The sequence below is a fragment of the Pseudoalteromonas sp. PAB 2.2 genome, assembly GCF_001938575.1.
Lineage (GTDB): Bacteria > Pseudomonadota > Gammaproteobacteria > Enterobacterales > Alteromonadaceae > Pseudoalteromonas > Pseudoalteromonas lipolytica.
In genome coordinates this window covers 57672-173014 of sequence record NZ_LYPI01000011.1, presented here as the reverse complement: position 1 = coordinate 173014, position 115343 = coordinate 57672, and the positions used below count along the sequence as shown (strand labels likewise).

93 protein-coding genes (2 of these 93 cut by a window edge) are annotated in these 115343 nt (G+C 41.7%); 27 read left to right on the top strand and 66 right to left on the bottom strand.

Going from position 1 to position 115343, the window contains the following annotated elements:
• Positions 1–827, top strand: the 3' end of a protein-coding gene (katG, locus tag BWD47_RS10755) for a catalase/peroxidase HPI (RefSeq protein WP_036973125.1). It extends 1387 nt beyond the left edge of the window; 827 of the gene's 2214 nt are visible here — the last part of the coding sequence; its start codon lies beyond the left edge, outside the window; it ends in the stop codon at positions 825–827.
• A gap of 177 nt (positions 828–1004) precedes the next feature.
• Positions 1005–2705, top strand: a complete 1701-nt coding sequence (locus BWD47_RS10750; protein ID WP_075593961.1) for a diguanylate cyclase — start codon at positions 1005–1007, stop codon at positions 2703–2705.
• Positions 2706–2848: 143 nt separating this feature from the next.
• Here BWD47_RS10750 and BWD47_RS10745 read toward each other — a convergent pair whose 3' ends face one another.
• Complete coding sequence (locus BWD47_RS10745; protein WP_036973136.1) at positions 2849–4033, bottom strand: NAD(P)/FAD-dependent oxidoreductase; 1185 nt, start codon at positions 4031–4033, stop codon at positions 2849–2851.
• Positions 4034–4355: 322 nt separating this feature from the next.
• On the opposite strand from BWD47_RS10745, the gene BWD47_RS10740 reads away from it, so the two are divergent.
• Complete coding sequence (locus tag BWD47_RS10740; RefSeq protein ID WP_065978316.1) at positions 4356–6482, top strand: S8 family peptidase; 2127 nt, start codon at positions 4356–4358, stop codon at positions 6480–6482.
• Between the two features lie 62 nt (positions 6483–6544).
• On the opposite strand, the gene BWD47_RS10735 is transcribed toward BWD47_RS10740, so the two are convergent.
• The 5 genes from BWD47_RS10735 to prlC all read right to left on the bottom strand — a co-directional run bounded on the left by BWD47_RS10735 (position 6545) and on the right by prlC (position 13378).
• On the bottom strand, positions 6545–7018 hold the full coding sequence (locus BWD47_RS10735; RefSeq protein WP_075593960.1) for a peroxiredoxin: 474 nt from the start codon (positions 7016–7018) through the stop codon (positions 6545–6547).
• Positions 7019–7138: 120 nt separating this feature from the next.
• Complete coding sequence (locus BWD47_RS10730; protein WP_075593959.1) at positions 7139–9064, bottom strand: methyl-accepting chemotaxis protein; 1926 nt, start codon at positions 9062–9064, stop codon at positions 7139–7141.
• Positions 9065–9180: 116 nt separating this feature from the next.
• Positions 9181–9936 (bottom strand): class I SAM-dependent methyltransferase, encoded by a 756-nt coding sequence (locus BWD47_RS10725; protein ID WP_036973144.1) that lies wholly within the window; start codon positions 9934–9936, stop codon positions 9181–9183.
• Between the two features lie 104 nt (positions 9937–10040).
• The gene (locus BWD47_RS10720) at positions 10041–11219 is read right to left on the bottom strand and encodes a two-component system response regulator (RefSeq protein WP_065978314.1); all 1179 of its coding nucleotides are present in this window, start codon (positions 11217–11219) and stop codon (positions 10041–10043) included.
• A 107-nt stretch (positions 11220–11326) separates the two neighbouring features.
• Positions 11327–13378 carry an oligopeptidase A gene (gene prlC, locus BWD47_RS10715; protein ID WP_075593958.1) on the bottom strand — a complete coding sequence of 684 codons (2052 nt, stop codon included), beginning with the start codon at positions 13376–13378 and terminating at the stop codon, positions 11327–11329.
• Positions 13379–13529: 151 nt separating this feature from the next.
• On the opposite strand from prlC, the gene gorA reads away from it, so the two are divergent.
• Both gorA and BWD47_RS10705 read left to right on the top strand, forming a co-directional pair.
• Entirely contained in the window at positions 13530–14891 is a 1362-nt protein-coding gene (gene gorA, locus BWD47_RS10710; protein ID WP_036973152.1) for a glutathione-disulfide reductase, read from the top strand.
• A 178-nt stretch (positions 14892–15069) separates the two neighbouring features.
• A complete protein-coding gene (locus tag BWD47_RS10705; protein ID WP_075593957.1) occupies positions 15070–15804 on the top strand; it encodes a glutaredoxin family protein in 735 nt (244 codons plus the stop codon).
• A 72-nt stretch (positions 15805–15876) separates the two neighbouring features.
• On the opposite strand, the gene BWD47_RS10700 is transcribed toward BWD47_RS10705, so the two are convergent.
• The 10 genes from BWD47_RS10700 to BWD47_RS10655 all read right to left on the bottom strand — a co-directional run bounded on the left by BWD47_RS10700 (position 15877) and on the right by BWD47_RS10655 (position 28958).
• The gene (locus BWD47_RS10700; protein WP_051501928.1) at positions 15877–16125 is read right to left on the bottom strand and encodes a hypothetical protein; all 249 of its coding nucleotides are present in this window, start codon (positions 16123–16125) and stop codon (positions 15877–15879) included.
• Between the two features lie 159 nt (positions 16126–16284).
• Positions 16285–17724, bottom strand: a complete 1440-nt coding sequence (gene tldD / locus BWD47_RS10695) for a metalloprotease TldD (RefSeq protein ID WP_036973157.1) — start codon at positions 17722–17724, stop codon at positions 16285–16287.
• A complete protein-coding gene (locus tag BWD47_RS10690) occupies positions 17721–18551 on the bottom strand; it encodes a carbon-nitrogen hydrolase family protein (RefSeq protein WP_074989348.1) in 831 nt (276 codons plus the stop codon). Before BWD47_RS10690 ends, tldD begins: the two co-directional genes overlap by 4 nt.
• Complete coding sequence (locus tag BWD47_RS10685; protein ID WP_075593956.1) at positions 18541–22401, bottom strand: YhdP family protein; 3861 nt, start codon at positions 22399–22401, stop codon at positions 18541–18543. Before BWD47_RS10685 ends, BWD47_RS10690 begins: the two co-directional genes overlap by 11 nt.
• Positions 22401–23873: a ribonuclease G gene (gene rng / locus BWD47_RS10680; RefSeq protein ID WP_036973165.1), complete on the bottom strand. Its 1473-nt coding sequence runs from the start codon at positions 23871–23873 to the stop codon at positions 22401–22403. The genes BWD47_RS10685 and rng overlap by 1 nt, the downstream gene beginning before the upstream one ends.
• Before the next feature lies 1 nt (position 23874).
• Positions 23875–24444 (bottom strand): nucleoside triphosphate pyrophosphatase, encoded by a 570-nt coding sequence (locus BWD47_RS10675; protein ID WP_036973166.1) that lies wholly within the window; start codon positions 24442–24444, stop codon positions 23875–23877.
• Entirely contained in the window at positions 24444–24923 is a 480-nt protein-coding gene (gene mreD, locus BWD47_RS10670) for a rod shape-determining protein MreD (protein WP_036973169.1), read from the bottom strand. Before mreD ends, BWD47_RS10675 begins: the two co-directional genes overlap by 1 nt.
• The gene (gene mreC / locus BWD47_RS10665) at positions 24916–25758 is read right to left on the bottom strand and encodes a rod shape-determining protein MreC (RefSeq protein WP_174403892.1); all 843 of its coding nucleotides are present in this window, start codon (positions 25756–25758) and stop codon (positions 24916–24918) included. Before mreC ends, mreD begins: the two co-directional genes overlap by 8 nt.
• Complete coding sequence (locus BWD47_RS10660) at positions 25758–26801, bottom strand: rod shape-determining protein (RefSeq protein WP_036973172.1); 1044 nt, start codon at positions 26799–26801, stop codon at positions 25758–25760. Before BWD47_RS10660 ends, mreC begins: the two co-directional genes overlap by 1 nt.
• A gap of 132 nt (positions 26802–26933) precedes the next feature.
• Positions 26934–28958 (bottom strand): formylglycine-generating enzyme family protein, encoded by a 2025-nt coding sequence (locus BWD47_RS10655; protein WP_065978309.1) that lies wholly within the window; start codon positions 28956–28958, stop codon positions 26934–26936.
• Positions 28959–29194: 236 nt separating this feature from the next.
• Here BWD47_RS10655 and BWD47_RS10650 point away from each other — a divergent pair, with 236 nt between their 5' ends.
• Positions 29195–30091, top strand: a complete 897-nt coding sequence (locus tag BWD47_RS10650; protein WP_065978308.1) for a 1-aminocyclopropane-1-carboxylate deaminase/D-cysteine desulfhydrase — start codon at positions 29195–29197, stop codon at positions 30089–30091.
• Here the strand turns inward: BWD47_RS10650 and BWD47_RS10645 are convergent, their stop codons facing one another.
• The 3 genes from BWD47_RS10645 to BWD47_RS10635 all read right to left on the bottom strand — a co-directional run bounded on the left by BWD47_RS10645 (position 30092) and on the right by BWD47_RS10635 (position 34194).
• Positions 30092–31789 (bottom strand): EAL domain-containing protein, encoded by a 1698-nt coding sequence (locus tag BWD47_RS10645; protein WP_083202710.1) that lies wholly within the window; start codon positions 31787–31789, stop codon positions 30092–30094.
• 325 nt (positions 31790–32114) lie between these two features.
• Positions 32115–32807, bottom strand: a complete 693-nt coding sequence (gene ssb, locus BWD47_RS10640; protein WP_065978307.1) for a single-stranded DNA-binding protein — start codon at positions 32805–32807, stop codon at positions 32115–32117.
• Positions 32808–32826: 19 nt separating this feature from the next.
• On the bottom strand, positions 32827–34194 hold the full coding sequence (locus BWD47_RS10635) for an MFS transporter (protein ID WP_065978306.1): 1368 nt from the start codon (positions 34192–34194) through the stop codon (positions 32827–32829).
• A gap of 163 nt (positions 34195–34357) precedes the next feature.
• On the opposite strand from BWD47_RS10635, the gene uvrA reads away from it, so the two are divergent.
• Positions 34358–37177, top strand: a complete 2820-nt coding sequence (gene uvrA, locus BWD47_RS10630; protein ID WP_075593955.1) for an excinuclease ABC subunit UvrA — start codon at positions 34358–34360, stop codon at positions 37175–37177.
• A 13-nt stretch (positions 37178–37190) separates the two neighbouring features.
• A complete protein-coding gene (locus tag BWD47_RS10625; RefSeq protein ID WP_074989345.1) occupies positions 37191–38267 on the top strand; it encodes a hypothetical protein in 1077 nt (358 codons plus the stop codon).
• Positions 38268–38748: 481 nt separating this feature from the next.
• Here the strand turns inward: BWD47_RS10625 and trpS are convergent, their stop codons facing one another.
• The 3 genes from trpS to rpe are packed head-to-tail and all read right to left on the bottom strand — an operon-like array spanning position 38749 to position 41150.
• Positions 38749–39753: a tryptophan--tRNA ligase gene (gene trpS, locus BWD47_RS10620; protein ID WP_036973183.1), complete on the bottom strand. Its 1005-nt coding sequence runs from the start codon at positions 39751–39753 to the stop codon at positions 38749–38751.
• 48 nt (positions 39754–39801) lie between these two features.
• Positions 39802–40467 (bottom strand): HAD-IA family hydrolase, encoded by a 666-nt coding sequence (locus BWD47_RS10615; protein ID WP_065978303.1) that lies wholly within the window; start codon positions 40465–40467, stop codon positions 39802–39804.
• Entirely contained in the window at positions 40464–41150 is a 687-nt protein-coding gene (gene rpe / locus BWD47_RS10610; RefSeq protein ID WP_036973185.1) for a ribulose-phosphate 3-epimerase, read from the bottom strand. The genes BWD47_RS10615 and rpe overlap by 4 nt, the downstream gene beginning before the upstream one ends.
• A gap of 327 nt (positions 41151–41477) precedes the next feature.
• Here rpe and BWD47_RS10605 point away from each other — a divergent pair, with 327 nt between their 5' ends.
• On the top strand, positions 41478–41774 hold the full coding sequence (locus tag BWD47_RS10605) for a hypothetical protein (protein ID WP_036973186.1): 297 nt from the start codon (positions 41478–41480) through the stop codon (positions 41772–41774).
• 5 nt (positions 41775–41779) lie between these two features.
• A complete protein-coding gene (locus BWD47_RS10600; RefSeq protein WP_036973187.1) occupies positions 41780–41965 on the top strand; it encodes a DUF2970 domain-containing protein in 186 nt (61 codons plus the stop codon).
• On the opposite strand, the gene BWD47_RS10595 is transcribed toward BWD47_RS10600, so the two are convergent.
• The 9 genes from BWD47_RS10595 to BWD47_RS10555 form a co-directional block, all read right to left on the bottom strand.
• A complete protein-coding gene (locus BWD47_RS10595) occupies positions 41937–42779 on the bottom strand; it encodes a Dam family site-specific DNA-(adenine-N6)-methyltransferase (protein ID WP_075593954.1) in 843 nt (280 codons plus the stop codon). The two genes, BWD47_RS10600 and BWD47_RS10595, sit on opposite strands and share 29 nt — an antisense overlap.
• Positions 42780–42832: 53 nt before the next feature.
• Complete coding sequence (locus BWD47_RS10590) at positions 42833–44227, bottom strand: SPOR domain-containing protein (protein WP_075593953.1); 1395 nt, start codon at positions 44225–44227, stop codon at positions 42833–42835.
• Positions 44227–45297: a 3-dehydroquinate synthase gene (gene aroB, locus BWD47_RS10585; RefSeq protein WP_036973191.1), complete on the bottom strand. Its 1071-nt coding sequence runs from the start codon at positions 45295–45297 to the stop codon at positions 44227–44229. Before aroB ends, BWD47_RS10590 begins: the two co-directional genes overlap by 1 nt.
• Positions 45298–45324: 27 nt before the next feature.
• Positions 45325–45843 carry a shikimate kinase AroK gene (gene aroK / locus BWD47_RS10580; RefSeq protein WP_036973192.1) on the bottom strand — a complete coding sequence of 173 codons (519 nt, stop codon included), beginning with the start codon at positions 45841–45843 and terminating at the stop codon, positions 45325–45327.
• Between the two features lie 179 nt (positions 45844–46022).
• The gene (locus BWD47_RS10575) at positions 46023–48104 is read right to left on the bottom strand and encodes a type IV pilus secretin PilQ (RefSeq protein WP_036973193.1); all 2082 of its coding nucleotides are present in this window, start codon (positions 48102–48104) and stop codon (positions 46023–46025) included.
• A complete protein-coding gene (locus tag BWD47_RS10570; protein WP_036973194.1) occupies positions 48091–48627 on the bottom strand; it encodes a pilus assembly protein PilP in 537 nt (178 codons plus the stop codon). Before BWD47_RS10570 ends, BWD47_RS10575 begins: the two co-directional genes overlap by 14 nt.
• Complete coding sequence (locus BWD47_RS10565; RefSeq protein WP_036973195.1) at positions 48624–49229, bottom strand: type 4a pilus biogenesis protein PilO; 606 nt, start codon at positions 49227–49229, stop codon at positions 48624–48626. Before BWD47_RS10565 ends, BWD47_RS10570 begins: the two co-directional genes overlap by 4 nt.
• Positions 49219–49791 carry a PilN domain-containing protein gene (locus BWD47_RS10560; protein ID WP_036973196.1) on the bottom strand — a complete coding sequence of 191 codons (573 nt, stop codon included), beginning with the start codon at positions 49789–49791 and terminating at the stop codon, positions 49219–49221. The genes BWD47_RS10565 and BWD47_RS10560 overlap by 11 nt, the downstream gene beginning before the upstream one ends.
• The gene (locus BWD47_RS10555; RefSeq protein ID WP_036973197.1) at positions 49779–50858 is read right to left on the bottom strand and encodes a pilus assembly protein PilM; all 1080 of its coding nucleotides are present in this window, start codon (positions 50856–50858) and stop codon (positions 49779–49781) included. Before BWD47_RS10555 ends, BWD47_RS10560 begins: the two co-directional genes overlap by 13 nt.
• Positions 50859–50990: 132 nt before the next feature.
• Between BWD47_RS10555 and BWD47_RS10550 the strand changes: the two genes are divergently transcribed.
• Complete coding sequence (locus BWD47_RS10550; protein ID WP_036973198.1) at positions 50991–53501, top strand: penicillin-binding protein 1A; 2511 nt, start codon at positions 50991–50993, stop codon at positions 53499–53501.
• Between the two features lie 85 nt (positions 53502–53586).
• Here the strand turns inward: BWD47_RS10550 and metL are convergent, their stop codons facing one another.
• Together metL and metB are read right to left on the bottom strand one after the other, a co-directional pair.
• Positions 53587–55932 carry a bifunctional aspartate kinase/homoserine dehydrogenase II gene (gene metL / locus BWD47_RS10545; RefSeq protein WP_074989338.1) on the bottom strand — a complete coding sequence of 782 codons (2346 nt, stop codon included), beginning with the start codon at positions 55930–55932 and terminating at the stop codon, positions 53587–53589.
• A gap of 4 nt (positions 55933–55936) precedes the next feature.
• Positions 55937–57202, bottom strand: coding sequence for a cystathionine gamma-synthase (metB, locus tag BWD47_RS10540; protein WP_075593952.1), 1266 nt, complete (start codon positions 57200–57202; stop codon positions 55937–55939).
• A gap of 223 nt (positions 57203–57425) precedes the next feature.
• Between metB and metJ the strand changes: the two genes are divergently transcribed.
• On the top strand, positions 57426–57746 hold the full coding sequence (gene metJ / locus BWD47_RS10535; protein WP_036973203.1) for a met regulon transcriptional regulator MetJ: 321 nt from the start codon (positions 57426–57428) through the stop codon (positions 57744–57746).
• Between the two features lie 121 nt (positions 57747–57867).
• On the opposite strand, the gene BWD47_RS10530 is transcribed toward metJ, so the two are convergent.
• Together BWD47_RS10530 and rpmE are read right to left on the bottom strand one after the other, a co-directional pair.
• The gene (locus BWD47_RS10530; protein ID WP_065978294.1) at positions 57868–59109 is read right to left on the bottom strand and encodes a malic enzyme-like NAD(P)-binding protein; all 1242 of its coding nucleotides are present in this window, start codon (positions 59107–59109) and stop codon (positions 57868–57870) included.
• A gap of 524 nt (positions 59110–59633) precedes the next feature.
• Positions 59634–59849: a 50S ribosomal protein L31 gene (gene rpmE, locus BWD47_RS10525; protein ID WP_036973208.1), complete on the bottom strand. Its 216-nt coding sequence runs from the start codon at positions 59847–59849 to the stop codon at positions 59634–59636.
• Between the two features lie 246 nt (positions 59850–60095).
• Between rpmE and priA the strand changes: the two genes are divergently transcribed.
• The 5 genes from priA to BWD47_RS10500 all read left to right on the top strand — a co-directional run bounded on the left by priA (position 60096) and on the right by BWD47_RS10500 (position 65217).
• A complete protein-coding gene (gene priA, locus BWD47_RS10520) occupies positions 60096–62276 on the top strand; it encodes a primosomal protein N' (protein ID WP_075593951.1) in 2181 nt (726 codons plus the stop codon).
• A gap of 17 nt (positions 62277–62293) precedes the next feature.
• Positions 62294–62824: an SPOR domain-containing protein gene (locus BWD47_RS10515; RefSeq protein WP_065978292.1), complete on the top strand. Its 531-nt coding sequence runs from the start codon at positions 62294–62296 to the stop codon at positions 62822–62824.
• A gap of 80 nt (positions 62825–62904) precedes the next feature.
• Positions 62905–63423 (top strand): ATP-dependent protease subunit HslV, encoded by a 519-nt coding sequence (hslV, locus tag BWD47_RS10510; RefSeq protein ID WP_008115012.1) that lies wholly within the window; start codon positions 62905–62907, stop codon positions 63421–63423.
• Positions 63424–63434: 11 nt separating this feature from the next.
• The gene (gene hslU, locus BWD47_RS10505) at positions 63435–64763 is read left to right on the top strand and encodes an HslU--HslV peptidase ATPase subunit (protein WP_036973213.1); all 1329 of its coding nucleotides are present in this window, start codon (positions 63435–63437) and stop codon (positions 64761–64763) included.
• A gap of 79 nt (positions 64764–64842) precedes the next feature.
• A complete protein-coding gene (locus BWD47_RS10500) occupies positions 64843–65217 on the top strand; it encodes a gamma-butyrobetaine hydroxylase-like domain-containing protein (RefSeq protein WP_036973216.1) in 375 nt (124 codons plus the stop codon).
• Positions 65218–65290: 73 nt separating this feature from the next.
• On the opposite strand, the gene BWD47_RS10495 is transcribed toward BWD47_RS10500, so the two are convergent.
• The 3 genes from BWD47_RS10495 to BWD47_RS10485 form a co-directional block, all read right to left on the bottom strand.
• Complete coding sequence (locus BWD47_RS10495) at positions 65291–67171, bottom strand: methyl-accepting chemotaxis protein (RefSeq protein WP_075593950.1); 1881 nt, start codon at positions 67169–67171, stop codon at positions 65291–65293.
• A gap of 105 nt (positions 67172–67276) precedes the next feature.
• Positions 67277–68326, bottom strand: a complete 1050-nt coding sequence (locus tag BWD47_RS10490; RefSeq protein ID WP_036973219.1) for an MJ1255/VC2487 family glycosyltransferase — start codon at positions 68324–68326, stop codon at positions 67277–67279.
• The gene (locus BWD47_RS10485; protein ID WP_075593949.1) at positions 68323–68859 is read right to left on the bottom strand and encodes a phosphatase PAP2 family protein; all 537 of its coding nucleotides are present in this window, start codon (positions 68857–68859) and stop codon (positions 68323–68325) included. Before BWD47_RS10485 ends, BWD47_RS10490 begins: the two co-directional genes overlap by 4 nt.
• A 241-nt stretch (positions 68860–69100) precedes the next feature.
• Between BWD47_RS10485 and rraA the strand changes: the two genes are divergently transcribed.
• Positions 69101–69601, top strand: coding sequence for a ribonuclease E activity regulator RraA (gene rraA, locus BWD47_RS10480; RefSeq protein WP_036973221.1), 501 nt, complete (start codon positions 69101–69103; stop codon positions 69599–69601).
• A 5-nt stretch (positions 69602–69606) separates the two neighbouring features.
• A complete protein-coding gene (locus tag BWD47_RS10475; RefSeq protein ID WP_075593948.1) occupies positions 69607–70656 on the top strand; it encodes a formimidoylglutamase in 1050 nt (349 codons plus the stop codon).
• Between the two features lie 1078 nt (positions 70657–71734).
• Here the strand turns inward: BWD47_RS10475 and BWD47_RS10470 are convergent.
• Together BWD47_RS10470 and hutI are read right to left on the bottom strand one after the other, a co-directional pair.
• Positions 71735–73408, bottom strand: coding sequence for a GGDEF domain-containing phosphodiesterase (locus tag BWD47_RS10470; protein ID WP_036973737.1), 1674 nt, complete (start codon positions 73406–73408; stop codon positions 71735–71737).
• Between the two features lie 120 nt (positions 73409–73528).
• Positions 73529–74770: an imidazolonepropionase gene (gene hutI / locus BWD47_RS10465; RefSeq protein ID WP_075593947.1), complete on the bottom strand. Its 1242-nt coding sequence runs from the start codon at positions 74768–74770 to the stop codon at positions 73529–73531.
• A 143-nt stretch (positions 74771–74913) separates the two neighbouring features.
• On the opposite strand from hutI, the gene hutC reads away from it, so the two are divergent.
• A complete protein-coding gene (gene hutC, locus BWD47_RS10460) occupies positions 74914–75621 on the top strand; it encodes a histidine utilization repressor (protein WP_036973226.1) in 708 nt (235 codons plus the stop codon).
• On the opposite strand, the gene BWD47_RS10455 is transcribed toward hutC, so the two are convergent.
• Entirely contained in the window at positions 75622–76392 is a 771-nt protein-coding gene (locus BWD47_RS10455) for an NADP-binding protein (protein ID WP_075593946.1), read from the bottom strand.
• Between the two features lie 123 nt (positions 76393–76515).
• Between BWD47_RS10455 and BWD47_RS10450 the strand changes: the two genes are divergently transcribed.
• Positions 76516–78543, top strand: coding sequence for a methyl-accepting chemotaxis protein (locus tag BWD47_RS10450; protein WP_075593945.1), 2028 nt, complete (start codon positions 76516–76518; stop codon positions 78541–78543).
• 113 nt (positions 78544–78656) lie between these two features.
• On the opposite strand, the gene BWD47_RS10445 is transcribed toward BWD47_RS10450, so the two are convergent.
• The 3 genes from BWD47_RS10445 to BWD47_RS10435 form a co-directional block, all read right to left on the bottom strand.
• The gene (locus BWD47_RS10445; RefSeq protein WP_036973229.1) at positions 78657–78878 is read right to left on the bottom strand and encodes a hypothetical protein; all 222 of its coding nucleotides are present in this window, start codon (positions 78876–78878) and stop codon (positions 78657–78659) included.
• Positions 78879–79126: 248 nt separating this feature from the next.
• The gene (locus tag BWD47_RS10440) at positions 79127–79285 is read right to left on the bottom strand and encodes a YqaE/Pmp3 family membrane protein (RefSeq protein ID WP_036973230.1); all 159 of its coding nucleotides are present in this window, start codon (positions 79283–79285) and stop codon (positions 79127–79129) included.
• Between the two features lie 55 nt (positions 79286–79340).
• The gene (locus tag BWD47_RS10435) at positions 79341–79907 is read right to left on the bottom strand and encodes a BON domain-containing protein (RefSeq protein ID WP_036973231.1); all 567 of its coding nucleotides are present in this window, start codon (positions 79905–79907) and stop codon (positions 79341–79343) included.
• 321 nt (positions 79908–80228) lie between these two features.
• Here BWD47_RS10435 and BWD47_RS10430 point away from each other — a divergent pair, with 321 nt between their 5' ends.
• Positions 80229–80888, top strand: a complete 660-nt coding sequence (locus BWD47_RS10430) for a LiaF domain-containing protein (RefSeq protein ID WP_036973233.1) — start codon at positions 80229–80231, stop codon at positions 80886–80888.
• A 275-nt stretch (positions 80889–81163) separates the two neighbouring features.
• Here BWD47_RS10430 and BWD47_RS10425 read toward each other — a convergent pair whose 3' ends face one another.
• Together BWD47_RS10425 and pmbA are read right to left on the bottom strand one after the other, a co-directional pair.
• Complete coding sequence (locus tag BWD47_RS10425) at positions 81164–81580, bottom strand: VOC family protein (RefSeq protein ID WP_075593944.1); 417 nt, start codon at positions 81578–81580, stop codon at positions 81164–81166.
• Positions 81581–81706: 126 nt separating this feature from the next.
• A complete protein-coding gene (gene pmbA, locus BWD47_RS10420) occupies positions 81707–83044 on the bottom strand; it encodes a metalloprotease PmbA (protein WP_036973235.1) in 1338 nt (445 codons plus the stop codon).
• A gap of 137 nt (positions 83045–83181) precedes the next feature.
• Here pmbA and yjgA point away from each other — a divergent pair, with 137 nt between their 5' ends.
• Positions 83182–83703 (top strand): ribosome biogenesis factor YjgA, encoded by a 522-nt coding sequence (gene yjgA, locus BWD47_RS10415; RefSeq protein WP_036973236.1) that lies wholly within the window; start codon positions 83182–83184, stop codon positions 83701–83703.
• A gap of 568 nt (positions 83704–84271) precedes the next feature.
• Here the strand turns inward: yjgA and BWD47_RS10410 are convergent.
• The 5 genes from BWD47_RS10410 to BWD47_RS10390 all read right to left on the bottom strand — a co-directional run bounded on the left by BWD47_RS10410 (position 84272) and on the right by BWD47_RS10390 (position 92528).
• A complete protein-coding gene (locus BWD47_RS10410; RefSeq protein WP_083633657.1) occupies positions 84272–84871 on the bottom strand; it encodes a transposase in 600 nt (199 codons plus the stop codon).
• Between the two features lie 53 nt (positions 84872–84924).
• Positions 84925–86997 (bottom strand): M13 family metallopeptidase, encoded by a 2073-nt coding sequence (locus BWD47_RS10405; protein ID WP_075593943.1) that lies wholly within the window; start codon positions 86995–86997, stop codon positions 84925–84927.
• A gap of 1242 nt (positions 86998–88239) precedes the next feature.
• Entirely contained in the window at positions 88240–88638 is a 399-nt protein-coding gene (gene mutT / locus BWD47_RS10400; protein ID WP_036973238.1) for an 8-oxo-dGTP diphosphatase MutT, read from the bottom strand.
• A gap of 62 nt (positions 88639–88700) precedes the next feature.
• Positions 88701–91409, bottom strand: coding sequence for a preprotein translocase subunit SecA (secA, locus tag BWD47_RS10395; protein WP_036973239.1), 2709 nt, complete (start codon positions 91407–91409; stop codon positions 88701–88703).
• Positions 91410–92054: 645 nt separating this feature from the next.
• Positions 92055–92528 carry a DUF721 domain-containing protein gene (locus BWD47_RS10390; protein WP_075593942.1) on the bottom strand — a complete coding sequence of 158 codons (474 nt, stop codon included), beginning with the start codon at positions 92526–92528 and terminating at the stop codon, positions 92055–92057.
• 825 nt (positions 92529–93353) lie between these two features.
• Between BWD47_RS10390 and BWD47_RS10385 the strand changes: the two genes are divergently transcribed.
• From BWD47_RS10385 to BWD47_RS10370, 4 genes are all read left to right on the top strand, one after another.
• Positions 93354–94268: an NTP transferase domain-containing protein gene (locus tag BWD47_RS10385; RefSeq protein ID WP_083633656.1), complete on the top strand. Its 915-nt coding sequence runs from the start codon at positions 93354–93356 to the stop codon at positions 94266–94268.
• Between the two features lie 13 nt (positions 94269–94281).
• Complete coding sequence (locus tag BWD47_RS10380) at positions 94282–95361, top strand: phosphotransferase enzyme family protein (protein WP_075594005.1); 1080 nt, start codon at positions 94282–94284, stop codon at positions 95359–95361.
• A gap of 811 nt (positions 95362–96172) precedes the next feature.
• Positions 96173–97543: an MBL fold metallo-hydrolase RNA specificity domain-containing protein gene (locus tag BWD47_RS10375; RefSeq protein ID WP_075593941.1), complete on the top strand. Its 1371-nt coding sequence runs from the start codon at positions 96173–96175 to the stop codon at positions 97541–97543.
• Between the two features lie 165 nt (positions 97544–97708).
• The gene (locus BWD47_RS10370; RefSeq protein ID WP_075593940.1) at positions 97709–98071 is read left to right on the top strand and encodes a four helix bundle protein; all 363 of its coding nucleotides are present in this window, start codon (positions 97709–97711) and stop codon (positions 98069–98071) included.
• A gap of 95 nt (positions 98072–98166) precedes the next feature.
• Here the strand turns inward: BWD47_RS10370 and BWD47_RS10365 are convergent, their stop codons facing one another.
• From BWD47_RS10365 to rfbA, 15 genes are all read right to left on the bottom strand, one after another.
• The gene (locus BWD47_RS10365) at positions 98167–98511 is read right to left on the bottom strand and encodes a four helix bundle protein (RefSeq protein ID WP_075593939.1); all 345 of its coding nucleotides are present in this window, start codon (positions 98509–98511) and stop codon (positions 98167–98169) included.
• 61 nt (positions 98512–98572) lie between these two features.
• On the bottom strand, positions 98573–100705 hold the full coding sequence (locus tag BWD47_RS10360) for a YjbH domain-containing protein (protein WP_075593938.1): 2133 nt from the start codon (positions 100703–100705) through the stop codon (positions 98573–98575).
• 291 nt (positions 100706–100996) lie between these two features.
• Complete coding sequence (gene galU / locus BWD47_RS10355; RefSeq protein ID WP_075593937.1) at positions 100997–101905, bottom strand: UTP--glucose-1-phosphate uridylyltransferase GalU; 909 nt, start codon at positions 101903–101905, stop codon at positions 100997–100999.
• An 883-nt stretch (positions 101906–102788) separates the two neighbouring features.
• On the bottom strand, positions 102789–104753 hold the full coding sequence (locus BWD47_RS10350) for a nucleoside-diphosphate sugar epimerase/dehydratase (RefSeq protein ID WP_075593936.1): 1965 nt from the start codon (positions 104751–104753) through the stop codon (positions 102789–102791).
• A gap of 317 nt (positions 104754–105070) precedes the next feature.
• Positions 105071–106246 carry a DegT/DnrJ/EryC1/StrS aminotransferase family protein gene (locus BWD47_RS10345; RefSeq protein WP_075593935.1) on the bottom strand — a complete coding sequence of 392 codons (1176 nt, stop codon included), beginning with the start codon at positions 106244–106246 and terminating at the stop codon, positions 105071–105073.
• A 29-nt stretch (positions 106247–106275) separates the two neighbouring features.
• The gene (locus tag BWD47_RS10340) at positions 106276–106920 is read right to left on the bottom strand and encodes an acetyltransferase (protein WP_075593934.1); all 645 of its coding nucleotides are present in this window, start codon (positions 106918–106920) and stop codon (positions 106276–106278) included.
• Complete coding sequence (locus BWD47_RS10335) at positions 106913–107509, bottom strand: sugar transferase (RefSeq protein ID WP_075593933.1); 597 nt, start codon at positions 107507–107509, stop codon at positions 106913–106915. Before BWD47_RS10335 ends, BWD47_RS10340 begins: the two co-directional genes overlap by 8 nt.
• On the bottom strand, positions 107509–108705 hold the full coding sequence (locus BWD47_RS10330) for a glycosyltransferase family 4 protein (RefSeq protein ID WP_075593932.1): 1197 nt from the start codon (positions 108703–108705) through the stop codon (positions 107509–107511). Before BWD47_RS10330 ends, BWD47_RS10335 begins: the two co-directional genes overlap by 1 nt.
• Positions 108702–109802: a glycosyltransferase family 4 protein gene (locus BWD47_RS10325; RefSeq protein WP_075593931.1), complete on the bottom strand. Its 1101-nt coding sequence runs from the start codon at positions 109800–109802 to the stop codon at positions 108702–108704. The genes BWD47_RS10330 and BWD47_RS10325 overlap by 4 nt, the downstream gene beginning before the upstream one ends.
• 8 nt (positions 109803–109810) lie before the next feature.
• Complete coding sequence (locus tag BWD47_RS10320) at positions 109811–111079, bottom strand: O-antigen polymerase (RefSeq protein WP_075593930.1); 1269 nt, start codon at positions 111077–111079, stop codon at positions 109811–109813.
• Positions 111080–111997, bottom strand: a complete 918-nt coding sequence (locus tag BWD47_RS10315; protein WP_075593929.1) for a glycosyltransferase family 2 protein — start codon at positions 111995–111997, stop codon at positions 111080–111082.
• Positions 111984–113492, bottom strand: coding sequence for an oligosaccharide flippase family protein (locus tag BWD47_RS10310; protein WP_075593928.1), 1509 nt, complete (start codon positions 113490–113492; stop codon positions 111984–111986). The genes BWD47_RS10315 and BWD47_RS10310 overlap by 14 nt, the downstream gene beginning before the upstream one ends.
• 8 nt (positions 113493–113500) lie before the next feature.
• Complete coding sequence (locus tag BWD47_RS10305; protein ID WP_075593927.1) at positions 113501–114067, bottom strand: acyltransferase; 567 nt, start codon at positions 114065–114067, stop codon at positions 113501–113503.
• A gap of 2 nt (positions 114068–114069) precedes the next feature.
• Positions 114070–115158, bottom strand: coding sequence for a DegT/DnrJ/EryC1/StrS family aminotransferase (locus BWD47_RS10300; protein WP_075593926.1), 1089 nt, complete (start codon positions 115156–115158; stop codon positions 114070–114072).
• 3 nt (positions 115159–115161) lie between these two features.
• Positions 115162–115343 carry the end of a glucose-1-phosphate thymidylyltransferase RfbA gene (rfbA, locus tag BWD47_RS10295; protein ID WP_075593925.1) on the bottom strand. The gene runs 694 nt beyond the window's last position, so 182 of the gene's 876 nt are visible here — the last part of the coding sequence; its start codon lies off the right edge, out of view — the gene reads right to left on this strand; the stop codon is at positions 115162–115164.

The following is a 115343-nucleotide window of genomic DNA, read 5'->3' as shown; positions in this document are numbered from 1 at the left end:
ATTCGGGTTTATCTGTATCTGAACTGGTACGTGTGGCGTGGGCATCAGCAGCAAGCTACCGCGATACTGACATGCGTGGTGGTGCAAATGGGGCACGTATTCGTTTTGCTCCACAAAAAGATTGGCCTGTAAATAACCCGAAAGAAGTGGCAAATGTGCTGAGCAAGCTTGAGAAAATCCAAACTAAGTTCAATAAAAATGCAGCAGGTGGAAAAGAAATTTCACTGGCAGATATGATTGTTCTGGGTGGCGCGGCTGCTATCGAAAAAGCAGCAAGTGATGCAGGTTTTTCTATTGCAGTACCATTCAAGCCAGGTCGTATGGACGCATCACTCGAAATGACTGACGTTGAATCGTTTGAAGTACTTGAGCCTACGGCAGATGCGTTCCGTAACTACTACAGCTCAGCATGGAAATCACCTGCTGAAATGTTAGTTGAGCGTGCTGATTTACTAAGCTTATCGGTGCCAGAAATGACAGCACTACTAGGTGGTATGCGTGCCCTTAACGCTAATACTAACCAAACACAACACGGTGTATTCACGAAAAAACCTGGCACATTAAGCAACGATTTCTTCGTTAACCTACTCGATATGTCAACGAAGTGGTCTAAGTCATCTGAAGAAGGTGTTTACGAAGGCCGTGACCGTCAGTCAGGCAAGCTTAAGTGGACAGCAACACCGGTAGACTTAATCTTTGGGTCTAACTCAGAGCTACGCTCTATTGCTGAAGTGTATGCATCTGACGATGCTAAACAAAAGTTTGTTGACGACTTCGTTGCAGCATGGACTAAAGTAATGACGCTAGACAGATTCGACCTACGTTAATACCAATACCAACTCGCTTAATTCAGTATTATTGCGCGTTGGTATTCATTTTTCGCAACCCATTAAGCCGCTTTTACAGCGGCTTTTTTTATTTTGGATAAAATTCGCTCGACAATGCAGCTGATTACGTTAAAAATAACACTTTATTAATAAACAATTTAGCCATAGGCACCAAGGATGATCGCACGTTTATTATTACTATTTTTTATCAGTCACTCCTTCTTTGCCTTTGCACAAAATAGCCCTACCACATCCGTTGACTCTGTTATATCACTCAACAATGAACAGGTTAACTTAACACGTTTCGATATGAGTTATTTTATTGATAAAACAGGAAAAATGACACTGTCGCAAATACAAAATCAAACATTCACAGCCAGTAAAAATGAGCTCACTCTGGGCACCAATGCCAAAACAACGTGGTCAAAAATAACCGTCAAAAACAACGACAGCGATACCTTACGTTTATTTATTCACAACCCCGATGCTTACCATCTAGAAGAGGTAGGATTTTACGAAACCCACAATGGGCAACTCATTAATCAATCTGAAATTCAACTAGATACATCGGGTCCAAAAGCCAATATGTTCGGCGGCAGTGCTGTGTTTTCGTTCTATATTGCCCCACAGCAGCAAAAAACCATTTATGTAAAAAGCGTTACTTTTTCGCATCAATGGTTTGCTCTAAATATTTATAATGAAGAGCATTCAAAACGCGCCCTAGTTGGCAACGGCAACTACATTGCATTACTGGTTGGCATGATGCTAGCGCTGATGATCTATAACTTTTTCTTGTACTTATCGGCACGTAAAATAGAAAATATTGTTTACGCCCTGTATTTAATATCGGGCACGGTATGGGTGGCGCTTTCGTATGGCGTAGCTGCTAACTTTTTTGGCATTTTTAGTGCTGAAGTACTGCAACTTAATTCTAGTTTGCTCAGTATGCCCAGCTTTTTAGTAATTTTTGTGATGCTAATTTTCGAAACTAAAAAGCATTACCCAAAAGAGCATATAGCCCTGTCGCTCATTCTCGTATTACTGGTTGGCGACTTTATCTACAGTTTATTCGATGTCGTTGGCGCACTAAAACCAGCCAGCACCCTTGCCGCAATGATGATGACCGTCACCTTTGGTGTCTCTATATCACTGTGGCGAAAAGGGGATCCACTCGCCAAATATTTTTTACTTGGCCACTCACTGTTCGTTATATTCAATATGCTGGCCGTGCTTTATTACAAAGGTATCACCGACGCGAACGTGATAAACAGTCATGGCGTCGGCATAGGTATTTTACTCGAAGCATTAATGATGGCGTTTATATTGTCTTACCGTATAAAAACGCTCGAAAAAATCAAAGCACAGCAAAAAGAATTAACGCGCCTTGTCGATACCGACCCAATGACAGGCCTGTATAATCGACGCTACTTTGATAGAAAAAGTGAAGAGCTCATTGCTGCAATGGCAAGCAATCATCAAGAGTTAACGCTGATCATCGCCGATCTCGACCATTTTAAAGCCATTAACGACACTTATGGCCATGATATTGGCGATAAAGTCATTATTGAGTTTGCAAACATACTCACTACACAACAACGAAAAGACGATATAGCCTGCCGCTACGGCGGTGAAGAATTTGTACTTTTACTGCATTGCAGCCTACACGACGCCAAAGCCCTGGCCGAGCGCATCCGCGAAAAAGCAGCAAACACCCGCATCAAAAGCAATGATGATCAAGCCGTAAAGTTTACCGTAAGCCTAGGCGTTCACAGCGTTGCCCATGCCTCAACCACAATAAAAGAAACCCTATCAATTGCCGACAAAGCGCTTTATAAAGCAAAAAACAATGGCCGAAACTGTGTTGAAGTAGCGGTGTAAGCGAGTTCATATAACGGTAATGAACAAGTTATTCACCGTCGGTCATTTTATACAACTGCACGTTTAAAGCACTTCGCACATACTAAGCCCAACTAATAAGCAAAAGCGGAATTGGCGCAAAGCAGAGCGACTAGAGTCTATCATCAACAATACTGCCCTGCTGCAAAGCCACAGCTCCAAGCGTATTGGAAGTTGTAGCCGCCTAACCAGCCTGTCACGTCGGTAACTTCGCCGATAAAGTAAAGGCCGGGTGCTTTTTTGGCTTCGAAGGTTTTTGAGCTTAACTCATCGGTGTCTACACCGCCTAGCGTGACCTCTGCAGTGCGATACCCTTCGGTGCCGTTAGGTTTTATTTGCCAGTTGTGGATGTAGTCGTGCAGCGCATCTATTTGCGTGTGGGTTAGCTGATTAACATTACAATCAGGAATAGCTTTGGTGTCGTGCAGCATCTCTACAAAACGCTTTGGCAATATCGTCGCGAGGGTATTTTTTAGCGACTTTTGGCCTTGGCTTTGACGCCACTCTTCAAGCTGCTGTTTTAAATCGATCGCTGGTAATAAATTAATATACACACTCTGCCCTGCGCGCCAAAATGAGCTAATTTGTAAAATAGCAGGTCCCGACAAACCACGGTGAGTAAAGAGTATGTTTTCTTTAAATTGTGTACCGTCTTCACTTGTTACCACACACGGAATACTGATCCCCGACAGTCCATCAAAACGATCTTTATCGTGCTGGTGCAAAGTGAATGGCACAAGCGCTGCCATTGTGGGTAAAACCGTTAAGCCAAATTGCTCAGCAATTTTGTAGCCAATGGGCGATGCACCCAGTTTTGGCATTGTTAAGCCACCCGATGCAACCACCAGCGATTCACATTGATAAGTATCTTGCTCGGTTATTACCTCGTACCCTGCATCAGTTTTTGTGACGCTAAGCACTTCGTTGCGCAAGGCTATGTTCACGCCCGCCCACTCACATTCAGTCAATAAAATATCAACAATATCTTGAGCGCTGTTGTCACAAAATAATTGACCCAGTGTTTTATGGTGATACGCCAAACCATGGCGGTCTACCAACTCAATAAAGTCGTGTTGGGTATAGCGACTTAAACACGACTTTACGAAATGAGGGTTTGTACATAAGTAATTATCTGGGCTGGCATTTTCATTGGTGAAGTTACACCGTCCACCACCGCTGATTAAAATTTTACGGCCCGGCTTTTTACCCATATCAAGCACTGTAACCGCTCGGCCTCGGTAACCTGCTTGTGCTGCACACATTAAACCTGCGGCACCGGCGCCAATCACAATTACATCTACTTGGGTCATTACGCATACTCATTAAAAAATTTAGCTGATTATAACAAGTTATTTTATACGCGGTGTTAACAGAAAGGTGTTTTTACAAAAAAGATAAACCTAAAAAACGAAATAAAGCAAAAACTCTAAATAGAAAAATTAAAACTTTAGAATGAGAAAACCACCTTAAAACCCAGTTAAAAGTCAGATTTAGCCATCTATACACTTGTTTATAACTAAAATAGAGACAAACATAACAAAACGATATTTTAACTTAATTTACATTTATTTTACCTTTGTCCCCCTTCGCGAAAAACATTGCGAAGAAACTTATAACAATCTAGGGATCATTATGACAACTAACAATAACTTAAAAAAGTGCGCAATCGCACTGAGCCTCACTGCGTTGTTTGGGACGACGGCAGCGATGGCAACGCCAAACCAAATGATGTCACCGTCTATGGCGGAAACAGCCGCTAAGCTACAAGGCCAAGACGGTTTTGGTACACAATTCATCATTAAATACAAAAATAACAATGATGAAATGATGACTATGTCGGCTGCAGAACAAACGCCGATGCTAATGAATAAAAAAGCGCAGGGCTTTGTTAAAAACTTCACAAGTAAAAAAGGCCAAGTGAAAGCACAATACGTGCGTGCAATGGCAATGAGCAATCACCACGTTATGCGTGCTGATAAAAAGCTATCAGCTGAAGAAGCTCAAGAGTTTATGCAAGAAATGGTTGCAACGGGTAACGTTGAATACATCGAAATTGACCAAATGTTAAAGCCATTTGCAACGCCTAACGATCCACGTTATTCAGATCAGTGGCATTATTATGAGCAAGCTGGTGGTTTAAACCTGCCTACAGCATGGGATACAGCAACAGGGAGTGGCGTTGTGGTTGCGGTACTTGATACGGGTTACCGCCCACACATTGATTTAAATGCCAACATTTTACCGGGTTACGACATGATCTCTAACCTATCGGTAGCAAATGACGGTGGCGGTCGCGATAGCGATGCACGTGACCCAGGTGACGCTATTAGTGCTAATGAGTGTGGTTATACACACGGCGCACAAAGCTCAAGCTGGCATGGTACGCACGTTGCGGGTACTGTCGCTGCTGTGACTAACAACGGTGAAGGTGTTGCGGGTGTTGCGTATGACGCCAAAGTTGTGCCTGTACGTGTACTTGGTAAATGTGGTGGTTTAACATCAGACATCGCCGACGGTATCATCTGGGCATCAGGTGGTTCTGTATCTGGCGTTCCTGCGAATGCAAACCCTGCTGATGTTATCAATATGAGTTTAGGTGGCAGCGGTTCATGTAGCTCTACAACACAAAGTGCTATCAACCAAGCTCGTAATAACGGCACTGTGATTGTAATTGCAGCAGGTAACGATAACGACAACTCAGCTAACTATAATCCTGGTAACTGTAATGGCGTAGTAAACGTTGCGTCAGTTGGCCGTAACGGTGGCCGTGCTTATTACTCTAACTACGGTAGTAATATTGATGTTGCTGCACCGGGCGGCGCGCAAAGCTTTGCTAACGATTCAGAAGGTGTGTTATCAACTCACAACTCAGGCTCAACTAGCCCTTCAAGCGACAGCTATCACTATTCACAAGGTACGTCGATGGCTGCCCCACACGTTGCCGGTGTCGCTGCGCTTATTAAGCAAGCGAAACCTTCTGCAACACCTGATGAAATAGAAAGCATTTTAAAATCAACAACTCGTGCTTTCCCAGCAACATGTACTAGCTGTGGTACTGGTATTGTAGATGCGGCAGCAGCGGTTGCTGCGGCGTCGGGTACTACACCTCCACCGCCAACAGGTAACGTGTTAGAAGATGGTCAAGCTCTTACGGGTCTTAGTGGTGCGGCTAGCAGCCAAACTTTCTACACAATGGAAGTTCCAGCAGGTGCTACAAACGTAACATTCACGATGAGTGGTGGTACAGGTGATGCCGACCTTTACGTTCGTGCAGGTAGCGCACCAACAACATCAACATACGATTGTCGCCCATACAAAGGGGGTAATGAAGAAGTATGTTCGATTGATAACCCAACTGCAGGCACTTATCACGTTATGCTTAACGGCTACTCTGCTTATTCAGGAGTGAGCCTAGTGGGCGATTTAACAACATCTGGTGGTACAGGTGCACCTCAAGCAGGTGGCGGCACGGTTACTGATATTTCTGCAAGTGCGGGTCAGTGGAAACACTACACACTAGAAGTACCAGCAGGCATGGCAAGCTTCACTGTCACGACATCTGGTGGCACTGGTGATGCTGACTTGTTTGTTAAATTTGGCAGCCAGCCTACAACATCAAGTTATGACTGTCGCCCGTACAAAAATGGCAATGCTGAAACATGTACATTCAGTAACCCACAAGCAGGTACGTGGCACTTAAGCTTAAATGCGTATCGCACCTTTTCAGGTGTAACACTTGATGCACAATATCAACCTTAATGGTTGAATACTCCCGTTTCCCCTGGGACTTTTAGCCGGACTCTCGTCCGGCTTTTTTGTACTTATAGCTTTTCTAAAATAGCCTCAGCACGACTTACTGCAAACTCTTTATCTTGTTCAACAAATAAGCCTGCTACCGTTTGGTTTTCTACGATCATTGCATAACGCATCGAACGAATACCACCAAAACTCGCGGTGTCTTTATCTAAACCAAGCGCTTTAGTAAAACTGGCATCACCATCGGCTAACATACGAATGTGTTCAGCGTTGTGCGCCTCACCCCATGCCTTCATTACAAACGCGTCGTTTACCGATACGCAGTAAATAGCATCAACACCTTTCGCCATAATTTTATCGGCAAGTGCCACAAATTCAGGTAAATGTGCATTTGAGCACGTTGGTGTGAAAGCACCAGGCACTGCAAATAAAACCACTTTTTTGCCTGCAAACAAAGACTCTGTTGAATGCGTTTGCATTCCTTCGCTCGTTAGTTCTGTTAGGCTTGCTGTTGGTAAAGTTTGGCCTTGTTCAATCATCATAATTCCTTGAAATTTTAGTATGAGTTCAGAGTGTATACCCAAACGATACATTGCAGCACATGCTTCATTTTACGATACACAAAAGTGTGTGATATCTGCGAAGCCATTTTCGGCTAATTACAATCCTAAGCTACGTTTAATGGTATTCATTTGCTGTTGTAGGCGCTGTTGAATATCGCTCACAAGAACATTTGATTCGCTTACTTGGCCTTTCATGCTGAGCATTGACTGACTAAAGTTTTCGAGTAAAGCATTTTGCTGCTTTGCAAGCTCCATGGCATCAAACGCAACTTTATTGGCGTCTTGTGCATTTTCGGCAACCCCTTCTGAGTTGCGCTTTAACTCTTGGGCATTTTGCGTTTGTAACTCGGCATCACTCGCAAGCGCACTAATTTGTGTTGATACCATGGTTGAGTTTTCACTTAAGCGACTAAGCTGGCTGTTAATATCATCCAGTGAGCCTTGGGTTTGTCTTGCTAATTTACGCACTTCGTCAGCGACAACGGCAAAGCCGCGACCATGCTCTCCTGCCCGCGCCGATTCAATGGCGGCATTAAGTGCCAGTAAGTTAGTTTGTTCGGCAATATTTTTAATGACTTCGATCACGTGGCCAACATCATTTACGCCACTTAATAGTGCTTTTAAACTTGTTAAACCTTGCTCTACACGTTGCTCAGTGTGTGAGCTGGCTATGAGCATGTTGTCAGCAAACCCTAAGCTTTGCTCCATGGCATCGAAGGTGTGCTTGGCATTGTCGGCCACTTGGCTATTTATCCTGTTAACTTGCTCGCCGATATGCTGAATATCATTGAGTAAAGCTTGATTTTGCTCGACCTGTGTTCGGCTCGCATCAGTTTGCTGACCAATCGTGTGGAGGTGTTCGCTCATTTCTAGCATAAAGTCATTAATGACTTTAAGCATTTGCGCTCGTTCTTCGGCTTCACCGCGTTGACGCTCAATTAGCTGGTTAAAGTAATGTGCTATTTCGCCCACTTCTGTCTTGGGGTTATTACTTTGAATATTTTTTAGTTCGTTGCTTTCAATTAAAAATGCAAAGCCATCACGTAATTGACGCAGTGGATTTAGCACTTGATTACGCTGTACAAAGTACACGCCAGCCGCTAACACCACTAACATGCCAATAGCAAAGCAAAACACAATAAAAACCTGTTGCTTAAGTTGCCCTTGTTGCTCTTTTAATTTTTGCTCGGCACCGAGTACCGTACTAGACAGCGCGTTTATTTGCGCACGTAATGCTTGCATGCCTGTTTGGCGTTGCTCTGCTTGCGCGATGGTCGACGCTAAGTCGCGCGGAAAGCGCTTAGGCCAGCTGCTTAGCTCTGCTTTTATGTCGCCTGCTAAGTCTTCGGCCTCTTCGCCAAAAAATAAGGCGTCTTCGTCAACCTCGCTCATGACCCCTAAATTATCAAGTTGCGCTATTTTATTGGCAAGGGTGTTAAGGTTCGCCACACTTTGATTAAGGCTGGTTTTGGTGTCTTGATCAAAACTAACAATGAGTTTGTAAGTATATAAGGCAAGGGTCGTTACTTCGCTGTAGTAATCACTTGCAAGTTGATAATACTCAAGCGCTAATGCAGTTTGTGGCTTGGCTTGTGTTGCATAACCCACTAACGATGATGCCGACCCTGCCATTTGCCTGAGTGAATTATCAAGCAGCGCCATTTCGTTACCTGAAAGTTTCCCCAGTGCTCGGTATTTACCGTTAATGTCTTTATCTAATTCGCTGAGTTGTGCCGTTAGTTGGCTTGCGAGCTCGTTTGGTAAGCTTGCTAAATGCTGTTTTTTAACATCGCTGATCAGGGTAGAGGCTTGATTTAAATGTTGGCTATCACCTTGCTCTAAATAATCATCAAGGTGGCTTTTTAAATCAATAATAATGGTGTTTTTTAGCTTGTTGTAAGCGTTATCTTGTTGCTCTAAGCCGAGTAAGGTTTGGCTTGCCCAAAACAAGGTGGCCGCCAGTAAGATACTGGCAAGAGTGAGTAAAACGGCTAATAACCGAGTAAATGATGACACGCGCATGAACTACATTCCCAAAAGTCGTTACGCGCGTAGAATATTAACCTTTTATGACAATTTGATGTAAACCATCCAAATTAACGTCAAATGTAATCACAAATTAATACTTAATAACTGCACTACACCATGGCAGCTTTTACATACACATCAAAGCGGTTTTTCTTGGTTTTGATTTGCATGCTGGGGGTTTTGTCATTTAAAAAAGGCGCGTAATCAGGTCGCTTAACAACAACCCGCTTAGTAGCTAATGGATACGCAAATTCGAGTAAATCGTCTGCATCGTTGTCCGCACCCACCAGCTCTTGGAATACACGCATTTCTTTTTTAACCAGTGCCGACTTTTCTCGATGTGGAAACATAGGATCTAAATAAACAACATCTGGTACGTTGTTACACTGAGCCAGTAATGTGTGGCTTGAGCCAAACACTAAGCTCATTTTTTCTTTCATCCATGGACCAATATCAGCATCGTTATAGGCTCGCTCTAGGCCATCGTATAATAACGCAGCAACCACAGGATGGCGCTCATGCAAAATTACATGACAACCTAACGACGCAAGCACAAAGCCATCTCGGCCAAGGCCTGCTGTTGCATCAAGCACAACGGGAGTGGCTCCTTTATTTAAGCCCACCGCTTTGGCTATCGCTTGACCTTTACCGCCACCAAACTTGCGACGATGCGCCGCCGCACCACTCACAAAATCAACATGAATAGCGCCCAGCTTCGGCTCATCCTTTTTTTTAAGGCTTAGGCCCTGATCGTCATAGTGCAATGAAAAGCCATCATTATTTTTAGCCCATTCGGCTAAACCGAAACGTTGCTCTATGGCGTCTAAATAAGGACGCATTTCTTTAAAAGGACAATGAATTACCACAATTTACTCCGTGAACCGAATGCAACGCAAGTATATACCCAAACGTATTTAAGATACATGGTTCACAGGTGTGCAAAGTAAAAGTTACGTCACTATTTAAATCGCTAAAATAGCTCGATATCTGTTTGCGAGGTGACATCTTCAGTATGGCGTGGCTCTGCAATTTTTTGCAGGTTTTCTAGTAACTCATTACGCGATTCAATAATGTGTTTAAGCTGATATTTAATAAATGCTAAATCATCATTAAGCGATGCAAATAACAACTGGGTTTGCTGTAACTGCTGAAGGTGAAAGACCACTTCATCACTGCTTGATACGTTACTTTGTTCCACTGACTTGGTTAGCTCAACTAATTGTGCGGCAAACTTTTCGACAGCCCGCTCTCGTGAGTCACTATTTTGATACATCTGTTCCGACAGCTCATTAAAAGCATTACCAATTTGCTGTGCTTGGGCTAACGCGCGCTCGTTCACTTCCATATATTGTACTTTGGCGTTAGTCACTTCGAGAATATGCGGAAACAAATCTTTGTAACGCCCATAAAGCTGCGCATCGTCTAATGGCATGTTTTTTACTAACATCGATATTTTTGGGTAATTAACAATGGTGCGATGCCCAAAATCAACAAAGCGGTTTGCGTCACGGTGTTTTTCAAGTAGCTCTTGCTCAAGCGGACATACTCCACCGTCTGCACTGCAAAATACGCCGATATCTTGATACCAGAATGCAAGAACCACATCGAGATCCATCGGATTAAAAAACTCAAACATGTGTTCAGACAACGCTTTAATATCGTGCGCATGATAACTTTGCCCAACGTAACGCATTATACGCCCCATATCGCCTGAGTCTGTCATGGCTATTTCGGCGGTGATCTGCGCACGTTCAACATCACTTTTTAACTTTTTAGAGTGCTGACGATATTGGTATAACACGCGAATACGCGCCATAAGTTCTTCAGCGTTGAACGGCTTAACAATGTAATCGGCTGCACCGGCATTGTAGCCCTTAACCCGGTCGGGCAATTCGGTTTTACCCGATAAAAACATCACCGGTGTATCTTTCGTTTGTGGGTGTGCTTTAAGTTCAGTGCATACTTCAAAACCCGTTTTGCCGGGCATTTCAATATCCAGCAAAATAATATCTGGATTATATTTAAGTGCCTGTCTTAATCCTTCTTCGCCATTTTTAGCATGGATCAATGTGCAAAAGCCCGAGAGCGACTCTTCGATGACATGATGTACGTATTTATCATCATCAATGGCTAACACCAGTTTTGACATGCTTTATTCCTGTAAATGCTTTTCTAAAAAGCATAGTACGCAAGATTGATTTTGCTAAGATTTATTAATAAAAAAAGCGCCTTACGGCGCTTTCATACAATAATAACTTAGGCTGCAATACCACTGTGTCTGAGGAGTGCATCGACTTGTGGTTCACGACCTCGGAACTTTTTAAATAATTCCATCGGCTCTTCACTGCCCCCTTTTTCTAAAATGTTCTTTAAGAAAGCGTGACCCGTTTCTTTATTAAAAATACCTTCTTCTTCAAATTTAGAGAAAGCATCTGCCGACAAAACTTCAGCCCATTTATATGAGTAATAACCGGCACTGTAACCACCGGCAAAAATATGGCTGAAACCATGCTGAAAACGGTTAAAGGCGGGGGCTTTAACAACCGCAGTTTTACTGCGAACTTCATCAAGCGTGGCTTGAATATTACAAGGTTCACCCGCTTTGTAATCATGGTGAATGGTAAAATCAAACAGCGAAAACTCTAACTGACGTAGCATTTGCATGCCCGATTGAAAGTTCTTCGCGGCCAATAATTTATCAAGCAGTTCTTTTGGCAGCGGTTCACCCGTTTCATAGTGACCCGAGATAAAGTTAAGGGCCTCTTCTTCATAACACCAGTTTTCTAAGAACTGGCTTGGCAGCTCTACGGCATCCCATGCCACACCATTAATGCCCGCCACTGGCGCGGCATCAACTTGGGTCAGCATATGATGAATACCGTGTCCAAACTCATGGAATAAAGTTGTCACTTCGTTATGAGTAAACAGCGCAGGTTTATCACCCACTGCTTTATTAAAGTTACAGACTAAGTAAGCGACAGGTGTTTGTAATTCGCCATTAGCGCGCACTTTACGCCCCATGCAATCGTCCATCCAAGCGCCACCACGTTTACGGTCACGTGCATATAAATCAAGATAAAAACGGCCGCGTAGCGTGTTACTGCAATCGTAAATCTCGAAGAAGCGCACATCTGGATGATAGCTATCAAACTCATGCACTTCTTTCACGCTAATATCAAACAAGCGGTTTACGGTGGTAAATAACCCGTTTAAGACCTTATCGGCAGGAAAGTATGGGCGCAGTACTTCATCAGAAATTGCGTACTTTTCTTGCTTTAATTTTTCTGCATAATACGCGTAATCCCATGCTGCAAGCTCGCTTACACCATGTTTTTCTTGTGCGTAGGCTGTTAATTCAGCAAGCTCTTGCTCAGCTTGTGGCTTTGACTTAGCCGCTAAATCTTCTAAAAACGAGAACACTTGCGACTCAGATTCGGCCATTTTAGTTGCTAATGACATTTCTGCGTAGCTGCTAAAACCGAGTAACTCGGCCAGTTCATGACGAAGTGCAAGCTCTTCGCTCATGATATCTGAGTTATCAAACTCACCTGCATTAGGGCCTTGGTCAGACGCACGAGTTACAAACGCAGTGTACGTTTCTTCACGTAATTTACGGTTATCGGCATAGGTCATAATAGGCAAATAAGAAGGGAAATCTAAGGTGAACACCCAACCATCAAGCTCTTTGCTTTTTGCTGTATCGGCACCGAGTGCCAGTGCTGACTCAGGTAAGCCTGCTAATTCACTTTCATCTGTAATGTGTTTTTGCCAAGCGAGTGTCGCATCCATCACATTATTGCCAAACTTAGAGGCAAGCTCTGATAAGCGCGCACTAATTTCACCGTATCGTTTTTGTTGCTCAGGCTTTAACGCGATGCCCGATAATTCAAAATCACGCAACGCATTAGTAATGGTTTTTTGCTGTGCAGTGGTGAGTGTTTTAAATTCTTCGCTGCTATGTAAAGCATTATAGGCATCGTATAAACCTTGATGCTGACCAACAAAGGTTGAGTACTCAGATAACAACGGCAAACATTGCTCATAAGCTTCGCGTAGCTCGTCGCTATTTACCACCGAATTCATGTGCGATACTGGCGAAAATAGTCGTGATAACTTGTCATCAGCCTCTTCAAGTGGAAGAACTAGGTCATTCCAAGTGTATGACTTACTTGCCAATACCTCATCAATTTTGGCACGACAGTGTGCAATCGCTTCTTTTAATGCCGGCACAACATGGGCTGGTTTAATCTTAGAAAACGGCGGAAGCCCTTCTAATCCAATAAGTGGGTTATTTTCTGCAATTGTCATTTTCGTTCTCAATTTTTATGCGAATATGGTGTTGAAGTTGGGGCGAATTGATGAAATACAAGGGGCTTAACCTCGGTCTTTATTATGCTATTATCAACTTATTAATAAATCGATTAATTAATAAAAAACTATCTGTTTTTGAGGACAAACTATGGCTCAGCATTTTGATTACATTGCAATTGGTGGTGGCAGTGGCGGTATTGCCTCTGCAAACCGTGCTGCAATGCGTGGCGCAAAAGTCGCACTTATTGAAGCAAAACACATGGGTGGCACCTGTGTGAATGTAGGTTGTGTTCCAAAGAAAGTAATGTGGCATGGCGCACAAATTGCTGAAGCAATTAATGCATACGCACCCGATTACGGCTTTGATGTCGAATTAAAAAGTTTTAGTTGGGCTAAATTAGTAGAAAGCCGCGAAGCTTACATTGGCCGTATCCACCAAGGGTATAACAAATACTTATCAAGCAATGGCGTAACGGTAATCAACGGTTTCGCGACCTTTGTTGATAACAAAACCGTTGAAGTTAACGGTGAGCTATACACCGCTGACCATATTCTGATTGCCGTGGGAGGTCGTCCAACGATTCCTAACATCCCAGGTGCTGAACTAGGTATTGATTCAAATGGCTTTTTTGAGCTAGATGCCCAACCTAAGCGTGTTGCTGTTGTGGGTGCTGGTTACATTGCTGTCGAAATCGCAGGTGTACTTCACAGCCTTGGCACTGAAACGCATTTATTTGTTCGTAAAAATAAACCATTACGTACTTTTGACCCTTACATTGTTGATACGCTTGTCGACATTATGGCGAAAGAAGGCCCGACACTTCACACTGACTGCACACCAAAAGAAGTGATTAAAGAAAGCGATGGCAGTTTAACAATTCACTTTGAAAATGGTCACAGCCAAAATGTCGATGAAGTTATTTGGGCTATTGGTCGTACACCAACAACCGATAAACTGAATATCACAGCAACCGACGTTGAGCTTAACGAAAGTGGCTACGTAAAAGTTGATGAGTATCAAAATACAACCGCTAAAAACATTTATGCCGTTGGCGACATCATCGAACACGGAATAGAGCTCACACCCGTGGCTGTAAAAGCGGGTCGTATTTTATCAGAGCGTTTATTCAATAAAGAATTGCCTGATGATTTAAAAATGGACTACGAGCTAGTACCTACAGTTGTATTCAGTCACCCACCAATCGGCACGATTGGTTTAACAGAGCAAGAAGCAATTTCGCAATATGGTGCTGAAAACGTAAAGGTTTATAAATCAAGCTTTGCAGCTATGTACACAGCAGTTACTCAACACCGCCAAGCATGTAACATGATGCTTGTGTGTGCAGGTGATAACGAAAAAGTTGTTGGCTTACACGGCATTGGCTTTACTGTTGATGAAATGATCCAAGGCTTTGCAGTCGCAATGAAGATGGGCGCAACCAAAGCAGATTTTGATGCCGTAGTGGCGATTCACCCTACCGGCTCAGAAGAGTTCGTGACGATGAGATAAACTCGCGTTGCGAGAAAATATTAAAAACCTTGCGGTGCTGCCGCAAGGTTTTTTTATGCCTTGTAGAAAGTCGGCACAAACCTTGTAGCTACGACGTTATACCAACATTTTGCCATTGTTTACTGTGTTATCGAGTAAAGATTACGCAATAAGCTTGGCATTTTTACAAGGAGGCACTGTGTCTAAGTCTGCAATTTTATATCGCATGGTGACCGATGAGCATATATGCCCATTTGGTTTAAAATCTAAAGATTTGTTAGAGCGCAATGGTTACGAGGTTGATGACCGCCACCTCACTAACCGCGAAGAAACAGATGCATTTAAAGAGCAGCATCAAGTAAAAACCACGCCACAAACCTTTATCGATAATAAGCGTATTGGGGGGTATGATGATTTACGCGACTTTTTCAATCTGCCCGAAGCGGGTCAACAAGGCACAACTTATACCCCTGTTTTAGCGATTTTTGCGGTAACCCTACTCTTAAGCTGCGGGTTTAGCTACGCCAGCGGCACAGCTTTACTGTCGATGCAAAACTTAATGCTGTTTGTTGCACTGACAATGGCGGTGCTCGCTATTCAAAAACTACAAGACCTGTACAGCTTTTCAAACTCATTCATTACTTATGATTTACTGGCAATGCGTGTTGTGCCTTATGCCTATGTTTACCCGTTTATTGAAGCCTACGTTGCCATAGGTATGGTGGCTAAGCTGCCAGCTTTAGCTGTCGCGCCATTTTCGTTGTTTATTGGTGGCATAGGTGCGGTATCGGTGTTTAAGGCCGTTTATATCGATAAGCGAGAGCTAAAATGTGCCTGTGTGGGTGGCGACAGCAATGTCCCGCTGGACTTTATTTCTCTCAGCGAAAACTTATTTATGATAGCGGCAGGTATCTGGATGCTGAGTACACTTTAGCCGTTTATGCTAAAGCTTAAGGTGATAATTTTCAGTGGCTTAATAAGACGTTAAGCCACTGTAATGGGCGTGCTACCCGCCATTGCGTAAGTCACGCTCAAACTCAGTTTCTGTTTTAACCGGATGACAAGTCGACGTCACTGAACCTTTGCTGCTGTCATCTTCGTCTGTACTAAAAATGGTATAGCTGTAATCGGTTTCTAGTTCACCGCCTAAACACTCGTGCTCGGCATACACTTCATTTGCAGACCCCTCTCTTACTTCCTGTGATGCACAGCCGGTAAGCATGAGTAGTATTAATAAAATTGGCGTTACTTTCATATTTTCACCTTAAAATTATTATATTTACTGCGAACAGTAACGAATATAGTGGTATTAATGGTACCTATATTGATACATTTTTACTGCGAAGTGAAGTGTTATGAAATGAGGCAGGTTAAAAATTTAACCTGCCTTACTGAAGCGGGAAAAAGAGGGCGATTAAGCCGTACCACCGACCGTTAAGTTGTCAATTTTAAGGCTTGGTTGACCAACCCCTACCGGCACGCTTTGACCGTCTTTACCACATACCCCGACGCCTTTATCAAGCGCAAGGTCGTTACCTACCATCGAAATTTGCTGCATCACTTCTGGGCCGTTACCAATCAGTGTTGCGCCTTTGATAGGCTGAGTAATTTTACCGTTTTCAATTAAATACGCTTCAGAGGCGCTAAATACGAACTTTCCTGAGGTGATATCAACTTGACCACCCCCAAAGTTTGGCGCGAAGATACCTTTTTTCACAGAGCTAATAATATCAGCTTGGCTGTGCTCGCCCCCCAGCATGTAGGTATTAGTCATACGCGGCATAGGTAAATGAGCATACGACTCACGACGCGCATTACCTGTTGGGTTTACACCCATTAGGCGTGCATTGAGCTTATCTTGCATGTAGCCTTTTAGAATACCGTTTTCAATAAGCACGTTATACGCAGCAGGTGTGCCTTCGTCATCTACATTCAGTGAACCACGACGGTCGGCTATGGTGCCATCATCCACCACGGTACACAGCTCGGAAGCTACCTTTTGACCGACTTTACCGCTAAACGCAGAGGCACCTTTACGGTTAAAGTCACCTTCAAGACCATGACCCACGGCTTCATGCAGTAACACACCCGGCCAACCTGCACCCAGTACCACTTCCATGCTACCTGCTGGCGCATCAATGGCTTCTAAGTTCACTTTAGCTTGGCGTACAGCTTCTTCTGCGTATTCCATCCAGCGCGGCTTACCATCAACTAACTCTTTAAAGTAGCCGTAATCTAAACGCGCACCGCCGCCTGCACCACCGCGCTCACGGCGACCATTCTTCTCAAGTAATACGGAACAATTTAAACGAATAAGCGGGCGAATATCGGTGGCAAAGGTGCCGTCGCTTGCTGCAATGAGTACCTCTTCGTACACTGCTGACATAGAGCTAATCACTTGCTCTGCGTCGGGGGCTAACTCGCGAATGTAGTTTTCAAGTTCGCGCAATAGGCTCACTTTGTCGTTATCGCTCATACTTTGAATTGGCTGATGCGGTGCATACTGCTGTTTTGCTGCTACATCGCTAAATACTTGAATCGTTTTGCTTTCGCCTGCATTCGCAATGCTTCGTGCTGCTGTTGCGGCTTTATTCAGCGCTTCAAGATTGATTGCATCTGAGTACGAAAACCCTGTCTTTTCACCGCTTACAGCGCGCACACCCACACCACGCTCAACATTGTATGAGCCTTCTTTTACGAGACCATCTTCTAACACCCATGATTCATGGTGGCTAGATTGAAAATACAGATCGGCATAATCCACTTGATGCTGATGAATAAAAGCGAGCGTTTTTTCTAATTCTTCTCTATTTAGCTGGCTGTCATGTAATAAATGCTGTTCAACCGTGTTCATAATAAATGCTCTCTAAATCGTTGCTGAGACTGCACAGGCATGTCTTGGCGAATTGTATTCAGTCGGTTTAAATCAAGCTCATGGCTGATAAAACCAGTGCCTGAGGCAAGCTCACTGAGCGTGTTTCCCCATGGCGAAATAATAATGCTGTGGCCATATGTTTGTCGGCCATTTTCGTGCTCACCCCACTGTGCAGCGGCTACCACATAACATTGCGTTTCAATCGCTCTGGCAGCCAACAAGGTATGCCAATGAGCGGCTCCTGTTACAGTGGTAAAGGCACTGGGTACTAAGATGAGCTCAGCCCCTTGGCGCTGCATCGCAGTGAATAAACCACTAAAGCGTAGATCATAACATACTGCTAAGCCGATTTTACCAAAGGGTGAATCAACCACTACAATATCTTTGCCCGCTTCGGTGGCATCAGACTCCCGATAATTACGCGTGCCATCGGCAACATCGACATCAAATAAGTGGATCTTATTGTACTGCGCTACCACCTCACCTTGGTTATTAAATAAAAACGAGGCGGCTAAATATTTACCGTTAGGTTGTGATACCGGCACTGTCCCAGCAGCCAACCAAATATTATGTTGTTTACATAGCGCAGCCAGTGCAGCTGTGTACTGTTCAATGTGTAATCCGAGCTGATAACTTGCTTGAGTGTGCTTGCTAAAAATTAAAAAGCTTTCGGGTAGGCATACAAGCAGCGGACGTGTCGTGGGCAATTGCGCCAGCGTGTCTGCTAAAAAAGCCATATTTTGCTCCGCATTCATTCCCGAGCACATTTGCACTGCTACAACCTGCGGCTGAGTATTAACTGTCATTGTTGTCGAAGCTCGCTGAGGTGGCTGCATCTTTTAATTTAAGCCTTGTTGATGACTGCGGCTGGCTTTGTGCCGCTTGCGGTAAGGTTACTTCACGGCTCTTACGATCAATTTCTTCAACAACCGGATCATTCATACTGCCTGTCACCTTAAAGTTGATTTCTGAGATCACTCTCGCAGAGTGAATTACTTTATCGATTGCAAGCGCCGCAAGGCCACTTACCGGGTTGACCATCCATGCTACGATCACTGGGATACTTGAGGTAACCTGCGGGGCAACAGCTAGATCGTAGTCTATTTCAAAGGTATTTAAGTTAGTGTGGCCTTTAATCGTTAAGTCGGCAGGCACACCATCAAGCTTGGTATCTTGAGTGTAAGCAATCCCTTTCTCTAACTGCATCGTGCCTTGCATCTTGTTATAAAAGAAGCCTTTTGAAAATACATCTCTAAAATCAAGTTTGAGCTTACGTACCAGTGAGTCGAGACTAAGCAATGAAAACACCCTAGCACCACCGTCACTCACTTCCGCTAAATGCCCTTCACCTAAACGCCAATCTAACTCGCCTGCTAGCGTAGGCACATCAAAATTATACGGCGCACCTTGCCAAGCGAGGGCAAATTTTATGTCGGCATCGGAGTCTTTTACTGTAGTAGTAATATCAAACTCATCAAATAAGTCGCCAATATCATCACTTTGTAGGTGACCGTTAAAACGCGTTGAGCCATCAGCAAATTGCCCTTTCGCTCTCAGTATATGGTCGCCTTTATCTATCACGAGCTCAGTAAATATCAAGCTATTATTATCACCACCAAACGTGGCTTTTACTTTATCAAGTTGGTACTCGGCTAGTTTGCAATCTTCACAGTTAAATTCGATGGCTGGTATACGTGTTAACCAGCTTAAGTCTTCAGGTTGTTCAACTTCATGTGCAGACTCCGTCGCGGTGTCATTAAAGTTAACCCGTAAATAATCAGTAAATATTTGAATAGGTCTACGTGTATCGCCTGTCGGAATGAGTGCATCAGCTCTGAGCTCTTTGGCATTTAGTTTAAGCTCTAAATCGGCTTGCTTTGGTGCTAGCCTAAACTCAACATCATTAAAATCGATATTTTGAACCGCTAACTTATTAAATTGACCCGTTACATTGTTAAATGCAGGCATTACGCCAGGACCGTCTGATTTAGCCTTGGTCAAATCGATAATTTGCTCAATCAACCCAAACCATGGCACAAGCTTAGTTTCTGGTAGGTCAATCGATACCGCAAAACCATCTCGATTAAGGCCTAAATCTTTTGAACCTAAAATAAGGTGTGCGTTATTAAACTGCTTTTTGCCATTATCTAAAATAGCATTGAAAAATAGCTGTTCATTGATATTTGCAGTGATCAAATTAGAAATATGATCGCCCTGCACTACCGCTTTGATAGGCCAAGCATTGTCAGCACTTTTTGTGTAAGGTGCGGGTAATTGACTGGTTATACCCACTAAGTTACCGCTGATATCAGCGCGATAGTTGAAGTCGTTGGGTAAAAAGTTAAGGGAGACATTAATAGCAACGTCACTTTGCCCCGTTAAATAACCTTCGAGCAGACCCTGCCCTTGCTCAATTAATGGTTCTGCATCTAAGGCCAATTTAATCGCGATTTCTGCGCGGTAATTATCAGCCACATTTTCGCTATTAAAGCTGGCTGTTAACGGCATACCTAACCAATCAGCTTTGGCATTTTTTAAATCAATTTTGTCGTTATTAAATTTAACAATGCCTGTCATATGATTAAGTGTGATGCCAGGCTGAGCAAGATAAACAGGTAAATTAGCAAGCTCAACTTCGCCGAGGGCATCAACATGGCCTGAATGTAAATCGACAAGCAAATTAATATTTGCTGTGGCTTCACCTTGCGCTTGTACTACTTCAAAAACACTTGCTAACGGTTTAGCGAGCGGTGTGGCTGCAAAAAATGACTGTAATTTATTGCCGTGGGCACGTTTATTTATCGCTACATTTAGAGTATCGGCATGCATTAAATCAGCAATACTTACGTGTACACTGTCGCCAAGTGATAAGTTTACAAGTGTGCCTGACTTGCTGTAAATATCCATGCGTTCATTTTCAAAATGCAAAATCACATTGGCATTTTCAACGCTGGGCCAACTGGGTGTGAACTGGTATTTGGCATTGTTCACATTTGCCAATACTTCGAACTGCCCTTGTTGCTCTTTAAACGGAAAACCGCTAAACGGCCCCGAAAACAACACCTGTGCTTTATTAACTTCGCCGCCTTTAATGGCGCCGTTTAGGTAGTTAACTAAGTTTTCGCTCATTACCGGTAATGGAAAATAATGCCCCGCCACGTTGGCATCAGGTGCGTACGCTTCGGCATATAAATCAAGGCGCGGCTCTGCAGTTAGGCTAAGCATCATTTCTGCTGCAACGGTTACTTCGTCATTATCAAGCCAAATGTTGTCACTGCTAATACGCCAGCCATCGTCGTAATGACGTAAATCAAGTTCAACATTTAACTGATTATAAGGAATGTCTTGGCTAAAACTGCCATTGGTTAACAAACGGTTATTTTCGCCAAATAACGTTATACGCCCCGCAGCTTGGTTAATATTTCCCTCAACCCGAATGGCTTGCCCACCAGGGATCCCTTGTAAGGATAACCAGTTGAGCTGTTCACCCTTAAACCACAACTGCCAGTTATCTTGCGCACCAAATTCAACATACGCTTCGCTTAATTGGCCATTAGGCTGTCGTTCTAAAAATGGCGCTAATACTTCAAAGTTACTCAATTGAGATAATTTTGATAACAATGCAAAGTCAAACTGCTTGAGCCAAATCTTATTTGTATCTCCAAGCTGGGCTTCAAACTGCAATGTTGGCCATTGTTTTAAATCACTTTCAAAAGCAAGTCCGGTACTTTTTAAACGCCAACCATTCTGCCAAGGGAATAAGTGAAAGCCCCCTTCATTTAAACTAATTTGATGCGCTTCTTGGTTTTGTTGCCAATTTATGTAGCTGGGTAACCATTGCACTTTTACGTCACTGATCAGTCCTTTTTCAAGGCTAAACCAGGTTTGCAAGTTCATATCGGAGTGCAATTGTTGTTTGTCTGTATTGATGTATTGTGCCAGCCATTTTGAAACATCGACATTCGCAGCTTGCACATAAATATCGCCAGCCATGGTCTCAAGCGTTGAACCATTAAGTGCCATGCGGGCATCAAAGTTGCCGACAGAAATCCCCGGTAAGGCTAGGCTTCCTGAACCTTGGTGCTGTTCTGGGGTATTTTGCCACACAATATTTTCAAGAATTAACGTACGCTCTTTGCCATCATTAAGCATAAAATTAATGCTACTGTCTTGAATCGCAAAGTGGCCCGTTTCACCCAAAAACAAGCTTTCTATTAACTCTTTTTGCTCAAAACTGTCTGCTTGCTTGTTGTTGCCAAACTTAAGCATGGTTGGCAAATCAACATCGGCATGAAAACCATTGATCACAAAGTAACTTGATTTAAGTTGACGAGTTTTAATCGACTCCCACAGATTTACCTCTAGGCTGGCTTTATCTATGGTGAGTGCAATCGGTGAAGTCTGATTGTCCTCAAAGGAAATATCTTCAAGGACTAATGAAGGGCCTTTACCTTGCCAACTGGCTGAGATAGCACCTATTGAAAGATTTACATCGAACTGTTCATACAAAAACGCTTCAATGTCGCCTTTATAGTCATTGGCATATGGCAGGGTATACTTTAAAACAGAGACAATAACGGCCAGCAGTACGATAGTAATAGCAAAAACTTGCCATAACTTACGTAAACAAAAAAAGCAGACCGTTTTTGCCTTCATTACATCATTACCACATCAAACTGTTCTTGATTGTATAAACTCTCTGTTTGAATACTGACCTGTTTACCTATAAATAGTTCAAGCTCGGCGAGGTTATGATACTCATCGTTGATCAACGCTTCGCTTACCGAAGGCGCTGCATACACCATAAACTTATCGGCTGCGTAGGCACGGTTAACCCTGACAATTTCACGCAGAATTTCGTAGCATACCGTTTCAACGGTTTTTTGCGACCCTCGGCCTGAACACGCGGGGCACACGTCACATAAAATATGTTCTAAACTTTCGCGGGTACGCTTACGAGTCATCTCGACTAAACCCAGAGCAGATAAGCCATTGATGTTGGCTTTTGCGCGGTCTTTTGCCAGTGCCGACTCAAGTGAGTGTAAAACGCGACGTTTATGCTCGTCACTTACCATATCGATAAAGTCGATAATGATAATGCCACCTAAATTACGTAATCGCAGTTGTCGTGCGATTGCCGATGTTGCCTCGATGTTGGTGTTAAAAATGGTTTCTTCTAAATTACGATGCCCAACAAATGCACCGGTATTTACATCAACGGTAGTCATTGCTTCGGTTTGGTCAATAATTAGATAACCACCTGATTTAAGTTCAACTTTACGGTGAAGGGCTTTTTGAATTTCAGTTTCGACATCAAACAAATCGAAAATAGGTCGCTCACCTGGGTAGTATTCAAGCGCCCCAGATAAGATGGGCACAAACTCTTCAGTAAATTCTTTTAACTCTTGGTATGTCAGCTTTGAGTCAACACGAATGCGCTCCATGTCTTCGCCAACATAATCACGTAGGGTACGAAACGCCAGCGTTAAGTCTTCGTGTAAGATGCTCTCTTTACTGATTTTTTTGCGTTTATTGACAATTTTTTGCCACAGTTTTTTTAAAAACTCAGCATCGTGACGCAGCTCAGCTTCTGAAGCGCCTTCAGCAGCGGTACGCACAATAAAGCTGCCATCTTCATCGCCATATTCAGCGACTATTTTTTTCAGTCTGGTACGTTCTTCTTCGGTTTCAATACGCTGACTTACGCCAACATGGGTCGCGTCAGGCATGAACACTAAATAGCGTGATGGAATTGTGATATCAGTCGTTAAGCGCGCCCCTTTGGTGCCCAAAGGATCTTTCACTACTTGCACCATAATGTATTGACCTTGGCGCACTAGTTCACGGATATCTTGCACCTTTTTAATGGGCTGCTCATCGACTCCTTCAACAATTGAAGCACTATTTACAATGTCAGATGCGTGCAAGAACGCTGCTTTCTCTAAGCCTATATCAACAAATGCGGCTTGCATTCCCGGTAATACTCGGCTGATTTTGCCTAAGTAAATATTGCCAACAATGCCTAGGTTGCCAATTCTTTCTAGCTGGATCTCTTGTAGTACGCCGTTTTCAATAAGCGCAACACGACTTTCACTCGGTGTAACGTTGATCAGTAATTCAGTGCTCATGTTACCCTCTTAAAAATTCATTTAATAACTGCTCAGTCTCATATAAAGGTAAGCCTACTACTGCAAAATAGCTACCAGAAATATGACTTACAAACCGTCCACCTTGGCCTTGAATGCCATAACCACCCGCTTTATCGTGCGGTTCACCAGAGTGCCAATAAGCGTCGATTTCATCATCGCTAAGCTGTTTAAAAGTGACATCGGTAATAACAAGGCAGCTTTTTACGTGCTGTGTATCAGCAATTGCAACGGCGGTCATAACTTGGTGAGTTCGGCCCGACAAACGTTGCATCGTTGCAACAAAGTCGGCTTTATCAAGCGGTTTGCCAAGGGCTGTGTCATCAATAACCACAACCGTATCACTGCCTAACACGGGCCTGTCGGTATAGCCCATTGCAACGCCTGATTGTGCTTTGAGTTTGGCTAAACGTTCAACGTAATGACGTGGCGATTCGTTCGGAAATTGGCTTTCATCTGCATCAACGCTAAATTGAGAAAACTCAACGCCGAGTTGGCTGAGCAACTCTTTTCGGCGCGGTGATGCAGACGCCAAATAAATTGCGGTTTGCATTATCTAATCCTGAAATGACGGCGGTATTTACGCAAAATTAAGAAAATCCACCACCAACACAGCATGCCAGTCAGCACGGGCCACATATAATGAGGGCTGAAGTAAACTCCCATCAAAAAGTGATTAAGCCAAAATTGCATTAGGTGGTAAAGCGTTAAAAACAAAGCAATTAATATACTTTGCTGCCATAAAGAAAAGTTTCTAATTTTTTGAAAGTTACTGGCGGTAATAAAAATACACACCGAATAGGTCAGCGAGTTCACGCCCAGTGGTGAGCCCGATGCTAAGTCCATTAATAAACCCACAACCCACGCTGTGCCAATGTTTAAACGGTGCGGCACCGCTAACGACCAGTACATAAGCACCAGTAACACCCAGTCTGGGCGGTATGGCTCAAATGAGATAGGTAACGGCATTAATGCCATGACCAGTGCAAAAAAGATACTAATTGCAATCAGCAAAGAGTGACGGCTATTCATTGCTTATGCTCTCCTGCTGATTACGCCACAGCACAACCAATAAACGAATTCGGTCAAGTTGGGCAATTGGCTCAGCATACACTTGTGCGAATGGGTGACCTTCATCACGATTAATTTCGGTTACCACGGCCACAGGATACCCCTCAGGGAAAGTCCCCCCTAGACCTGAAGTCACTAAAATATCACCAATACGTACATCAAGGCTATGCGGCACATGCGACAGCTTCACGACATTTATTTTGCCAATCCCTTCAACCACAGTGCGAACATCATTGCGTAAAATACGTACCGGTGTCGCATGGGTTGTGTCGGTCATAAGCAAAACGCGAGAAGTGGTTGAACCCACTTGTGTAATTTGCCCGACAACCCCCATTTCATCAATCACAGCTTGGCCTTCGCTTAAGCCATCTGTAGTGCCACGATTGATCACAACCTGATGGCTGTATGGATTTGAATGAACAGAGAGCACTTGGGCAATTATTTTACGATTTGATTGCTTTGCAGACGAGCCGAGTAACGCACGCAACTTGTCGTTTTCACGCGATAAAAATTGCAGCTGTTGTAGTTGTTCGCTTTGTAAAAGCTGTTTTTTCTTCAGTGCTTCGTTTTCAGTAAGAAGCTGATCGCGAGTATGAAGATTCTTCGCACCAATACTAAATAGCTCATACGGCAAATTGGCAAGATAGATGAGTGGGCTAACCAGTGTATTTAAACTGGTGCGGATTGTTGTACCACCTTGTGTATATCGATCGCCCACAATCAATACGACACTCAAAAGCACTGCGACAAAGAGTCGCAGTTGCAAAGAGATGGTACGACCAAACATTAACTTCATTAGTCGTAACTAAATACGTCACCACCGTGCATATCAATCATTTCTAATGCTTTACCGCCACCACGAGCAACACAAGTTAGTGGGTCGTCAGCAACAACAACAGGAATACCTGTTTCTTCCATTAATAAACGATCTAAATCTTTTAACAATGCACCACCGCCTGTTAATACCATGCCGTGTGCAGAGATATCAGAGGCAAGCTCAGGAGGTGATTGCTCAAGTGCAACCATAACCGCACTTACAATCCCCATTAGAGGCTCTTGTAATGCTTCTAGGATTTCATGTGAGTTAAGTGTAAATGAGCGCGGCACGCCTTCAGCAAGGTTACGACCACGTACTTCAATCTCAACAGGCTCATCAGTTTTGAATGCCGAACCGATCTGATGCTTGATATTTTCAGCGGTTGCTTCACCAATTAGGCTACCAAAGTTACGACGGACGTAGTTGATAATAGCTTCATCAAATTTATCACCACCAATACGCACAGATGATGAGTAAACCACGCCATTAAGCGAGATAATGGCCACTTCTGTCGTACCACCACCGATATCTACAACCATTGAACCCGTTGCTTCTGATACAGGTAAGCCTGCACCGATTGCCGCAGCCATTGGCTCTTCAATCAAATACACTTCACGTGCACCTGCACCCATTGCTGATTCGCGAATAGCGCGTTTTTCAACTTGTGTTGCCCCACACGGCACACAAATTAAGACACGTGGGCTAGGACGCATAAAATTGTTGTTATGTACTTGCTTGATAAAGTGCTGGAGCATTTTTTCGGTGACATAAAAGTCGGCAATAACACCGTCTTTCATTGGACGAATCGCTTTAATGTTTCCCGGTGTACGGCCTAACATTTGTTTTGCTTCCGTACCTACAGACGCAACACTTTTAGGACCACCAGCTCGCTCTTGACGAATAGCAACTACTGAAGGTTCATTTAATACGATACCTTCTTCTTTTACATAAATAAGGGTATTGGCTGTACCCAAGTCGATCGATAGATCGTTTGAAAAAATACCACGAAGTTTTTTAAACATGAGGCTGGATGACCTTTGATAATACGTTCTTATACTAGCTGCTCTCACTCTACCATGCTAAGCACAATAAAGCGCAACTGCCTTTATTAAATTGCTAAAAAAGGAAGCCTGCTTTGCTTCCTTTAAAAATTTTTATCGCTCGCGTACTAAACGAAACCCGATATAGTTTGCACGAAAATCTGGCGCTAAAATTAAGCGTGTTGATACACGTGCTAGGCTCGGAGCGAAATTCCATGCCCCACCACGAACAGTCACATCAGACTGCCCCGGTTTTTTGTTTGTCCATTCCCATACATTACCTACTGTGTCATACAGACCAAATGCATTAGGAGAAAACGACCCGGTTGGTGCAGCGCTTTTGTTTGACCATTCACTACCACACCAGCCACAGTTCGCTAAATTTTTACCTATCTCGTTACCCCAAGGGTATTCAGTTTCTTTACCTGCGCGTGCAGCGTACTCCCACTCAACCTCATTCGGTAAACGAAACAACAGCCCTGTTTGCCCTGATAACCAATCTGCATATGCTTTGGCATCATTATACGTTAAGCAAACAGCCGGAAAATCACTGTCTTGCTCAAAACCTGGGTTGCGCCAGTTTAAGGTCGCTTCCCATACTGGCTCACCATTTAAGTAATAAGCACAGCCACGATTCTTTTCGGCTTCTGTTTTATAACCTGTATTAGCAACGAATTGCTCATATTCACCCACACTGACTTCTTTGCTTTGCATGGCAAATGAGTTAGCAATGGTTTTTTCAACAACAGGGCGCTCATTAGCTAAGCCATTACCGTTAATGTCACCCATCTTAAATGTACCCGCTGGGATAACCACAATACTCGCTGTATTGGTTTTATTAACAATACTTGCCACTGGCGCTGCTGTAGGTTGCTCTGTTGCGACAACGGCAGCGACAATTGGTTCAGGCTCTTTCACTAATTTTGCATTAATAGTTTGAGCTTTACGCAAGTCTAAACGCGCTTTATAGCTTTTATAACCACGCTTGCGTATCTCAATATCATGAAAACCTCTTGGTAATGATGTCGTTAGCTTGGTTGACCCAAAGCTCACACCATCAATAAACACTTCATCATCATAAACATTTGAACGAAGCGTTAATTCAACCATTTTAGATTTTTTTAGATCAGGTAATGGTTCAACCCTTACTGGCTTTTTTACTGAGTAATCACTTACAGGTTGTTCGCTCATACGCGAAACCGATACCACCTGACTATTATCCTGAGAGTCACTGAATGTTAACTGACTATCAGAGTAAGTGGTGGTGTAATTGGGTTGGTAGTTTCCAGCAAGTGGTGAACCATAATCTGCGCAAAAACGGTTGTCTAAGTTAAGCAGACTACATAAACGGCTGCTGTTCACATCACCGCGCATCGTTACGCTTAAGTTCACGTTATAGTTACCTTGTCCGCTAAAGGCACTATTTACAACATGACTACTCAAAATTTTAACTTGTGCACCCGCTAAATTGCGTTTCGGCTCAACTAAGCGTTCTTCTGTTAAGTTAGCAAAAATTTGATCTACAAAGCGCTTGGTGGCTTTTTGTAATCCCATTTGCTGACCACGTTGCTCACACGCTGCTAATGTTTCAGTGCGCTTACAATTAATCGTATGATTAACTTCAAGTGTGCCTTCACGCGTAAACTCATTGCGCAAACGTTCAACACGTGCTGTTGCGAGTTGCTCTTTTAAGCTCTCTAAGGTGTTTAGTTGGGTATGCTTAGCAACACGAATTTGCTCAATATCTTTTCTATGCGATGCAATTGCCGCCAATTGCATCGAAATGTCATCTTTGTTCTGTTTGTGATCCACCACTGCTTTTTGATAGCGCGTTTGTGCATTGCTAATATCTAAAGTGGGGTCATCAATTAATCGACGATACATCTCGTTCATTGCATCAAGCGCTTGGTTTTTTTCTTTGTCTAGCTCAGCTGAGCGGGCGCGCAATAATTCGAGTTGTTTTTGTAACTGACTTTCTTCTTTTAGGTGTTTTTCGAGTATTAAGGTCGAGTTATCGTATTCGGCTTGTTTTTTACTGATCTCTGATTCAATGCCAGTTACCGTAGCAGTATCTTGTGCAAATGCACTCGATGCTAGCAAACTAACTGAAATTAACAGAGATAAAGGAGCAATTCGCATATATTCCATTCCCAAAAAGCGGCAATTATTTGGTCATTATTATTTTTTATAATTAAACTCTTATGCTATGTACTTGCAAGGCAAAACACAAGCTTTGTTCAATTATTATCTGAGTTTACAACTATTACCTTAGTTGATGCCAGTAAATAACAAAATCATTTTAGTTTAATTGACTAATTTCTATCTCTATGACGACTTTGCTACAATTAAGCGTCTTTTTTAGCGTAAATTAAACCGTGACTATTATTTCTGAATCGCCTGTTCAAACCATCAACCACGAACTGTTATCAGCACAAAAGCTGACATTACAGATTAAACGTGATGATCTTATTCACCCACAAATTAGTGGTAACAAATGGCGTAAATTAAAATTTAATTTACAGGCTATGCAACAACAGGGAAAAACTGAGCTACTCACTTTTGGCGGCGCATTTTCAAACCATATTCATGCCACAGCAGCTGCGGGTCAGTTATTTGGGTTTAAAACGCACGGTATTATTCGCGGACCTGAGCTTGATGAACACAACCCCACATTGCAGTACGCCAAACGCTGTGGGATGACATTGCACCCCGTTAACCGTATTACTTACCGTTTAAGAGGCGAAAGCCGCTATTTGGCAGAATTACAAAAGCAGTTCCCGCATGCTTATATTCTACCCGAGGGAGGCACTAACCCTGCGGCGCTGCTGGGGTGCCAAGAATTAGCGCAAAGCTTACCGACGAGCGATGTCATTATTTGCCCAACAGGCAGTGGTGGCACGCTGGCAGGCTTAATTGAAGGCAGCCCACACTCCACAACCGTGCTCGGTATTGCAGTATTAAAACAGGCCGAATATTTAATTGATGACATTAAGCAACTGAGCCGTAAAGCAAGACAACAACAAAATTGGCAGCTATTACTTGAACATCATGATGGCGGTTATGGCAAATTCAGTCATGAACTGTGGGAGTTTTGTCAGACATTTACGCAACAACACGCCATCCCACTTGAGCCTATTTATAGCGGTAAAATGATGTATGCGCTGTGGCAATTGATAGAACAAGGTTTCTTTGCAGAAGGCACGCGGATCATGGCTATCCATACTGGTGGCTTGCAAGGGTTAGACGGCTTAAAGTACCGTCGTTTAATCTAACTAACTAAAAGGCGTAATATCGGCAAGCTTTTGTAGGGGTTCAGCAAAGTAAAAACCTTGCGCTGCGATGACGCCTAAGTTTTTTAATGTTGCAAGCTCGTTGCGTGTCTCAACGCCTACAGCATAAACAGGAAAATTAAGCTCATTGCCTTTCGCTATAATCTGTCTAACCACTTTTTGTTGCTGCGTATTAGTATCAATATTATGAATAAGCTCGTATGCCAATTTAATACTACACACATTATTAAGTTGCTTGTATTCAACAAGGTTTTCGGCACTGCGAACATTGTCAATCACAATACCTGCGGATAATTTTTCTAAACAAGCAAACTGCGAGCTCAATTGTTTATGCTGTTTTAAATAATCGTCTTCACTGAGCTCAAATTGTAATTTATTAGCTGCATCAAAGCCTTGCATTTGCGCTTTAAACCAATGCCAAAACTCATCATTAAACCAGTTCATCGCATGTAAGTTTATACTTACCATCATCGCACCTGATTCGTTATCAAGCATTTTTTGTACTTGTGTCACTACGGTTTGATCTAACAATAAAACATCTTTCTTGCTGGTCATCTGTGGAATGAAATGACGAGCAGCAAGTAATCCTAAACTTTTATGACGAATTCTAATAAGCGCTTCATGCTGTAAAATTTCCCCTGTTTCTAAGTCAAACAACGGTTGAAAGAACAGCATAAAATGCTTTTTCTTAATGTACTCAAACAGGTGCTCATTACTATCAGTGAGCATGCTAGATTGCGTATGCCCAAACGGTAAGCGGTGAATGTGTTGCCATGCACTTTGCTTAGCTAAAGTCAGTGCCGATTTAGTAAGCTGATACACCACAGCCTGATCAGCCCCAGTACGGTAATTACAGACACCAATTTTTATATCACCACGCGATAAATCGCTGCGATAATTAAGGCACGCTTGATATACAACGTGATGCAAACGCTTGGTGTACTTATCAACTTCGGTGGCAGGCACACTGTTTAGTGTTACAGCTATACCGCCCGAGGGAAGTAGTTTTACCGAGCGATTAACAAGTTCCCCAAACCCTTTGGCAATCACTACTTTAAAGTAATTATCGACATCAAGATTCGCCGGAAACGGGGTTTTCCAAAAAAACAGAGCAAATAAATGATTGTAGTTTGTTGGTACCCCATACAAAATATTTAAATCTTGATGAGGCAGCGGCTTTGGCAGCTCTCCTTTTTTAAGTACCGGCTTGACCTGTTTTTCAATAGGCTTCACTGGCGGTGCTGCGGCTACCAATACTTTTTTAGACAGTACTCGCCACCAGCGGAATCCCCAATACCCAGCCCCAATTAGAATTAAGTTCAAAAAGATAAATAAATGACTTTCAACGACCCATGAAGGCCAGTGAAAAAGGCGCAAACTCACAGTGTGATAACTAAATACCTCCTGCTCTAAATCAATAAAGTTGGCAAAATTATGTGGCACATCTGTCACGTTCATAGCAAAACCTTTACTTTCAACTAAGGTTGCAATGATATCTTTTGACGCAATGGGGTCTAAGTTTAAGTCGTATACTTGCCTTGCAAGCTCAGTACCTGTGCGATGCACTTTCTCGTGTAATACGTCACTTAAAAAAATATTAAAAACAACTAATAACAAAAAAGCGGCCGTCACATAAATGACTTCCGGTTGCTTTATTTGTGATGTTAGGTCTTTTTTCATTTCACAAGTTAGTTGCCCAAATATACACAAAGTGTTGTTCAAGAACCCTATAAATACAAGGCTGCAGCGCGATTTAAAGAAATTTCTGATTCATCCCCTGACCAACGCTGTCAAAAGTTACGTAAATTTAAACACCTAGCAAAATGCCTTAATGAGAATTATTTTGTAACCGAAACATATTCGAAGCCATCCCCATTCGTTTATACCATTGTGCTTAATTAAGTGGTCTATTTTGAGCAATAAAAAACCCAGCACCAAGGCTGGGTTCTTAATACAATCTTTATATAAAGTATCTTGCTTAATACTTTAACTTACTACCGGTCCGTCAGAACGGGATATCGTCGTCAAAATCGATTGGTGGTTCCATTGGGTTTGATGCGCCACCTTGTGGTGCATTTTGTGGCTTAGGAGCAAAACCACCTTGCTGTGGTGCGCTGCTTTGCTGTTGGCCATAACCACCGTATTGGTTGTTATTTTGCTGCGGTGCAGGTGCAGGCTGTTGTTGTGGGCGCTGTTGTTGTGCTGGCGCCGGTGCTGACTGCTGCTGAGGTGCATAGCTGTTGCTTTGCGCTTGCTGCGAACCGCCACCATAGCCGCCACCTTGTTGTTGACCACCTTGGTAACCGCCTTGTGATTGGCCACCTTGATAACCACCACCCTGTTGGTCGCCACCCCGGCCACCTAACATTTGCATTTGACCGCCCATGTCTACCACGATTTCAGTGGTAAATTTTTCTTGGCCAGATTGATCAGTCCACTTACGTGTTTGTAAACGACCCTCAATATAAACTTGTGAACCTTTACGAAGGTACTCACCCGCTACTTCAGCTAGCTTGCCAAATAAAACAACACGGTGCCATTCTGTACGCTCTTGCATTTGCCCTGTGTTTTTATCTTTCCAGCTGTCAGTCGTAGCAATGCTGATATTCGCTACACCATTGCCATTAGGCATATAACGTACTTCTGGATCTTGGCCTAAATTACCAACCAAGATTACTTTGTTCACACCGCGTGCCATGGAACTTCTCCTTTAAACGTTAGATTAAACCAGCCGCTTTTCGTGCTTGGTCTAGGTCAAATTCTTTATCATTAATCTTTAAATAGCTGCGATTTTCATCGCAAACAACCGTTGCTTCTATTACGCCCGGTAAAGCAACTAGACGAGAAGCAAGCGCTTGTGCCTGCTGCTCGGAACTTAATTCTGTCATTAAGCTAATAATTTTACTTCTTGGTGGGACTTGCATATTCCAAGCAAGGATAAGCCATATTACCCCAACAAGTGCCGCCGCCGCAAACACTGCTTGCGCACTTAGCGCTTGTGCAACATAGCCCCCCAATAAACCACCTAAAAAGGCACCAAAAAACTGCGTAGACGAAAACACGCCCATGGCAGAGCCTTTCTGGTTTGCAGGGGCAATACGAGACACTAATGCAGGCATAGTGGCTTCTAAAAAATTAAATGCGACAAAGTAAACTAACATACACACACCGATGCCAATCACAGAATCAACCCAGAATGACATCGCCAGCATGCTTAATACTAATAAGGCGATTGAACCAATAAACGCCTGTTTTTCTTTTTCTTTGCGGATAGCCACTATCATCATTGGCGCCATTAAGAAAAACGCTAAAAATAAGACTGGAATATATAAATACCAATGATGATCAGCAATTAATCCATCTTTAATTAATTGACCCGGTAAGGCTACAAACACCGTGGTTAACGTAAGATGAAGTAACATAACACCAAAATCTAAACGTGCTAATTGCGGGTGTTTAATTAATTGTTTTATGTCATCTAAGGTGGCAAGCGTGTCGCCTTTGGGTGCCTTGCTTACTGCATTTGGAACCAAAAACAAGACAATAAAAATACCTAAAATGGCCAACCCAGCTGTTAGCCAAAAAACGCCAGCAACACCCCAAGATGCCGCAACTATTGGCCCTAGTAGCATCGCAACAGCAAAGCTCATACCAATACACATACCAATAACAGCCATCACCTTTGGACGCTGCTCATCTCGGCTTAAATCTGAAGCCAAAGCTAGTAACGCACTGGCAATCGCGCCCATACCTTGTAATGCACGGCCAAACGTCACCATTTGTACCGACTCGGCGGTGGCAGCAATAACGGAACCAAGCGCAAACACGCACAGGCCTCCAATAATCACTTTTTTACGGCCTATTTTATCCGACAACCACCCCATTGGAATTTGTAACACGGCTTGCGTTAAACCATACGCACCGATTGCAAAACCAATCCATAGCGGCGAAAAACCTTCCAATTGCTGACCATAAATAGCCAGAACTGGCATCAACATAAATAGGCCAAGCATACGGAACGCAAACACGCTCGCTAACGAAACGGCAGCGCGTTTTTCTCGGGAGTTGAGTGAAGATGCTGTCATGAATTACTGAATCTTGCTGTCTATTAAAATGTAAGCGTGGATTCTACCACAAGCGAAAAATAAATAATCACCTGTAAGTGATGATTTTTTCTTTGATCAAGGATTAATCTTGTCGCGTATTGTGAGATACTGAAATAATCACTTGGTAATAAAACGAGATAGCATGGAAAACATTGAAGTCCGAGGCGCCCGTACGCACAATTTAAAAGACATCAGCCTAACCATTCCCCGTGATAAGCTGATAGTTATCACTGGCCTATCTGGTTCAGGGAAATCGTCTTTAGCGTTTGATACATTGTATGCAGAAGGGCAACGTCGTTATGTAGAATCACTCTCAGCCTATGCAAGACAATTTTTATCGTTAATGGAAAAGCCTGATGTTGATCATATCGAAGGTCTTTCACCGGCTATCTCTATTGAACAAAAATCAACCTCGCACAATCCACGTTCGACGGTTGGCACAATCACCGAGATATACGATTACCTGCGTTTACTCTTTGCCCGTGTTGGTGAACCTCGCTGCCCTACCCACGACCTACCACTGGCAGCACAAACAATTAGCCAAATGGTCGACACGGTTTTAGCTCTGCCAGAGGGCAGCAAGCTCATGCTACTCGCCCCCGTGGTTAAAGACCGTAAAGGTGAGCATGTAAAGCTACTTGAGCAACTAGCAAGTCAAGGTTTTATTCGTGCCCGTATAGATGGTGAGGTATGTGACTTATCAGATCCTCCCACGCTAGAGCTGCATAAAAAGCACACGATAGAAGTGGTTGTCGATCGTTTTAAAGTGAAAGATGGTCAGCAGCAGCGCTTAGCCGAGTCATTCGAAACAGCCCTTGATCTTTCAAATGGTGTTGCGCACGTCGCTGCAATGGATGACTCACTTAGCGAAGACATGCTTTTTTCAGCAAACTTTGCCTGTCCAACATGTGGCTACGCTATGAGCGAGCTTGAGCCTCGCCTTTTCTCGTTTAATAATCCTGCTGGTGCATGTCAAAGCTGTGATGGTTTAGGGGTTCGCCAGTACTTTGATCCCAATCGTGTGGTGCAAAACCCAGAGCTAAGTTTATCGGGCGGTGCGATTAAGGGCTGGGACAAACGCAGCTTTTATTATTTTCAGATGCTGCAAGCAGTGGCTGAACACTATGGCTTTGACCTAGAAGCCCCGTTTCAAGAATTAAGTAAAGATGCCCAAAAAGTCATTCTTGAAGGATCGGGTAAAACCAAAATCGCCTTTAATTATCGAAATGACCGCGGCGACCTTATTACTCGTAATCACGAATTTGAAGGTGTATTAAATAATATGAACCGCCGCTACCGCGAAACCGAGTCAAACTCAGTTCGCGAAGAGCTGGCAAAATATCAAACCAGCCAAGCATGTCCAAGCTGTCATGGTTCTCGTTTACGCCAAGAGGCTCGTCACGTATTCATAGGTCAAACTAATTTGCCAGCTATCACCACCATGAGTATTGGTGAAAGTATGGCATTTTTTGAAGGCCTAGCGCTTACAGGTCAGCGTGCTCAGATTGCCGATAAAATCTTAAAAGAGATCCGTGATCGCTTATCGTTTTTAATAAATGTTGGCTTAAACTACTTATCACTTGAGCGCAGTGCAGACACACTATCGGGTGGTGAAGCGCAGCGTATTCGCTTGGCAAGCCAAATTGGTGCTGGGCTTGTTGGTGTTATGTATGTACTGGATGAACCGTCAATTGGTTTACACCAACGCGACAACGACCGCTTGCTAAAAACCCTTATTCACCTTCGCGATTTAGGGAATACCGTGATAGTGGTTGAACACGATGAAGATGCAATTCGCGCTGCAGATCACATTATCGATATTGGTCCAGGTGCCGGTGTTCATGGTGGTCATGTTATCGCACAAGGTACGCATGACGATATTTTAGCGAGCAAAGACTCTATCACCGGGCAATACTTATCGGGTGTGAAAAAAATTGAAGTACCAACCACTCGTCATCCAACGAACGACAAATGGCTTGAGCTATTCGGCGCAACGGGTAATAACCTAAAGAATGTTGATTTAAAAATTCCATTCGGTTTGATGACCTGTATCACTGGTGTTTCAGGCTCTGGTAAGTCAACGCTTATCAACGACACCTTATTTAAACTCGCTCACACTGAACTTAATGGTGCAACGACCGCAGAGGCCGCACCGTATAAATCGATTAGTGGTCTTGAACACTTTGATAAAGTAATTGATATTGACCAAAGCCCGATTGGCCGTACGCCACGTTCAAACCCTGCCACATACACCGGTATTTTTACTGGTATTCGTGAACTGTTTGCTGGCACCCAAGAAGCCCGCTCACGAGGTTATAAAGTCGGTCGCTTTAGCTTTAACGTGAAAGGCGGTCGTTGTGAAGCGTGTCAAGGTGATGGCGTAATCAAAGTAGAAATGCACTTTTTACCAGACGTGTATGTGCCGTGTGATGTATGTAAAGGTCAGCGCTACAACCGTGAAACACTTGAAGTACAGTACAAAGGTAAAAATATTCACCAAGTATTAGAAATGACCGTGGAAGACGCGCGCGAGTATTTTGATAAAATTCCCGCGATTGCCCGCAAGCTACAAACCCTAATGGATGTTGGCTTGTCTTATATCCGTTTAGGGCAAGCAGCAACAACCTTATCAGGTGGTGAAGCGCAGCGTGTAAAACTGGCACGTGAGCTATCAAAACGCGACACGGGTAAAACACTCTATATACTTGATGAACCTACAACAGGTTTACACTTTGCTGATATTCAGCAATTATTAGTGGTGCTTCACCGTTTACGCGACCATGGCAATACCATTGTAGTGATTGAACACAATCTTGATGTGATCAAAACTGCTGACTGGATTGTCGATTTAGGCCCTGAAGGGGGCTCTGGCGGCGGTGAAATTTTAATTTCGGGTACCCCTGAAGAAGTGGCCGATTGCGAACGTTCACACACAGGCAGATACTTAAAACCACTACTATAAAAAAGGACGTTGGGTGCGTAGGTATTTAAAAATAGCGAAGTGGCGCGCTAATAAACAGTTTCAACAACAGCAGCGTAGCTGGCAACCTCATAAAACAAGGTTGGTTGAACGTATACAAGCCATTTGGTTTAACTTAAGTACCGCACAAAAGCTCTACCTTTTAGCATTAAGCAGCCTGATTGTTCTGCAATCAGGCTGGCTAAGTGCCACCATCACTATCATTGCCCTCGTTATTGAATTTTGGCCTAAGTTTAATCAGCTGTGGCACTCTTTAGCGGGCAAAGCACTCATCTTAATTTTCTATGCCAGTATCGCAAACTTTGTATTAGCTGGGGCCAGTGGCATTGTTAATGACGTTACCCATGTGTCGGCCAACCACTTTAACTATACCCATAACTTTGCCACCTTACTGTATTTGCCCCCTTGGGCAATGGGGATCACATTAGGTACCCTGCTGTTGTTTCAACTTTTTTTACCCTTCTATATCTTCATTTTATTATTAATAAAACCGTTTGGCTCAGAGCGAATAAAATTTATTAGTCAAAGTTATTCACCATTATTAACGGCTATAGTGCGCTTTATATTAGCGTCAGTGGTCTTTATTAATCTGACTTCGTTCATTAATGACAAACCACCTGAAGAGGTGCTTGATAATATTCTTACAAGCTTTGTTGATGGCCAAGCGATAGCAAAAGAGTCACCCTCTGAGCAACAAAAAGCCGTTGAAGAAATCAGTGAAAAAATAGAACAACACCTTCCAAAGAGCAGCGCAGAAACGCCCCCATCTAAGCGCAATGTTGAGATAGACAGTGAGGGTGAGAGTGATGGTGAGAGTGAAACCGTTGAAAACTTACGTCAATTTTTAAATACCAAGGGCTACTTTGAGCGCAGCAAACGTCTCATTGCCATGTTTGCTTTTAGCTTTGAGGCTGATAGTTACTCTCGTTGCTTAAAAGATGAGACGAGTAAAGCTGTGGAATTGAATGATTATGAGATTGTTCAAATTACCCCCGATCACAATGCGCCGTATGGCTATCGCTTTTCGGTGATCGCTTGTGATTCGCCTGGCGTTACGCCCGTTAAAAAATAGCGGCTCAAACACGCTACTCACTTAGCTTACTGCGTTTTTTGAAACCAATGAAAGAAAGCGCAGCTAAAGCAAAGCCTACTAAGCAATAAAAAACACTAAAAAGTACTGATTAAAAGCTTATTTCCTTTCATAAGGTTTAAATATAACCCACTGATAAATAAAAGATATCAATTAAAAAACCTTATCAAACAAATTGCTCATATCTTGATAAGCGACATTCCCCCTCTAAGGCCGTTATTGTAGCGCTATCAACAGGTCACCAACCTTTATACCTGAAGATATACCCAACCAGCTTTGATGAAAATTGAGTCATATTTTAAATGTGATGAGGAACGTAGAATGGAAAAAACAGATAAATATGCTGTGTCACTCATTTGCCTATTTAGCGCCTTAATGGCATTGAGTTTCTGTTAGACGCTTAGATATAAAAATACCGCTTATAAGCGGTATTTTTATATCTTTAAACGCCCTTGTTATATGACTACGGGCGAGGAATAAAACCCACCGCGTCGTACACTGCTTTTAATGTTTTTTCAGCACGAATACTCGCTTTCTCAGCGCCAGACTTCATGATGCTATTAAGTAACGCTTGATCATCACGAATTTCATGAAAACGCGCTTGGATAGGCTCAATCATGCTAACCACGGCTGCTGCTGTATCTTTTTTCAGGTGACCATACATTTTATCTTCGTACTCAGGCACTAAGTCTTCGATTGAGCGTTTAGTGGCAACTGATAACAAGGTAAGTAAATTAGATACGCCTGGTTTTTCTTCACGGTCGAAGTAAATACGTGCTTGCTCGTCTGAATCAGTAACGGCTTTTTTCAGTTTCTTTTCAATCTTCTTCGGTTCATCTAACAACATGATGTAGCCGTTTGGATTTTCATCTGACTTAGACATTTTCTTTAGTGGGTCTTGCAAGCTCATTACACGTGCACCAAATTCAGGAATGTATGGCTCAGGAAGCTTAAATACGTCTCCGTACAGGTTATTAAAACGCGTCGCAATATCACGAGTAAGCTCTAAATGCTGCTTTTGGTCTTCGCCTACTGGCACTTGATCTGCTTGATACAACAAAATATCAGCGGCTTGTAATACAGGGTATGAAAATAAGCCCACGTTTACGTTATTAGCATGCTTTGATGACTTGTCTTTAAATTGCGTCATACGGTTAAGCTCACCCATTTGCGCATAGCAGTTTAAAACCCAACTAAGCTGAGCATGCTCTGGCACTTGAGATTGAACAAATAACGCAGATTTTTCAGGGTCGATACCACACGCCGCATACAATGCAATACCATCTAAAACACGTGAGCGCAGCTGCTCAGGATCTTGACGTACAGTAATGGCATGTAAATCAACCAGCATAAAGAAACTTTCGTGGTCTTCCTGTAGCTTAAGCCACTGGTTAATAGCGCCAACATAGTTGCCTATTGTCATACCACCGGTTGGCTGAATGCCACTTAACACTACTGGTTTACTCATGATGTTCCTTTATTTTACTAAACTAATAAGACTAAATTTAAAATGCACTTACCTTTGCGTAAGAACAGGTATTATATCTAAGAAATTATCACAGAGGTACTCTGGATTGAAATCAGCAAGGTTTTCACCTTGGTTATAACCATAACCGAGCGCGATAACATCAACATTAGCAGCTTTAGCTGCTAATACATCGCTTTTAGAGTCACCGATCATAATGGCTTTTTCTGGGCTTACATTAAGTTGTCTGCAAGCAAATTGTAACGGTTCAGCTGATGGTTTTTTTGTCATATCATCGCCGCAAACAATAAACTGAAAATGATGAGTAAGTGCCAACTTATCAAGTAGTTTTTCAGTAAAGCGGCGTGCTTTGTTGGTTATGATGACTTTGGGTATGCTTGCCAGCGCTGCAAGACCTGTCTCAACGTGCTGATAAAGCGCGCTATAATCACCAACAACCTCATCATAATGCTGATAAAAAAGAGTGATAGCTTGCTGTGCCAACGCATCATCTAAATGCTCGCTTATTTGCATATCACCGCTCAAGCCTCGCTTAACAAGCGTTTCTATGCCATTACCAACCCAACCTTCCACTAATTTTTGTGTGACCACTGGGAACGCTAAATCTGTTAGCGTTAAATTCATGGCAATATACAAATCATAAACACTGTCGACTAATGTGCCGTCGAGGTCAAAAAAGGCAGCATCGTATCTCATGAATTAACGTTTCCTAGCTCTGCACGCATTTTATCGATCACCTCTTTGTAATCAGGTTGGTTGAAAATAGCAGAACCGGCAACAAACATATCGGCTCCTGCCTCAGCGATTTCTGCAATGTTATCCACATTAACACCGCCATCCACTTCAAGGCGAATATTTCGACCTGATTGTTCAATAATTTTACGCGCTTGACGTAACTTGTCTAAGGTATGTGGAATAAAGCTTTGACCACCAAAACCGGGGTTTACCGACATCAATAAGATCACATCAACTTTGTCGAGAACATGCTCAAGGTAGCTCAGGCTGGTTGCAGGATTAAACACCAATCCCGCTTGGCAACCACAATCTTTAATTAGCTGTAAGGTGCGGTCAATATGTTCACTGGCTTCTGGGTGAAAACTAATAATTGACGCCCCAGCTTCAGCAAAATCAGGAATTAAGCGGTCAACCGGCTTCACCATTAAATGCACATCTATCGGTGCGGTAACACCGTAGTCACGTAATGCTTTGCAAATCATGGGGCCAAAGGTCAGGTTTGGCACATAGTGGTTATCCATTACATCAAAATGTACAACATCAGCACCACTGGTTAAGACGCGATCGACATCTTCGCCTAAACGCGCAAAGTCGGCCGATAAAATAGACGGGGCAATTAAATACTTTTGTAATGTTTCCAGCATGAGAGATCCCTTAAAATTTGCTACAGCAATGAAAGTGCGCTTAATGTAACCCAATCGTTAGCTGATTTAAACACCGGCACGAAAGCGCAGCGCCCGACAAAATAATAGAGTCAGTCTTTTAGACTATTGAATCTAGGTAAAAAGAACGAACCCATTGCGTATAACCTCTTTTTTAATAACAACTAAAAACAAACAAAAATTAAACATTTCATTTACTTCAAGCTGCTAATTTTACTAAAAAATCATCTAATTCAGCATTAATTAAGTTTGTTATTTGAACAACTTTTATGTATGCTTGTCTAAATAACACAAACAAAGGTTATTACAATGCGTGCTTTTAAAACTGGGATCTTAATCGCGTCCGCACTTTCAGTTACTGCTTTTGTATCACTTTCTTCAAATGATGAAGATACATTTCTAGCAGCCACATCAGACTGTCAATGCAATACGATTACTGTATCGTCTTCGACTAATCAATGTATTCAAACTAATAAAGAAACGGGTTGGTTTTCGTGGATAACGGGCGATAGCCGTAGTGCTCAATTTCATTACTTAGATTTACTTGAACTGTTAACTAGCAGCGAAGAATCAAAGAAAGTTAGCGGTTTAGGCTCAACGTTCTAAATCGCATGAAAAAATTCTTTAGTGCATTACAAAGTGTCGTTGCGGCATTTTTTGGTGTTCAATCAGAAGACAAACGTCAAGCTGATTTCAAAGAGCATTCACTCAGCTCCCTCGCTGTGATTGCCCTCATCTTATTTATTCTTTTCGTCGCTGCTATCTATTTCACCGTGTCTTTGGTGCTAAGTACATAGCCATTAACTCATTGACTTTATTGCGTGAACCGCCTTTAGGGCTGATTGTTCGCTTAACTTGAATTTCGTCTAATGATGCTTGGCTGTATATTTTACGCGTCCAGACCGTATCATGATTCGAGATAAGCACTGGTGTATTGTTTTCAAAAGCAGCTTGCTCGGCTAAATTTGCTAGGTTTGCTTGATCATCTAAGTTAAACCCCCCTTTGGCATATGACGTAAAAGACGCGGTTTTACTGAGCGGCACATACGGTGGGTCACAGTACACAACAGCGTTTTCAGGAATAAGCTTAAAGACTTCGTCATAGCCTAGGCAGGTAAACGTAGCTTGCTGTGCTTTCTCAGCAAAAAAGCTCATTTCTTTTTCAGGGAAATAGGGACGTTTATATTTTCCAAAGGGGACGTTAAAAATCCCCTTCAAGTTATAACGGCATAGACCATTATAACCATGACGATTCATGTATAAGAATAAAATAGCACGCTCATACACATCGCTACTTTGATTAAACTGCACACGATATTCATAGTAAGCTTCTGGGTGGTTGTTTAATTCAACAAACAATTTTTTAGCGTCGCTAATAAACTCATCTGGCGAGCGCTTTAACTCAGTGTATAAATTGATGAGATCTGCATTGATATCATTCAAAATATAATGCTTAAAATCAGTATTTAAAAACACTGAACCCGCACCAACAAAAGGCTCAACTAAGGTGTCTGCATCCAAACTCGCTTGTTTTAAACGGGCGTGAATGTCCTCAACTAGGCTGTATTTTCCGCCTGCCCATTTAAGGAAGGCCCTGGTCTTTTGCTGCATCTGCTCTTAACTTCAATTCAGTGTTGCGCGATTTTACACTAATCAGTTTTAATTTACTGATCTAGTGAAGCGATTTCTTGTTTAATTTTACTTATTTTTTTATAAAAAGGCTGATTTTTACGCACATTTTCAGAAAGTGATAAGGCTGCTTTCTTAGCATCACTTAAGGTCGAAAAACTGCCATAAGTGACAATCCACCATGGCTTGCCACTGCGCATGCTTTTATAAGTATTCACTTGCCCTTGTAAGGTATTTTCAGCGATAAATTTCTCGCTGATCTGTGGGTTCGTGACAGCCAATAGCTGAATAACAAAATTATTGTCTGGCTGTGCTAAATACCAAGCATTACCGCTAAGTCGTGGCGGTTTGTCATTCACAGGCTCTTCTATGAATGAATCAATGTTATCAGTATTTTTCGCATCAGAGGTAAGCGCAGCGGCAATTTCATCACTGCTTGGCTTTTCTATTGGCTGTGATGGTTGCTCAATCGTTTTATCTGGCGCGAGGCTATCAACAATTGCAGCAACATTATTTTCATGCTTTTCATTGGGTTGCTTAATAACCTCTGCGGTTTCAACTGTTGGCGATGGCAGCTCAGGTGCTCGTTCTGGTTTTGGCTGCTCAACGGCTTTAAGCTCGATGTCTCTTTGCGAGTTAACAACAGCGTCAGTAGAAAGTGCCGTTTCCACCGGTAAAGCGGTATCTTGTTGATAATGCGCTTTCCACCACTGAGTCATATCAGCTTTGTATAAAAAGCCAATAATCAACAGCATGGTCGTTAACAACAATAAAATGATATACAGCAGCTTATAACTTTTTTCTGGCGCACGAATATCAGCAGTTTGTAGCTCAGGTTGCCATGCAAGTAGCAACGCAGGATTGCCCTGTGCTTCTTGTAAAAAAGTACGAAATACAGGGTCTTCCTCAACAGGTAAGTTATCAAAGAACCAGCGCATTAGCTGCTTACTTTCACTTATGTTCAATGCTTCAAGATGAATTTCAACCGCTTGCGTAAACTGCTCCGATGATTGTGAGGCAAGCAAAATATATAAAGTTGTTGGGCTTTGTTTTGCTAACGTTTCTAACTGTTGGATCATTTCATCTGATAAATGACGGCCGCCATCAATCACCCACAAACAATTACCGCAGGGTTGTTGTTTATAAAGCTGATAAAAGTTTTCAGATAAACTGAGGGTATGATCAATCAGTGGGTTACGAAAGTTTTGTTCGAGTAGCTCAGTGATGAACTGTTGATCAGTCATCTTGCCAGAAAGTTGTACAAATGCTTTGTTGAACTCAAGATATTTGTCGGTAATAAACGTTTCCAACAAATAACTTTTTCCTAATCCTGATGCACCTAATAAGCATATTAGGTTCTGCCCATATTCGAATTGGAGGGCAATACGATCAACTAGCGCTGCACGGCTAGGCAATATTTGTGATTGCATTAGCGCGCTATTAAATCACAGACCTGCTGATCGGTTACATCACTGACCAGCGCACATTGACCAAATTGTGTAGGAAGAATAAAGCGAATGGTGCCTTTTTTATTTTTCTTATCTTTGCGCATATGAATCAGAAACTGCTCACTGGTCATCTCGCTTGGAATATCCACAGGTAGATCATACTGTGATATTAACTGCACAATACGCTCAACCTCAGATGCTGATAAGTCGCCTCGCGTGTGTGCCAGTCGGGCTGCAAGCACCATACCTGCCGCCACGGCTTCTCCATGCAACCAATTACCGTAACCCATTTGTGCTTCAATAGCATGACCAAAAGTATGGCCCAGGTTTAGGAGTGCACGTAAACCGGCTTCTTTTTCATCTTCTGCAACAATAAGTGCTTTGATTTCGCAGCAACGATAAATCACATGCTGAAGCGTTTGCTCGTCAAGTGACTTTAGCTTTGCGATATTTTGCTCAAGATAAGCAAATAGCTCTGTATCGTAGATTAAGCCGTACTTGATTACTTCTGCCATACCGGCTGCAAACTCGCGCTCTGGCAGAGTATGCAATGATTTGGTATCAATAAACACAGCTTGCGGTTGGTAAAAAGCACCAATCATGTTTTTACCCAGCGGATGGTTAACCGCTGTTTTACCGCCCACAGATGAATCTACTTGCGACAACAATGTCGTCGGTATTTGAATAAACGGCACACCACGCTGATAACACGCAGCAACAAAGCCCGTTAAATCACCTACAACACCCCCGCCTAATGCAATTAAGCAGGTATCACGACCACAGTTATGCTCAAGTAAAAACGCTGAAATCTTTTCAAACCAATCCAGTGATTTAAATTGCTCACCATCAGGAATAACAAAAGATAACGGATTAAGATCAGCCAACGACGTCATTACATCATCTAAATACAAAGGTGCAATGGTGTCGTTGGTGATAATGATAGGTCGACAATCGCCAATGTGCTCGCGGAGTCGACCTGTCTGTTGAAGTGCAGATTGACCAATATAAATAGGATAACTTCGCTCGTCCAAATTAACAGTTAATTCAAGCATCGCTAATTTCCTTTTTATTATTGGTTTTTAAAAATCTAATTTCTCAATGATTTGATTAGCAACAACTTTAGCGCTTTGCTCATCAGTGCGGACAACAAAATCAGCCACTTCTTTGTATAACGGTTCGCGTTCTTCAGCTAAGCGCTCTAATACATCGCGCGGTGCTTCTTCTGTTTGCAATAATGGGCGACGCTTGTCGCGCTGTGTGCGTGCAACCTGCTTTTCGATCGGTGTCTCTAGGTATACAACGATACCTCGAGCAGAAAGCTTATTTCGAACTTCTTTACTGATCACAGAACCACCACCAGTAGCAAGGACAATCCCTTGCATCTCAGTTAAGTCTGAAATAACAGTTTCTTCACGAAGTCGGAAGCCCTCTTCACCCTCAAGATCGAATACCCAAGCAATATCTGCTCCTGTACGACGCTCGATCTCTTGATCTGAATCGAAAAATTCAAGGTGTAATTGGTCAGCAATGTGACGACCAATTGTGCTTTTGCCAGCCCCCATAGGGCCCACTAGAAATATATTACGTTTCTCAGCCATATCTTTTTAGTACAAACGAACTCTAAAATTTGAAATAAAACCCCGCCTAACGACCTGGCCCCAAAATTAAGGAGGGGATTATCTCAGTAATTGATTGGTCATTTCAAGTCAATTAGCGTAAAAAGCCTCATAACGAGCAATTAAACCTGCGAATTGCTCGTTGCTTAAGAAAAAAACACTTAATCTATCTGAATTTTTGGTGTTACGAAGATTAGCAACTCTCTTTTTTCATTAAATTCACTCGTACTTCTAAACAGCACACCTAAATATGGAATGTCACCTAGTAGAGGTACTTTCTTTGTTGAGTTCACAATTTGTTGTTGAAAAATACCACCGAGTACGACGGTTTGGCCATTTTCAACCAACACTTGTGTTTGGATCTGTTGCGTATCAATAGCGACTGCAGGGCCTGTTGGAGTCTGTACCGTATCGCCTCGTGTATCTTGAGTGATAATAAGGTCAAGAATCACCTTATTGTCTGGCGTGATATGCGGTGTCACTTCAAGGCTTAATACCGCCTTTTTGAAACTCACCGTTGTTGCACCACTTGAAGCAGCCTCTACATAGGGAATTTCAGTACCTTGCTCAATACGGGCTTTTTGCTGGTTTGCTGTGGTAATACGAGGGCTGGCAATGATTTCACCTTTATTTTCTTCTTCAAGCGCAGTCAGCTCGAGATCAATTAAAGTGCCATTGGCAAGTTTCGCAACATGCATACCAATGCTCCCTGCTGGGTTTGAGATTGGTAAGTTAACATTTAGACGATCAGCGACGTTCGGGATCAAACCATTTGAAATCGTTTCAGCACCTTCAAGTGTTCCCGCTAAGCCATCAGTGCCTTGCTGGTCACTAAAGCCCCAACGCACACCTAAGTCTTCTTGTACGTTATCACGAACCGTCACCATACGAGACTCAATAACAACTTGTCGCACCGCAATATCAAGCGTATCAACCATACGGCGAACACTCTCTATGCTCTTAGCGGTGTCTTTAATTAATAGTGTATTGGTGCGCTTATCAACCGACACGCTGCCACGCGCAGAAATGATGCTGTTAGTGTCGGTTTTTAATAAATCGGCGAACTCTTCCGCTTTCGCGTAGTTCAGACGAATATATTCACTGTATAAAGGCTCTAGATCTTCAACTTGCTGTTTTGCTTTTAACTCTTTCGCTTCGCGAGCAGCCAACTCTTCAGACGGTGCCACCATTAAAATGGTGCCATCCATGCGTTTGTCTAGGCCTTTCACTTTTAACACCACGTCGAGTGCTTGATCCCATGGCACTCCTTCTAGGCGTAATGTGATGTTACCTGACACTGAGTCGCTGGTGACAAGGTTGAACTCGTTATAGCCTGCGATAATTTGCAGCACAGCACGGACCGGAATATCTTGAAAGTTTAAGGTCATTGGGCGACCTTGGTATTCAATACCGCCATCAAGGTATGCGCGTTGTGAGTCATCTTTTTCGACGGTCAAAGTAAAGATATTTTCGATCTGCTGATGCGTAAATTTAAATGCGGCATTAGGTTCAACTACAATGCGCGTCAAATTATCTTCTTTAAACGTTTCTATCGTGCTAACAACAGTGCCAAAATCAAGAACATCTAATTGATATAATAAATCGTCTAAAATGTCTGTATGGTGAAATTCTGCAACAATTTTACCACCGCTTTCATGTACATCGATTGCCGCTTGCGTATCTTGTAAAAACACAAGTAAGCGCGCTTCGCCTTTATCACCGCGACGAAAATCAATTGATTGCACCGTATTAATGTAATTATTTTTTGCTGATAGCGGATCAGCCGACTCATCGGTGGTGATTGGGTTGTCTGATACGTGTAAAGTGACGATGTTATCTTTCGCAGTCGTTTTATAAATTTTTAAACGCTCTAAAGAAACGGTTACTTTCAAGCCTTGTGATGTCATTGTGCTGCTGACATGTTTAATACCCGCCTGATTTATTTCAACATCGCGGACATTGTTATCTACACCGACATCGCTAAATAACATCTCAATGCGTGCAGGCGAATTGTACACTTGCACTTTTGGCTCAAAGGTAAGGGCCTCATCAAACACTAACTGTAATTGCGTTTCGCCTTTCATCAAGGGGTTATAACGCACATCATAGAGAAGAGGAGCAGCAATCGCTGTCTGCGTCATTAAGAGTGCCAATGCCGCCAACATAAATTTGTGCATGTGTACTAACCAAGCCATTCCTTTATGCATCTTATTTTTACCTTTCATACGATTAACTTGCACCATTTGTATCTGCCTCTAACATTTCTAGTTTTGTCAGACGCTCTTTCCAACAACCAGACCCATCAGGAATTAATTCTAATAATTGTATATAATTGTCGTGCACTTCTTTTATTTCACCATGATACAAACCTAGATAATTACCCTCTGTGACACGATATAGCGTGTCGTCAGCGGCTTTGATCAATGCCCAGGTTCTCCCTTTACTACCGATAGTGCCTTTCATTGACAAGTTATCGAGCGGGTATTTTTCAAGTGGTTGACGAACACGGTCAGGATCTGGGTGTAAACAGTTTTTAACTTGAACCAAGTTATTTTGAATTATTTCTGGTTTGGGAGCGACAAACGGACTACGTAACTCACCTGCACTGTATTCAAAATATTCAAACTTTGCCATTTGAGGAATAGGCTCAACCTCAGGGGTCGTGCTCGCTTTTACCTGATCAATAAACTCTTTTTGTTCTGAAGTATCATCATTACAGGCGCTGAGAAGCAAGCTCATAACAATAATTAACGGGAGCTTTCTCATTTCTTAGGCCCCCCTTCATAACGGTAGGTTTTTGCCACAACGCTAAAGGTTAATTCATTCTCGTTCGACGTTTGAATGGTAAAATCATGCAAACTCACAATACGTGGTAACTGTGCCACTTTGCCAACAAAGTCACCAAACTCATGATAGGTTCCTATTACCTCAATTTTAATGGGTAATTCGGTGTAAAACTCTTTTTTAATTTCCGGCAACCAGCCAATCTTCAAAAAGGTTAAGCCGCTCGTTGTCCCCACATACGATAAGTCGTCAAGGAGTCCCGGTGTTTCATTCGACGTTGGTAAGCGTTTTAAAAGCTGTGAAAACTTTTCTTCCATGTCGACCATTTGTTGACGATATAACTCTAATTTACTGGCTAAAGCGTATTTTTGTTTGTACGTATTGCGCAGTTCGGTTTCTTTTGCAACCGCGGCGTGATAGCTGGTTATTTCGTCTGACACTAACAAGCTATAGCTGAAATACAACACGATTGCCGCAACAAACGCACAACACAGTGCTTTTACAGCAATGGGCCAATCGCCCATGTTTTCGAGTTCTATTTCATTCCAATCTATTTCAGTTAACGATTTGATATCAAGGCTCATTAGGTGCTTCTCCTATTTTATCAAACGGTTTAACGTAAAAATCCATATTAAAATCACTCAATAGCCTAGATGTTTGTTCACCTGCAACAATGCCTTGCATTACGGGTCGTTCTAACAAATAAGAGCTTTGCACTTGTCGTAACATCGTCGATAAGCGATTGTTAGATTCACTGCGACCAATCACATGAATACGGTCATTTTGGCGCTCAAGCTTGGTAAGATAGACACCCGCTGGCACTATTTTCGCCACTTCATCCATAATCTGCGTACCAAGGTTACGACTACTTTGCAGCTCTTCTATTAAACGCATACGTTGTTGAAGGCTTTCTTTTTTCTTATCAAGATCATTAATCTCGCGGATACGCTGATTAAGCAAGGCAATTTCCGTATTTAAGAAATCATTTTTTATATTTTGCCCTTCGCGTAAACCGCTATAAAAAGAGCTTAATATATACATACTTATGAAACTGATAACCACAACTGCAAAAAGTACTGTCACAAATTTATTCTGTGATTCTTTACGTTGTTGTTCGCGCCAAGGCAGTAGGTTTATATGTGGCATGATGAAAAGCTCCTTAACGCCAACCCAGTAGCTATCGCAAACTGCGTTCGGTGACGCTGCAGTACATTGCGATCAACTCTTGGAGAAATCTCAATGTTTGCGAAAGGATCAGCAACCACAGTATGAATTCCTAATTCTTCAATGAGTAAGCGATCTAACCCTTCAATCATCGCCGTGCCACCGGTTAAAACGATATAGTCAACATGATCTTTGCCACTTGTGGTTAAGAACATTTGCACCGCACGTCTTACTTGCTGTAACAACGATGTTTGGAAAGGTGCCAATACTTCAAAGGTGTAATTAGGCGGCAAATCACCGGTTGTTTTGCCGATTTCAGCTTCATCAAAACTTTTGTTGTAGTAAGCAACAATGCTATTTGTATATTGATCACCACCGAACACTTGGTCACGGGTATAAATAGTTTCACCCGCTTGTACCACGCTCACTAACATCAGCACGGCACCAATATCAACCACAGCAACACACTTATTGTACGCATCGCTTGGCAACTGCTGGTAGTACACATCCATTGTTCGACTAAGTGCATAACTTTCTACATCGACCACTTTAGCTTTTAAATTAGCCGTTTCTAAAGCACCAACGCGTGCCTCAACACTTTCTGTACGGGCAGCTGAGAGCAATACATTAACCTTGCTCGGATCGGCCTCATTAATGGCGAGTTTTTCAAAGTCTATATTTACTTCATCAAGTGGGTACGGTATGAGGCTATCTGCCTCAATTGCAATTTGCGACTCTAATTCAGCATCAGTTAATGATACATCCATGAAAATCACTTTGGTGATCACGGTTTGACCAGACACGGCTACTGCCGCAGCCTGAACAGATTTAGGTATTTTCCTTTTTAATTTAGCGATAACATTGCCAATCGCTTCAATGTCTTGAATTGTACGCTCAGACATTGCTCCCTTTGGCATTGGCTCTATAGCTAACGCCTCAAGTCGCAAACCTGTGTCTGTCTCCTGCAACAACACTGCTTTAATGCAGTGCGATCCAATGTCGATCCCTACCATCATAGATGAAGGCTTTTTAAATAGCTGACTTAGCATGTTTGCAACTTGGCCTTTGTTTTAATAATAAACAAGTTATAATTTTTATCTGAAAAAATATTATTCATTTTTTAATCAATATATACTAGCAGTCTCCGATTCTAATTGGGAGTCCATTTAGGGAAAATATAAGTGATTTTATTAAAACGAACTTTACAATTTATTATCATCTGCTCATTTTTAGGACTAATCACTTTAGTCGGTCTATACTATTACGTTAAACCTGATATTCCTAGCGTTCAGGTACTGAAAGACGTTCAATTACAGACACCTATGCAAGTATTTTCTAGAGATGGTTTATTGATTAACCAATTCGGTGAAAAACGCCGCATTCCGGTCACAATCGATGAAATTCCCCAGCCTTTAATCGATGCTATTTTAGCAACTGAAGATAATCGATTTTATGAACATATTGGTATCGACCCTATCGGTATCATCCGCTCAGCCATTGTACTCATATCTACAGGTGAAAAGAAACAAGGCGCAAGTACTATAACAATGCAACTTGCCCGTAACTTCTTCTTAACTCGTGAAAAAGCATACATCCGTAAAGTGAAAGAGATCTTCATTGCTTTGCACATAGAAAGCATATTAAGCAAAGATGAAATTCTCGAATTATATTTAAATAAAATTGAATTAGGTAACCGCGCATTCGGTATAGGTGCTGCTGCACAAGTGTATTACGGTAAAGAACTGAATGAGCTTACACTGCCTCAAATGGCAATGATTGCAGGTCTCCCCAAAGCGCCTTCGGCTTTAAACCCCATTCGTAACCCTGCACGCGCAAAAAGTCGACGAAATGTTGTTCTTGGCCGTATGTTAACCGAAAAATATATTACCCAGAGTGAATACAAAGAAGCCATTAACGCACCAATTACCGCTAAATTTCATGGGGCAGAAATTGAAGTTTATGCACCGTATATCTCTGAAATGGTGCGTGCAGAAATGGTGGCCCGTTACGGCCACGAACGAGCATACAACACAGGTTTTAAAGTGTACACCAGTGTTGAGTCTAATATTCAACAAGCAGCCCAAGATGCGCTCGTAGACAATCTACATGCCTACGATATGCGCCATGGATACCGAGGCGCCACCGCGCAGCTTTGGGATAGCAATACGGATAGTCCGCTTAGCGAAGACGCTATTTTAGATAAACTAAAAGACGTGAAAGAGTTTGGTCCTTTACGTGCGGGCGTAGTCACTAATGTTGCTGAGCAATCTGCGCAGGTATTACTAAAAAATGGCGAGCATATAACCCTTGAGTGGGATGGCCTAAAATGGGCACGTAAATACATTACCCGTTATCGCCAAGGTTTTGCACCGAAAACGGCCACCGAAATTCTCAATGCTGGCGAACAAATTTGGCTGCGTAAGAATCCAGATGACAGCTATATTTTAAGCCAAGTACCCGAAGCATCAAGCGCCTTAGTATCACTTGACCCTCAAGATGGTCGCATAAAAGCCATTGTGGGAGGGTATAGTTTTGAGCAAAGCCAATATAATCGTGCAGTACAAGCTAAGCGCCAAGTAGGTTCGAATATTAAACCATTTATTTACTCAGCGGCGTTAGAAAATGGCTACACCTTAGCCTCAATCTTAAATGATGCCCCCATTAACCAATGGGACAAAAGCCAAGGTGTTGCATGGCGTCCTAAAAATAGCCCAGCAGTCTACAATGGCCCTATTCGTATTCGTCGTGCTTTAGCACAATCTAAAAACGTTATTTCAGTTCGGTTATTACGCGGTGTTGGTTTAGAGCGCACAGCAGATCATTTATTAAAGTTTGGCTTTTTGAATAGCGACATTAACCGCAGTGAGTCGCTGGCATTAGGGAGTGCCTCTATTACGCCTCTTGAGCTTGCACGCGGCATGAGTGCCTTTGCAAATGGAGGGCACTTAATTACGCCTTATTACATCTCTGAAATTCAAGATTCTGCTGGAACAACTTTATATAAAGCCACACCAGAGCTTGCCTGTGATACCCCAGAGCAAAAGGTCACGCCCGATTTTGCAACACTTGATGATAGCCAACTGGTGGCCACAGAATTAGAACACAATGCTCAGCCTCGCTGCGCGCCTCGTATCATCTCAAAACAAAATGCTTTCTTAATTTCGCAAGCAATGCACAGCGCAATTTGGGGTGGCGGAAGCTGGGCACATAAAACAGGTTGGAGTGGTACTGGCTGGCGTGCACAAGCGCTTGATCGCCGTGATCTAGCAGGTAAAACCGGAACCACGAATGACTCTGTTGATACATGGTTTAGTGGTTTTAATCGCAATGTACTGACCTCTGTGTGGGTTGGCTTTGATAACCCAGGCAACCCACTGGGTCGTTCAACCTACAACAGTAACCTTGATAAGTCACAAATATCAGGGGCTGAATCAGGCGCAAAAACGGCTCAACCAGCTTGGGTTGATTTTATGCGAGTTGCTTTAGATGGTATGCCTGAGGCACCGATTGAGTTTCCAGAAGGCTTAGTGTCTGTGCGCATTGATTTAGCAACAGGGTTACTGAGCCATAAAAATGATTACACCAGTCGCTTTGAGTACTTTATTAAAGGCACCGCTCCGACGAAGTATGTCCTTGAGCAACCGACTAATGTGTTTGAAGAGTCACTTTCTACAGAGGAAGAGCTGTTCTAAACAGTCTTTAACACCTTTATTAGACTAATAAAAAAGCGCCCATTGGGCGCTTTTTGCTTAGCTATTTAAACTAAGATCAGCAAAATTATTTTAAGTTATTCACTAACCAGTAAAGGTCTGAATGAACTCCCGCAGCAGTCACTTCTTTTCCTGCACCAGGGCCTTGAATGACGAGCGCGTTGTCTGTGTACCACTGCGAATTAATCACAAAAATATTATCACCCGGCTTTAAGCTAGCTAATACATCATCGTGTGCAACATTCACTAAGCCAACGGCTGCTTTCGCTTTACCATCAACGAGCGTAATTGCACCGGTGTAGCGAACAACTTTATTTTCGGCCTGTGCAATGGCAGCCTTTTCTTCGATGAATGCATCAAGCAAATGCCTGTTCGCAAGGAAGTCTTGCCAACTTCCTGTTGCCAGTTCTTCAGGCATCAATGGCGTTAATGCAATGTCATCAAGCTCTAAATCTAACCCTAAATCGCGGGCTAAAATAAGTAACTTGCGCTGCATATCTCGGCCAGATAAATCTTCACGCGGGTCAGGTTCGGTGTAGCCCATTTGCTGCGCTTGTAGCACAAGTTCAGTAAACGGAACGTTACCATCATAGCAACTGCACAACCACGACAGCGTCCCCGAAAAAACCCCTTCTATACGATGAATACTATCACCACTATTTTGTAAGTCTGCCAATGCAAAGTTAATTGGTAAGCCGGCCCCTACACTGGTGTTATAACGCCACAACAAATTACGCTCAGCTAAATTAGAGCGCAATGTTTGATACCAATCATTTGCCGCTGTGCCTGCATATTTATTGGCACTAATTAAATGACAATTAAGCTCAACGAGTGCTGGGTATAATTGGCTAAACGCTTCACTGGCGGTGATATCAATCACCACTTTGTGTTCGTAATCAAGTTCGCTAATACGTGTTAGCAGTGTTTCTTTATCGTAGTGTTGGGCTTCACTTTGCCACTGCGCTTGCCACGTTTCTGTGTTCAAGCCACTGGCACTAAATAGCATTTGCTTTGAGCGTAATAATGCCACGACTTTAATCTGATAATGAGCTGATAACCTAACAAACTGAGCCTGTAACTGTGATAGAAAGACTTCACCAACATTACCCAGCCCCGCCACGATAATAGCCAGTTCTTGACCCTTGTTGACCAATTTATCATGCAACAGGGTCAGTACATCGCTGTCTATAGCTTGATCGTTTAGTAGCAGCACATACTGTTGATCTTGTTGTACAAAACGCGGATGAATACTTTGCTCTTTAAGGAGCGAAATTGCTTGTTCAGCTAACTGGCTCACATCGCTACTTGGTGCCACAACCGCGCAGCCGCTTAAATTAGATTCAACAATATTAGCCCGCCCAGCAAGGTGACTCACCACTTGATGAGTACTGTGCCCTGGTACCAGCAAATAGGTATCACCTTCTTTCACAAAATGATGCAAACTGTGCTGAATTAGCTGACTCAGCTCCCCCACTTCACCTGTGCTTAGCGTATCAACACGCAGTAAATCGATATTATCTAAGGTCGTAATAAAACGCTTCGCCTTGCTATACCCTTCTTTTACAACCTCAGTTGGGCTGGCATCACAATCAAAGCTACTTCTTACAACAAGTTTAATATCGCTGTCTTTAAGCGGTGATAAGGTTTTTGCATGTAAAACAGGGTTACCTAAGCGAGCCAATAAATTAGCTTGCTCTCGGCACACTTTTGCGTATTTAACGGCGTTTTTCACCTTACGAGGGTCTGTACTGAATACACCTTGGGTATCAGTCCAAATAGACACTTGCTTGGCAAAGGTATAGCTTGCTAACAAGGTCGCACTGTAGTCACTGCCATTACGACCCAGTGTTACCGTCTTACCCTGACAATCTGCAGCGATAAAGCCTGTCACCACATTGATCTTTACTTTACTGATCGCATCGGTGCATTGCTGTTGATTCTTTTGATGCAATAGTTGGCCATCATTTAATGTAAATAACTGCCGTGCATCCACATCCTGTGCTGCCACACCCAGCTGATTTAGATAGCCCGCTAATAAACGCGCAGACCATACTTCTCCATGTGCTAGCAACACGGCTTCTTGTAGTTGCTGTTTAGCAATAAGTATATTTAATAGCGCCAGCTCATCTTTTAATTGTGCCAATGCCTGCTGCTTGTTTTTTGCTACTAACAGCTGCTCTATTAAGGCGCGCTGATTATTATCAATCAGCAATAAAATATCACTAACCGCTTGGTTATCTTGCTGTTGATAACTTTGCCAAAGTTTTACCAAGGTGTCGGTTGTTTTGCCCGATGCAGACACCACCACACAATCACCTTGCTGCGTATTTGCTAAAACAATATTTGCCACAGCATGATAACGCTCTGCAGAGCTTAAGCTTGAGCCACCAAATTTATGAACAATATTTACCATTTTTCTACCACAATGCCGTATGTGCTGGCGTTAACTTAAAAGTGCTGCTTTGTTGCGTATTGGCTTGCGTGTGCGTTTGCTTCGCGTTGCTCTGAGTGGCTTGCTGCCCCTGACCTGGTTTAACTAAATTGAAAACACGGTCTAAATCGGCAATTAAATCTTTTACATCCTCAATGCCAACAGAGATACGAATTAACGTATCACCCACCCCTGCTTCTAAGCGAGCTTTTGCCTCCATTCCAGCATGAGTCATGGTCGCAGGGTGACAAATTAAACTCTCAACGCCCCCCAATGATTCGGCTAAGCTAAACTCTTTAAGGCCTGTTAGAAAAGCCGCAGCATCATTAATGTCGCCTTTAATATCAAAACTCACCATGCCACCAAAACCGCGTTGCTGTGCTTTAGCGAGCGCATGCTGAGGATGAGAAGCGAGACCGGGATAATATACTTGGCTCACAAACGGTGAATCTTCTAAATATTCTGCAATTGCAAACGCATTCTCTTGGTGCTGTTTTAAACGCACATTTAAAGTGCGTAAACCACGCAGAGTAAGATAACTATCAAACGGTGCACCCGTAATACCAATATTATTTGCCCACCAAGCCAGTTCATCACCCAACTCTTGCGTTGCTGCAATAACAGCACCGCCAACCACATCAGAGTGACCGTTAATGTATTTAGTCGTTGAATGCACGACTATATCAACACCAAACTCAATCGGGTTTTGCAAGGCCGGCGATAAAAACGTGTTATCAGCCGCAACAAGTGCACCGCATTGTTTAGCAATGGCGGTAATCGCTTTAATATCTGTTAGGCGTAAAATGGGGTTACTGGGTGTTTCAATCCAGATCAGTTTAGGTTTTATCGCTAAGATTTCTTGGTGATTTTCAGCTTTTGTTAAATCAAGCACTTTTAGTTTCAGTAAACCGCGCTTCTCTAATGAGGTAAATAAACGATAGCTACCGCCGTAACAGTCATGTGGAATAACCAAGGTATCATCGCTATTCAAAAGCTGTGTCGTTAAGTGAACAGCCGCCATGCCTGTCGCAGTGATAATGCCTTTAGCTCCGCCCTCTAGTTCAGCGAGTGTTTCGGCTAAAATATCACGGTTAGGGTTACCACTGCGGCCATAGTCATATTGGCGCTTAGTATCAAAATCAGCGAACGAATAGGTGGTTGATAAGTAAATTGGTGGAACGACTGCACCGTGGTGTTTATCGGCTTCAATGCCATGACGAACAGCAATCGTCGCTTTATTTTTTTCACTCATTTCATCACCTACTTAGAATTGGATGTTTAGACGTCTAAAAGGTTAGATGATCAAATATGAGAAGTCAAAGCATTTATCGCCATTACATAGAAGTTTATACATTTACACGACTAGATGGCTAAATAACTAGTATTTGACTATCTTTTTTAAAGCGATAGAATTTCCGCATCTTGCGCTGTGGATAAGGCGTAAACAACTGACAACCGAGGCAACGAAACAACTTATGGCTAAATGGAACGGTGAATACATTCACCCATATGCAGAACACGGTAAAAAATCAGAGCAAGTAAAAAAAATTACCGTATCAATTCCGCTGAACGTATTAAAAGTATTAACTGATGAGCGCACGCGTCGTCAGATTAATAATCTTCGTCATGCTACTAACAGTGAGCTACTGTGCGAAGCCTTTTTACACGCTTTTACAGGTCAACCATTACCGAATGATGACGACCTTCGAAAAGATAACCCTGAAAAAGTACCTGAAGAAGTAAAAAGAATTATGCAAGAAATGGGGTTAGATATCCCCGTACTTGATTCAGAGTAAATATTTCGGCCACCGGATCGTAGCCGATTTCTCAGACATAAAAAACTCAGCCTTGGCTGAGTTTTTTATTTGCAGTTAGTAATACCCACCCGCTTAATCAAACGAATAGGTACCTAATTATTTAACGCATGTAGTTTTCTGGCATGTCAATTTGCGCCACACCAGACTCAACGGCTGCTTCTGCAACAGCACGTGCAATACGTGGTAATAAGCGTGGGTCCATTGGTTTTGGAATAATGTACTCAGCACCAAACTCAAGTGAATCAACACCCGACGCCTTAAGCACTTCGTTAGGCACAGGCTCTTTCGCAATACTACGAATAGCATGCACCGCTGCGATTTTCATTTCATCATTGATTGATGTCGCACGCACATCAAGCGCACCGCGGAAAATGAATGGGAAACACAATACATTATTAACCTGATTAGGGTAATCTGAACGCCCTGTTGCCATAATTAAATCATTACGTGCACCGTGTGCAACAGCTGGCGCGATTTCTGGATCAGGGTTTGAACATGCAAAAACCACCGGCTTATCTGCCATCAGTTTTAAATCTTCAGCGGTTAATAAGTTAGGGCCAGATACACCAACAAATACATCAGCATCGGCTATTACATCTTGCAAAGTGCGCTTATCGGTATTGTTAGCAAATAGCAATTTATACTCGTTTAAGTCATCACGACGTGTATGGATCACGCCTTTGCGGTCAAGCATATAAATGTGCTCACGCAATGCACCACATTTAATAAGTAGTTCCATACATGCAACCGCTGCTGCACCGGCACCTAAACACACGATAATCGCGTCTTCGATATCTTTACCCTGTACTTCAAGCGCATTTAGCATGCCTGCTGCTGTTACGATTGCAGTACCATGTTGGTCATCGTGGAAAACAGGGATGCTACAACGCTCAATAAGCGCTTTTTCAATTTCGAAACACTCTGGCGCTTTAATATCTTCTAGGTTGATACCACCAAACGTATCGGCAATATTTGCAACAGTATTAATGAAGTCTTCTGTCGTGCGGTGTTTTACTTCGATATCTATCGAGTCTAAACCTGCAAAGCGTTTAAATAAAAGTGCTTTACCTTCCATCACAGGTTTTGATGCAAGCGGACCTAAATTGCCTAAGCCTAAAATTGCGGTACCGTTTGAAATAACCGCAACCATATTACCTTTGCCGGTGTATTTATAGGCATTTGCTGGATCGGCTGCTATCTCACGGACGGGCTCTGCGACACCTGGACTATATGCTAGAGCGAGATCATTAACCGTTTCTGCTGGTTTAGTTAGTTCTACACTAATTTTACCTGGAACGGGGTGAGCGTGGTAATGTAATGCTTGTTCACGAAAATCTGACATAACGCGATAGTATCCTGCAATAAGTTAAAAAGTGAGAGGGCTTGCATCTGTACGATACCTGTAATATATAAAAATTCCAAGTATTATCAGGTCTATCCTGTTATATGCTATATCGCTTAATTTTAAAGGATTTCCCAACAATTTCTGCACATAGTTTTAATTCACAACAGATAAAAATTCATCTATTTGTGGCCATTTAAGCACCTGTTTTTGTATTTTATAGGCACGAACACAGCAAATAAGCGAAACTTAGCAAAATAAGCAACTTTAACGAACTTAACAGCATTTATAGGTTAAGTTCATATAAATTGTTACTTTTTACAACTTTTGGAATCAATTATACAATTCAAAATATAGCGAAGGGATCACTATTTGTCTGCATTATTAGCGATATATTGGGCATAACAAGCAGAAATAGTTATGCACATAAAGCGTGTAGGCATGGGATATAAAAAAGAATGGTTCTGAATTTCAGGCATAAAAAAAGCACCCAAAGGGTGCTTCTTTCAACTAAACAGCAAATATTACTTCTTGCTGCTAAGTGCACCGAAGCGCTTGTTGAAACGATCAACACGGCCGCCAGTGTCTAAAATCTTTTGCTTACCAGTGTAAAACGGGTGACACTCAGAACATACGTCTAAGTGGATGTCTTTACATAAAGTAGAGCTAGTTTCGAATTTGTTACCACATGAACAAGTTGCAGTGATAGCTTCGTACTTAGGGTGAATACCTTCTTTCATAGGAACCTCTAGTTAAGGCCGCATCGCTCTCCAAACCCGAAGTCTGGCACCATACGTCGTTAATACAATTAATAGGTCGCGTATTTTATAGCTCAAGCAGCCTCTCGACAAGCTTTAAATTCATCTTTAGCTAAAAAAATAAACAAGTCATCAAACGTTCAGTATTTGTTGGTAGGTTTTTAGCACTAATTTTAGTACATTAGCAACACACGCTATTTTTTCTATTCTTAATTCAGTTGAGTTGTTATGCACTTTGTAGAAGTTGCCATAAAAGTCCCTTTACAGCGTACCTTCGATTATAAAGTTGAGCAGCTGCTACATAGCCCTGAGCTGCGAGTAGGCATGCGTGTGCGTGTGCCTTTTGGCTCTCAAAAAAAGATAGCAGTCGTACTGGCAATCAAAACCAGTACCGATGTACCCGAAGATAAAATTAAAGCCATTATTGATGTTATAGACGATGCCCCTATTTTATCTGAGCAACACTTAGCACTGCTAAAATTTACTGCTCGCTATTACTGCTACCCACTTGGTGAAACAATTCATACAGCGCTTCCAGCGGCACTACGCCAAGGTGAATGCCCAGACAAAACCAGTATAAATATGGTTGAACTCACCGACAAAGGTGCAAAATTACCTTCACTCAAAGCAAAAACACAACTTAATTTGCTGAAGCAGCTAGCGCAGTCAGGCAAGTCATCTTTAACCGAATTAAAAGCACTCGGCTTTAATAAAAAAACCATTGATAGCTTGCTCGAAAAAGAACTCATTAAACAGTTTATCGAACATGATAACCAATGGCAGCAACGCGCCCCAACAATTGGCAGTAAACCAACCCTAAACAAAGAACAAGCCGTTGCATGCACAACGATTAATCAAGCAAGTGGGTTCACCTGTTTTTTACTTGAAGGCGTTACCGGCAGTGGTAAAACAGAAGTGTATTTACAGTGCCTTGAAGAGGTTCTAAAAAAAGGCCAGCAAGCACTGGTGTTAGTGCCCGAAATTGGGCTAACACCACAAACCGTTAATCGTTTTCGCCGTCGCTTTCCCGATACCCCTATTATGCTTTGGCATTCAGCATTAACCGACAACGAGCGCTTGCAAACATGGCGTTTCTGCGAAAAAGGCAGCTGCGCCATTGTTATCGGCACCCGTTCGAGTATTTTCTTACCTTTTTTATCACTTGGTATGATCATTGTTGATGAAGAGCACGACAGCTCGTTTAAGCAACAAGATACGCTGCGTTATCATGCTCGCGATTTAGCAGCCTACAGAGCTTATCAACAGCAAATACCCTTGATACTAGGTAGCGCAACTCCCGCTCTCGAAACGTTACATAAAGCAATAAATAACAAGTACCAACTATTGAGCTTAACGGAGCGTGCGCAAACCAGCACTGATAACCAATTTCACTTAATGGATATGAAAGGCCAACCCGAACAAGCCGGTATTGCCCATGCAAGTTTGGCCTATATGCGTCAACATCTTGAGCGCGGCAAGCAAGTCATGGTGTTTTTAAATCGACGCGGCTTTTCTCCCACACTCATATGTCATGAGTGTGGCTGGTTAAGTGAGTGCTCACGTTGCAGTACCAGTGCCACATTCCACAAAGCAATTGGACAAATGATCTGCCATCATTGCTCCGAGCAGCATGCAGTGCCCCATCAATGCCCCGATTGTGGCAGCACACAGATTTTTCCTAATGGTAAAGGCACGGAACAAATTGAAGAGTTTTTAGCAGAAACTTTCCCTGATATACCCATTAGCCGCATTGACCGAGATTCAACTCGTCGTAAAGGCAGCTTAGAAAAAGCCCTCGACGACATAAATCAAGGGGGGGCGCGTATTTTGGTGGGCACGCAAATGCTTGCGAAAGGCCATCATTTTGCCGATGTCAGTTTAGTGCTTATTTTAGATGTTGATAGTGGTTTGTACTCGTGTGATTTTCGCGCTACAGAACATTTAGCACAGCTTGTCACTCAGGTTGCAGGCCGTGCAGGACGCAGTGGTGAACCAGGACAAGTACTGTTACAAACTCACTTTCCTGAGCACCCACTATTGCAAGATTTAGTGAATAATGGCTATCAAGATTTTGCGCGCTATGCCCTTGCAGAACGAGAAGATGCTCAGCTCCCCCCCATAACAAACATGGCAATTGTGCGTGCCGAAGGACATAACATAAATCAAGTCATGGATTTTTTAACTGATTTGGTTCCTGTCCAGAACATATCTGGTATACAATTGCTCGGACCGATCCCTGCGCCATTGGAGCGTGTAGCAGGTAAATATCGGTTTCAGTTACATATTCAAGCGCTGGAGCGCTCCCACTTACACCAATATTTAGCGCAAATGGTTGACTATATAAGCACCAGTAAATTAGCGCAAAAGGTGCGTTGGAGCTTAGACGTTGATCCAATAGATATGATTTAAAGGCCAATAAAAAAGTCATGGCACAACACGATTACATAAATAAAAAACCATCAAATCGAAATAATAAAAAACAAGCCCCGGCAAAAAAGCCGTTCCCTATTGTTCTTGTCTTTGTCGCCCTTATTTTGCTGGGTGGGTTTGGGTATGGTTTATGGTATATCAAACATAATGCCGATCCTGAACTTGTTGAGCAGCAAGCTAATCCAACAAAATCAGAAGAAGAAAAGGTTATTCCAAAACCGAAACCACCCGAGTTTATTAAAGAAATAAAAGAACACGAAATTCAGGTTGAAGTAAAAGAGATTGAGCAAAAAGGCCCTTATGTAATGCAATGCGGCTCTTTTAGAACGCTGGAACAAGCTCAAACCTTAAAAGCGAAGATTGCATTTGCAGGCTTAGTGTCTGAAGTTAAACGCGTAGAAGGCAGTAATGGCATTTGGTATAAAGTGCGTTTAGGCCCATACGAAACCAAACGTCTGGCAGAAAGCGACAAAAACAAACTCAAGCGCATTAAAATAATGGGCTGTGGAATTTGGCTTTGGACTTGATTTTAGCTCATTCACCCATATAAACACCTCATCAATCGCTTTTTACGAGCGGCTTCGCCGCTCGATGATGAGGAATAATCATGACTACTATTGTAAGTGTTCGCCGCGACGACAAGGTCGTTATTGGTGGCGATGGCCAGGTTTCACTTGGTAACACCGTAATGAAGGGCAACGCCCGCAAAGTTCGACGTCTTTATAATGGCAAAGTAATCGCTGGTTTTGCTGGCGGTACTGCTGATGCCTTCACCCTTTTCGAACGCTTTGAAAGCAAACTAGAAATGCACCAAGGTAACCTCACCAAGGCCGCAGTAGAAATGGCCAAAGATTGGCGAAGTGACCGCGCACTCAGAAAGCTTGAAGCGCTACTGGCCGTTGCTGACGAAACCGCCTCGTTGATCATCACCGGTAATGGTGACGTAGTACAACCAGAGAACGACCTTATCGCCATTGGCAGTGGTGGTAACTTCGCACAATCTGCTGCGACAGCCCTGCTTGAAAATACCGACCTAAGTGCCCGTGAAATTGTAGAGAAAAGCCTAACAATTGCAGGCAACATCTGTGTATTCACGAATAATTTCCAAACTATTGAAGAATTGTAATAGGAACTGCCATGTCTGAGATGACTCCAAGAGAAATCGTTCACGAGCTTGATCAACACATTATTGGCCAAGCAAAAGCTAAAAAAGCAGTTTCAATCGCACTGCGTAATCGCTGGCGTCGCATGCAGCTTAGCGACGAATTACGCGCAGAGGTTACGCCAAAAAATATCTTAATGATTGGCCCTACCGGTGTCGGTAAAACCGAAATTGCACGTCGCCTTGCTAAACTAGCTAATGCGCCTTTCATTAAAGTCGAAGCAACAAAATTCACTGAAGTGGGTTATGTTGGTAAAGAAGTTGAGACGATCATTCGTGATCTAGTTGATATTTCAATCAAAATGACCCGCGAACAACAAACCAAAAAATTCAAGCACCGAGCTGAAGAAGCGGCAGAAGAGCGTATTCTCGACGCCCTACTACCACCAGCACGTGATACGTTTGGTGAATCACGTTCAGATGAAAACTCTTCGACACGTCAGTCGTTCCGTAAAAAATTACGTGAAGGCCAATTAGACGATAAAGAAATCGATATTGATGTTGCACAAGCCCAGCCTAACGTTGAGATCATGGCTCCGCCTGGTATGGAAGAAATGACCAACCAGTTACAAAGCATGTTCCAAAACATGGGCGGTGATAAGCGCAGTAAGCGCAAGCTTAAAATCAAAGAAGCTTTCAAGCTATTAGTTGAAGAAGAAGCCGCTAAACTTGTTAACCCTGAAGAGTTAAAAGAGCAAGCTATCTTTGCTGTAGAGCAAAACGGCATCGTATTTATCGACGAAATCGATAAAATCTGTAAGCGTGGCGAAGCGTCAGGCCCAGATGTAAGCCGCGAAGGTGTTCAACGCGATTTACTGCCATTAATCGAAGGCTCAACAGTGAGCACTAAACACGGTATGGTTAAGACTGACCACATGTTATTTATTGCATCTGGTGCATTCCAAATGGCAAAACCGTCAGACATGATCCCAGAGCTACAAGGTCGTTTACCGATTCGTGTAGAGCTAGAAGCGTTAACCGCCGACGACTTTAAACGTATCCTTACAGAGCCACATGCATCGCTTACAGAGCAGCAACGCGAACTGTTGAAAACAGAGCAGGTTAACGTTGATTTCACTGAAGACGCTATTGAGCGTATTGCTAAAGCCGCATGGCAAGTAAACGAAAAAACCGAAAACATCGGTGCACGTCGCTTACACACTGTGATGGAAAAGCTAATGGAAGAAATTTCATTCGATGCTTCTGAAAAAGCGGGTTCAACGCTCACAATTGATGCTAATTACGTCGAGCAGCACCTAGGCGCATTGGTTGAAGACGAAGATTTAAGTCGCTTTATTCTTTAATCACTAAATTATCGTTATAATTAAAAGCCTCCTGTTGGAGGCTTTTTTGTTAGCTTAAAAATCAATGATAGGGTTTACTATGAAAGAAGTGACGAAAGTGCATTATCACAGCGTAAGCAAAGTACTAGACGTTTACTTTGACGATGAGTCGAGTGCTTGCTTTAGTGCAGAGTTCTTACGTGTTCACTCACCCTCAGCCGAAGTACAAGGCCATGGTAATGAGCCCATGAAGCTGGTACTAAATAAGCACCATGTAAGCATTAGCAAAATTGAGCCAGTTGGTCATTATGCGCTTCGTTTAGTGTTTAGCGATAATCACAACAGCGGCTTATACAGCTGGCATTATTTAGCCGATTTACAGGCCAATAAAGACTCACTTTGGCAACAATACCAAACCCGTGTCCATGAGCACGAAGCGAATAAAGACAGCGTCCCAATAAAGTTTGTGCCTTAGTTTTATTAGCGCCACCTAAAACAAAAAAGCGCGACAAAATTGCGCGCTTTTAAATTTTTCTGTTACTGAATCCCTACACTTTAAACTTATCAATTGCTTGATACAGCACGCGAGCCTGCTCAGAGACTTCCTCGCTGGTTTGTGCATTAGTGACTGCATGCCCAGAGGCTTGTTGAGCAATATCTCGAATACGCACCACGTTTTTGTTAACCTCAGAAGCCACCTGACTTTGCTCGTCAATCGCCGTCGCAATGTGCGTACTCATATCCATAATCGTTTGCACGTCTTCAGTGATAGAGCGTAGTAACTCACCTGCTTTCGTTGCCTGAGCGGCACTTTCGCCACCTTGATTACGGCACTGCTGCATAATACTGACAACTTCTCGGGTACGCCCTTGCAAGGTCGTAATAATGCTTTCAATTTCTTGAGTTGAGTCTTGTGTACGTTGTGCAAGCGAGCGAACTTCGTCAGCAACCACAGCAAAACCGCGTCCCTGTTCACCGGCCCTCGCCGCTTCGATTGCAGCATTCAGTGCGAGTAAATTCGTTTGTTCTGCAATGCCACGGATCACATCAAGCACCGAGCCAATCGTTTCGGCATCTTTTTCTAATTGCGACACAACACTCGAGGCATTTCCAAGCGATTCAGATAAATGATTAATCTGTACGACCGTTGACTCAACTTCTGAGCGACCTTGTTGGGCACTTAAATTGGTTGACTCTGCTTTTTTAGCTGCTGCTTCGGTATTATGCGAAATATCTTGAATGGTTGCCTGCATTTCAGTTGCAGCAGTTGCAACCATATCGGCTTCATGCAGTTGCTCTTGCATACCCGAACTGGTTGCTGATGTGGTTTCTGATAAATGTTCAGTCGCGATATTAAGCGTACTCAGTGCCGTGTTAACTTCGTAAATCAGCTTTTTAAAATCACCAATTAAGCTGTTAAAATCAACCGTCATAATCGTCACTTCGTCTTTGCCCGACTGCTCAATCGAAATACTTAAATCGTTACTACGACGAATCTCATTAATTGTATGGTATACACGCTCAATAGGCTGAATAATTGAACGGCTGGTAAAGTAAACCAAAATCATCACAACAGCACTTGCAATAATAAACACCATTAAAGCAATTAACTGTGCTTGCGACGCGCTTGATTCAACAAATGTTTTTGTCTCATCGGTCAGTTCTGAAACAATGGCATCACTCTTCTCAACGCTTTGTTTCATTTTACCCAAGGCACCCGAATCTAAGTCTAGACCGAGTAAGACTTGTGCATCGACGAGTGCTTTAAATTTAGTTTGATAGGTTGTTAAAAGAGCCAGTAATTGACTTTCGTAGTTACCATCAAGCTCAGCTACTTTAATGGCGGACTCAAAATCAGCGACTAATTCATCAAACTTGGTCAGATATTTTGTGTCAAATCGCAGCATAAAATCTTTTTCGGCGCGGCGTAACTGCAACATGTAAGTGAGTAAACGGTAATCTTCGCGCTCACTTAATAGTGTTTCGACTTGATGCACAGCATTACGCAAATCACCATAAAGCGCATCTTTTGGGTGTAAACCTATTTGTTTTTGTAACTCTACAACGCTGTTAAAATCATCGTAGTACACTTTAGCTAGACGTCTAAACTCGCCTAACTTATCTGTGTTCATCGATAAATCGTTTAGCAATTCATCTAATCGCGCCATTTTTGTTTTAAGTTGTGTGTACTCATTTTCAAATAAGCTAAGGCTGTTTACATCTTTGTAAAACAGAAAGTTTTTCTCATGCTTACGCATAGAAAGCTCATGAATATCAAGCTCCTCCGCGTTTTGAATTGTCTCATTGAGTTTTAGCATCGTGCGAGACTCAAAGATAATGACACATAGCATCACAATCATTGCAAGACCAACAACTAACGCGTTTAATTGTAAACGACGTTTTATAGTTAAGTTTTGTAATACATTCATTCAGAGCGCCCTATAGATACATGCATATAAGAGTATAGCTAAACTATTTAAAGCAGCTAATAAAAGTAGCTAATGTTGCCGGGCATTGTCGTTGATACGAATGGTTTAAACAATAACTTTTTTTTCAATATCAACCTGTTGCCACAAGTGGTAGTGCAATTTATCTAGTTGTTGCCATTGTCTTTTTTGTAACCAGTCAACCAAAGGAGCCGGATCGCTAGGAAAATTCAGTTTTCTGTTTTGTGCTGATTGCAGCCAGTCATCCATGGCATAGGGATTTAAATAGCTCATGACATGCGCCGCCCCCATTGACAATAAAGTCTGTGCATTTATGCCTTGCTCAAATTGCTTACCAAGCGGCTTTAACAGCAGCTTTTTACCCAATTGCAAGGCCTCACTGGCCAGTTCAAATCCAGCATTTCCTATCACTCCCCCCGCATTGGCAAGATCATTTAAAAAACCGACGCGTGATGGTGATCTTAAGTGAATATTTCCAATTGATGAGTTTTCTGCATCAGGGTGGTAGCAATAGAATTCGCGCTCGGGAAAGTCTTTTAGGTAGTCGACTACACTGTCTAAGTTTTCGAATGGTAAATAAACTAACACCTTATTTTCAACCATGACAGGATTATTATGCTGATGAGCCGCAATAAACGGAGGAATAATATTTTTTGCATAAGGTTGCCAATGCACACCTAAATAAACATTAGCGGGCGCATAATGACGAATTAACGCTCTTCTGAAAAATGAGCGACCAAACATCGGCACTTTATCTGACAAAAATGCCGCCTGATGACTCATACCAATAACCGGCACCCCCTGCTGTTTAGCCGCCCATGCTGTGATCGGCTCAAAATCATTAAACACCAAATCATAGTGACGTAAATCAAGGCTTTTTATATCTTTGATTAACTGCAATGGCCGAGCATTTTTGAGTGTTTTTAAGCTATCAACTTGCCCCGATTTACTGGTAAACGATAAACCACGAAACGCTCGGTAGTTAGCAAATTCATCCATATCGAAGTAATCGTGCTCACGGCGGCCCGAAAACACATAATCAACATCGACACCTAATGCATTGAATGTTGTTGCCATAACCCGAGCACGTGTTATGTGACCATTCCCTGTACCTTGAATACCGTACAAAATTCTCATATATATTCCACCACCATCACAGCAAGCACAGCACAACTCGACCCTATCACCGCACCAACAATCACATCGGCTGGATAATGCACGCCCACGACAACCCGTGAAGCCGCAACGCCTGCCGCCCAGATAAACCACACAGCCATAAAAGCAGGGAAGTACATCGTTAAAATAGTCGCAACAACAAACGCACCAGCACTGTGCCCCGAGGGCAAACTAAACTTATCACTGGGCACCAGGTAAGCCCCTTGCACTAAACAATCACAAGGCCTGACTCGAGCAATGCGTTTTTTAGCCATAAAATAAATGGGTCGCTCTATAGCAAAGCCAACCAACAGGCTCAAGGCAAACTGCTGGAAATGTAATTGTTCGCTGAACCACCAAAACCCCACAAATAACATCAGGTATAGCCCACCATCGCCGGTTTTTGATAGACCGATTGCTGAGCGTCTAAGCCAATTAGGCGATGCATCGTTAAATACGCTTAAAAACAACTGTTCATCCACTTTTGCTAACTTCGTCAGTATGTTATTTGCCATGGCCAAGCTCCTTGTCATACTTTGTGTCTGTTTTTAATACAAACATGACCTCTTTATAAGAGGGCTACTCATCTCAGCTTAGGTGTTAAAAATAACAATTAGGTGACGCTTTTGAGACACTAATGTTGCGGTGACTTGATTCCTTTGATTTAAAGTAATAAACACGTATTAAGTCGTTGTTATTGAGTTGTATCAGGGTATACTGAGTACTAAACAGACAGTCTCTTTAGAGGATGAAAAAATGGATTACAGCACTTCTGATTTATGCGACCACTTTGCTGATGTGGTTGATGTGCTCGAACCTATGTTTATCAATTTTGGTGGACGCCCAAGTTTCAGTGGTCGAGTTAGAACCGTAAAATGTTTTGAGAACAATGAGCTGATCCGCGAAATATTATCAACCGATGGTACCGACAGCGTACTGTTAATTGATGGTGGTGGTTCAACCCGCCGCGCACTAATTGATATTGAGCTGGCTGAAATCGCATTAGAAAATAACTGGCAAGGTATCATTGTATATGGTGCTATTCGCCATGTTGATGACCTTGAAGAATTAGATTTAGGCATTCAAGCAATTGCGTCTATTCCTGTTGCTGCCGACAGTGAAGGAGCCGGTGAAGACGGCATTGGCGTTAACTTTGCGGGTGTCTCATTCTTTGATGGTGACTTTGTTTACGCTGATAGCACCGGCATTATATTATCTGCTGATGAATTAGAGTTCGACGTAATAGAAGAAGACTAAACTCGGTGACTGACTACCTTAAAATTTATGATGAAGCGGCGGTTAAACATTTATGTGTCCGCCGCGCCAACGAACAGAAAGCGTGGCAAGCCCTCGCCCTCCTCGATACACACACAAACGCACCTCAAGCCCTTATCGATGCAAAACAATTCGGCATTCGCTATGTACTCGTTGGCGTGTGTGAAGATATTGGTCCCCGTGCTAATTTAGGCAATGGCGGTTCGCATCAAGCATGGCAAGCTTTTTTAAAGCGCTTTCTTAATCAAACTCATAATCAATTTCTAAATCATGAACGCGTGTTATTACTCGGCGAAGTGGAACTTGATGATATAAACCAGCAAGCCGCTCACCTCGATAACAAAAACGACGCTGACTTAGCTCAGCTGCGCCAACTTTGCGCAGATATCGACACCCGCGTTGAACGCGTACTGGCGATGATCTTTGCCGCAGGTTTAGAACCTATTGTCATTGGTGGGGGCCATAATAACTGCTTAGGAATTTTACGTGCGTTAAGTAAACACCACGCTAAGCCTGTTAATGCCATTAACTTAGACCCACATGCAGATTTTAGAGAGTGTGAAGGTCGCCACAGTGGTAACGGCTTCAGGTACGCCTATTCTGAAAGTCACCTTGCGCAATATCATGTAATCGGTTTGCACGAATTTAAAAATAACCAAGCAATTCTGAATGCTCTCAAAGATGCGAACTTCTTGTTTGATAGCTACCAAGATATTCAAGTGCGTCGCACTATCGACCTTTCAACGGCCTGCAAACAGGCGCTTGCCCGCTTTGACAGCGCCCCCCTTGGCGTGGAAGTAGACCTCGATAGTATTTCACTCATGCCGGTAAGCGCCTACACAAACTGTGGTTTTAGTGTCAGTGATGCTGAGCATTTTGTGCATTTAGCTGCTAGGCATGTTCATGCCAGCTACCTGCATTTATGTGAAGGTGCACCATCGCAACACCCAGTAGGGTTAGAGGCAGGAATAAACGATGCTGGGCAAATCATTACCGCATTAGTTAATGCTTACTTGCAAGCAAGAGAAAGCCTGTAATAAAACGCGCCAAAAGCCGGGTGAGTAACCTCGTTTTTAGACGCCATGCTTGCATGGCGCGTTTGCGCGAAATGAATTTAACGCCTACATTAGCTCGTATCTCGCTTTTCGTAACTCGTTACTTATGACCCTTTCACGGCTAAAGCCCTTCCTACAAGTGATACACTTCACACGTGGGAGGCGTTTTAACGCCGAAAAGCAAACCTGTTCAACGGTATTAAACAACCATCTCGATTTAGCTTTACTAGCTCCTATCTCGCCTTTCGTAACTCGTTGCTTGTAACCCATTCACGCGAAATAAATTTCACGCCTACAAGTGATACACATCACACACGTGGGAGGTGTTTTAACGCCGAAAAGTAAAGCTATTCAACGACATTAAACAACCATCTCGATTTAGCTGTACTAGCTCGTATCTCGCCTTTCGTAACTCGTTGCTTGTACCCCTTTCACGGCTAAAGCCCCTCCTACAAGTGACACACTTCACACGTGGGAGGCGTTTTAACGCCGAAAAAGTAAAGCTATTCAGCGGCATTAAACAACCATCTCGATTTAGCTGTACTAGCTCGTATCTCGCCTTTCGTAACTCGTTGCTTATAACCCTTTTCGCGCGAAATAAATTTCACGCCTACAAGTGATACACATCACACACGTGGGAGGTGTTTTAACGCCGAAAAGCAAACCTGTTCAGCGGCATTAAACAACCATCTCGATTTAGCTGTACTAGCTCGTATCTCGCTTTTCGTAACTCGTTGCTTATAACCCTTTTCGCGCGAAATAAATTTCACGCCTACATTAAACCGTAGGCGTTATGCTTGCATGGCGCGTTTGCGCAGCAACATCTTTTATAAGATTCACGGCTAAAGCCCCTCCTACAAGTGATACACACTTCACACGTGGGAGGCGTTTTAACGCCAAAAAAGCAAACCTGTTCAGCGATATTAAACAACCTTATCGATTTAGCTGTACTAGCTCGCATCTCGCTTTTCGTAACTCGTTGCTTACACCCCTTTTCGCGCGAAATAAATTTCACGCCTACATTAAACTGTAGACGGCATGTTTACATGGCGCGTTTGCACTATTCACGTTCTAGCCGCCATTGTTTTAGCCAAGACATCATTCCCACACTGCTCAGCGGATAACTAAAATAATAACCTTGCGCGGCATATGTATTAAGTGATTTAACAAACTTCAGTTGCTCGAGTGTTTCAACACCTTCACAAATTACTTTAGCATTATTTTGCGTGTGCATATCGACCATACCCGATACTAAGCTGCGCACTTGGGCTTGATGCGCAAAGTCTGCGGTTAATGACGGTGCAACTTTAATGTATTCAACATTAAGGTTAGGTAACTTAGCCAACCAAACGGGGCTGTCTCCCAAGCCATCAACACACACTTTTATACCAATACTATTAAGCCGCGCGACCATGGCTTTACCTTGGTCATCTAACCCCATGAATAAGTCTAACGGACACTCTATAATTAAATCTCCGGGCTCTAAGCGATGCTCAGTTGCGATGCGGTCTACAAACTCTATAAACTCTTCATGAAGCATTTCAGGGCCAAACACATTGATACTCAATGGTAATTGAATGCCTTCCATACGTAAGGCCATTGCAAGCTCTGCGGCACGCTCAATGACAAACGCAGCAACCGGATACCCAAGCCCCGCAACGCGAATATCATCAATAAACTTATTGGCCGCTAATATGCCTTGTTTGGGGTGTTGCCAACGCAGTAAGAGTTCTAAAAACTCAATATGCTCATCACTGTTACGAATCACGGGTTGAAAATACAGTTCAAGCTCACTGGCAAAATCAAGATGAGCAAGTTCACGTAATCGGGCTTGTTGCTCTAACTGTTCGATCATCATTTGTGATTGATACGGCACTATCGCTTTATCTGGGTTTGAATCAAGTGCAAGGTAAGCAAAAGAGATTAAATTATCAAAACTGTGATCAGGGTCGTTACAATTTACATAACTGGCCCGCACTTTAACTTCAATGGTGCAATTGGCCACATTGAACGGCTTTAATGTCACTTGCCTTATTTGGCTAATTAATTGTTCATGAAGGTGCTTTTGCTCTTCAACCGCGCAAATAAACGCAAAGTTTAAGCCTCCTAAATGAGCCAGCTTGTCGACGCCCCCTGAGCGCCCTTTCATATTCAGGACTGCATCTGAGGTAAGCTGCTGTTTGATACGACTGGCCGATTGAGCCAGTAATAAATCACCAAAGTCACGGCCTATGTGCTGGTTAACGGTTTCGAATCCTTCGAGACGAATCACAACCAGCACACAGTTTTTTGAATGCGCTTCACTGTATACTGCGAAGCTTTTTTCTAATCCTTTGCGATCGGGAAGCTCTTTTAGCGGGGTTTTATCTAAATCGTCGTGGCGGCTAGGCTCAACGGGAACCTCTTCGTCTTCTGCGGGCTCTTCGTAATTAAAAAAGCCTGACACACTGAGTATAACCACCGACAATACTAACCAATAAAAGGCAATATCAAGTAAAAAATGCGCAGAAAATAACACGGCAAAACAGAGTGCTGCCGACACACTGAGTGTGATTGCTAACCAGTTTGTCGTTCTAAATGCTTGCCACAGATGAAAGCACAGACTTATGGCCAGTAATAAAATAAGCCAAGGTGACCCTACACTCAGGATTGCTAAGCCTAATACGCCATTAACGACTAGGCTTAACCTTAATACGGGATGATGGGTTACACACAAGGCACATATCATTGCCATAAAAACGGCACCAGCTAAAAAAACTGGTACAACATCACTACTTAAATTTACGAGGCTCGCAGTACTGCTCGCTAAACTGGCAATTAATGACATGTAATCCAAAATGCGTAAAAACTCTCTCTAACTTAGTCTACCCAAAATCCACAGATTTAACAGTTTATTTACGCCAAATTGGTAACTTAATTGCGCAGGATGGGATATTTGCCAATGGGCAATATCGGCACGCGCACCAACTTTAAGCACACCACGATCACTGAGGCCTAATGCCCCCGCTGCATTACGTGTTACCCCAGCTAATGCTTGCTCTGGTGTCATACGGAAAATAGTACATGCCATATTCATCATTAAGTGCAATGAACACAAAGGTGAAGTACCTGGGTTAAAGTCAGTAGAAATTGCGATAGGCACGTGGTATTGCTGTAGTAATTCAATCGGCGGGTATTTTGTTTCACGTAAAAAGTAAAAGGCACCCGGCAAGAGCACTGCCGTCGTGCCAGCGCTAGCCATTGCTTTAATACCCGCTTCATCAAGGTGTTCAATATGATCAGCGGATAAGCCATTAAACTCGGCGACTAACGCAGCACCATGTTGATTAGATAACTGCTCAGCATGAAGCTTCACTGGCAGGTTATGCTTTTTAGCTGCTTCAAAAACGCGTCGAGTTTGCTCGTTACTGAAACCTACATTTTCACAAAAAGCATCAACGGCGTCAGCAAGGTTTCCTGCAACCACTTGTTCTAACATCTCGCCGCATACAAGCTCAATGTACTCATCGCTTCGGCCTTTGTATTCCGGCGGCAACGCATGAGCACCTAAGAATGTTGTCTTCACATCGACAGGGTGGTTTTCACCTAATAAGCGAGCAACTTCAAGTAATTTAATTTCGTTTTCACAATCTAAACCATAACCAGACTTAATTTCTACGGTAGTCACCCCTTCCGCATACAACGCATTTAAGCGCTCTTTCGCTGCAACAAATAGTGTTTCATGGTCGGCTTCGCGTGTGGCGCGAACCGTACTGGCAATGCCGCCACCGTTTGCTGCAATTTGCTCATAACTCACACCTTGCAAACGTTGTTCAAACTCCTCTGCACGGCTACCAGCAAATACAAGGTGAGTGTGACAATCAATTAACCCTGGTGTTAACCATTGCCCTTTTGCAGATACTGTTGGGGTTGCTAACACATCAAATTGTGGCAAGTCAGCCTGTGATCCAAGCCATGCTATTTTGCCGTCTTTTACAGCAATTGCAGCGTGTTCAAGCGCACCATATGGTGCATCAATTGCAGGGTCCATCGTCGCGATATTGGCATCTGTGATCAATAAATCCCAGTGTGCGTGATCATTATTCGTTGTGTGCATTTTTCACCTATACTGATGCGTCGGGTTTGGTCGTTTGAACCCTGTAACTTGAAATTGTTTAAAGTTTAACAACTCACCTTGTATATACAAGAAAATTATGCCACCTTGAAACACACTAAAAAGTTACCAATAACGTTCTCAGCATGAGTGTTCCTAAGTTTGCGCAAATAAAACAATTTATTCTTGAAAATATCCGCGCTGGTCACTGGCAAGAAAATGACCGTGTACCGTCAGAAAATGAGCTCACTAATCAATTTCAAGTGAGTAGAATGACAGCTAGACGCGCTTTATCAGAACTCACCGAAGCCGGTATTTTAACGCGCAATCAAGGGTTAGGCACATTTGTAGCAAGCTTCAAATCGCAATCTTCATTGCTAGAAATAAAAAACATTGCCGACGAGGTAAAAGCGCGAAATAGTCACTACAGTTGCACTATTTTGGTTATGGAATCGATACGTGCTATCGCCCCTATTGCCATTGCACTGAGTGTTGAAGTAGACAGTCATGTGTATCGCAGTGTTATTGTTCACAATGAAAACGAGCAACCACTGCAAGTTGAAGAGCGTTTCGTGAACCCTTTACTTGCCAAAGACTACTTACAGCAAGATTTTCACAACCAAACACCGCATGAATATTTATCGCGCGTCGCCCCACTCACCGAGGCACGCCACACGGTTGAAGCCGTTATGCCCAACCCTGAAATGTGTGAATGGCTCAACTTATATAACGAAGAGCCTTGTTTGCAAGTAATCCGTAGAACATGGTCATCACAAGGTATTGTGAGCTTTGCACGTCTTGTTTCACCCGGCAGTAAATACCGATTAGGCGGGCATTTAACCTTTAAAAAATAGCTAAATAGCGTGTTGGTAACTAAAGTTGAGCGCTTTAATGGCTTCACCATTAATAATTCGCTCCCCCACCTCATTGCTGGTAAAAGTAGGCGCTGGATTACCCTTTTCACGGCACTTTTCTCGATAGTAATCAGCTTTAGTTGGGTGAGCAGGGTTAACGACGTTATAAACACTTTGTGCCACAGGCCAATGCGTAATAACACTAAATATTGCGTTAATTACATCTTGCTGATGAACCATATTAACGATTTGCTCACTTGAGCTAGACAACTCTTTACCTGCCACAAATTGTCCCGGCTCACGTTGTGGACCAACTAAACCAGCCAAACGTAATACTTTTCCACCTGCTTTTAATACGGCTTGCTCTGCATCGTATAGCTGTTGCTGACGGTCTGTTTGACACTCAATAATACTTGCTTCGTTGTAAAGCCCATTATCATTAGCATAAACCCCTGTTGACGAGCACAAAATAAAGCCTTTGCAATGCAATGAATCGGCAAGAGCCAGTCCTGCATTTAAGGTCTCTAAATAATTACTTTGCTGTTGCCTACTACGTGGAGGAATAGCACATACCCACCATGCATTTTCAAGGCTAACATCATGCTTAACTTTTCCCTGCTCAAGTAAGAATTGTCTATGAAAATCAAATTGATGTTCACTACTTCGAAGTGTGCCTTGCACATCCCACTGTAATTTTTTGGCTTCAAAGCAAAGTGCCTGACCAAGCCACCCAGCACCAAGTACAACTATTTTATTATCAAAATTAACCATTTAATAATATCGCCTTATCTATATGTAATATTTTATTAATAAGCTTCGCTATGCAATGTAGCGATTTAGGTGCAAATATGATTAGATAACTAACTCTACCCGATAATAAAAACACGTGCACCTATGTTAAATAACCTTTCTTTACGTAAAAAAATATTATTACTCATCGGCGGAACGATAAGTGTATTACTTATCATCGCGTCTAGTTTTTTTGTGAGCCATATTGCTGACCTATCACGTCAGGCTATCCAACGCGAAGCGGATAGCTACTTACAAAGTGAGCGGCTTTCAATGCAAAGTTACTTTGCCAAATACGGTAAAGTAGTTGAAACCTTTGTAACCAATCCGCACTTAGTAAATTGGTTTGATAATTGGAACAAGCGCGATCAAAGCCTTGAGAACCAACCCGGATACGACAGCGTTAACCAAGACTTTGTACGTATTAGTGGCAACGACGACAATATTTTATCTGCCTTCTTCGCATCGGCGACAACCGGTGAGTACTTTAAAGAAAACGAACGCACCACTCACTACAATGGCCAGCCTTATTACGCTTATAAACGTGGCTGGTGGCAAGATGCCTTAAAGATCAACAAATTGTATGTTGGTCCTATTTCTGTTGATTTAACCACAGGCAACGCCTCAGCTGTAGTACAGCAACCTGTTTATAATAAACAAAACAAACTGGTTGGTTTTGGTGGGGTTGATTTACAACTTAACAATATCAACGACATGGTTGAAGATATTCGCTTTAACGGACAAGGGTTTGGCTTTTTACTTGATGGCAACCAAAAGGTGGTTCACTTATCTAAGCGCACCGACCATAAACTGTCTGTGACAGACGAAGGTCCAAACGGCAAAGAAGGTCTTGATGCCCTCGAAAAACAATTTAGTGACACATCAGGCTTCAGCGAATTAAACCGCACCATGAAAAGCAACAAAGACGGCAGTGGTTTTGTCACCCTAAAAGGCGAGCAATATTACGTTGTATACAACCGCCTTGAATTAGAAAGCCCATACCTTGATTGGTATGTGGGTATTTTAATACCAACCAGCATGATCGAAGAGCCAGTACATGATGCAGTCATGACAACAACGACCTCTGTGATCATCATTTTAGCGATTATTATTGCGATGATCTTCTGGGCTACGCAAATGATCACTAAACCACTGACAAAACTTACTTATATCATGCGTGATATTGCTTCAGGTGATGGTGATTTAACCCAAAAAATCGAAATAAAGAGTCAAGATGAAGTTGGTCAGCTCGCTCACCACATGAATACCTTTATCGATAAATTACGCGCCATGATGCTTAATACAGCAGCCCAAGCTGAGCAGTTAAGCCAAGCGGCTTCACAGCTTAAAATCGTCTCTAAAAAAACCAACGACGAAATTCAGCAAGAAAAACAACAAGTTGACAGTGTTAGCGCCGCAGTAACAGAAATGGCCTCTACGGTACTCGAAATTTCGCGAAATGCGCAACACACCAACAATGCAGCCGAAGAAGTGCAAAGCATTACAGCCGATGGCACCAAGCGTTCAACGCAGGCGCAATCGGTGATGACCGCACTTGCCAGCCACATCGGTGAGGCATCTAAAGTTGTTGCTGGGCTTGAGCAAGAAAGCGGCAATATTGGCGCTGTTGTCGATGTAATCAACTCAATTGCAGAACAAACCAATTTACTGGCACTCAATGCAGCCATTGAAGCGGCGCGTGCAGGTGAGCAAGGGCGAGGCTTTGCGGTGGTTGCTGATGAGGTACGCTCACTGGCAAGTCGTACACAAGAGTCGACCGATGATATTCGTAATATGATCACGCGTTTACAGCAAATAGCTCAAAAAGCATCCACCATGATGCAGCAGGGTCAAGAGCGTGCAGAAGGCTCTGTAGAGCAAACTCAAATTGTACTGCAAGCACTGCAAGATATTGCAGGCTCAGTGACGAATGTACAAGACCAGAGTCATCAAATTGCGACCTCAACTGAGCAACAAACGGTGGTTGCTGAGGACATTAACAATAGCCTCGCGGCAATTAACCATTTAGTTAATAGTACAGCAGATCATGCACATGAGTTAGCAGACGAAGCACGCGATCTCAATGAGCTAGCTATTTCACTTAATAAAACGGTTAATCAATTTAAGTTGTGATTAGTCATTGAATTGTTCTAGGTGTGTGTTCTTGCTACTTATCATAAGTAACAAATCAGGCACCATGCAGTCGTCAATAAGAAATTTTTAACGCTGCAAACGACAGGTCTAAATCATTCACACTGATTTGAATTGGTATTGAGATAGATTGCAGATGTAATTAAAAACCCGATGTCACCTGAAGATGACATCGGGTTTTTATCGTCAGCCTTCCTTGTTACCTGTGGCGTAACCGCTTTAGTAAGTTCCATAAATAGTTGCCACTGTTGCTCATTCCATGTAGCAACTCCCTTGTTGTTCAGTCCGTGTAATAATTGCGCTTGTACTTGTTCCATTTTGTCACCTCCTTACGCTAGCTTCATCCATATTTGGCTCCTAGCCTAAACCAAAATCCTTGGTGTTTATCCTTTCACTTTATCCATAAAGCGTTGCCATTGTGCGCTTGTCCATAACGCCTTGTTACTTCCTTGCTGTCCTTTGTGCTGTGTTACATTTTCCATACTGTAAATCTCCTTGCAGTGTTGTCATCCATTATTACGTGTGCATTTCCTTGCTATACAACCATTCCTTTGAACCGTGATTATTATCGCTTACCGATAATATACACAGCATGAATCAAACCTGGAATGTACCCTAATAAGGTTAAAATAATATTAATCCAGAATTGTGCCCCCAAACCTACCTGTAAAAATACGCCAAGAGGCGGAATTAAAACCGAGAAAATAATGCGTATTAAATCCATAACTCACTCCTTGAAAAAGATAAGCCCAGCCAAAGCTGGGCTATAGGGCGTGCTATTATTCAGCAACAATCTTAAGTTCATCGATGACTTTACGCACATCTTCAGCATTTTCAGCAATGCTCACTGCTAATTGCTTTTCTGCATCTGACTTAACCGTACCTTTTAATGTAACAACGCCTTTATCTGTATCGACATCAATATCAGTGCCGCCTACTTCAGAGTTAAATAAATAACGTGTGGTGATCACTGTACTGATCTTCGCATCAGTTAAGTCACTTTCTACTGAGTCACCTTTATCTGCACTCGCTGCCTTAGACTTCATGTTTTTCACAACCGTTAATTTGTTATCAACAGCAGTTACACCGTCTAGGCTAAGTACAAGCTCTTCGGCTAACTCTTTGTCTAATTCACTATCAACTTTACCGGTTAATACAACTTTGCCGTTTTTTACATCTGTGTTGATATCAAAATTATTTAGGTTAGTGTTCATAAGAAGCACAGTTTCTGCCTTACCATCAATCCAAGCATCTTTACTTTCATTTTCCCAGTTGCTTGCCTGAGCACTCATACTTGTTGCACCAATTACTAACGCAGCAATCATAGTCTTGTTGAATGTATTCATAATCTTTCTCCTTTTGATTAAAGACGAGATAACTAATGCGACTACGATGCCAACTTTTTTATTTTCATATTATTCAATAAGTTAAATAGATATTCAGCCATAATTTATATTCGTTTCGGTAATTATTTACAGACAATTCGGTAAGAAGTTCACTCTGTTATAAAAATGACTAATTAATTGTCAATCTTATTAATCTATGGTTAATTTAACGAATAAAAGCCCACACCAAAAAACATAAACCAATGAATATTAATAAAATAATTTTTGGCCTACACTTTGCTTTGTGATTAACATAACTTTAAAACTCAACAGGGAATTATCATGGCCGTCAAACTCGAAGATCGCCCCATCGAGCAAGTAAGAGAAGAAGTAATCGATCAACTTATCTATAACTACAGTCATGCAGTTATTTCAGCAGAAGCATTTGAACGAAGACTAGACCAAGCAATGGAAGCCACCAGCAATGAAGTGTTAATTGAGCTGGTTGCTGACTTAGAGTTAACAGCAGATATTGACTACAAGTCACATAAACACGCGCAGTTTAAACCTCACTATGCACATGGTAGCGATGCAGAAAGCCTGCAACTACGCAGTATTTTAGGTTCCAACGAGCGCAGCGGCCAATGGCTAGTCCCGAAAGAAATTCACCTAACTAACTGTTTAGGCTCAATTGAATTAGACTTTAGTGAAGCCGTTTTTCAGCACCAGCATGTCACCATCTACGTAAACTGTATTTTAGGCAGCGACGAAATCTACGTGCCAGAACATGTAAATGTAGTGTCAAAGTTGTTTAGTGTGGTAGGTAGCGTTGAAAATAAATCGGTTGCACTCAATAAAGGGCAAGGCCCCACAATTACGATCGAAGGTAATGTTTGGCTAGGCTCAGTAGAGATTAAAGTCAAACGCACCATGAAAGAAAAGTTCATCAGCTTTGCCAACAGCCTAAAAGCCAGTTGGAAAGAAATGAATAGAGTGCAATAACGAAATGCGAGTTGCGAAACCCCTTCACGCACAATCAATTTCACGCCTACATTAAACCGTAGGCGTTATGCTTGCATGGCGCGTTTGCGCAGCAACGTCTTTTATAAAATTCACGGCTAAAGCCCTTCCTACAAGTGACACACATCACACACGTGGGAGGCGTTTTAACGCCGAAAAAGCGAACCTTTTCAGCGACATTAAACACCCTTCACGGTTTAGCTCGCATCTCGCTTTTCGTAACTCGTTGCTTATTTCGCTGCTCGTTTTTTTCATCACTAAAGATCGTTATTTCTTTCACTTGGGATGTCACTGAAATATTCGACAAACTCGACTTCAAAGCCTGCGGGGTCAATAAAATACACGTTTTTTCGGTAAGGGTTTTCAGGGCCTAATTTATCCACTTCGTAGCCTGCATCTACAAGGCGTTCAATCACGGCATTAATATCGTGTGTCACATAAGCAAAGTGAGCAAGGCCCACTTGATGGCCCGATAAATCGCGATTTTCATTTTCACCATTATCGCTGAATGCAATGTACTGGTAATCATCACCAAAGTGCAGCCATTTACGCGGCTTTCCAGACCAGGTGCTGTCGCCTTGGCTTCTTACTCGCCAATGAGGGAACGCGGCTTTATAAAAATGCAGCATGGCGTCAACATTACTTACGACTAGGTTTATGTGTTCTAAATGCATAGCGAATTTCCTTTTAAATTATGAAACTGCCAGTACGATAAAACCTAAAGTTTAGTTGAGGTAAAGCATTTTTTAATAAAAAAGCCCCACTTTATTAAGTGAGGCTTTATGATGCTTCGTTGCGTGTTAGCTTCCTGCTATCTGCATTTGTTCAATTAGCACTGAGCCCGTTTGAATCCCGCCACGACGCTCAATATCGCCACCCAGCCCGACAACCGCTTTAAACATATCTTTAAGGTTGCCTGCTATTGTTATCTCGCTGACAGGGTATTGAATCTCGCCGTTTTCTACCCAAAAGCCCGCTGCGCCACGCGAGTAATCACCTGTTACCGTGTTGACCCCCTGCCCCATGAGTTCTGTGACTAATAAGCCGGTGCCCATGGTGTTTAACAGCGCTTTTAAATCAGCGTGCGTTTGCTCAACTAACCAGTTGTGGATCCCGCCCGCATGACCGGTTGGTGCCATTGATAATTTACGAGCCGCATAGCTTGCTAATAGGTAAGTTTGCAGCTCACCGCCTTGAATAATTTCACGGTCGACTGTTTTTAAGCCTTCCGCATCAAACGGTGATGAAGCAAGGCCTTTTAATAAATGCGGACGCTCAGAAATATTCACACAATCGCTGAACACTTTGGTGCCTAAACTATCGAGTAAAAAGCTCGATTTACGATAAAGTGCACCACCGCCAATCGCCGACACTAAATGGCCAAACAACGAGTTGGCAATATCTGCTCTAAAAATAACGGGCACTTTCATGGTACCGAGTTTTTGACTATTAAGTTTAGCGAGTGTTTCTGTAGCCGCTTCAAGACCCACTTTTGCAGCATCGTTTAAATCGTCTTTATGGCGAGCAACAGTGTATGCAGAGTCACGCTGCATTTGCTCACCTTCTTTGCCAATCACCATGGTGCTTATGCTATGGCGAGTACGCGGGTAACCAGCAATCATGCCATGGCTGTTACCATATACGCGAAGCCCTTGGTGAGACGAAAAGCTCGCACCATCAGAATTTACAATGCGCTCATCAGCATTTAATGCGGCCTGCTCTGCTTGATGACACAACTCAATACCTTGCTCTGGGCTGACATCCCACGGGTGATATAAATCTAAATCTTGTGGTGCAAATTCAAGTAGTTCTTTATCGGCAATACCGTTGAATGGATCGTCAGATGTAAACTTAGCAATATCAATTGCTTTTTCGACCACAGTACGTAACGTTTTTGGGTTTAAGTCGGCGGTTGATGCCGAGCCTTTATTATTACCCACATACACACTGATACCTAAGCCACCATCTTGGTTAAACTCTATTGTTTCAACTTCTCCCATTCGCGTGCTAACAGACAAACCTGACGTGCTCGACATTGCAGCTTCTGCAGCGGTTGCTCCGAGCTTTTTAGCATGCTCAAGAACTTCGCTTACGGCATCTTTCACTTGTGAAATATGTTGATAAATAGGATCTTTCATCTTCGGTGTCCTAGGCTATGATATTTTTTATAGTGTAGCGAATGCTAACACACTGCGAGACGTGCATCAGCTAATATTAATCATTAACTAAATGGCGTATAATAGTGAATAGTTAAGTTTACCGGATGAGCATCCTTATGGCGAAGAAGAAAAAGCCTGCAATTGAAGAAGAAATTATTTACGTATCAAAAAGCGAATTAAAGCGTGAGGCAATGCAATATCACGATCTTGGCGCTGAAATCGCAGGGATGGCTAAAAAGCAACGCGACCGCTTACCATTAAACGACGAGCTTAAAGAAGCCCTCGTCGTTGCAGATAAAGTTAGCGATAAAAGCGATGCTTACCGTCGTAACTTAAACTATATTGCAAAAGTACTACGTACCACTGAAAACGTTGATGAAATTCAAGCCATGATTGACATCATGCTGAACAAGAATAACCAAGCTGACGTATTAATGAATAAAATAGAAAAGCTTCGTGATGACTTGATCAAGCAAGGTGATGACTTAATCAACCCGACTATTGAGCAGTATCCATCGCTTGAGCGTCAAAAAATGCGTCAACTAGTGCGTAATGCAACCAAAGAAGTTAAAGCCGAAAAACCGGCAAAGAGTTACAAAGAGTTATTCCAGTATCTAAAAGATGCGATTATGGTTTAAGTCTCTTTTAATAAAAAAAGCCGCTTAATGTAAATTATGCGGCTTTTTTTATAGCCATTTCGGCGTTAAAACGCCTCCTACAATTTCTGTAGGAACGGCTTTAGCCGTGAACAAAACACAATAACCATAAACAATTCGGCGTTAAAACGCCTCCTACAACACCTGTAGGAACGGCTTTAGCCGTGAACAAAACACAACAACCATAAACAATTCAGCATTAAAACGCCTCCTACAATTCCTGTAGGAACGGCTTTAGCCGTGAACAAAACATAATAACCATAAACATTTCGGCGTTAAAACGCCTCCTACAACGCCTGTAGGAACGGCTTTAGCCGTGAACATGACACAATAACCATTTCGGCGTTAAAACGTCTCCTACAACGCCTGTAGGAACGGCTTTAGCCGTGAACAAAACACAATAACCATAAACATTTCGGTGTTAAAACGCCTCCTACAACACCTGTAGGAGCGGCTTTAGCCGTGAACAAAACACAATAACCATTTCAGCGTTAAAACGCCTCCTACAATTCCTGTAGGAACGGCTTTAGCCGTGAATGGTAAAATTTAACTATAAATAGATACAATCCCAATAAGGATAATCACGCACATTTTTAACAATTCCAGCCCTCAACGGGTTTGCAATAATGTACCGCGATACGTCTCGTAAATGCTCTTCACTCCGGATCAAAGAATCATAATATCCTGGCTGCCAAATTTTTCTTTTTGGGCTTGCTGACTTGTTTATCAAATATGAACTTTTCCCTTTAACTTCTCTCATTAATGTCGCTAAAGGTACTTTATCTTGTAACTGAAATAACCAATGTAGATGATCAGGCATTACAACGAAGCAAATTGTTCTGGTTTTAATATCTTCTATAGCCTTTAAGGTATTAATTAAGACTCGAGCATTATTAAAGTCAGAAAAATAACAGTTTCTATCAAGAGTTGAAGTTGTAACACTGTAGTAATGAAAGGGAATTGATACCCTATGTTTTCTTAGATTTTGATAATGTGCGGTCATCCATAACCCTCCATTCACTGTATTAAACCTAGCCAAAGATATAACAGAATCAAGATAAATATACATAGAAACGGCTTTAACCGTGAACATTAAATACAATAACCATAAATACTTCGGCGTTAAAACACCTCCTACAATGATATACATACAAAAAAGGCTCTGAGCAAACACTCAGAGCCTTCTTTTCAAACCGTGGTTTATTACCAGATCTTCACACGATCTTCTGGTTTGATATACATTTTGTCGCCTTCTTTCACGTCAAATGCCTCGTAGAACTCAGGCATGTTTGAAAGAATACCGATTACACGGTAGTGGCTTGGTGAATGAGGGTCTGTCATTAGACGGTTACGTAACTCTTCATCACGATATTTACGACGCCAGATTTGTGACCAGCCCATAAAGAAACGTTGATCGCCGGTATAGCCGTCAATCACTGGCGCTTTTTCATCTCCAAGTGATAATTGATAGGCCGTATAAGCAACTGTTAAGCCACCTAAGTCACCAATGTTTTCACCAAGTGTCAGCTCACCATTTACGTTTGCATCTTCAAACGGCTTGTACTCATTGTACTGAGCAACAAGTTGACCTGTGCGCTCTTCAAACTGTTTAAGATCTGATTCGCTCCACCAGTTACGTAAGTTACCGTCACCATCATATTTTGCGCCTTGGTCGTCGAAACCATGGCCCAGTTCGTGGCCAATTACCGCACCAATAGCACCATAGTTTACTGCGTCATCGGCTTCTAGGTTAAAGAATGGCGGTTGTAAAATAGCTGCAGGGAATACAATTTCGTTATTCACTGGATTGTAGTAAGCGTTAACCGTTTGTGGTGTCATGTGCCACTCAGAGCGGTCTACCGGCTTACCTATTTTTGCAGTCATGTCTGCAAATTCCCACTCGCTGTAGCGAATGTAGTTACCAACGAGGTCATCACCTTTAATTTCAAGCGATGAGTAGTCTTTCCACTTGTCTGGATAACCAATTTTAGGCGTGAACTTATCAAGCTTCTCTTTCGCAGCAAGTTTCGTTTCAGGGCTCATCCATTCAAGACCTTCAATCGCAACTGCGTAGCCCTTAATTACGTTATCAACCAGCTCTTCCATACGTGCTTTTGCTTCAGGCGGGAAGTTATCTTTAACGTATACTTTACCTAGAATTTCGCCTAACACACCGTTAGACGCATCAACTGCTTTTTTCCACAGAGGTGATTGCTCTGTCACACCACGAAGTGTTGTGCTGTAAAAATCAAAGTTAAGGTCTACTAGCTCTTTATTTAAAAGACCTGCGTAATTGCTCACAAAATGGAATTTAAGGTAGTTCTGCCATGTTGCTAAATCAGTATCGTTATAAATACCTGCAAATTTTTCTAGGTAGCTAGGCTGGCGAACGATTACGTCGTCGGTTTTAACGCCCGATGCATCAAAATACGCAGCTAAATCGAACTCACCCGTCAATTTATTCGCATCAGCAATGCTCATCTTGTTATAAGATTTGGTTGCATCACGGCTTTCAACGCGGCTCCACTGTGCATCTGCAATACTTGTTTCAAGTGCGATGATATTTTTTGCAGCAGCTTCTGCATCAGCAACACCCGCTTTGCTCAAGATAGCAGTAATGTATGCTTCATAGGCTGCGCGAATATTGGTGAATTTTTCATCATCTTTTAAGTAGTAATCACGGTCAGGTAAACCTAGGCCTGATTGGTAAACATACATCGCGTTTTCGCTTGAGTTTTTCGCGTCGTTATTTACGTACCAACCAAATGGTAAGCTTCCGCCTTTAATACGTAACTCAGCCATTAATGTAACGAGGTCTGATTTATTCTTAACTGCGTCAACACTTTCAAGAATTGGCGTTAATGGTTTGATACCCGCAGCTTCGCGGCCCGCTTCGTCCATATAGCTGTTATAGAAAGCAGCTAATTTAGCTTCGTCAGAGCCTGGCTTAACATTTTTATTTGCTGCGGCTTTTTCGAGTACTTCTTTCATCGCTTTTTGCGAATCATCATAAAGCTGAGTGAATGAACCGTAGTTTGATTTATCACCTGGAATTTCTGTTTTTTCTAGCCATTCACCGTTAACGTGATAGTAAAAGTCGTCTTGTGCACGAACAGACTTGTCCATGTTCGCCAGTTCAATACCTGAATCTAAAGGTGCTTTTGCTTCAGTGACGGTTGCCGTTGCAGGTGTTTTAATTTCTTGTTCTTTTTCACCACAACCAACAAGACCAAGTGCAAGCGCAATACTTGCAGCGGTAAGTGTTACTTTTTTCATGGGAGTCCTGTACTTAATTGTTTTTGAAGTATCTATTGAAAAACCATAATAGCAGGTAGTTTTTCGCTACCCCCATAATAAACCTCATATGCAAAACAATAAAATCGAATATGTAACAATTTTTATCAAAAAGGGATGAGCTGCATATTTGAACGATGAAACAAAAAATTAGAGGTTAAAAGATAGAAAATAGAAAATAGAGGTTAGAGGTTAGAGGTTAGAGGTTAGAGGTTAGCCACCTTCGCGCGAAATAAATTTCACGCCTACATTAGCTCGCATCTCGCTTTTCGCAGCTCGTTGCTTATAACCCTTTCACGGCTAAAGCCCTTCCTACAAGTGACACACATCTCACACGTGGGAGGCGTTTTAACGCCGAGAAAGCAAACCTTTTCAGCGGTATTAAACAACCTTCACGATATAGCTCGCATCTCGCTTTTCGTACTTCGTTGCTTACAACCTCTTCGCGCGAAATAAATTTCACGCCTACATTAAACCGTAGGCGTTATGCTTGCATGGCGCGTTTGCGCAGCAACGTCTCTTTTAAAATTCACGGCTAAAGCCCTTCCTACAAGTGACACTCATCTCACACGTGGGAGGCGTTTTAACGCCGAAAAAGCAAACCTGTTCAGTGGTATTAAATAACCTTCTCGATTTAGCTGTACTAGCTCGCATCTCGCTTCTCGTACTTCGTTGCTTACAACCCCTTCACGCGAAATAAATTTCACGCCTACATTAAACCGTAGGCGTTATGCTTGCATGGCGCGTTTGCGCAGCAACATCTTTTATAAGATTCACGGCTAAAGCCCTTCCTACAAGTAATACACACTACACACGTAGGAGGCGTTTTAACGCCGAAAAAGCAAACCTTTTCAGTAACATTAAGCAAACGGCTCAATTTAGCTCGCCTCTCGCATCTCGCTTCTCGCAGCTCGTTGCTTATAACCCATTCGCGCGAAATAAATTTCACGCCTACATTAAACCGTAGGCGTTATGCTTGCATGGCGCGTTTGCGCAGCAACATCTTTTATAAGATTCACGGCTAAAGCCCTTCCTACAAGTGATACGCATTGCACTCGTGGGAGGTGTTTTAACGCCGAAAAAGCAAACCTGTTCAGCGATATTAAACAACCTTCACGGCTTAGCTCATACCTCGTAATTCGCAGCTCGTTGCTTATAACCCCTTCGCGCGAAATAAATTTCACGCCTACATTAGCTCGCATCTCGCTTCTCGAAACTCGTTACTTATTTAAAACGTTGCTTTATCTTTTCAACTATTTCGACGTTGGCGGCTGGGAACGCATAGTCATCAAGTTCATTAATGGGTACCCACTTACCTTGCTGACCCTCAGCGCCATGGGCTTCGCCTGTAAAGTTATCAACTATATGAACATCTAAACGCACACATTTATCGCCGTAATCGTGTTCGATAACCATTAATTCATCACTGCCATTAACCGTCAGGTTTACTTCTTCTAACAGCTCACGTTGTAACGCTGCAAACACGCTTTCGCCCTGCTCGACCTTGCCACCAGGGAACTCCCATAAGCCACCTTGGTGTTTATCGTCTGGGCGCTTACAAATAAATAATTGTTGGTCTTTATAAATTACACCGACTGCGACATGCACTATTTTCTTAGTCATTTTATATTTCCTCAATCATAAAAAAAGCGACGCAAGCGTCGCTTTTTATCCCAGTGTTTTGGTTACTTTAATTTACCACAACACTGTTTAAACTTTTGACCTGAACCACATGGGCACGGCTCATTACGGCCTACCTTAGGCTCTGCACGGTGGCTAACTACAGCACCTTGTGGCGTTTCGCCGCCAATGTGCTCAGCTTCTTCGTGTTGGTATTCACGTGGTGCATTTTCGCTACGACGATGTTGCTCTTCTACCTTTTCAACATCTTCTTCTGCACGTACTTGAACTTTACTTAAAATACTCACTACGTCGATTTTTAAGTTTTCAAGCATTTCAGAGAATAGCTCGAATGATTCACGCTTGTACTCTTGCTTCGGATTCTTCTGTGCATAACCACGTAAGTGGATACCTTGACGAAGATGATCCATTGCAGCCAAGTGATCTTTCCAGTGTTGGTCTAGGCTTTGTAGCATAATCGCTTTTTCGAATTGACGTAGTACTGAATCGCCCACCATCTCTTCTTTTTGCTTGTATGCTTGCTCAACGGCTTCTTCGATACGCTCACGCAGTTTTTCTTCGTAAAGTTTACTGTCTTCAGCTAGCCATTGTGAAATTGGCAGTTCAATTAAGAAATCTTGCTTTAAGCGTTCTTCTAGGCCTGGAATATCCCACATTTCCGCTAAGCTTTGCGGTGCAATGTATTGGTCAATCATGCCATTAAGAACATCGCTGCGGATTGCAGTGATAGTTTCTGAAATATCGCCTTCTTCAAGTAGTTCGTTACGCTGCGAGTAAACTACGCGACGTTGGTCGTTTGCAACATCATCGTACTCAAGAAGTTGTTTACGTACGTCGAAGTTACGCGCTTCAACTTTACGTTGTGCGTTTTCGATTGCACGGTTAACCCAAGGGTGCTCAATTGCTTCGCCACGTTGCATGCCCAGTTTACGCATCATGTTAGTCATGCGCTCACCCGCAAAGATACGCATTAACGCATCATCCATTGATAAGTAGAAACGGCTCGAACCTGCGTCACCTTGACGACCAGAACGACCACGTAACTGGTTATCGATACGGCGCGACTCGTGACGCTCAGTACCAATGATGTGTAAACCACCAGCTTCGATTACTGCATCATGGCGCTTTTGCCACTCTTCTTTAATCGTTTTGATTTGCTCATCAGTTGGGTTTTCTAGCTTTTCAATTTCGCTGTGCCAGTTACCACCTAACACGATATCGGTACCACGACCGGCCATGTTAGTGGCAATCGTTACTGTGCCAGGTAAGCCCGCGTCAGCAACAATGTCGGCTTCTTGCGCGTGGAATTTAGCATTAAGTACATTGTGCTTAATTTTTTCTTTACGTAAGAATTGCGATAAGTACTCAGAACTTTCGATAGAAATAGTACCCACAAGTACTGGCTGACCACGTTCTTGACAGTCTTTAATATCGGCAAGGATGGCTTCGTACTTTTCTTCTTGTGTTAAATACACAAGATCGGCACGGTCATCACGGATCATCGGTTTATTAGTTGGCATTACAACCGTGTCTAAACCATAAATAGACTGGAACTCAAACGCTTCTGTGTCTGCTGTACCCGTCATACCCGCTAACGTGTCGTATAAACGGAAGTAGTTTTGGAATGTGATTGATGCCAATGTTTGGTTTTCGTTTTGAATGCGTACACCTTCTTTTGCTTCAACAGCTTGGTGTAAGCCTTCTGACCAACGACGGCCTTCCATTGTACGGCCTGTGTGCTCATCAACGATAATTACTTCGTTTTCTTTAACAACGTAATCAACATCTTTTTGATAAAGCTTATGCGCACGCAGTGCTGCGTAAACATGGCTTAATAATGTGATACTTGAAGCTGAATAAAGTGAATCACCTTCTTCGATTAAGCCACGCTCAATCAGTAGTTCTTCAACCTTAATTTGGCCACGCTCAGTTAAATGAACCTGCTTAGACTTTTCATCGATAGTAAAGTCGCCGTCGCCTTCAACGCCTTCTTCGTCTTCTTTTTCTTGCAGCTCAAGTTCTGGCACAATCTTGTTGATTTCGATGTAAAGCTCAGAGCTGTCTTCAGCTGGGCCTGAGATAATAAGCGGCGTACGCGCTTCATCGATTAGGATTGAATCCACCTCATCCACTACAGCGTAGTAAAGTGGGCGTTGAACACGCTCGTCAATGCTAAATGCCATGTTATCGCGAAGATAATCAAAGCCAAATTCGTTATTTGTACCGTAAGTAATGTCGGCACTGTAAGCCACTTTCTTTTGCTGTGGCATCATACCTGGCACATTACAGCCTACGGTTAGGCCAAGGAATTCAAATAATGGACGGTTGGTTTCTGCGTCACGCTTTGCAAGGTAGTCGTTCACGGTAATAACATGAACACCTTTACCCGTTAAACCACGCAGGTATGCAGGCAATGTTGCCGTTAGTGTTTTACCTTCACCGGTACGCATTTCTGCGATACGGCCTTGGTGTAATACCATACCACCTAGTAGCTGTACGTCGAAATGACGCATGCCATTTACACGCTTAGATGCTTCACGTACCACAGCAAATGCTTCTGGTAGAATATCATCTAGGCTTTGTCCGTTATCGTAACGCTCTCTAAATTCTGCTGTTTTTGCTTTTAGATCTTCATCAGAAAGCGCTTCTAATTGCGTTTCAAGCGCATTGATCAGTGCGACCGTCTTTCTTAGGTTTTTAATAGTGCGGTCATTGCGACTACCAAAAATCTTGGTAAATAAATTAGATATCATGATAAAACCGTTACAATATATTCTTTGTTAGCTACTCGTTAGCTAACCCACTTTCTACAATTGATAATTAATATGCGCTTATGCTTATGATGTAGAGCATATTAATTAACAATTTATCTGTACGCTGTTCAAAACACCGCTTATTTCGTGCGCTATCATACCAGAGTCTGCGCAACATCAAACCATCTCAGCGTGAAGATATGGAATTTCAGCAAGAAAATTTAAAAATCAGCCGTAAACTTTAGTTTAACCCCGCAAAAAAACACGAAAATTAAACCACCCGATAGATATGGCGACATTCGAAATAAAATCAAGATGTGGGGTGAAAAAAGGCGATTTGGTTAGTGGTTAGTGGTTAGTGGTTAGTGGTTAGTGGTTAGTGGTTAGTGGTTAGAACAAAATAAATCCACTTTAATCTCAAGCAAGCTGCGTGATCTAACTTCTAATATCTAACTTCTAATATCTAACTTCTAATATCTAACTTCTAATATCTAACTTCTAATATCTAACTTCTAATATCTAACTTCTAATATCTAACTTCTAATATCTAATATCTAACTTCTAATTTCTAACTTCTAATATCTAACTTCTAATTTCTAACTTCTATTATAAACCTTCGCGCGAAATAAATTTCACGCCTACAAGTTACTTCTTTCGCCCGTGCAATGCCAAGCGCTCAAGTTTTTCTTTCAGCGATGGCGGTGCATCAGCGGCGATAGCCGTTAAGTAATCAGCTGTTTGCTCGCTCATTTTGCGCTTAGAAACGGGTTTATTGTCGTGTTTTGGTGAGGCTGATAAACGTTGGGTTGCTTGCGGATTCGCTGTTATTTTAATTTGCCCGAGCTCTGCCATACCCGCAGCACGAAAGTGCGAAAGCATATCCATTTTTAAATAATTTAAACGCAGCGCAATAGGCGCAGAAACAGCTTCGATCATTAACGTACCATCACGATAGTTACTTACGCGGCATTTTTTAGACAGTATTTCCCCTAAAAACTCATCAAGAATAGCTTGTTGGCTCGAAAGACCTTGCGTTTTTCCAGCATACGACGCAAGACGGCCACTCAAGCCAGCCATAATATCGCCAAGCGCTTTTGGCGCGTATCTATCTTTTGCCATAATTATCTACCTAAACGGTTTTATTACCTACCAAAGAGAATATACCACCGACCGCCAAGGTAAAGCGAGAATAACAAGATGTAGAACCGAGATACGAGCTAAGAGTACCTTCGCGCGAAATAAATTTCACGCCTACATTAAACCGTAGGCGTTATGCTTGCATGGCGCGTTTGCGCAGCAACATCTTTTATAAGATTCACGGCTAAAGCCCTTCCTACAAGTGATACATATTACACACGTAGGAGGCGTTTTAACGCCGAAAAAGCAAACCTGTTCAGCGACATTAAACAACCAGCTCAATTTAGCTCGCATCTCGCTTTTCGATGCTCGTTACTTATAAACCCTTCGCGCGAAATAAATTTCACGCCTACATTAAACCGTAGGCGTTATGCTTGCATGGCGCGTTTGCGCAGCAACGTCTCTTTTAAAATTCACGGCTAAAGCCCTTCCTACAAGTGACACTCATCTCACACGTGGGAGGCGTTTTAACGCAGAAAAAGCGAACCTTTTCAGGGACATAAAAAACCTTCACGGTTTAGCTGTACTAGCTCGCATCTCGTACTTCGTAACTCGTTGCTTATAACCCTTTCACGGCTAAAGCCCTTCCTACAAGTGATACACACTACACACGTAGGAGGCGTTTTAACGCCGAAAAAGCAAACCTGTTCAGTGACATTAAACAACCGGCTCAATTTAGCTCGCATCTCGCTTTTCGTAACTCGCTGCTTATTTATCTCGTTACTTATAATTTCAAGGTTCAAGCCCCTCCTACGCCGTAAATATTTCTGGTAAACTTTTCCTTTGTTTTTTCACTCTGAATGCGCAATGACACAACACTCTCTAACTTTAATCGTATTGGCGGGCGGGCTTGGTAGCCGTTTTGGTGGAAATAAGCAAATTGCTGAGATCCCAGGCCTTGGTTGTACCATTATGGAACTCAGTATTGCCGATGCAGTAAACGCGGGGGTAAGCCAAGTTGTCATCGTGATTAATAAAAAAATACGTGCAGAGTTCGAGGCTACCATTTTACCTCGCTTACCTAAATCACTCGATATTGTGCTCGTAGAACAAGAAATCACAACGATACCCGCTAAATTTAGCTCTTTAGCCACAACGCGCACTAAACCTTGGGGGACAGGCCACGCACTTTTATGTGCAAAACCGTTTGTTCATAACCCTGCCATTGTGATCACCGCCGATGATTATTACGGTGCTTCATCATTCGAGATTATCGCAGAACATTTTAAACACAACTCGCAGTGGGCAATGGTTGGGTACCCAATTAAAGACACGCTTTCAAAGCAAGGTGGCGTTAACCGAGGGGTATGTAAAGTAGATCAGCAAGGTTATCTTATCGATGTGGTTGAGTATTTAGATATAAAACGTGAGAACAACACGCTTTATGGCAATAACCCACACAGTGAACAATGCGAAATAGCGAATGATGCACTAGGCTCAATGAGCTTTTGGGGAATTACACCACGTATTTTTGAGTATTTAGAGAGTGGTTTTTCTGAGTTTCTAGAAGATAATGACAACGGTGTCACAAAAGAGTATTATTTGCCTGACCAAATCCAAAAAGCAATCAAAAACACATTTCAATCAGTGGCTGTCTACCAAGCTCAATCTGCTTGGTATGGTGTTACTTACAGATCAGAGCTAGAAAAGGTTTCAAAAAAGCTTTATGAATTACATCACGGACGAACTAACAACAAGCACACCTGTTCAAATGCAAATTAAAAGTGAATTTCCTATGAAGTCTAACCCAGTTGCAGCGCATTTATCTGAATGTTTTGGCCTAAACAAAGTGGATGTAAGTCTAAAACCAATTGGCAACGGCCACATCAACACCACAATGCTTTTAAAAACGGATGAACATGCGCTAGTTGTGCAAAAGCTCAATACCGATGTGTTTCCACACCCAGAGCAACTGGTCGAAAATGCACGTTTGATTGAACAGCATTTAACAGAAAAACACCAAAAAGGTGAGTATGATTTAGACATTATTCGCCATGTACCCACAATAAAAAATGACTTTTTGGTTGAGTACGATCACGGTGTATGGCGTGCACTCGAATTTATTGGCGGCAGTTACAGCGAAGATGTTGTTGCAACTATTTCGCAGGCACAAACTGCAGCCAATGCATTTGGACAATTCGCTTTAGCATTGCAAGACTTTGAAGCTGACCAGCTGCATCATGTCATTCCTAATTTTCATAATTTAGCGATGCGTTTTGACGCTTTCAAAAAGGTCATCGAACATGACCCAGCAAGCAGAGTTGCGCTTTGCCAAAGCGATATTGATTTTTGCTTAAACCAATATACGCTAGTCGATGAACTAAAAGAGCTTGAAGGTAAAATTCCACTTAGACCTTGCCATAACGACACGAAAATAAACAACATGCTTTTTTGTAAGCAGTCAGATGATGCCAAAGCCGTTATCGACCTAGATACCTGCATGCCAGGCTACTGGTTGTTTGATTTTGGTGACATGGTGCGTACATTCTGCTCACCAGAGCAAGAAGACTCTACGAATTTAAACAACGTGCGCGTTCGCGAAGAGATCTTCGCCGCTATCGTAAAAGGTTATGTAGACCCGTTAAAAGAGGTTATTACCGACGCCGAAAAAGAAAGCTTTTGGCTTGGTACAAAAGTCATGACCTTTATGATTGGCCTGCGCTTTTTAACCGACTTTATCGATGGTGATAACTACTTTGCCACCAAGCACGCACACCATAATCTTGAACGTGCCCGCAACCAGTTTGCCCTATACCGCGATATTCTCGCCAAAGAACATACCCTTAAAGCGATTTTAGAGATAAATAAGGGATGAACTGGAGGTTAGAAAGATAGAGGTTAGAAGTTAGAAGTTAGAAGTTAGAAGTTAGAAGTTAGAAATTAGAGGTTAGCCATCTTCGCGCGAAATAAATTTCACGCCTACAAAAGATACACATCTCTCACGTAGGAGGCGTTTTAACGCCGAAAAGGCGAACCTTTTCAGCGGTATTAAATAACCTTCACGATTTAGCTCGCATCTCGTACTTCGCAGCTCGTTGCTTATAACCCTTTCACGGCTAAAGCCCTTCCTACAAGTGACACACATCACACACATGAGAGGTGTTTTAACGCCGAAAAAGCAAACCTTTACAGCGATATTAAACAACCTTCTCGATTTAGCTCGCATCTCGCTTTAGTACTTCGTTGCTTACAACCTCTTCGCGCGAAATAAATTTCACGCCTACATTAGCTCGCATCTCGTACTTCGTAACTCGTTGCTTACAACCCTTTCACGGCTAAAGCCCTTCCTACAAGTGACACACACTACACACGTGGGAGGCGTTTTAACTATACAAGCTCGCATCTCGCTTCTCGTAACTCGTTACTTATAACCCTTTCACGGCTAAAGCCCTTCCTACAAGTGACACACATCACACGTAGGAGGCGTTTTAACGCCGAAAAAGCAAACCTGTTCAGTGGTATTAAACATCCTTCACGGTTTAGCTCGCATCTCGCATCTCGCTTCTCGTAACTCGTTACTTATTTATCTCGTTGCTCGTTATGGTTACCTATGCCTTATCATCCGTTGCTCTAACAACCAATAACCTCTATGCTGAAAACTACCCCATTAATACCGAAGGTATATTATGCATATAAAACACCATGGAGCGGTGAACGGCGTAACTGGCTCATGCCACCAGCTATTCATAAACGACTCGGCTTCTTTACTTGTTGATTGTGGTTTGTTTCAGGGAGAAGAGAGCAAACACGATCTTAATATCGAATTTGATATTTCAACATTAAAAGCGCTTCTTGTTACCCATTGCCACATTGATCATGTTGGTCGTATTCCATACCTACTCGCAGCAGGTTTCAGAGGGCCTATTTATACCTCTTTGGCAAGTGCTAAACTATTGCCTATGGTGATTGAAGATGCTTTAAAAGTAGGCGTCACCCGCGATGAAAGCATGATCCGCACTTGCCTTAAATTGCTTAAACGACAAATTATTGCGATTGATTTTAATCAGTGGCATGTTCTCGATGACTTACAGCTAAAAACAAAGTTTCGTTTGCAGCGTGCTGGGCATATTTTAGGCTCAGCTTATATTGAAATTGAACTTGGCAGTAAACCAAATACACATCGCGTCGTTTTTTCTGGTGATTTAGGCGCCCCCTATACACCACTGTTACCTACTCCTAAGCCACCTTATAAAGCTGATACTCTCGTTATTGAGTCAACCTACGGTGATAAGAACCATCAAGGCAGAAAAGAGCGAGTAACAATGCTTAAAAAGGTTATTGAGCGAGCTGTAAGCGACAACGGAGTGGTGCTTATACCTGCCTTTAGTATTGGCCGAACGCAAGAGCTCCTATACGAGCTTGAACAAATTATTCATACCGCTAGTAAATGCTCCATGTGGCATACACTGCAAATTATTGTAGATTCCCCCATGGCGGCAAATTTCACGACTGAGTACCTGCACTTTAAAGAACTGTGGGACGACGAAGCTAAAAAAAGAATAAACCAAGGCCGCCATCCGCTCGATTTTAGCCAGTTACATACCATCGACACTCACCAAGAGCACCAAGCACTTATTAACTTTTTAGATTCTAAACAACAGCCTGCCATTATTATTGCAGCAAGTGGCATGTGCAGCGGTGGCAGAATTGTGAATTATCTAGCTCGCTTTTTACCAGACAAAACAACCGATGTCATTTTTGTAGGCTACCAAGGACAAGGAACTCTTGGGCGCGATATTCAAACCTATGGCCCACGCAATGGTTATGTATTTATAAATAACGAAAAAGTAACCATAAACGCACAAATACACACAATTAGCGGCTACAGCGCCCACGCAGATCAAACCGGATTAATTAAGTTTGTAACCGGTATGCGTAAAAAACCCCGTTTAATTAAAATCGTTCATGGCGATGAACAAGCAAAACAGACATTAGCAGAAAAACTCGAACAGGCTTTAGGAAAAGAAATAGGAATAGAAATAGTGGTTAGAAATTAGAAATTAGAAATTAGAAGTTAGAAGTTAGAAGTTAGAAGTTAGAGGTTAGAGGTTAGAGGTTAGAGGTTAGAGGTTAGAGGTTAGAGGTTAGAGGTTAGAGGTTAGAGGTTAGAGGTTAGAGGTTAGAGGTTAGAAACTAGATTAAAATAGCACAAGGAATTTGTTATGAATTTTGAAAACTTAGATGTATGGAAACGTTCGGCACGGTTAAGTGCAGATATTTATAAATCAACAACTAAGATTAAAGATTTTGGCTTTCGAGACCAGTTAACGCGTTCAGGTTTGTCTGTACCTAGCAACATTGCAGAGGGGGTTAGTCGTGAAAGTTTTAAAGAAAAAAGTCGATTTATCGATATTGCGAGAGCTTCTCTTGCTGAAGCAAGAACACAAATTTATATTGGTATAGAAATAGGCTATATAAACCGAGATAAAGCACAACTTTGGATCAAAGAAACAAAAGAGTTAGGGGCAATGCTAACAGGTTTAAAGCAACGCTTTGATAAAGAAATAGTAGCGAGTAGCGAGTAGCGAGTAGCGAGTAGCGAGTAGCGAGTAGCGAGTAGCGAGTAGCGAGTAGCGAGTAGCGAGTAGCGAGTAGCGAGTAGCGAGTTTACAAGAATACGTTAATTATTCTTAATTATGTAAATTAGCTTACCCAACATTTTACCTATTTCTTCACATTCATTTAAAATAAACAAATAGCTATCTTCTTGGAGGTAGCCTAGCTCAGAAGCTAGCATGATTTGTGTTTTCAATTCACCTACAGAGCCTTTTGCTATTGAAAGAAAGTGAGCCCTTTCTTTTTGAGAAAAACGCTCATAACCTTCGGCAATGTTGCTCGGTACAGAAACCGAGCAACGACACATCTGATCCTTCAAACCAAAATCTTTTAATGCATACAAGCTTTTGTAAACTAGAAGACTTAATTTAAAAGATCTTTTCCAAACATCAAGGTTTTCATAATACATAGCCACTCCTTGGCTTTTTTATTTAGCTCGCTTTTCGTAACTCGTTCCTCGTTACTCTGCGTTATTTATAACTCTCATACGCTTCTTTCATGCGTGCTAGGTTGTTGTAAATGTAGCTTGCATTTAAGCGGCCTTTATTAAACACCGTATTATCGAGTGTGATTGATGATGTAGGCGCATAAGCTTCATTAAATACTAGGGTATTTACATCATTACCGATACGTGTGCCAACAGAAGTACGCCATGCAGCTTGGCCTTTTAACTGACCATAACGCGTGACATTCATGTCTTTACGTGGAGTAAGCGGAATGCTAATTGCAACACCTACTTTTTGCGATTCAGTATCTTGATAATATACACCTACGTAGCTGTCACCAAACCAAAAACGGCTTTCTAGCTTATAGCCACTGTCTTCGTAAAAATAATTACCGCCGGTGGCGTGTAAAGTAATATCGTGTTCTACCCAGTTGTATTGATAAGAAAGCGTTTGATACTCGCGAGTCGCTCTGTAATCAGCAAAATCAAAATAGCCTAATTTTGCACTTACTTTATGGCGACCTTCAGGGCTGAGCCATGCTGTTTCATTAATAATCGCTTTGTAATCAAAGTAATCTTTATAAAAACCAATTTGCGTTTGGTTATAAAAACCAAACGGTAACGCAAAGGTTTGATACAAACTTGCATTTACAATGCCTTCGTCAAGGCTGTAATTATCAAATACTTTACGGTCTTCAAAGTCGTCGCTTTCTTCAATGATAGTTTGCGCAGCCACATTAATACCCGCTCCTTTCCAAAGCGGTATATCAAGTGTTGCACGTGCACCTACCGAGTAATCAAAAACACCAAACTCAGTAGCGTATGTTGATGAAAGCACTGGGCTTACAGTTAAACGAGGCTTAAAGTATGGGCTTGCTTGTGCTTTACCTGCCCACACAACACCTTCAGGGATACTCGCTCGACCATGTTGAATATTTAAGTCAGGGCTTATACCACGCTCTATAAAGGCACGGTAGTTATCAATATTTCCCTGAATGGCGATTAGTGGTAAATCCGACTTAGATAATTGAACACTAAAGTGCTTGTTTGCAATGCTAACATTTTCTGTAATGCGACCAAGTACAACACCTATCGCGTCTACGTTGTTGCGGTTAAATACCGAGTTCTCAAAATTAATAAAAATTGTACTGGTGTTAAAACCAACTACCACATTTTCAAACCCGTCATTTAATAAAGCATCTTTTAATTGCTGAACTTGGTCACCTAAATTTGCATTAGACAGCTCTTTAGGTGCTTTATTAATATTAGCAAGCGTTAATGCCGTAGGTTGCTCTGCAAGTTTTGGAGCCATGGCAGTATGAATAAACCCTACACCATGGTCATTCACTTTAGCCATTGGCTTAGTGCTAACCGGTGCAACATATGGCGCTGGCTCAACAGGTTTATAATTACTTTTAGCTTCATCAGACAATGGTAGGCTAAAGTTAACACCCCAATAGGTGTCTTTTTCTTCAGAAAAATCGGTACTGCTGTAAAAGCGGCTGGTAAAAGTAAGCTCACCAATATCGTAAAGCCACTTTTTAGGTACTGTAATACGTGCAGCTGCATTTACTGATTCGGCATCGTACTCGGTTAATACACTAAACCACTCGAGTGGTTGCCACTCAATTCCCGCAAAGGCACCGTCCATTTTACCTGTACGCTTTTCGTTAGTACCAATACCGGCACTAAACCTAAAGTCCCATAACTCTTTTGATGCCACTACATAATAGGTTTCGTAATTGTTGGCTGCACCACCTAAATCTTTTGCACCAATTGCAAGGCTAAACCAGTTTTTTGGAATATAAGGTAATTGATACTTTGCATTAAATGATAAATCACGAATTTGCCCACGCCCTTCGATTGAGTAGGTATTATCGTGCATTGTACTTGATGCTATTTGACCACTGACTTCTAGGCCATCAAATAACCCTGCTGAAAATATGAAGTTATGGCCATCTACATATTCAACTCCACGAAAATCTAATTGGTTATTGTAACCAATATCGGCAGTACCTTTTAATTGCACCTCTGCATTAGGAGTATTTATTAAACCTGTGTAACCAGAGAATGATTGATACGCTTTAATGTCTTCTGCAGCAGCTGGCAAGCTTAATGCAGCAGCACAGCTTAAAAACAAGGTATTAAATTTAGGCATAGGTGAGTCCGAGTTAAAATTATAAAATCCTTAATTAAAGTAAATATAACATTAGAATCAAAAAACAAGAAGATAGTACGAATTAAATAGTGACGAGTTGCGAGTTGCGAGTTGCGAGTTGCGAGTTGCGAGTTGCGAGTTGCGAGTTGCGAGTTGCGAGTTGCACAAGATTTTATTTGGGAGAGGATAAAGCAAGTGGTTAAAAGCTATTAACTAACTTCTAACCACTAAATGTGTGTGATCTGACTTCTGAAATCTAATATCTAACTTCTTATATTTAAAATCTTTTTGTTAAACCGCTTTAAGGTGTCTTTCTATAGGGTTGACCATTTGCGTTACAAAATCAGTGAATTCAGCTCCTAGCTTTTCATCGCGCATGCTGTATTCAACAATCGCTTTTAAATAGCCCAATTTATCACCACAGTCGTGTGCACGGCCGCTCATGTGAAAAGCCTCAACAATTTCGTGCTTCATTAGCTCGTCGATTGCATCGGTTAATTGAACTTCGCCGCCAGCGCCTGCTGGTGTTTTAGCAAGTAGTGGCCAAATAGCTTTCGACAATACATAACGACCAACAACGGCTAAGTTAGATGGTGCTTCTTCAGCTTTTGGCTTTTCAACCATGGTTTTAATAGGGGCGCTTTCGCCCGGTTTAATTTGCACTCCGCCAATGTCGGCAATACCGTATTTGCTCACATCATCAAAGGCGACAGGTTCAAGCATAATTTGGCTTGCTTTAACCGCTTTAAAACGCGTGATCATCGCAGCAATATTCTCGGTTTTTTGATCAGCCGTGTAGCTGTCTAAAATAACATCAGGCAATACAACCACAAAGTCATCATCACCCACAATCGGTTTGGCACACATTACTGCATGGCCCAATCCTTTAGCTTCGCCTTGGCGTACATGCATAATGGTTACATCTTCAGGGCAAATAGAGCGCACTTCTTCAAGTAGGGTACGTTTTACACGTTTTTCGAGTGTTGCTTCAAGCTCAAAGCTGGTATCAAAATGGTTTTCAATGGCATTTTTAGAACTATGCGTTACGAGTACAATGTCATTAATGCCTGCAGCCACACATTCATTCACAATGTATTGAATGAGCGGTTTATCTACTAATGGCAGCATTTCCTTTGGAATAGCCTTAGTCATTGGCAGCATGCGAGTGCCCAGCCCTGCAACAGGAATAACGGCTTTCATATCAAATCCTTTATTTGTCGTTCGTTTAAGTCAACGTTAACAACTTAAAGCTTGATAGAAAGTGAATGGTTGTTTGGATGCGAGATGCGAGATGCGAGATGCGAGATGCGAGATGCGAGATGCGAGATGCGAGATGCGAGATGCGAGATGCGAGATGCGAGATGCGAGATGCGAGCAATATTATTATGGAATATTAAAAATTCAAATAAAAAGCGACAAAACCGTAGGCGTTATGCTTACATGGCGCGTTTCATCGGAAGTTATTTTTTAAAATTCGCGGCTAAAGCCCCTCCTACAAGTGATACTCATCACACATTGTAGGAGGCGTTTTAACGCCGAAAAAGCAAACCTTTACAGCGGCATAAAACAGCCTTCTCGATTTAGCTTTACTAGCTCGCCTCTCGTAAATCGTTGCCTACAAGTGATACATATCACACTGTGGGAGGCGTTTTAACGCCGAAAAAGTAAACCTTCTCATCGGCGTTAACAAACTTCTCTATACAAGCTCGAATCTCGCTTTTCGTAACTCGTTGCTTATAACCCTTTCGCCCGAAATAAATTTCACGCCTACATTAAACCGTAGGCGTTATGCTTGCATGGCGCGTTTGCACCGGAAGTTCTTTTTTAAAATTCGCGGCTAAAGCCGCTCCTACAAGTGATACTCATCACACTGTGGGAGGCGTTTTAACGCCGAAAAAGTAAACCTTCTCATCGGCGTTAACAAACTTCTCTATACAAGCTCGAATCTCGCTTTTCGTAACTCGTTGCTTATAACCCTTTCGCCCGAAATAAATTTCAGGCCTACATTAAACCGTGGGCGTTATGCTTACATGGCGCGTTTGCGCAGCAACCTTTATTTTAAAAAATTATCAAATATACTTTGTTAATTTTTTAAATTAACTACCTTGCCTTGCTCTGCAAAGTCATTGATATTATGACTTGTTGTTTGTTTAGCATTCCAAACCAGGTCACAAATGCCATCGGTCGGGTTAAAGCCGGTTGGTGCGTCTAACAATAATTGTCTTATGGTTTCGTGATCAAAGTTATGACAAGCGATATCAAGCGCCTCTAAAAATACATTAAGCTCTGCTAGAGGCAGCATAACTTCATTTGCAGTCATAATGCGCTCATGCGAGGTTTCGCCTACATTGTCACCAATTAATAGCTCTTCGAACAGCTTTTCACCTGGGCGAAGGCCTGTACACACTATTTCTATATCACCATGCGGGTTGTTTTTATCTTTTACTTCAAAGCCAGATAAACGAATCATTTTTGTGGCTAAATCGATAATTTTTACCGACTCACCCATATCAAGTACAAATACATCGCCCCCTTTGCCCATAGCACCAGCCTGAATAACCAGTTGTGCGGCCTCGGGAATGGTCATAAAAAAGCGAGTAATCTCCTGATGAGTTAACGTTATTGGGCCGCCTTCACGTATTTGCCTGCGGAATAATGGCACTACCGAGCCACTTGAGCCTAAAACATTACCAAACCGTACCATACAAAATCGGGTATTGTGACTTTTACCTTTATTTTGAGCCAAGCCTTGCAAACATAGCTCAGCCATACGCTTTGTGGCCCCCATAACATTAGTTGGGCGTACTGCTTTATCGGTAGATATGAGCACAAAGGTCTCAACTTTGGCATTTACAGCAGCTTTAGCCGTGTAGTAAGTACCAAAAACATTATTGCGTACACCTTCAACAACATTGTGCTCGACTAAAGGTACATGTTTGTAGGCTGCAGCGTGATATACCGTTTGTACACCAAACGCTATCATTACTGTTTCAATTCGGTTAATGCGCTGTACAGAGCCCATAATTGGGATTAGCTCAACATTAAGTTGGTTATTAGCGATATACTCTGCTAATTCTTTTTCTATTGAATATAAACCAAACTCACTTAACTCAAACAACACAAGCTTGGTTGGTTTTTGCTTTACTATTTGGCGGCATAACTCTGACCCTATTGAACCACCGGCCCCCGTTACCATAACCACTTTATTTTTAATATTAGCGGCCAATAAATGCGCCTTTGGTGCAACACAATCGCGACCTAATAGGTCTTCTATTTCAACATCTCTAAACTCAGAAAGCTTAGCTTTACCCTCTATTACATCGGCCATACCAGGAATAGAAAGCACTTTAATAGAAAGCGGCTCAAGTTGCGCTAAAATTTGTTTACGACGCGCTCGGCTCTCACTTGGCATTGCCAGTAAAACCTTACTTACTTTACCTCTGTTAATTAGGTCGTAAATATCTTTAAAGGCAATAACAGGAATACCTTGAATAATAGAGCCCTGCTTTGTTTCGTCGTCGTCTATAAAAGCGCGAACAAAGTACTCAGGCCCTGCGCCTAGCGCTGTAGCTAATTGGCGACCCGACGAACCCGCACCGTAAATAATAACCGACTCTTTATTTGCTGTTGTTAATTTACCAATCATCGCACGCACAACAATACGTGCTCCACCCACTGTAAGTAAGCACAGCCAAGCAAAAATAAACGGCATAGTACGCGGTATTTCTACACCAATAAAAAAAGCAAAAAGTACCAAAGCAATCGTACTAATAAGGGTGCCAATTACAATTGCCCATAAAGCTTGCGAGTTCATATACCGCAGCACTGCACGATACAAACCTAAATTAATAAAAATAAACAGTGCTGTTGGCACAAGTAGTAAAAGTAACATCCAGTTGTCTGCTTTACTAAGCGGTGCAATGCTATCGAGCCTAACTATTAACGCAAGCCAAAACGCTGATATGATAAATAACGAGTCGATAAAAAGAGTAATAATGCGCTTAGTTGCACGCGAAGAGTTTAAAATAGAGCGAATAATATTATCCACAACAAGTTCCCTGTCTTGTTTTTGCCGATTAACATACCAACCTAAGCTGACTGGCTGCTTAACAGTTGTTAAATTTTCATGAATTATAGCTGAACCAAATGAATCTAGCCACCAAACTAATACAATATCATTAGCCTTTGATTTTTATAAAATAAAATTACTTAACTTGTGCCACTTAATGCTAAAGTTTTGCTTTAAGGAACAGTGCTCCAAGCAATTATTAGTTTTATATTCTCAATTTATTTAAACACCGGGGGCTCGGTAATACATCAAAACGCCCAGCCCCCAATGACAACACAAAAATAACTAAAGTGAAATTACTTACTCGCTAGCTCAAACACGTCTTTTAGAACTTGTACTGATTTTGCAATTTCATCAATGGTCAGTGTGGGGTGTACTAAAAACATAATTGAAGTTTCGCCTAGTTCTACAGCGTTTGATAAACGCTTTTCAGGCCGCCATGGTGTGTTATCAAAGGCTTTCTCAAGGTATACCTCTGAGCAACTGCCTTGAAAACAAGGTACACCACGCGCGACTATTTCGTTCACTATACGATCACGATCCCAGCCTTCGGCCAACTGTTCAGGTTTAACAAACATATAATGCTTGTACTCTGCATGCTCACAATACTCTGGTACATCGACTAAGCGAATACAGTTAAAGTTAGCTGCTGCTTCATCTAACTCAGCCCCATAAGCTTGGCGTTTGGCGGTCCAATCGCTCATGCGTGTTAACTGAATACGACCAAGAACAGCTTGCATTTCGGTCATTCGCCAGTTAGTGCCAAAGCTTTCGTGCAGCCATCTAAAACCTGGTGGGTGTTCTCGGTTATAAATTGCATCAAAGCTTTTACCATGATCTTTATAGCTCCACATTTTACTCCATAACTCTTTAGAGTTTGTGGTAACCATGCCACCTTCGCCACCCGTGGTCATAATTTTATCTTGGCAAAAACTCCATGCGCCCACATGACCAATACTACCAACCGATTTACCTTTATATTTAGCGCCGTGCGCTTGCGCGCAATCTTCTATTACATAAAAACCGTGCTCAGCGCTTAATGCCATTATTTCATCCATTTCGGCAGGCATACCCGCTAAGTGAACAACAATAACCGCTTTCGTTTTTGGCGTTAATACTGCCTTAATGCTTTGTGCAGTAATAGCTTGGCTATTTAAGTCAACGTCGGCAAATACAGGGGCAGCACCCGCGGTAACAATGCTGCTAGCCGAAGCTAAAAATGTACGCGGAGTGGTAATTACTTCGTCACCAGTGCCTACACCTAATGCTTTTAAAGCAAGATCAAGCGCTAATGTTCCATTACCCAAAGCAATTGCGTATTCACTGTTGGCCCATGTCGCAAATTCTTTTTCAAACTCACGACATTCAGTGCCTGTCCAATAATTAACTTTATTCGATAGAATAACGCGGCTGACCGCATCGGCCTCTTCTTGTGTAAAACTAGGCCAAGGAGAAAAAGGGGTGTTTAACATTTTAAATTAAATCCATCTAAGAGCGATTATTAACTCTTTTTATCGCTTTTAACTACGACTGCTGGCGAACCAAAAGCAGTTACATTTGCAGGTAAGCTTTTAACAACTACACTACCTGCACCCACTAAGGTGTAATCACCTACTGATATTAATTGAATGATCTGGCTACCAATACCAATCCAACAGCATTTACCAATTTTAACTGCTCCAGCTAGCGCTGTATTTGGACAAATATGCGAATACTCGCCAATTTTAGTATCGTGCTCAATAACTGCTGATGTATTTATTATGCAACCATGACCAATTTCAGCAAAGGCATTAATGGCTGCGCCAGCCAATACAACAGTACCCGCAGCTATTTTAGCGTATTGGCTTACTGTTGCAGTAGGGTGTACTAATGTGGCCAAAGAAAAGCCGCGCTGTATTAACTCATCACATTTTTGTTTGCGAACTTCATTATTACCAATAGCGACAAGCACCTCAAATCGTGATGAGTCACATAATAATAAATCTGAGAAAGTACCAACAATATTCCAATGCTCAAGCGCTGTTTTTTCTGGAAATGAGTCATCATAAAAGCTAACTGCGTAACCAAGCTGCTCAGCTAAATCGGCAACCACTTTACCGTGCCCACTTGCTCCTAAAATAGCAATTATTGGCTTTGTATTAGTCATTTTTACTGCCTTTAAAAGGCTCAATAGTTACATGACCGTCTGCACTGATACCTTCTCGAACAAATACTTTTTTAACCGTTAAAAACAGTATTTTTGTGTCGAGCCAAAAACTTTGATTATCAACATACCATACATCAAGCTTAAATTTATCTTCCCAGCTAATGGCATTACGCCCATTTACTTGTGCCCACCCTGTTATACCTGGGCGCACATTATGGCGGCGAGCTTGCTCGGTACTATAAAGTGGTAGATATTGCACTAATAATGGCCTAGGTCCCACCAAGCTCATATCGCCCTTGAGTACATTAAATAGCCCAGGTAACTCGTCGAGGCTAGTGGAGCGTAAAAAAGCGCCAAATTTGGTCATTCGCTCATTGTCAGGTAATAAATTACCATGCTTGTCTTTACCATCAAGCATGGTTCTAAACTTCATCATTTTAAATACAGTGCCATTTAGACCTGGGCGGTCTTGTGTAAACAAGATAGGCGAGCCTAATTTAAACCGGATCAATAAAGCAACTATAACAATAACAGGTAATAAAGTTAACAAAGCACAAAAAGCTACTATAAAGTCAAAAACTCGCTTCATTATAAATCTCCCTCGATTACTGGAAGAAGCTTTTTAAATAAATACTCTCGATTAAATTCATTTCTACCTAGCTCACTTGCAGCATTACAAGCTATATCATAAACTTCAGTTGAGAATAAAAAGTCTTCAAGAGCATTATAATCATCAATGCTAGGATCATTATTTATAACAAGTCCGCATTTTGTCTCCTCTATTAAAGTTTTTATCCACCCCCCATGGTTAATTAAAAGAGGGGTACCTGCAGCAAATGCATCAAAAACTTTATTAGCCGAGTTAGCATATAAAGCTTCAATAGGTAATACTGTTGATGTTGCCATATCAAAAGTACTGTGAACGAATGACAACTGATTTTTATTCACACTAGGTAAAAAGTGAAGACTTTTATTCAACACTGACAACTCTTTTGCATAACTCTTTAACTCATCTTCCTCTCTACCTTCACCTATTATTACAAAGCCAATTTCAGCGTCTGAAAATGAAGATAGTTTAATAAAACTACGAAGATTGTTAACTAATCCAAAAGCCCCCGTATAAAATACCACCTTTTTGTGTCTTTTCTTCAATTCATTGAGAACTGAAATGAATTTATCATCCACCGGAAGTAACTGATTAAATAGATGACAATCTGCCGCATTAGTAATTACAGTAACAGGTGTGTCACCAGAACGCTTTAAGACACTTTTTTTCATATCAGGAGAAAGAGCTATAATATGAGAAGCATTTTTATAAGCTATTCTCTCTAATAAAATAGCCAATTTTATTAATAGAGTATTTTTAATTACACCTAAAGCTACCGGCACCTCTGGCCATACATCTCTAACCTCGAAAATATATGGCTTCCTCTTCACGAATTTGTAAATTAGAGCTGGAATAGCAACAGTTAAAGGTGTACTTGTCACAAATAATTTATCACTTTTCAAACTACATATATGAATACTAGCAAGCACTAAAAATTTAAAGAAAGCCCATAAGCGTCTGAAAAAGCCAAAACTATTGTCATACTGAACTGAAACCCAATGTACTTCAAAACCATCTAACTTTTCAATTTTCCAACCTTTAAATTTACTATGATTATCAGAGGTTACCATCACAACATCGTGCCCTGATTGAGCAAGGCGTTTTGCAAACTCATAAGAGCGTATACCACCATTCATTGATGGTTTTCTAAAGTACTGATGAAGATAAATCAATTTCATTTATAAACTTCTTCCATATAAACTTTTGCAATTTTATCCCAGGAAAAACTTGCTGCGGGATTCTCTTCAAAAGGACCTAAACCATTCGGAAATTTATTTAAAGTATTTTGTATTGCAGTAGAAATTGACTCAACGGAGCGTGAGTTAGCTTTAAAACCATATACACCATCAGAAAAGTAACCATCAACCCCCTGCCCCGAAGTATAAACAATAGGTAAGCACTGAGAGATAGCCTCAACATAAACAAGACCAAAAGTTTCTTTATGAGATACCATTATGAAAATAGAAGATTCACTCATGTGCTTAATTAGCTGCTCCTTATCAAGTTTTCCTAAAAAAACTACCTTACCCTTTAAGTGCTCAGGCAAATCACCGAATACTTTTTTGTAATCAGAATATGTTCCACCCGCAACTCGAAACTCAGCTTTTTCATGCTCTTTAATTGCCATGAAGTAAGCAAGAATAGTATTTTTTAAATTTTTATTTTTATCTATGGCTGCAATATGCAGCGCAACAACTCCACCCCCCTCCTTACTTTTAGAATGCTTAGAATTATCTATAAAGAATTCATCAACACCATTAGGAATAACAAATAGCTTTCCATCATAAGTGTGACCAAAATAATTTTGGAATTGCTTTTTATGCGCTGGAGATATGAATATGATCTTTGATGAATATACTAATACCTTTCTCACCAGCCACTTATAATGCCTATAATATTTAAAACCCAAGTTAACATCTGTATTTCTTACAGTAACAACCAGCTTTTGATTTCTCACTCTAGAGAATAGATATGCAGGTATTCCATCTGAATAAAGAGTATGAGCATGAACAAAGTCAGTAACATTATTTTCTAAATAATTTTTTAGCGCAGGAAAAACAACTGAAATCAATTTATATAAATAACAAATACGAGTTAAAGCATTTAGTTTTTTAACAAAATAAAAATCAACACCAGGCACCTGCTTGCTCAAAAGATGCTCTTCACTCCTGACAGGAATATAAGCCTGCTGACTATATACGTTTGAAATAGCTTTAAACAACTCAAAGTAGACTTTAGAACCTACATAATAACTACAAAAATGTAAAACATTCATAATAACTCCTACTTTACTATTCTTTTAAAGCGGTACTTTATAAATAACAGCGATAAAAAACAAAACCAATAAAATTCGGCAATTTGAGGAGGAAAAAACAATGCCGTATAACCCGTATATGACCAAAAAATAACAAAAGCCATATCTATAGGACTTTTACTTTTAAGCCACTCCAAGTAAGACCTAGAAAAGAAATAACCATATAGCAGAGGAAAAAGCATCACTCCAAGCACACCAAAATCTTTGTAAAATAGATATAAAGACGTAAAAAACGCATTTGTTTTAATGTAAGTGCCATCAGTAAAGGTAATTAGAACTTCTTGTTGCATTAAACCTCTTGCTTCGGTGGCGGGTGAAAGGAATCGCTCCCCTTGCACAAAAGAGATTATATGTTCTGGAAAAAAAGATAATATTGGTAATGTCAATAAGCCGTAGCTAGTGTCAATTCCCTCAACCACTATCTTTGAGTCAACAACCAATCCAAATATAGTAATTCCGTACAAGTGGTAATATACAAGATATTTAAGAAAAACCTCACCTAAGCTTAATGTATTTCCCGAGCGAATGTATGAGAAAAAAACCATAAAAGAAATAGCTACAACTAAGAATAAAAAAACTTTAAAAAAAAGCTTAATTGTAACCTCCTTCACCAAAAACAATGCGACAAAAACACTGAAAAAACAGACTAACATTTCAACTCTAGAAAATAAAACTATCGAATATGATAAAATCAAAAAAGTAGAAATATAAAGATATTTTTTTTCTTTCAATAAGAAATATACTGAAAGAGAGTAAAAGAAAGACGCATATATAAAGCCTTTTAAAAAAACAGTTACAATACTATAACCAAGACTCCCAGAAAAAATATTAATTTGTTCTCCCCCCCATTTAGTCTCCATTAAATACCCTTCGAGCCCAATTGACAAAAGTTTTGAAACAAGAAAATAAACAGAGTATAAAATCAAGGGAGTTGACAGAACAATCAATAAAAATAATTTACTTCTCTCAACCTTAGTAAAAATATCACGACTCATAGCTACATTCACACTACTCACCGAGACACTTCCAATAACAAAGCTTAGTAACGCCAAAGAAATCATTGAAAAGGACAAAAAAGATAATCTTGGAAAAACAGTAATGCCTGAAAGGAGAATAAAAAACAAACTCATCCACAGAGTGAAAACAAAAGACATCGGTGTTACTAGCCGCCTAAATCTCCAAATATATAAAGTTGCACCGACAGCAATAATTATAAACCACAGTACTATTGAAAACATTTACTTTTTACCCACTTTAAGCATGAATAATAAATTGTAAAGTGGACTATAAATAGAGCTTAAAAGTATAGTTTTTATCGATTTAAACAGAAAAAAACTCGAAAAATGCTTTTTTCCAACTCTTTCATAATACTTAGCTATCCAATAATAAGACTCAGCTGCTTTGATGCTTTTCATGCTACTTTTTTTATTAGACCAAATCCCACCATTATGTAATCTGTAGGCTGATGGGCCAATCTCTTCTAAGAATTTACCTACACCAAACTCACCACATAAAACAAAGAGAAAGCTATCTTCATTAGTAACCATTGAATATTCTTCTGGCAAATGCTTTATATTTGATCTTAACATCGCTGTTTGAGTGGAAATTCGTCCCCTACCTTTCAATAAATCTATTTGATCAAAATCTTTATAACACTTATTATTTAGAGAATACTTATCTGTCAGCTCTCCGTTTTCAATTAACAAAGAGCGATGATAGCTCACAGAGCATTCTAAGTTTTCAGACATGTAATCATACTGTTTTTGGATTTTATTTTTGTCCAACCAGTAATCATCACCTTCACAAATTGCAAAATAGTCACCTTTTGCTTGTGAAAAAATGATAGATAACGGCTTAATCCCTTTAGAATAAATGTTTTCACTTTGATAGATTGGCTTTATTAAATTTGGGTACAGCTTTACGTATTTTTCGATAACAGTAGCAGATGCATCAGTAGACGCATCATCGTGAATAATAATTTCAAATGGAAAATCTGTTTCTTGCATTAAAAAGCTTTTAATCGCCTCTTCAACAAAGTCAAAATGATTGAATACGATACAACATATGGTAACTTTCACACGCTCAGAATTGCCCCAGTTAGATAAAATTTCTTTTTCAGAACGAAGGGAACTTGTATGATCTTTAATACTTAACACTCAACCAACTCCTTTCAGTGTTTTTTTGTAAATATTTAATAGAAAGTAAACCGGTGCTCAAAGACACAAGTCCAACAATACAAATAAGAAAAAATAACTGGAACCTACTCTCGTCAAATTCAATGAAGTACTTAGATATACAAACAACAGCAAATGGAGCAAGAACAGTTGCAAGCACATCAAATAATAGCCACTTTAGATGCAAGCCGGAAACTAACTTTTTATGTACTATTGCAACCCAAAATAAAAAATATATAAGATTGATAGTAAACCAAGTATAACCAGCTCCTACTGCCCCATAAATTTTTGTAGATATAATTAACGCTGGTATTAATAGAGAAACTAAAAGTATACTCCCTATTAAATGAAATCTTAAATTTCCAGAAGCATATTGAAGATAATAAGGAAATGCTGAAATAACTAAAAAACCATTACCCGCGGCGTATAAAGATAAAATAGGGGCTACTCTATCGACGAGCTCAAGCTCGCCAGTCCAAACATAAAGTATTTCACTTGAATAAAAGAAAAGCATAAGTGAGAGTGTACCGGCAAGAAGACACACAAATCTAGTTGCCTTTCTGTAAATAGAAAGCAAATTTTGTAATTGATTCTTTGCATGTAACATTGCCATCCGAGGTAACAATGCATTGCTTATCGGACCACCTATAATCATTATCGAGCTCGCTAATAACACAGCCAAAGTAAAGTATCCATACTCAGACATTGATAAAATACCTGACAATATTAATTTATCTGTTTGAGTAACAAAGATCCATAAAGATGATGTTACAGCAATACTTAAAGCAAATTTAATTATCGAGCGAACGGGTTTAAATGACCAACCTATTTTAGAGGTTAACTCCTCCTTACTCGGTAACAATCTACCTGAAAAAAACCATAATAAAAATAATTCGAGTGCTGCGACAACTAACTGGTGAATGAAAAAAACCTCTGGTGTAAAACCATAAAAATACATACTAACAAAAACACCCAGAAATCTGATGCTTGCAATTATAATATTAAATACACTTAATAAGATTAGCCTCTCGAATCCACTAATAACCCCCCTATAAAGGCCACACATCCATCTAAGAGCAATACAAATTGACATAACCTGCAAAGAAATTACAACTTTATCTAAGCCTAAAGTCTCAACCTCAATCCACTTATCCGCAATAGGAATACTTAAAAATATTAAAGCCACAGCTCCAAAAAATGCTGTAACAAAAAATATTACACTTAAGGATCTATATAGCTGCCTGTAAATTAGAGCCGAACTCCTCCCCCCTCTAAAACGAGCTGTTTCTCTGCTTATTGTTGGAGTAAGACCGATATCGAGAAGATTAAACCATGCTTGTAACATGGAGAAAAAGCCAATTAAACCATATGCTTCAGCTCCCATATGCTTCAGATATAACGGGAGTATTAATATACCTATTCCGCTAACATACAGCTGACTAGCATAATTAGCTATAACATTTTTCTTTAGTGACAAGTGACTACCTATTTATTTGAGAGCATAAATTCGACCTCTGTACTTAAAAGGTCTTTTTTTCTATCTTTGATTTTCTTAATAGGAACACCAGCATAGATTACAAACTTTTCACAGGATTGATTAGCTAGACTTAAAGCACCAACTACAGCCCCTTCAGCAATGGTTACCCCTGGAAGGATTACTGACCCAGAGCCAATTATAACATGCCGTTCAATGATAACATCCTCATGGACAACAACCTTAAAATCATCTGGAATCATAGGGTTACTCATCGACAAACCACTAAAATCATCACTACTACTATAAACCGAAACTCTTGAAGATATATTACAAAAGTCCTTTAATGTTATTTTACCAGCACCAATTAAAGAGCTAAAAACAGCAATATGAATATAGTTACCAATTTCTATCCCACCATCGCCAGCAGATAAAACGACAAAGTCATCAATTCTTACATTGCTACCGATACTGATGTTATTTGCGCCATAAATACTCGCCTTATCAGATAATAAAACATTTTCACCTACAGATTTAAAACCTATTTTCTCTAATTGCTGCCTTGATAAGATACCCATAATCAAAACTCATCTTTTAGCGTATGCTTAATTATGTTAACTACCTTAAGAACATCACTAGTACTCATAGAATTATGTAATGGCAAACAAATTGTCCCATTTGCAAGCCTCTGGCTATTTTCACAACCAAAGCTTTTTTGTTGGCTGTATGCTAAATCTAGCGAAGGAGTAAAGTAGCGCCGACTTTGAATATCATTATTTTTTAAAGCTGTAATTACGCTCTCTTGTCTATTTCTATCAGAAATATAAATAGGCATATAAGCACCATTTAAGCTAGCTTGCTCATGCCAAACTGGAAGCTCGACAATTCCTTCTAATTCAGTTCGATAAGTAGTAAATAATGTTGAGCGATGCTCTATTACGCCCTCTATGTCATCAAGTAGAGTTAAGCCGACTGCACATTGATATTCATTTAGTTTTGCATTTATACCAGGCTCCCCCAATGTACCATCGTCTTGTATACCAAAATTAATAAGTCGCTTAGCCTTGTCGTAATCAGCTTTATGCTTAAAAACAATGGCACCACCTTCAACAGTATGAAATACCTTAGTCGCATGAAAACTTAATGTACTTGCATCTCCAAAATTAAGTACGGATTGTTCATCTATCTTCACATCAAAAGCATGTGCAGCATCGTAAACAACTTTTTTGTTATACTTATTGGCAACAACAGCTATACCTTGAACATCGCACGGGTTACCATAAACATGAGTCGCAACAACGCCATCGTAGTTATTATCTTGTGATAACGCTTCATCAAGTGCGGTTGGGCATAAGTTATAACTATGTATGTCGATATCACTAAAAGCTGTATCAATACCTTGCCATAACAACGAACTAGTTGTAGCAACAAAACTAAAAGGAGTGGTAATAGCGGAGTTAATATTTAGGGCTTTACATGCAACCTGAATAGCCAGTGTACCGTTAGAAACAAGCAATAAGTTTTTAACGCCTAAGTATTCTTCCAAGCGTTTTGTTAACTGCTGATGTAATGGCCCAAAATTAGTGTACCAGCCGCTTTCGTTTACTTGCGATAAATTAGCTGTAAGCTTTGTTAAATCAGGTGTTAACGGTTTGTTTAATACTATCATTATTTAATCTTTTATTAATTGCATTAAATACAGGCCATAACTATTTTTTAGAAATGGTTTTGCTAGTACTTCCAACTCTTGCTTATTAAGCCATCCGTTATTAAAAGCAATTTCTTCTAAACAGGCTATTTTATAACCTTGACGCTTCTCAATTGTTTCTACAAATTGCGCTGCTTCAAGTAGAC

Bases quoted from the DNA above. Each gene is read 5' to 3' on its own strand.
- BWD47_RS10750 (WP_075593961.1), top strand. From the start codon at position 1,005: ATGATCGCACGTTTATTATTACTATTTTTTATCAGTCACTCCTTCTTT.
- BWD47_RS10745 (WP_036973136.1), bottom strand. From the start codon at position 4,033: ATGACCCAAGTAGATGTAATTGTGATTGGCGCCGGTGCCGCAGGTTTA.
- BWD47_RS10740 (WP_065978316.1), top strand. From the start codon at position 4,356: ATGACAACTAACAATAACTTAAAAAAGTGCGCAATCGCACTGAGCCTC.
- BWD47_RS10735 (WP_075593960.1), bottom strand. From the start codon at position 7,018: ATGATTGAACAAGGCCAAACTTTACCAACAGCAAGCCTAACAGAACTA.
- BWD47_RS10730 (WP_075593959.1), bottom strand. From the start codon at position 9,064: ATGCGCGTGTCATCATTTACTCGGTTATTAGCCGTTTTACTCACTCTT.
- BWD47_RS10720 (WP_065978314.1), bottom strand. From the start codon at position 11,219: ATGTCAAAACTGGTGTTAGCCATTGATGATGATAAATACGTACATCAT.
- prlC (WP_075593958.1), bottom strand. From the start codon at position 13,378: ATGACAATTGCAGAAAATAACCCACTTATTGGATTAGAAGGGCTTCCG.
- gorA (WP_036973152.1), top strand. From the start codon at position 13,530: ATGGCTCAGCATTTTGATTACATTGCAATTGGTGGTGGCAGTGGCGGT.
- BWD47_RS10700 (WP_051501928.1), bottom strand. From the start codon at position 16,125: ATGAAAGTAACGCCAATTTTATTAATACTACTCATGCTTACCGGCTGT.
- tldD (WP_036973157.1), bottom strand. From the start codon at position 17,724: ATGAACACGGTTGAACAGCATTTATTACATGACAGCCAGCTAAATAGA.
- BWD47_RS10690 (WP_074989348.1), bottom strand. From the start codon at position 18,551: ATGACAGTTAATACTCAGCCGCAGGTTGTAGCAGTGCAAATGTGCTCG.
- BWD47_RS10685 (WP_075593956.1), bottom strand. From the start codon at position 22,401: ATGAAGGCAAAAACGGTCTGCTTTTTTTGTTTACGTAAGTTATGGCAA.
- rng (WP_036973165.1), bottom strand. From the start codon at position 23,873: ATGAGCACTGAATTACTGATCAACGTTACACCGAGTGAAAGTCGTGTT.
- BWD47_RS10675 (WP_036973166.1), bottom strand. From the start codon at position 24,444: ATGCAAACCGCAATTTATTTGGCGTCTGCATCACCGCGCCGAAAAGAG.
- mreD (WP_036973169.1), bottom strand. From the start codon at position 24,923: ATGAATAGCCGTCACTCTTTGCTGATTGCAATTAGTATCTTTTTTGCA.
- mreC (WP_174403892.1), bottom strand. From the start codon at position 25,758: ATGAAGTTAATGTTTGGTCGTACCATCTCTTTGCAACTGCGACTCTTT.
- BWD47_RS10660 (WP_036973172.1), bottom strand. From the start codon at position 26,801: ATGTTTAAAAAACTTCGTGGTATTTTTTCAAACGATCTATCGATCGAC.
- BWD47_RS10655 (WP_065978309.1), bottom strand. From the start codon at position 28,958: ATGCGAATTGCTCCTTTATCTCTGTTAATTTCAGTTAGTTTGCTAGCA.
- BWD47_RS10645 (WP_083202710.1), bottom strand. From the start codon at position 31,789: ATGAAAAAAGACCTAACATCACAAATAAAGCAACCGGAAGTCATTTAT.
- ssb (WP_065978307.1), bottom strand. From the start codon at position 32,807: ATGGCACGCGGTGTGAACAAAGTAATCTTGGTTGGTAATTTAGGCCAA.
- BWD47_RS10635 (WP_065978306.1), bottom strand. From the start codon at position 34,194: ATGACAGCATCTTCACTCAACTCCCGAGAAAAACGCGCTGCCGTTTCG.
- uvrA (WP_075593955.1), top strand. From the start codon at position 34,358: ATGGAAAACATTGAAGTCCGAGGCGCCCGTACGCACAATTTAAAAGAC.
- trpS (WP_036973183.1), bottom strand. From the start codon at position 39,753: ATGAGTAAACCAGTAGTGTTAAGTGGCATTCAGCCAACCGGTGGTATG.
- BWD47_RS10615 (WP_065978303.1), bottom strand. From the start codon at position 40,467: ATGAGATACGATGCTGCCTTTTTTGACCTCGACGGCACATTAGTCGAC.
- rpe (WP_036973185.1), bottom strand. From the start codon at position 41,150: ATGCTGGAAACATTACAAAAGTATTTAATTGCCCCGTCTATTTTATCG.
- BWD47_RS10605 (WP_036973186.1), top strand. From the start codon at position 41,478: ATGCGTGCTTTTAAAACTGGGATCTTAATCGCGTCCGCACTTTCAGTT.
- BWD47_RS10600 (WP_036973187.1), top strand. From the start codon at position 41,780: ATGAAAAAATTCTTTAGTGCATTACAAAGTGTCGTTGCGGCATTTTTT.
- BWD47_RS10595 (WP_075593954.1), bottom strand. From the start codon at position 42,779: ATGCAGCAAAAGACCAGGGCCTTCCTTAAATGGGCAGGCGGAAAATAC.
- BWD47_RS10590 (WP_075593953.1), bottom strand. From the start codon at position 44,227: ATGCAATCACAAATATTGCCTAGCCGTGCAGCGCTAGTTGATCGTATT.
- aroB (WP_036973191.1), bottom strand. From the start codon at position 45,297: ATGCTTGAATTAACTGTTAATTTGGACGAGCGAAGTTATCCTATTTAT.
- aroK (WP_036973192.1), bottom strand. From the start codon at position 45,843: ATGGCTGAGAAACGTAATATATTTCTAGTGGGCCCTATGGGGGCTGGC.
- BWD47_RS10575 (WP_036973193.1), bottom strand. From the start codon at position 48,104: ATGGTGCAAGTTAATCGTATGAAAGGTAAAAATAAGATGCATAAAGGA.
- BWD47_RS10570 (WP_036973194.1), bottom strand. From the start codon at position 48,627: ATGAGAAAGCTCCCGTTAATTATTGTTATGAGCTTGCTTCTCAGCGCC.
- BWD47_RS10565 (WP_036973195.1), bottom strand. From the start codon at position 49,229: ATGAGCCTTGATATCAAATCGTTAACTGAAATAGATTGGAATGAAATA.
- BWD47_RS10560 (WP_036973196.1), bottom strand. From the start codon at position 49,791: ATGCCACATATAAACCTACTGCCTTGGCGCGAACAACAACGTAAAGAA.
- BWD47_RS10555 (WP_036973197.1), bottom strand. From the start codon at position 50,858: ATGCTAAGTCAGCTATTTAAAAAGCCTTCATCTATGATGGTAGGGATC.
- metL (WP_074989338.1), bottom strand. From the start codon at position 55,932: ATGGTAAATATTGTTCATAAATTTGGTGGCTCAAGCTTAAGCTCTGCA.
- metB (WP_075593952.1), bottom strand. From the start codon at position 57,202: ATGAGTGAAAAAAATAAAGCGACGATTGCTGTTCGTCATGGCATTGAA.
- metJ (WP_036973203.1), top strand. From the start codon at position 57,426: ATGGCTAAATGGAACGGTGAATACATTCACCCATATGCAGAACACGGT.
- BWD47_RS10530 (WP_065978294.1), bottom strand. From the start codon at position 59,109: ATGTCAGATTTTCGTGAACAAGCATTACATTACCACGCTCACCCCGTT.
- rpmE (WP_036973208.1), bottom strand. From the start codon at position 59,849: ATGAAAGAAGGTATTCACCCTAAGTACGAAGCTATCACTGCAACTTGT.
- priA (WP_075593951.1), top strand. From the start codon at position 60,096: ATGCACTTTGTAGAAGTTGCCATAAAAGTCCCTTTACAGCGTACCTTC.
- BWD47_RS10515 (WP_065978292.1), top strand. From the start codon at position 62,294: ATGGCACAACACGATTACATAAATAAAAAACCATCAAATCGAAATAAT.
- hslV (WP_008115012.1), top strand. From the start codon at position 62,905: ATGACTACTATTGTAAGTGTTCGCCGCGACGACAAGGTCGTTATTGGT.
- hslU (WP_036973213.1), top strand. From the start codon at position 63,435: ATGTCTGAGATGACTCCAAGAGAAATCGTTCACGAGCTTGATCAACAC.
- BWD47_RS10500 (WP_036973216.1), top strand. From the start codon at position 64,843: ATGAAAGAAGTGACGAAAGTGCATTATCACAGCGTAAGCAAAGTACTA.
- BWD47_RS10495 (WP_075593950.1), bottom strand. From the start codon at position 67,171: ATGAATGTATTACAAAACTTAACTATAAAACGTCGTTTACAATTAAAC.
- BWD47_RS10490 (WP_036973219.1), bottom strand. From the start codon at position 68,326: ATGAGAATTTTGTACGGTATTCAAGGTACAGGGAATGGTCACATAACA.
- BWD47_RS10485 (WP_075593949.1), bottom strand. From the start codon at position 68,859: ATGGCAAATAACATACTGACGAAGTTAGCAAAAGTGGATGAACAGTTG.
- rraA (WP_036973221.1), top strand. From the start codon at position 69,101: ATGGATTACAGCACTTCTGATTTATGCGACCACTTTGCTGATGTGGTT.
- BWD47_RS10470 (WP_036973737.1), bottom strand. From the start codon at position 73,408: ATGGCAATGATATGTGCCTTGTGTGTAACCCATCATCCCGTATTAAGG.
- hutI (WP_075593947.1), bottom strand. From the start codon at position 74,770: ATGCACACAACGAATAATGATCACGCACACTGGGATTTATTGATCACA.
- hutC (WP_036973226.1), top strand. From the start codon at position 74,914: ATGAGTGTTCCTAAGTTTGCGCAAATAAAACAATTTATTCTTGAAAAT.
- BWD47_RS10455 (WP_075593946.1), bottom strand. From the start codon at position 76,392: ATGGTTAATTTTGATAATAAAATAGTTGTACTTGGTGCTGGGTGGCTT.
- BWD47_RS10450 (WP_075593945.1), top strand. From the start codon at position 76,516: ATGTTAAATAACCTTTCTTTACGTAAAAAAATATTATTACTCATCGGC.
- BWD47_RS10445 (WP_036973229.1), bottom strand. From the start codon at position 78,878: ATGGAACAAGTACAAGCGCAATTATTACACGGACTGAACAACAAGGGA.
- BWD47_RS10440 (WP_036973230.1), bottom strand. From the start codon at position 79,285: ATGGATTTAATACGCATTATTTTCTCGGTTTTAATTCCGCCTCTTGGC.
- BWD47_RS10435 (WP_036973231.1), bottom strand. From the start codon at position 79,907: ATGAATACATTCAACAAGACTATGATTGCTGCGTTAGTAATTGGTGCA.
- BWD47_RS10430 (WP_036973233.1), top strand. From the start codon at position 80,229: ATGGCCGTCAAACTCGAAGATCGCCCCATCGAGCAAGTAAGAGAAGAA.
- BWD47_RS10425 (WP_075593944.1), bottom strand. From the start codon at position 81,580: ATGCATTTAGAACACATAAACCTAGTCGTAAGTAATGTTGACGCCATG.
- pmbA (WP_036973235.1), bottom strand. From the start codon at position 83,044: ATGAAAGATCCTATTTATCAACATATTTCACAAGTGAAAGATGCCGTA.
- yjgA (WP_036973236.1), top strand. From the start codon at position 83,182: ATGGCGAAGAAGAAAAAGCCTGCAATTGAAGAAGAAATTATTTACGTA.
- BWD47_RS10410 (WP_083633657.1), bottom strand. From the start codon at position 84,871: ATGTATATCATTGTAGGAGGTGTTTTAACGCCGAAGTATTTATGGTTA.
- BWD47_RS10405 (WP_075593943.1), bottom strand. From the start codon at position 86,997: ATGAAAAAAGTAACACTTACCGCTGCAAGTATTGCGCTTGCACTTGGT.
- mutT (WP_036973238.1), bottom strand. From the start codon at position 88,638: ATGACTAAGAAAATAGTGCATGTCGCAGTCGGTGTAATTTATAAAGAC.
- secA (WP_036973239.1), bottom strand. From the start codon at position 91,409: ATGATATCTAATTTATTTACCAAGATTTTTGGTAGTCGCAATGACCGC.
- BWD47_RS10390 (WP_075593942.1), bottom strand. From the start codon at position 92,528: ATGGCAAAAGATAGATACGCGCCAAAAGCGCTTGGCGATATTATGGCT.
- BWD47_RS10385 (WP_083633656.1), top strand. From the start codon at position 93,354: ATGACACAACACTCTCTAACTTTAATCGTATTGGCGGGCGGGCTTGGT.
- BWD47_RS10380 (WP_075594005.1), top strand. From the start codon at position 94,282: ATGAAGTCTAACCCAGTTGCAGCGCATTTATCTGAATGTTTTGGCCTA.
- BWD47_RS10375 (WP_075593941.1), top strand. From the start codon at position 96,173: ATGCATATAAAACACCATGGAGCGGTGAACGGCGTAACTGGCTCATGC.
- BWD47_RS10370 (WP_075593940.1), top strand. From the start codon at position 97,709: ATGAATTTTGAAAACTTAGATGTATGGAAACGTTCGGCACGGTTAAGT.
- BWD47_RS10365 (WP_075593939.1), bottom strand. From the start codon at position 98,511: ATGTATTATGAAAACCTTGATGTTTGGAAAAGATCTTTTAAATTAAGT.
- BWD47_RS10360 (WP_075593938.1), bottom strand. From the start codon at position 100,705: ATGCCTAAATTTAATACCTTGTTTTTAAGCTGTGCTGCTGCATTAAGC.
- galU (WP_075593937.1), bottom strand. From the start codon at position 101,905: ATGAAAGCCGTTATTCCTGTTGCAGGGCTGGGCACTCGCATGCTGCCA.
- BWD47_RS10345 (WP_075593935.1), bottom strand. From the start codon at position 106,246: ATGTTAAACACCCCTTTTTCTCCTTGGCCTAGTTTTACACAAGAAGAG.
- BWD47_RS10340 (WP_075593934.1), bottom strand. From the start codon at position 106,920: ATGACTAATACAAAGCCAATAATTGCTATTTTAGGAGCAAGTGGGCAC.
- BWD47_RS10335 (WP_075593933.1), bottom strand. From the start codon at position 107,509: ATGAAGCGAGTTTTTGACTTTATAGTAGCTTTTTGTGCTTTGTTAACT.
- BWD47_RS10330 (WP_075593932.1), bottom strand. From the start codon at position 108,705: ATGAAATTGATTTATCTTCATCAGTACTTTAGAAAACCATCAATGAAT.
- BWD47_RS10325 (WP_075593931.1), bottom strand. From the start codon at position 109,802: ATGAATGTTTTACATTTTTGTAGTTATTATGTAGGTTCTAAAGTCTAC.
- BWD47_RS10320 (WP_075593930.1), bottom strand. From the start codon at position 111,079: ATGTTTTCAATAGTACTGTGGTTTATAATTATTGCTGTCGGTGCAACT.
- BWD47_RS10305 (WP_075593927.1), bottom strand. From the start codon at position 114,067: ATGGGTATCTTATCAAGGCAGCAATTAGAGAAAATAGGTTTTAAATCT.
- BWD47_RS10300 (WP_075593926.1), bottom strand. From the start codon at position 115,158: ATGATAGTATTAAACAAACCGTTAACACCTGATTTAACAAAGCTTACA.